The following is a 110607-nucleotide window of genomic DNA, read 5'->3' on the forward strand; positions in this document are numbered from 1 at the left end:
TCGGAGACCGGCCGGTTCTTCATGCGCGTGAGCTTCGTCTCCGAGGAGAAGGCCGATCTCGCCTCGCTGCGCGAGGGGTTCGACGCGGTGGCGGAGCCCTTCGGGATGACCTGGGCGATCCATGACGAGAGCGACCGGATGAAGGTCATCATCATGGTTTCGCGCTTCGGCCACTGCCTGAACGACCTGCTCTACCGCTGGCGGATCGGCGCGCTGCCGATCGACATCGTCGCGGTGATCTCGAACCACCTCGATTATCAGAAGGTCGTCGTGAACCATGACATCCCCTTCCACTACATCAAGGTGACGAAGGAGAACAAACCGGAGGCCGAGGCGCGCCAGATGGCGATCGTGCGCGAGACCGGCGCCGAACTCATCGTGCTCGCGCGCTACATGCAGGTGCTCTCGGACGCGATGTGCAGCGAGATGTCGGGCCGGATCATCAACATCCACCACTCCTTCCTGCCGAGCTTCAAGGGCGCGAACCCCTACAAGCAGGCGTTCGAGCGTGGCGTGAAGCTCATCGGCGCGACCTCGCACTACGTCACCGCCGACCTCGACGAGGGGCCGATCATCGAGCAGGACATCATCCGCGTCACCCACGCGCAGTCGCCCGACGACTACGTGAGCCTCGGCCGGGACGTGGAAAGCCAGGTGCTCGCCCGTGCGATTCACGCCCATATCCACCGCCGCTCCTTCCTGAACGGCAACAAGACCGTCGTCTTCCCGGCCTCGCCCGGCTCCTTCGCCTCCGAACGGATGGGCTGAGCGTCCCGCCCGCGAGAGGTCCCCACGGAAAGGGCCGGAGCATCGGATGCTCCGGCCCTTTCGCCTATCCGCGATGCCTTCTCGCGCCGCCTCAGCCCAGCAGGCGGCTGTTCGCGGGATCGTAGACCGAATCCGCGCCCACGCGCGCCGCGTAGGTCTCGGTCAGCACGCTCACCTGCACCGCGTCGCCGGGCGAGAGATCCGTCGCGCCGACCCAGGCCACGGCGAGCATTTTCCCCGAGCGCCAGCCCATGCCGCCCGAGGTCACGTACCCGATCAGCTCGCCGTTTCTCAGCACCGGCTCGGTTCCCCAGCAGGGCGGCGCCTCGGGCGCGATCTCGAGCGTGACGTAGCGCTTCGGCGGAACAACGCCGCGCAGCGCGTCCACCGCGGCCCGGCCGATGTAGTCCTTCCCGCGCGAACAGAAGCGCTCCAGCCCCGCCGCCGACGGCGTGACCTCGGCGGTCAGCTCCGCGCCCCAGCCGCGGTAGCCCTTCTCGATGCGCAGCATGCCGAGGGCCCGGGTGCCCAGCAGCACCATGCCGTGATCGGACCCGGCCGCGACGAGAGCGTCGAACAGCGGCTTCTGCCGGACCATCGGGCAATGCAGTTCCCAGCCGAGTTCGCCGGAGAAGCTGACGCGGATCGCCCGGCAGCGCGCGCTCCCGATCTCGACCACTTTCGAAGTCATGAGCGGGAAGTCGTCGAACGCCCCGTCGGACAGCCGGTTGAGGAGCGCGCGGCTGTTCGGCCCCGCCACGCCGAGCACCGCCGTGGCGTCGGTGACGTTCTCGATTGTCACCTCGAAGCCCGCGGCGTGGCTGTCGAGCCAGCGCTGGCAGATCAGCACGCCCGTGGTCGCGCAGACGAGATAGAAGCTGTTGTCGGCCTCCTTCGTGATGGTGACGTCGGCGATGATGCCCCCACGCTCGTTGAGCAGGAGCGACAGCGCGACCTTGCCCGCGGCCCCGGGCACCTTGGCCGAGCCCACGCGGTCGAGGAAGGCGGCCGCGTCGCGCCCCCGGACGCGCAGCTTGCCATAGCTCGACATCTCGCTCAGCCCGCACCCCTCGGCCATCGCCTTGGCCTCGCGGCCCACGTGCTCCCACCAGTTCGGGCGGTGGAAACTCGGCTCGTCCTTCGGGGCGACGCCTTCGGGCGCGTACCACAGCGGTCGCTCCCAGCCGAACGCCTGCCCCATCACCGCGCCCCGGGCCAGCAGGTCGGTATGGATCGGCGTGACCTTCTGGTCGCGGCCGCTCGCGCGCTCGAGCTGCGGATAGATGATCTCGTAGCGGATCGGGAAGATCTCGTAGGTGCGTTCGCGGGCGAACTCGCGGGTCGTCCAGTCGCCGTAACGGGCGACGTCGATGAAGTGAAGATCACGCTCGGGCTCGCCCTCGAGGATCCACTGCGACATCGCCAGCCCGATGCCGCCCCCCTGCGCGATGCCGCCCAGAAAGCCGCAGGCGACGAAGAAACCCGGCACGCCGGGCATCGGGCCGATCATCGGACGGCCGTCCGGCGCGAAGCTGATCGCGCCGTTCACGATCCGCCGGATGCCGGCCGTCTCGAGCGAGGGAATCCGGTCGTAGATCGCGCCCAGCACGTCGGACAGTCGGTCGATGTCGTTCTCGAACAGCTCCTGACCGAAGCTCCAGGGCGCACGGCCGTGGCCCCAGGCACGGCGACAGTCCCGCTCCCACGGCCCGAGCAGCAGGCCCTTGCCTTCCTGACGCAGGTAGTACTGGCTGTCGGTATCGCGGATCATCGGCAGCTCGCAGTCGAGCGCGGCGACTTCGGGCATCGCCTCGGTGACGAGATAATGATGCTCCATGTTGGTGATCGGCAGCGTCGTCCCGACCATCTCCGCGACCTCGCGCGCCCAGAAGCCCGCGCAGTTCACCAGGATCTCGCATTCGAAGACCGCGTCGCCCGCGGTCAGCCGCCAGTGACCGGACGGCAGCCGGGTGATGCCGTCGACCTGCGTCCCACGCCGGATGCGCCCCCCGTACTTGCGCGCGCCGGCTGCCAGACCCATGGTCACCGAATAGGGATCGACGTAGCCTTCCTCGGGATCCCACGCGCCACCGACGAGGCCATCCGTATTCATCAGCGGGTATTTCGCCTTGATCTCGCCCGGCGTCACCAGTTCATATTCGAGACCGAGCGCGCGGAACTTGCCCGCGAGGTGCCGGAATTCCTCCATCCGCTCCCGCGTCTGTGCCAGGAAGAAGCCACCCACGACATGCGATCCGACCTCCTGCCCGACTTCTTCCGCGAGTCCGTCGTAGAGCCTGAGCGAATAGGCCTGCAGCGCCGAGAGATTGGCATAGGCGCTTTGCGTATGGACATTTCCCGCCGCGTGCCAGGTCGCGCCGGCCGTCAGCTCGCGCCGCTCCAGCAGCAGCGCGTCCTTCTCGCCCGCCTTCGCGAGGTGGTAGAGCGTCGATACGCCGACGATGCCGCCGCCGATGATGATGATCCTGGCATGCTCAGTCATGGGATGTCTTGTCGTGCTCCGGTCGCGGCCCGGTGTCCCCGCCCGATGGGAGACTCGATCCAGCCGCCGCGCGGCATGACCCTGACTCCATGCGTTTCCCAAGTAAACGCTCTTTGTAACATTTGTTTCTATGGACCATGATGGGCGACAGCGACACCGCGTTGAACGACAAGATCCGCGCACGGGCCGACGAGCTCACACCGGGCATGCGCCGGGTTGCCGAATGGATCTCGCGCAATCAGGAGGAGGTCGCGTTGCGCTCGCTCCGCCAGCTCGCGCAGCGCATCGGGGTCAGTCCGCCTACCATCACCCGACTGACGCGGGTGCTTGGATACGCCAGCTTCGACGAACTCCAGCAGGATTGCAGGAAACTGCTCCGCTCGAGGAGCCGCTACGCCGCGCAGGCCGATCGGCTTCGCCACGGAACGCCGGACAATGCCGCGCCGGCGGGACTGCTCAACGCGGCGACGCGGTCGGCGATCGACGGCCTCGCCGACATGGCCCGGATTACCCCCGACGCGGCGCTCGAAACCGCCGCGCGGCGCCTTCTCGCCGCCCGGAGCGTCTGGTTCGTCGGCTCGATGAGCTCGGGCGCGGTCGCCCGCTACGGCGCCTACATCGCATCGCTCGCCTTTCCGAACTGGCACGAGGCGGACCTCGATTCGATGGCAAGCCTCGCGACGCTCGGGCCCGAGGACATGGTCTTCGCCATCGCCATCTCGCCATACGCCGCCAGGACCATCACCGCGCTCGAGATCGCCCGGGCGCGGGGGGCCGGCGTCATCGGAATTTCGGACAGCCCGCTGTCGCCGGTCTCGGAAATTTCCGAACAACATTTCCTGGTCGCCACGGACACACCGGGCTTCTTCTCGAGCTATGTGCAGCCGTTCCTCCTGGTCGAGACGCTGATCGCGCTTGCGATCTCGCGCTCGGGTTCCTCCGTGGGTGATCGGATCGCGGCGGTCGAAACCGCCCTGCGGGCAAGCGGGCTCTACTGGAACCGCCCGGGCTCCTCGCAGCCGAGAGCGCCGGACTAGGCGCGCCGGGTTCGCAAACTGACCAGTGGCTGAGCCTTGCGCCCAAGAAGCAGGCAGACGGGTCACGGCGGGCTGAAACAGATGTAAAAAAACTCGCTCCTCTCAGGTTTCATCTGTTCCAAAGACTTCGCGGATCGGTAACGATCGTTCCAGACCCGACTCACACTGGACGATTCGATGACCGCCTCGAGTTCGTTGCACCAGACGCTTGGACAGAAGCTCCCGGATCTCAGCCCGACCCTGCGGCGGGCGGCGGGGTTCGTGATGAAGCGTCCCGAAGAGGTCGCGACCTATTCCCTGCGCCATGTCGCCCGCCAGGCCGAGTTGCCGCCGCAGACCTTTTCCCGCCTCGCGCGCGCCATCGGCTGCGAGACCTACGACGAGCTGCGCGAGATGTGCCGCGCCGAGTTCCGGCTGCGCTCCGCGCGCTTCGCGGACCGCGTGCTCGGCTTCCTCGAAGGCGGCGATGACACGCAGGCCGCGCGGCCCGGGACGCGGGAGCCGCTCCTCGTTAGGCACGCGGCGGCGACGATCTCGAACATACAGAGCCTTCTGGAATCCGTCGATCTGGAGCGGCTCGAGGCCACGGCCGAGCAGCTCGCCCGCGCGCGGCGGGTGGCCCTGCTGGGATCGCTCAGCTCGGCGGTGATCGCGGATTACCTGGGCTACGTCTGCGGCATGGCGCTGCCGAACTGGACGGTGCTGGGCCGCGGAGGTCCGCTTTCCGGCCAGATCATCGATCTCGGTCCGGAAGACGCGGCGATCGTGCTGGGCTTCGAACCTTTCGCCCGACGCACGATCCGGGGCGCCCGGCTGATCGCGGAGCAGGGCGCGCGGCTCGTCTGCGTCACCGACAGCCACTCCTCGCCGCTGACGGAGGTCGCGGGCGAGGTCTTCTGGGTGCGGACGGCGAGCCCGCAGTTCTTCCCCTCGCAGGCCGCCGTCATGGTGCTGGTCGAAACCCTGATCGGCCTCGTCGTGCGCCGCGCCGGAGCGCGCGCCCAGGAGCGGCTCGCGCGGATCGACCTCACCAACGCCACGCTTCACGAGCACTGGAGCGACGAGATCGACCGACCCGACTGATCCCGCCCGCTCGCGCGCCCCGCTGGATGGCCCGAGGGGCGCGACGCGGGCTTGCAGGACGAAACGCCGAACCACTGCCAATCCCCCACGCAAAGGAAGGATCCGACGAATGACCGTGAACCACACGCAGCGCTGGCTCAGGAACGGCGCGCTCGCGTTCGGCCTCGCCGCGCTGACCGCGCTGCCGGCCGCCGCCGATACCCTTGACGACATCATCGCCAACGGCAAGCTCGTGGCTGGCGTCAAGACCGACTACGCCCCCTGGGGGATGCGGGATGCCAACGGCGAGATCGTCGGCATGGAAATCGACATGATCAACGATTTCGCAAAGCGCATCGGCGAGCAGGCCGGCAAGGAGATCGAGGTCGAACTCGTGCCTGTCGTGGCCTCGAACCGGATGCAGTTCCTCGAGCAGGGGCGCATCGACGTGATGATTGCCACGATGAACGACCTGCCGGAGCGCCGGAAGATCATCGGCATCGTGCAGCCCGACTACTATTCCTCGGGCGTCGCCATCCTCGCCCGCGAGGGAAGCGGCATCGACGGCTGGGACAGCCTCGAAGGAAAGAAGATCTGCGCGATCCAGGGCAGCTGGTACGTCAAGGACTACGGCCTGAAGAACGGCGCCGACATGGTGGTCTTCCCCGGTGTTCCGGAGGTCGAGAGCGCGATCCTGGAAGGCCGCTGCGACGGCTGGCTCTACGACGACTCGGCCTTCGTGCCGCGCAAGGTGAACGAGCCGGAGAAATGGGCGGATTACGAGATTGCGACGCCGGTGGTGGCCGACGCGCCGTGGGGGGCCGCCGTCCGCCTCGATGATCGCGATGCCCCTCTGGGCAAGGCGCTCTCGGCGGCGATCATCGACTGGCACACTTCCGGCTATCTGGTCGAACTCGAGTCCAAGTGGAACATCCCGGCGACCGCCTGGCTGGCGAAGATGCATGAAGCCTGCCTCGCCGGCGAGCCGATCTGCGACGATGTGCTCGACGAGGGCGAATAGGCCTCTCTCGCGGGGCGCGCGCCTCTCCCGGGAGGCCGCCCCATCCCACAGGCACCGCGGCTCCCGGGGGGCAGCTCATGCAATCCGTCGAAGACTTCTTCCTCTGGCTCTACGAGGCGCACGGCATCAACCTCACGATCTTCTCCGACTCGTGGGACCGCGCCCGCTTTCTCGCCGGCATCCTGACCACCATCGAGCTTTCGGTCGTCTGCATCGTGCTGAGCGTGGTCATCGGCATCGTCGGCGTCTGGCTGCAAGGCACCCGCGCGCGCGCGCCGCGGATGGCCGTCGCCGCCTACATCGCGTTCTTCCGGGGCACGCCGCCGCTCGTGCAGATGTACTTCTTCTACTTCGCCGTCGATCGCGCCCTGTCGTCGCTCCTGGGCGTGAGCGGCGGACTGGTGTCGAACTTCGGCTGGGCGGTGATCTCGCTGTCCTTCTTCGCGGGAGCCTTCAACGTCGAGATCTTCCGCGCGGGCATGAGCTCCGTGCCGGGCGCGACCATCGAGGCGGCGGAAGCGCTCGCCTACACACGCTTCCAGATCTACCGCCACGTCACGCTTCCCCTGGCGCTGAGGGCGAGCCTGCCGGCGCTGAACTCGAACCTCGTCAACCTCGTCAAGACGACGACCGTCGCCTACGCGATCGCCGTCCCCGAGACGCTCTACGTCGCCAACCAGATCTGGTCGGACGAGTACAACGTCGTCGAGATGATGAACGTGGTCTGGGTCACCTACCTGATCCTCGTCGGGATCCTGGTCTGGATGATGCACGCCTGGGAGAAGAACATGCGCATTCCCGGATACGGAGCGGCGCGATGATCCGCTCCTCCCATCGCGCGGCCGCGAGGAATGGCACCGATCTGCCGGTCATGCTGCCATTCCGGCTCCCGGACCGCGGCGGGCCGGGTGTCTCCGACTGGGCGGCGCTCGCGGGCGACCGGCGGCTGGCGCCGCTGCTGGCCGGGGTGCTGGCGATCTGGCTCGTGACGGACGCGGCCCTCGCGCAGATGCAGGGCGACGCCGATCAGACCGCGTTCCAGACCCTGGTCAAATGGACCCCGATGATGTTCAGCGGCCCCGAGGGGGTCCTCGGCGGCTTCCTCCTCAACATCGTCGTCAGCTTCGGCGCGATGGCGATCGGCACGGTGCTGGGCCTCTGGGTCGGCCTCGGCCAGGTGTCGCGCATCGGCCTCGTGCGCGGGGCGAGCCGGCTCGTCACGCAGATCTTCCGCAACTCGCCCTGGCTGGTCCTGCTGTTCTACGTCATGCTGCTGATGCCCTACAGGGCGCAGGTCTTCGGCCACCCGCTGGTGCTCGAGGGCTGGTGGAAGGCCACGCTCGCGCTGTCGTTGCCAATCATGGCCAACATCTCGGACATCGTGCGGGGCGCGATCGCCTCCGTCCCGACCGGCCAGTGGGAAAGCGCCGAGAGCCTCGCCTTCAGCCGCCGCCAGACGATCTGGCGCATCATCCTGCCGCAATGCATCACCCGGATGATCCCGCCCTGGATGAACTGGTACTGCATCCTGACGCTGTCGACGCCGCTGATCTCGATCCTCGGCATCTCGGACGCGATGACGCTGACGCAGGACGCGCTCGCCGCCGAGAACCGCAGCGAATTCCTCATCCCGCTCTACCTTTGGCTGATGAGCTGGTTCTTCCTCTACATCTACCCGATCGCCCTCTTTACGCGCCGGCTCGAGCGTCGTTTCGCGACCAGGCTCTGAGCGGCGGAAGAAAGGATGCTTCAATGACCTGGACACCGGACAAGCCCATCGTGTCGCTCAGGAACGTGCGCAAGAGCTTCGGAGATTTCGAGGTCCTCAAGGGCATCAGCTTCGACGTCATGAAGGGCGAGGTGATCTGCATCATCGGTCCCTCGGGCTCCGGCAAGTCGACGCTGATCCGCTGCATCAACGCGCTCAACGATATCCAGGAGGGCTCCATCACCCTCGAGGGCCAGGAGGTCCATGATCCGAAGCTCGACAAGCTCGCGCTCAGGCGCAAGGTCGGCATGGTCTTCCAGCAGTACAACCTCTTTCCCCACAAGACCGCGCTGCAGAACGTGATGATGGCGCCGGTCCTGGTGCTGAGGCAGGACAAGGCGGAGGTGGAGAAGCGCGCCCGGTCGCTGATGGCCAAGGTGCGGCTTTCGGGCAAGGAAGACAGCTATCCCGGCGAACTGTCGGGCGGCCAGCAGCAGCGCGTGGCGATCGCGCGGTCGCTCGCCATGAACCCGGACGTGATGCTCTTCGACGAGGTCACCGCCGCGCTCGACCCCGAGACGGTGAAGGAGGTGCTGGTCACGATCAAGGCGCTGGCGGAGGAGGGCATGACCTGCATCCTCGTCACCCACGAGATGGGCTTCGCGCGCGAGGTCGCCGACCATATATATTTCACCGACCGCGGCGTGGTCGTCGAACATGGTCCGCCCGCCGAGTTCTTCGCCAACCCCAAGGACCCGCGCACGCGCGAGTTCCTGGATCAGGTGCTGTGACGCCCGGCGCCGGACAGCCGGGCGGCTCAGCCGAGCGCGAGCGGCAGGCCCGCGTAATCCTCCAGCCGGTCGGCCAGGAACGGGTAGACCTCGCGCGCCTCCGCGAGCGCCGCGCGCGTCAGGGTGAAGGTCCGGAACGTCTCCTCGGCTCCGAGGTTCTCCGGCGGCGCGGTCTCGTCCACCCAGGGGGCGCAGAACATCGAGGCGCCGAAGTCCGCGCCCGCGCGGTTGAGGCTCAGCATGTAGACCTGGTTCTCCAGCGCGCGGGTCACGACGAAATCGTGCCAGCTGTAGAACGACAGGTCGTGCGCGTAGGCGCCGCAATGCAGCAGCAGGTCGACCCCCTGGTCGACGCAGAGCACGCGGCTGAGTTCGGGGATGCGGATGTCGTAGCAGATGATCGGCGCGACGCGGAACCCCGCGACCTCCACCACGACCAGCGTCTCGCCGCGCACGAAGAACTCCTTCTCCATCGAGGCGCCGAACTGCGCGGTGTGGATCTTGGCATAGGCGCCGCGCCGCGCGCCGTCGGGGCCGACGACGACCTGCGTGATCCGGTCTCCGCCCGGCCCCCGGATCGCGGCGCCGTAGACGATGGTCACGCCGTGGCGTCGCGCCACCCCGGACCAGGTGGCGAAGCTCGGGCCGTCGAGCGGCTCGGCCAGTTCGTCGAGCCGCTCGAACGCCTCGCGCGAGTATTCGATGCTCGAAAGCTCGGGCAGGACCACGAGGTCGATGGGCTCCGGAGCCTCGGCGAGCCGGCGCGACACCTCGGCCGCGCAGCGCGCGAGGTGGCGGCCCCGGGCGGCCGCGTCGCGCGTCTCGGGAACCGCGACCTGGCAGGCGAGCAGGCGCAGGGTGGGGCGGCCATCGTCTGAGGAGCCAGCGGTCTTGTCAGTTTTCATCCCAGTACTCGCCGAAGTTCTTCCTGAAGGTCTCGATGCGTTCGATGTTCGCCACGACCTCCGGTCCGCCGCGCGCGACCAGCAGTCCGACGATCACTTCCAGCGCCAGCGCCGTCGCGACGATGGAGTCGAAATACTGGGGGCTCTCGGTGGAGGCGAGCACGATGGTGTCGGACCGCTCGGCGAGGGGCGAGAGCCTTGTGTTGGTCAGGCCGATGACATGCGCGCCCCGCGCCCGCGCCGCGTCGGCGAGCACGATGGTCATGCGCGCGCAGGGCGGCGTCGAGATCGCCAGCAGCACATCGCTCGGCCCCATGTCGACCGCGAGGTCGGACATCTGGTTCGGGCGCGCCTCGAGCAGCCGCCAGTTCGGAAAGGCCATTCCCGCTATGTAATGGCCGTACATGGCAAGCGCGAAGGACCCCTGCATCCCGGCGACATAGACCATGCGCGCCCGGCTCAGCCTGTCGGCGACCTCGCTCAGCAGCGTCGCGTCGAGGTCGCGGAACAGCCGGTCGATGTTGGCCAGCGACTCGCGCCTGAAGCTCTCGGTCAGATGGGCGGCGCCGCGCGCGCTGCCTTCGCGCTGCAGATCCTCGGCGAGTTCGGGGTACCACTGCGCCTGGCTCTGGAAATGGGCGCGGAAGACGTCCCGGAAGGCCTCGTAGGTGTCGAAGCCCGCGGCTTGCGCCAGGCGTGGCAGCGTCGGCGGCGGCACGCCCGCCTCGGCCGCGACCTTGCGCATCGACAGGGTCGCCACGCTGCCCGGCTGGTTCAGGACATGGCCGCAGATCTTCTGAAGCTGCGGACTGAGCGTCGGCCGCAGCTGCGCCATCCGGTCGAGAATTCCGCGAAAATTTTCAGGCTCATTCAAGATCGCCTCCCCCGCCGGCGCTCCGAACGGAACCGGCCGCCCCCGTTGTGGAGCCTGCGCCACTCAAGCACAATGGATCATTTGATCCAATAGTAAATTTTCTCTGGACCGTATGGACCAAATGCGCCTATGCATGTGTCCGGGTCCAGGCGAACCGCGACGACACCCGGCGCCCCCTGCGGAGGTTATTCATGACGAACGAGAATTCGACGAATCACCGCGCGATCGACGCCGCGCTTCGCGATCTGGGCGCCGGCCGGATGAATCGCCGCGCCTTCGTGGGGCGGGCGCTGGCGCTCGGCCTCGCCCTGCCGGCGACGACCGCGCTGATGAGCGGTCAGGCCCGGGCCACGCCCACGCGCGGCGGCACCTTCCGCGTCGGCATGGCCGACGGAGCCTCGACCGACAACTGGGATCCGGCGGTCACCAACACGCGGTACATGATCCACATGAACCACGTGAACCGGAACATGCTGACCACGATCCGGTCCGACAACACGCTCGGCCCGGAACTGGCGAAGAGCTGGCAGGCGACCCCCGACGCGAAGACCTGGACCTTCGATCTGGTCGAGGGCGTGACCTTCCACTCGGGCAAGTCGATGACCTCCGAGGACGTGATCGCGACGATCAACTACCATCGCGACCCCAAGTCCGAGTCCGCCGTCGCCTCGCTGCTGGAGCAGATCGCCGACATCAAGGCCGACGGGCCGAACCGCGTGATCTTCACGCTCTCGGGCGGCAACGCCGACTTCCCGTACCTGATGACCGACTACCACCTGTGCATCCTGCCCTCGGACGGCGCGGGCGGCGTGGTGATCTCCGAGGACGGCACCGGCGCCTACATGGTCGTCTCGCACCAGCCGGGCGTGCGGACGGAGCTGGTGCGCAACCCGAACTACTGGAAGCAGGACGCCGCGTATTTCGACGGCGTCGTCTTCACCTCGATCAACGACGCGACCGCCCGGCAGAGCGCGCTGATGACCGGCAGCGTCGACGCGGTGGACGAGGTCAGCGTCAACACCGTCTCGCTCCTGAGCCGCGCGCCCGGGATCCTCATCGACACCGCCGACACCGCATCCTACGTTTCCATGCCGATGCGGATGAACGTGGCGCCCTTCGACAACGCCGACGTGCGCATGGCGCTGAAGCTCGGACTGCCGCGCCAGCAGATCATCGACACGGTCCTGGGCGGCTACGGCGTGATCGGCAACGACCACCCGGTCGCGCCCACGATGCCCTTCCACGCCGACCTGGAGCAGCGCCCCTACGACCCCGAGCAGGCGCGCTTCCATCTGAAACGGGCGGGGTTCGACCGGCTCTCGGTCGACTTCCACTGCTCGGACGCGCCCTTCGCCGGCGGGGTCGACGCGGCGGTGCTCTACCAGCAGGCGCTTGTCGACGCCGGGATCGACCTCAACATCGTGCGCGAGCCGACCGACGGCTACTGGTCGAACGTCTGGAACGTGAAGCCGTTCACCCTCGGCCAGTGGGGCGCGCGCCCGACGCCGGACATGATCCTGTCGCTGGTCTACCAGAGCGGGGCTCCCTGGAACGAATCCATGTTCAGCGACGGGCGCTTCGACCGGATCCTGGTCGAGGCGCGCGCCGAGCTCGACAACGCCAGGCGCGCCGACATGTACGCCGAACTGCAGCGGATCGTGCGCGACGAGGCCGGCACCCCGGTGCCCTTCTTCAAGAAATACGTCTTCGCCCGGCGCGACACGGTGATGCACGGCGACGCGCTCACCGGCACCTGGCCGCTCGACGGCTACCACGCCGTCGAGCGCTGGTGGTTCGCCTGATCGCAAACGACGGCCAGGGCGGGCCACCGCGCGCCCCGGCGACGTCCGTCCCTCCTTCGGCCACCCGTCATCCCCTTCCGCTTCGAGGATCGCGCATGCCAAGCCAGACCGCCGGGGTCCGCCGGGGTGACCGACATCCGCTCGCGCGTCTGGTCGTTCGACGCCTCGCGCTATCCATCGCGCTGCTCTTCGCGGTGTCGATCCTGATCTTCGGCGGGCTCGAGGCGATGCCCGGCGATTTCGCGACGACCTATCTCGGCCAGTCGGCGACCCCCGCGGCCGTGGCGAACCTGCGCGCCCAGCTCGGTCTCGACCAGCCGGCGGCGACGCGGTACCTGGACTGGATGGCCGGAGCGCTCCGGGGCGATTTCGGCACCTCCTGGGCCAGCCGCGGCCCGGTCAGCGAGCAGATCGGCCAGCGGCTGTCGAATTCGCTGTTCCTGGCCGGAGTGGCCGCGGCGATCTCGGTGCCGCTGGCCATCCTCCTCGGCGTCGTCTCGGTGCGGTTCCGCGACCGCGCCCCGGACCGGATCATCAATCTCGCCTCGCTGGCCGCGATCTCGCTGCCCGAATTCTTCGTGGGTTATCTGCTGATCCTGTTCTTCGCGATCAGGCTCAATCTCGCCACCTTCCCCGCCACGGTGCATGAGGGGATGGGCCTGCTCGAGCGGCTGCGGGTCGTCGCGCTGCCGGTGACCGGGCTCGTGTTCGTGGTGCTCGCGCACATGATGCGGATGACCCGCGCCGCGCTGATCTCGGTCATGTCCTCGCCCTACGTGGAGACGGCCGAGCTGAAGGGCCTGTCGGCGCTGCGCATCATCCTGCGCCACGCGGCGCCGAACGCCGTGGCGCCGATCGTCAACGTGATCGCGCTCAACCTCGCCTATCTCGTGGTCGGCGTCGTCGTGATCGAGGTGGTCTTCGTCTATCCCGGGATGGGCCAGTACATGGTCGACGCGGTGACGGTGCGCGACATGCCGGTGGTGCAGGCCTGCGGTCTGATCTTCGCCGCGATCTACATCTTCCTCAACATGCTGGCCGACATCATCGCGATCGTGGCCAACCCCAGGCTGAGGCACCCCCGATGAGGCTGCGAGCGATCCCCGCCGGCGCCTGGATCGGCCTCGCCGGCATCGCCGCGGTCGCGATCTGCGCGATCTTCGCGCCGCTGATCGCGCCCTACACCGACCGCCAGATCGTCGGCGGCGTCTGGGAGCCGGCGAGCGCGCGGTTCCTGCTCGGCACCGACAATCTCGGGCGCGACCTGCTGTCCCGGATGATCTACGGCGCGCGCGTCACGCTCGCCGTCGCGCTGGCGGCGACGATCCTGTCCTTCGGCCTCGGCATCCTGCTCGGCTTCGCCGCCGCGGTGTCGGGCGGACTGATCGACGCGGTGCTCTCGCGCGGGAACGACCTGATGATGTCGATCCCCACGCTGATCTTCGCGCTGGTGGCCCTGGCGATCCTGCCGAAGAACCTGTTCGTGCTGGTCCTGGTCATGGCGGTGCTCGACTCGACCCGGGTGTTCCGCATCGGCCGCGCCGTGGCGCTGGATGTCGCGGTGATGGATTTCGTCGAGGCGGCGCGTCTGCGCGGCGAGGGGCCGCTCTGGATCATATTCCGCGAGATCCTGCCCAACACGCTCTCGCCGCTCCTGTCCGAGTTCGGCCTGCGCTTCGCCTTCGCGATCCTGTTCCTGTCGACGCTGTCGTTCCTCGGCCTCGGGATCCAGCCACCGGCCGCGGACTGGGGCGGCATGGTCAAGGACAACAAGGACGGCATCATCTTCGGGATCTCGGCCGCGCTGGTACCCGGCGCCGCGATCGCGGCGCTGGTGATCTGCGTCAACCTGGTGGTCGACTGGCTTCTCAGACGCACCTCCAGCCTGAAGGGGGGGCGCGGCGATGGCTGAGCTTCTGTCGGTCCGCGATCTCAGGATCGGCGCGATCAGCCATCCGCCCGGCGAGCCTCCGCGCGAGGTGACGCTGGTCGAGGGCGTGTCCTTCGACCTCGCCCGCGGCAAGGTCCTGGGGCTGATCGGGGAATCGGGCGCCGGCAAGTCGACGATCGGCCTCGCGACCCTCGCCCATGGGCGCGGCGGCGTTCGCATCACCGGCGGACAGGTGCTGCTCGACGGCACGGACATCCTGTCGCTGGGCCGGCGCGACGTGAACCGGCTGCGCGGCGCGCGGGTGTGCTACGTGGCCCAGTCCGCCGCAGCCGCCTTCAATCCGGCGCACCGGCTCATCGACCAGGTGATCGAGGCCACGCTGCTGCGCGGGCTGATGAGCCGCGAAGCCGCGCGCGCCCGGGCCGTGCATCTCTTCGACATCCTCGGCCTGCCGGATCCCGCGAGTTTCGGAGACCGCTTCCCTCACCAGGTCTCGGGCGGGCAGCTGCAGCGGGCGATGACGGCGATGGCGCTCTGCCCGAACCCCGCGCTGATCGTCTTCGACGAGCCGACCACGGCGCTCGATGTCACCACCCAGCTCGACGTGCTGGCCGCGATCAAGCACGCGATCGAGGTGACGGGCACCGCCGCGATCTACATCACCCACGACCTCGCCGTGGTGGCGCAGGTCGCCGATGACATCATGGTGCTGCGCCATGGCCGCGTGGTCGAGTACGGACCCGCCCGCCAGATCATCGACGCGCCCGGGAAGGACTACACCCGCGCGCTGGTCAGCGCGCAGCGGACCACGCGGGCGGAAGCCGCCGACCAGTCCGGCGCCGTTCTCGAGATCGACGGGGTGAGCGCCGGCTATGGCGGCGGCGCCAACGTGCTCGAGGGCGTGAGCCTGCGTCTGCCGAAGGGACAGACGCTGGCGATCGTGGGCGAGTCCGGCTCGGGCAAGTCGACGCTGGCCCGGGTGATCACCGGGCTCCTGCCGCCCGCCACGGGCCGCGTGCTGTTCGAGGGCGCGCCGCTGCCGCCCTCTGCGGCCCGGCGCGACCGCGACCAGCTGCGGCGGATCCAGCTGATCTACCAGATGGCCGACACCGCGCTCAATCCGCGCCAGACCGTGCGCGAGCTGATCGGGCGGCCGCTCGGCTTCTACTTCGGCCTGCGCGGCGCGGCGAAGACCGCGCGCGTGACGCAACTGCTCGAGCAGATCGAGATGGGGCGGGGATTCCTAGACCGCTATCCGGCGGAACTCTCCGGCGGCCAGAAGCAGCGGGTCGCCATCGCACGCGCGCTGGCGGCGGAGCCCGAGATCATCCTGTGCGACGAGCCCACCTCGGCCCTCGATCCGCTGGTGGCGGAGGGCATCCTGCGTCTGCTGGCGCGGCTGCGGCGGGAGACGGGAGTATCCTACCTGTTCATCACGCATGACCTTGGCATCGTGCGCGCCTTCGCCGATTCCGTGGCGATCATGCATCGGGGAAAGGTCGTCCGCGCCGGCCGCAAATCCGCCGCGCTCTCCCCGCCCTTCGACGCCTACACCGCCAGGCTTCTCGCCTGCGTGCCGGAGATGCGGCTGGGTTGGCTGGAGGAGACGCTGGCCATGCGAAAGGATCCGGATCAATAGGCATCCCCCTCCGGTCGCCGTCCGTCCGTCCGCCCCGGCGCTGCATGGCCAGCCCGAAGCGAAAAACCGCCGCCTCCTGCCCCGCCTCGTAATGCCCGGTAAGTCCGGATTATCAGACATTACGTGCCCCTCGCTTCCTCCCAGCCGCCCGCGGGAGGCGTGGCGTACCTTCCGGGGAATCTCCCCCGGGAGAGGCAGGAGCTGCGTTCTCATCTTCGATCCGATGGCGCTGACATCGCACGGAACGGCGCACCCCCACCAACGCCAGGTTTCGCGGCGAAACCGGTCCCGCTCTCAGGGCGCCGGGCCAAAGAGATCAATGATCCGCTGCATCGCGCGTTCCACCAAGTCCGCGTCGGCGCCCGCGCCTTCGAAACGGATCAGGTGACCGGCGTCATCCCGCTCATGCCGGATCACCACTCCGTTCGCGAGTTCCCGTCCCTCGCGCGGCCCCTGCCCTCCTCCGGACGCCGCGGCCCGCTTCCTGGGGCGTCCGCCTCGCGCGGCGAGCCGCGAGCCCGCGTCCGCCTCCTCGATCACCCGAGCGATCGCCTCCCATTCACTGGCCGCGTCCACCCCCCGCCCCTCGGCGAGCGCCGCCCGCAGCCGCTCCTCGAAGCCGAGCCGCAGCGCGTTCGCGAGCCGGAGCCCCGCCTTTTCGGTCAGCGCCTGCGGGAAGGAGAGCATGTCTCCGAGTTCCTCGTGGACCAGGGCAAAGGAGCGGATCTTGGAACGCTTCGCCTTCGACGCCGAGGCGAAGAGACGCGCCACCGCCTCGTCGAGATCGGCGAAGCGCCCCTGCCCGACCGCGAGCGCGGCCACGCGGCCACGCTCGTAATGGCTGAGGCCCGCGCGGATCTCGTTTTCCTCCACCATCGCGGCGACCGCCTCCGCGGCATCCGCGGGCTCCCGGATCAGCGCCGCGATCGTCGCATCGGGACCATAGAGCTCACGCATCGCCGTCACCCGGCGCAGGCCCGAGATCAGGCCGTAGCCCTGACCGGCCTTAGGCGTCGCCAGCTCGAACAGTTCCACCGGAAGCCGGAGGCCGTTGGAGCGGATCGAAATCTTGAGCTCGTCGAGTTCCTCCCGGTCCAGTGCCATCCGGTCCCGGGTCAGTTCGTCGACGACGATCTCCGAGACGCGAACCCGCGCGATCACCCGGCCCTCGGCTTCGGCCGCGCGCAGAGCCTCCGCGTCGGCGCGGTCGCGCGCCGCCTCGACCCGCGCCTCCGACGGCAAGGGATCGGCGGCGGCGGCGGCTTCGGCCGCGACCTGCGCGATCGGTGGCACGGCGAAGGGATTGCTCGCCGGTTTCGTCGCGAAACCCTGCTCGAGCGCGATCAACTCCTCGGGGCTCGGCCCCTCAACCCGCTTTCTGCGCGCCATGCCGCTCCTCCTTCTCCGCCCGCAGCATTTGCTGGTCGCGCCACCAGCAGCCGATCAGCAGTTCCTTGAATTCGGCGTAGGTCCGGTCGAACGCTTCCCGGCCGCGGGTATAGGTCTCGCGGTTGAAGTCGCGGTAGTCGGCCTCGTAGATGCCGTTCACCTGCTCGCCCGCCTGGCCGACGAGCGCGGTGAATTCCTGCCGGTGGCTCGACATCAGGTCGCCGAAGTAGGCCTGGATCACGTTGGCGAGGTCGCCCTGCTGGTTCGCGTCGTAGCGCGTCAGCAGCGCGCGAACCACATCCCATTCGAACCGCACCTCCTCCAGCCCGGCGGCGCGGCGCGCCGCGTTTTCGCCCGCCTCGATCGAGGCGAAGGTGGAATAGAGCATGTCGAAGAAACGCCCGGTCGAATCAAACTCGAGGAAGGACGCGCCGAGCGGCACCAGCAGGATGTCGGCCGCGGCGAGCGCGTTGATGGTCAGGTAGCCGAGCGCGGGTGGCGTATCGAGGATCACCACGTCGTAGGTATCAAGCAACCCTTCGTCGTTCAGGAAATTCGACAGCCCGTCCCAGAGCGGCCAGCCGCGCGCCTGCATGCGCCAGACGGGGATCTGGAACTCAGCCCAGTAGAGGTTGAGCTGCGCGCCGATCAGGTCGATGTTGGGCCAGTGGGTGGTCTGGATCACGTCGCGGGCGGTGCGCGTGCGCGCCTCAGAGAGCGTCTCGTCGAGAGGGAGGGGGGGCTGACCGCGCGCGGCCCGGACCCTGTTCTCGTCGTCGAGATAGCGCACGTAATCCTTGGCGATCAGCGGGAAGACCGTCATCCATTCGTCCGGAACCTCGCCACCCAGGATCGAGGTCATCGAGCCTTGGCTGTCGAGGTCGATCACCAGCACGCGGTAGCCGTCGAGCGCCGCCGCCATCGCGAGATGCGCCGCCGTCGATGTCTTGCCGACGCCCCCCTTGAAATTGGCAACCGCCGTGATCTTGGCGCTCACCCCCTTCGGCCGATAGGGACGATACTGTTTCGTCGCGAGACCCTCGTCCGCGAGATGCGCGCGAAGTCGGAGAACTTCCTCGAGCGTGAACCACTTCGTGCCACCCGAGCCTTCGCCCTGAGGCAGGTCCGGGTTCTGCCGCAGTACCCTGCGGAAATGCGCGGGAGCGACGGGGAGCAAATAACGGCAGACCTCCCAGGTGGAGAATTTTCGCAGCCGCTTCTTGCCGTCGGGTGCGTACCCCTTTTTCGCCAGATCCTGTCGGCCGCGCGCGGCAAAGGCCGCGGCTTTGGCGAATCGGGTCGTATCGATGCTGTCGCCAAGCCGCGTCGCGGCTCGTTCTGGATCGAGATTGAAATAGGGTGGGGGAGGGGGTGCCGGTTCCGGCTTGCGGGTCATGCTCGAACTTTCCCTAGTTGTTACAGGAAACGCCTGCGGCCTCCTCAGCCTTATCGCACAGCGCGAACGCCGAGGGAATTATATCGTAAGGCGCGCGGCGCATGACGCTGGTTTCGCAGCGAAACCAGCCGTTCAAGCGTCATGTAGGGTGGTGGGGAGTGAACTCTAAAGTTCAGGAATCTTTAGAGAGTTTAGAGTCTTTGCGCTCGGGATTCGGTGTAAAATCAATCCGTTGAGGGGCAATGGGTATCCATGGACAGGAGCAGCGGGCCCCGTCTACGGGATGACCGGGACCCGTGGACGGGAGGGTAAGTACCCGTTGCCGGTGGATGGGGCACCGATTCGCAGGAGCGGGCCATCAAGGCTATTTTTGCTGAGAAAATGCCCCCGTCGAACCCTCGACGCCGGAAATTGGGGTGGTATCACCGCGAAAGGAACCCGTATTCGGGAACGCGTTCGGACGGGAAGGGGGCAAAGGAACCTGTATACGGGAGCGTCCATCAAGAGGATTTCGCCGGAAGGAGGCCCCCGAGGTACCTGCGCGGACCTGGTTCCCGGGTGCTTGCGGAGCCTCGGTGGTTCTGTCACGCTCCCTCCAAAAGAGAGCAGGCGCGCATGGGCACGACGATGGACATCCAGCGGGACAGGCTGACCGGGCCGTTGCGGCGGAGCGCGGTCAAGAAGAACGTGGCGGCGATCCATGTCTCCGGAAAGCTCACGCTGCTGCAGCGCAAGCTCTCGAACGTGCTGCTCCTCAATGCCTATGACGATCTGCTGTCGAAGCCGTCGCACCGGATCGACGCACGGGCGCTCTGCCTGATGATCGGCTACAATTCGAACGACACGGAAACGCTGAAGACGGCCCTGCGTGGTCTGGCGGAAACGGTCGCCGAATGGGACATGCTCGACGAGCGCGGGCGGCAGGAGTGGGGCGTCTCGGCGCTGCTCTCCTATGCGAAGCTGAAGGAGGGCGTCTGCGAATACGCCTATTCCCCGGCGCTCGCGGAGAAGCTGCACGATCCCAAGGTTTTCGCGCTGATCAATCTCAACATCCAGCGCCGCTTCACCTCCGGCCATGCGCTGGCGCTCTACGAGAACTGCTACCGTTTCGTCAGGACCGGATCCACCGGCTGGTGGGAGATCGCATTGTTCCGGCGGCTGATGGGCGTGGACGGCTCCGCCTATTACGAGACGTTCAAGCATCTCAACGCGAAGATCATCAAGCCCTCGGTCGCCGAGATCAACCGCGGCTCCAACATCATCGTCGCGCCCGAGTTCCGCCGGAGGGGCAGGGCGGTCGAGGAGATCCGGTTCCGCATCCGCGAGAACCCGCAACTCGCGATGTTCGAGATCGACGACGGCGAGGCGGTGCGCGGCGGCGCGGTCTATGCGCGGCTGATCGGGCTCGGCGTCGGCGACCGGCTGGCGCGGCAGTGGATCGCCGAGCATGGAGAGGGGCAGGTGGCGGAGAAGCTCGCCTACGTTGAAGGGCAGGGGAGCGTGCGCAGCCCGCTGCGCTATCTCTCCGCCGCGCTGCGCGATGGTTTCGGGCCCGCGCCTGCGACGGAGGCGGCGCCGGAGCGGCTGACGCGCGATCCGAAGGAGCAACGGCTGGAAGCAGGCGAGGACCGCGTGGCGGAGCGGGAGCGGGGCCAGCGCGCGGCGCGGCTCCGGCGTGTGCGCGACGCGGCCGCCGCCCGCACACCGACGCGGCGCGACGCCGATCGCAAGCTCTTCGCCGCCGGCCTCCGCGACGCGCTCGACGCCGAGCATTTCCGCGAGCACGGCTGGAATTCCGCGCTCAACGCGCGCGCGATCCTCGCCTTCTGGGAGGAACTCGAGCCCGGGATCTTCGACGGGCTCGACTGATGCCTCCCAAGGCGCGGGCGGCCCTGTAGGTCAGTTCGAGCCCTGGCACGCGGGCCCGCTCTCCTTCGAAGGGCGGGCTTTCCTGTCGGGGGGCATCGGATTAAAGAGGCGCCGGAAAACGCTGTCCGCCACCGCGGCTCGGGAATTCCGGAGGTGAACGGGTTGCAGATGGGCGGAGAGGCCGCGTGGACGATCCAGCTCGACGACCTCGGCTATGAGGTCGCGGGTCGCGCGGTCCTGTCCGGCGTCACGCTGCGCTCCTCGAGCCGCCACATCGGCATCGTCGGGCGCAACGGCTCGGGCAAGAGCACGCTGGCGCGGCTCCTGGCCGGGCTTCTGGCGCCGAGCAGCGGGCGCATCCGCGTCGCCGGAATCGATCTCTTCCGCGACCGCCGCGCGGCGCTGCGCACGGTCGGCATCCTCTTCCAGAACCCCGAGCACCAGATCATCTTTCCCCGCGTCGGCGAGGAGATCGCCTTCGGCTTGCGCCAGCAGGGACGGAGCAGGGCCGAGGCGGAGGAGGGCTGCGGGGCCGTCCTGCGGTCCTTCGACAAGGCGCACTGGAAGGACGCGCCGATCTCGGCCCTATCGCAGGGGCAGAAGCATCTGGTCTGCATGATGGCGGTGCTCGCCATGCGCCCGCGCCTGCTGATCCTCGACGAGCCCTACGCGGGCCTCGACATTCCGACGCGGCGCCAGCTCGGCCGCTATCTGCGGCGGGCCGACACGCGGCTCCTGCACATCTCGCACGAACCCGGCGATCTCGCGGAGTGCGACGAGCTGTTCTGGCTGGACCGCGGGCGGATCGTCGCGCGGGGAGAGGCCGCGCATCTGCTGCCCGAGTTCAGGGCCGAGATGATCCGGCTGGGGGATCTCGATGATATCGCTGACTTCGCCGATTGAGACCCGCGCGCACCGCTGGCCGGCGGGATGGAAGCTCGGCGCGCTCTGCCTCGCCTCGACCGGGCTGTTCCTGACCGACAGCCTCGCCGTCCATCTCGTGGCGCTGCTCCTCGCGCTCGCGCTCTACGCCGCGCCGGGACGGATCTTCCTCCGCGCTGGCCTGCGCGGATTGCGCGTGGCGCTGCCCTTCGCCGCCGTGCTCATCGTCTGGCACGCGGCGACGGGAGACCTGCGCGCCGGGGTGCTCATCACGCTGCGCATGGTCACGCTGATCGCGCTCGCCAATCTGGTGACGATGACCACCGGTCTCGAGGATCTGGTCGAGCTCGTCCGCCGCCTGACCGCGCCGCTGCGCCGGCTCGGCCTGCCCACCTATCCGCTGGAAACCGCGATCCCCCTGGTGATCCGCTTCACCCCCGTCCTGGTCGCCCATGCCGAGACGCTGGCGCTGGCGTGGCGCGCCCGGTCCCGCCACCGCCCCGGCTGGCGGCTGGTCCTGCCTCTCACCCTTCGCGCGCTGGACGACGCCGACCGCGTCGGTGAAGCTTTGCGCGCCCGGGGCGGCCCGATTGGCATTTCGCAACAGGAGTAACCGCATGGAACACAACATAGCCCGGATCGCCCTCTTCGCCGCGATGATCGCGGCGCTCGGGCTGGTCCCGCAGATCACGCTCGGCTTCGGCGTGCCGATCACCGCGCAGTCGCTCGGCGTCATGCTGGCCGGCGCGGTGCTCGGCGCCCGCCGGGGCGCGGCGGCGGTCGGCCTCTTCATCCTGCTCGTCGCCCTCGGCCTGCCACTTCTCGCGGGCGGGCGTGGCGGGCTCGGCGTCTTCGTCTCGCCGACGGCGGGCTTCGCGCTCGGCTTCCCGGTCGCGGCCTTCGCCACCGGGCTCTTCGTCGAGCGCGTCCGGCTGCCGCTCGCGGGGCTGAGGGCGGGGCTCGGCGCCGTCTTCGGCGGGATCGTGGTCCTCTACCTGCTCGGCGCGGCGGGGCTCGCGCTCGTCACGGGCAAGAGCCTCGGCGAGGCGTTCGCGCTGGTCGCAGTCTTCATCCCGGGCGACCTGCTGAAGGCGGCGATCACCGGGATGCTGGTGCAGGCGCTGTCGAAGGTGCGGCCGGAGACGCTCGCTTGGCACCGGGGCGTCGCGGGCGCGGGCGACCGGCGCCTGTGAGCGACGCGACGCGGCGCGCCTTCGCGCCCGCCCGGCCCGGCGCGGTGATCGAGAGCGGCGGGCGCGACCGGAACGCGCCCGCCCTTCGGGCACTGCTCGACTGCCTCGCCCGCGGCCTGCCGATCCATGCGAGCCAAGCCGGCATTCGCGCCGCCGGCCCGGAGCCGGCGCCGGTCCTCTGCTGCCAGAGTTCCGGCTCCGGGGGGCGGGTCAAGACGATCCGGCGGAGCCATGGATCTTGGATCGCGAGTTTCGAAGTCAACCGGGCCACGTTCGGGCTCTCCGCCCGCGACTGCTACGGCGTGCTGGGCGAACTGGGGCATTCCCTGTCGCTCTACGCCACGCTCGAGGCGCTGCAACTCGGGGCGCGCGTCGCCGTGCTCGCCGGCGACGGCCCGCGGAGCCAGATCGCGCGGCTGGCCGCGGCGCGCGTCAGTGTCCTTTATGCCACGCCGACGCAACTGCGGCGGCTCCTGCTCGCGGCGGGGGAGGCGAGGCTGCCCGCGGTCACCCATGTCTTCTCCGGTGGCGGCAAGCTCGACGCCGCCTGCCGCGCGGGGGTGGCCGCGCTCTGTCCCGGCGCGGTGGTCCGGGAGTTCTACGGCGCCTCGGAAACGAGCTTCATCACGATCGCGGACGCCGCCACGCCGGTGGGCTCGGTCGGGCGGGCCTATCCGGAGGTGAGCATCCGCCTCGGCGCGGGGGGACGCGTCTTCGTCGCGAGCCCCTATCTCTTCGACGGCTACGCCGAAGCCGACCTGCCCTCGCCGCCTCGGGAGGATGGCCATCTCGGCACCGGCGACATCGGTATGCTCGACGCGGCGGGCCATCTCTTCCTGCGCGGACGCGAGAGCCGGATGGTCACCGTCGCCGACCGCACGCTGTTCCTCGAGGATATCGAGGCCGCGCTGACGGCCGCGGGCGCGGGCGTCTGCGCCGCCGTCGCGGTCCCGGACGCGCTGCGCGGCCAGGCCGTCGTCGCCATCGTCGAGGGCGGGGAGGACGCGGCGCGCGCCGCGCTGCTCGGCCGCGCCTGCCGCGACGCCCTGGGCGAGCATGCCGGGCCGCGCCGCGTGCTCTTCCTGCCGCGCCTTCCGGCGCTCGCCTCCGGCAAGCCGGATCTCGCGGCGCTCGCGCGCATGGTCGGCCCCGCGCCATGACCGGCCCCGTCATCGTCGGCGCCCGCCGACTCGCCGTCGTCCCGCGCGGCGGCGGCTTCCGGCTGCTTGAAATTCACCAGCTGGCCGCGCCGGTCATCGCCGCGCTGCTCGAAGACGCGGGGCTGGGGCGCGAGGCCGTCGACGAGGTGATCCTCGCCAACGCGCTCGGGGGCGGCGGCAATCCGGCGCGGCTGGCGGCGCTGGCGGCGGGTCTGCCGGAGCGGGTAGGGGGGCTCTCGGTCGACCGGCAATGCGTCGGGGGCATGGACGCCATCCTGCTCGCCGACGCGTTGATCCGCGCCGGGAGGCATGAGGTGATCGCCGCGGGCGGCGCCGAGAGCTACTCCCGCCGGCCCTCGCGCCTGCGTACCGATCCCGGCGGGGGGGAAGCCGTTCCCTACGACCAGCCGCCGTTCACTCCCTGGCCCGACCGCGATCCGGGAATGGCCGAGGCTGCCGGGGCGCTGGCGGAAAGGCTCGGCATCTCCCGCGAGGAGCAGGACGCATGGGCGATCGCCAGCCATGCGCGCGCTCTGGCGGCCGCGCCGCGGTTGCCGGCGGAGATCGTGCCCCTGTCCGGGATCGAAGCCGATCCCTTCGCCCGCCGGATCACGGCGCGCATCTGCGCCCGCGCGCCGGTCCTCGCGGGCGGTGTGACCACCGCCAACACCGCCGTCGCCGCCGATGGCGCGGCCTTCTGTCTCCTGGTCTCGGACCGGATCGCCCGGCGCCTGTCCACGCCGAGGCTGCGCGTCCTGGCGGGTGCGACGCTGGGCGCCGATCCCGCGCTGCCGGGCCTCGCCCCGGTCCCCGCCATCCGCGCGGTGCTGGAGGAGACCGGGCTGGAACCCGCGGTCTTCGCGGCGGTCGAGCTCATGGAGGCCTTCGCGGTCCAGGCCATCGCCTGCGCCCGGCTGGCCGGCCTGCCGGCGGCGCGCGTCAACCGGGGCGGGGGCGCCCTCGCGCGGGGTCATCCGATCGGCGCCTCCGGCGCGATCAACCTGACGCGGCTGGTCCATGAACTCGGCCCGGGCGAGAGCGGGCTCGCCGCCATCGCCGCGGCGGGCGGGCTCGGCACCGCCGTCGCGCTCGAACGGCTGGCCTGAGCCGGGACGCTAGAAGCCGCGAAAGCTGGCGTAGGCCGGCAGATCCTCGCGCTCGGTGCGCACGGCGTTTTCCGCCGCCCCGGGATCGGGCCAGCCGAGCGCGACGCCGCAGACGACCATCTCCTCCTCGGGCAGGTCGAGGAAACGATGCACCGTCGGCGCGTAATTGGCGAGCGCGCCGATGCCGGTCGCGCCAAGCCCGCGCGCCTCCGCCGCCAGCAGGAGCGCCATCAGGCTCATCCCGAGGTCCATGAAGCAGCCCTTGCCCATGTTCCGGTCGATCGTCACGACGATGCCCACCGGGGCGCCGAAGAAGGCGTAGTTGCGCCGGAACTGCCGCCGCCGCCCCTCCACGTCGCGCCGCCCGATCCCGAGCGCGCGGTAGAGCGCGTAGCCCGCCGCCCGCTGTCGTGCCCTGAGCGGCGCGGGCATCGGCTCGGGAAAATAGGAATATTCCGCCGTCTCGGGCAGTCCCTCGGCCAGCGCGGCGTCGAGCCGCGCGACGAGATCGCCAAGCGGCGCGCCGGTCAGCACATGAAAGGTACCCGGCTGGAGATTGGCCCCGCTCGGCGCCATCCGGGCCAGGCGGAGGATCTCCTCGATCGACTCGCGCGCGACGGGCCGGTCGAGATAGGCCCGGACCGAGCGCCTGCGCCGCATCAGCGAACCGAAATCGTCCCGCATTCCCCGCCTCGCGGATCCCAGATTGAAGGTCTGCCTAACGGTGGCATGCCGGGGAGGTCAAGCCGGCTCCGGCCGCACGCCGTCCGGTTGAAATGCCGGAAGCCGTTTCTTTCTTGAGGTATCGCAAGACGCTTTTGGAGCGTGCCGAAGACGCGGGCACGAATTCGCCGTTGTCACGGCCGCGCCGAGCATGCCACAACTTTTGCGAACGTTTTCGGGAAAGAGGCCGTTGGCATGATGGCACGTGCGAGTTCGCTCCGCGCGGCGTTGATTTCGCTTTCGCTGCTCATCGCCGGCGCCGCGGGCGCCCAGACCGCCGCGCCGAAACCCGCGGTGACGGTGGCGCCGGCGGAGATGACGCAGGTCCGCGGAACGGCGGGCTTCACCGGGCGGGCGGTGGCGACCCAGCGCGTCGACATCCGCGCCCGGGTCACCGGCTTTCTCGAACAGATGAACTTCCGCGAGGGCGCCCAGGTCAAGGCGGGCGACGTGCTCTACCGGATCGAGGATACCGATTACCGCGCCGCGGTCGCGGCGACCGAGGGTTCGATCCAGTCGGCCCAGGCCTCGCTCGATTTCGCGAAGCTGGAGCAGGACCGCAAGCGGCAGCTGGTGCGCCAGCAGGCGGTCGCCGAGAACGAACTCGACTTCGCGACGGCCTCGGTCGGGCAGGCCGAGGGCCAGCTCGCCCAGCTCGAGGCCACGCTCGACCAGGCGAAGCTCAAGCTCTCCTATACCGAGATCACCGCGCCCTTCGACGGCATCATCGGGCTGAGCGCGGTCGACGTGGGCGCGCTCGTCGGTCCCGAAAGCGGCGCGCTCACCACGCTGACGCAGCTCGATCCGATCTACGTGACCTTCCCCGTCGCCACCGCTACCGTGCTCGACTATCAGGAGAGGATCGCCGCCGGCAAGGCGACCGCGCTCGGCGCGGTCCATCTGACGCTTGCCAACGGCACTCCCTTCGCGCAGGCCGGCTCGCTCGATTTCGTGGCGCCGACCGTGCAGCAGGGCACGGACACGATCACGCTGCGCGCGACCTTTGCCAATCCCGACCGGATCCTGCGCGACAACGCGCTCGTCAACGTGACGCTCGAGGCCAAGACCCCGGAGGCGGATCTGACGATACCCCGGCAGGCGGTGCAGCGCGACCAGATGGGCGCCTTCGTCCTCGTCGTGGACGCCCAGTCGAAGGTCGAACTCAGGCGCGTCGAGACCGGGGCGACCCAGCTCGACCGGATCGTGATCACCTCCGGGCTCAAGGAGGGCGAGAATGTCATCGTGGACGGCATCAACAAGGTCCGGCCCGGCATAACGGTCGACGCGGCCACCGGCCAGGCGGGCTGATCCGGAGATGCTGTCCGACGTCTTCATCTCCCGCCCGCGGCTCGCCGCCGTCATCTCGATCGTGCTGACCCTCGCGGGGCTGATCGCGCTGCGCGCGCTGCCGATCGCACAGTATCCCGACATCGTGCCGCCGCAGGTGGTGGTTTCCGCGACCTATCCCGGCGCGGGGGCGGACGTGGTCGAGACCACGGTGGCGCAGCCGATCGAGAGCCAGGTCGTCGGCGTCGACGACATGCTCTACATGAAGTCGACCAGCGGCGCGGACGGCTCCTACAAGCTCACCGTGACCTTCGAGGTCGGCACCGATCCCGACATCGCGACCGTCAACGTGCAGAACCGGGTCTCGCTCGCGACGGCGGGCCTGCCCTCGGAGGTCAAGGCGACCGGCGTCAGCGTCAAGAAGCAGTCCTCGGCGCTGCTGCAGGTCTTCGCCATCACCTCCGACGATCCGAAGCAGGACGGGCTCTTCCTGTCGAACTACGCGACGATCAACGTTCTCGACACGCTGAAACGCGTGCCGGGTGTCGGCGACGCCTCGCTCTTCGGGGCGCTCGACTATTCGATGCGGATGGTGCTCGACATCGACCGGATGACGAATCTCGGCCTGCAGCCGCAGGATGTCGTCGCCGCGCTGAAGGAGCAGAACGTCCAGGCGGCGATCGGCAGGATCGGCGCGCAGCCGATGACCGACGATCCGCTGTTCCAGCTCAACCTGACGACCGAGGGGCGGCTCACGGATCCGAAGGAATTCGGCGATGTCGTGCTGCGCGCGATGCCCGACGGGTCCTTCGTGCGGATCCGCGACGTGGCGAAGGTCGAGCTCGGCGCGCAGACCTCGGACGTCTCGGCCGCGCTCGACGGCAAGCCCACGGCGATGATCGGCATATACCAGCTTCCCGGCGCCAACGCGCTCGCGGCGGGACAGGGGGTCGAGGCGGCGCTGGCTCGGCTGGAACGGAGCTTTCCCGAGGGCATGCGGGTAACGACCGTCTACGACACGACGGCTTTCGTGAAGGCGAGCGTGGCGGAGGTCAAGCGCACGCTCTTCGAGGCCTTCGGCCTCGTGATCATCGTCGTCTTCCTCTTCCTCGGCAATGTCCGCGCGACGATGATCCCGCTGATCGCGGTTCCCGTCGCGCTGATCGGCACCTTCGCGGTGATGCTCGCGCTCGGCTTCTCGCTCAACACCGTCTCGCTCCTCGCGCTCGTGCTCGCGATCGGGATCGTGGTCGACGACGCGATCGTCGTCGTCGAGAATGTCGAGCGGGTGATGGAGGAAAACCCCGGCATGACCGCGCGGGAGGCCGCGCACGAGGCGATGGGGGAGATCACCGGGGCGATCGTGGCGATCACGCTGGTGCTGCTCTCGGTCTTCGTACCGGTCGCCTTCATCCCGGGCCTGTCGGGGCAGCTCTTCCAGCAGTTCGCGGTGGCGGTCTCGGTCGCGATGGTGATCTCGGCGATCAACGCTCTGACGCTGAGCCCCGCGCTCTGCGCCGTGCTTCTGAAACCCAGTCACGGGCCGAAGCGCGGGCCGCTCGGCTGGATCTCGCGCCGGATCGACGACGCGCGCGACGGCTATGTGAGGGTCGCCGGGTTGATCGCGCGGCGCGCAGTGCTCGGCCTCGCGCTGCTCGCGCTCGCCTTCGTCGGCGCCGGCGCGCTCCTGCGCGCTGTGCCCTCGGGCTTCCTGCCGGCCGAGGACCAGGGGGCGTTCTTCGTCGAGATCCGGACGCCGCAGGGCTCCTCGGTCAACCGCACGGCGGCGGCGGTGAAGAAGGTCGAGACGATGCTCGCGGGCATCGAAGGGGTCGAGAATGTCGTCACCGTCACCGGCTACAGCTTCCTCGACGGGCTCGCGGCCTCCAACAGCGCCTTCGCCATCGTCGGCCTGAAGCCCTTCGACGAGCGGACCGATCCGGGCGCGAGCGCCTTCGCCGCGATCCGGACCGCGCTCTTGCAGGGCACGGCGATCCGCGAGGCGCAGGTCTTCGCCTTCAACCTGCCGCCGATCATCGGCCTCGGTACCGGATCGGGCTTCGAATACCAGCTGCTCGATCTCGAAGGACGCTCTCCGGCCGATCTCGCGAGCGTCGCCGGCGCGATCTCGGTCGCGGCGAGCCAGGATCCCCGCCTCGGGCCGACCTTCTCCACCTTCTCGGCCTCGACGCCGCGACTCTATCTCGATCTCGACCGGGAGCGCCTGCAGACGCTGGGCGTCGCGGTCAGCGATCTCTTCACCGCGCTGCAGGGCACGCTCGGCACGATCTATGTCAACGACTTCAACCTCTACGGCCGGACCTGGCAGGTGAACGTGACGGCGGCGCAGTCGGACCGCGCCAGCGTGGACGACATCGGCCGGATCCACGTGCGGTCCGCCTCGGGCGAGATGGTGCCGGTCTCGGCGGTGGCCCGGGTCGAGTACCGGGTCGGGCCGCAGTCGATCGTGCGCTACAACAACTACCGCTCGGTCACGATCAACGGCTCCCCGAAGCCCGGTGTCGCCTCGGGCGTGGCGCTCCAGGCGATGGACGAGATCAGCGCGAAGGTGCTGCCGCCGGGCTACAGCTACGACTGGACCGGCACCGCGGCGCAGGAGCTCGAGGCGGCGGGGCAGACCTCGACCATCCTCGCGCTGGCGCTCGTCTTCGCCTATCTCTTCCTCGTCGGCCTCTACGAGAGCTGGACGATTCCGGTTCCGGTGCTGCTCTCGGTCTCGGTCGGTGTCTGCGGCGCGCTCATCGCGCTGAAGCTCTCGGGCCTCTCCTTCGACATCTACGCCCAGATCGGCTTCGTCGTCCTGATCGCGCTGGCGGCGAAGAACGCGATCCTGATCGTCGAATTCGCCAAGGCGGAGCGCGAGGCCGGGCGGCCGATCGTCGAGGCGGCGCTCGGGGGCGCGCGGATGCGCTTCCGCGCGATCCTGATGACGAGCCTCGCCTTCATCGCGGGCCTCATCCCGCTCGTCACCGCCACGGGCGCCGCGATGCTGAGCCGGCGCGCGGTCGGCACCGGCGTCGCGGGCGGCATGCTCGCCTCCGCGCTGGTCGGCATCTTCCTGATCCCGGCGCTCTACGTGATCTTCCAGGGCGCGCGGGAGCGGGTGAAGCGGATCGGTTCCGGGCGGGCGCCCGCGGCGGATGGCTGAGCGCGCTCAGCCGCCGCAGGCCGCCCGCTCCCCTGTCGCGAGCCGGTAGTCGCGATAGTAGATCGTCTGGTTCTTCGGGCCGGGCCGGGTGTCGTTGTATTTCTCCGTCATCACCGGTCCGGTGATCGTCCAGCTCGCATCGGGGCGGTAGATCACGTTCGCGTATCCGGCGGAATCGATCAGCCGGCCCTTCGCGTCATAGGCCGAGAGCAGCGAGGACCCATCGGCCTTGCCCGGGGTGTTGAGCGTGACGTCGAGCACCAGCGTGACCCACTCCCCCTTGGGCAGCGCCCGCGTCATCTTCCGGCCCGCGCCGAACGCGCGGAGCGTCCGCTCGCCCCCCTTCCAGTGGGAGTCCGTCATGCGCGGCCTGGTGCGGCGGTCGAGGTGGTAGGAATAGTCGGCGAGCACGATGGAACCGCCGTCGTCCGAGACCCGGAAATTCGCCCGCACCTTCGCGCCGGTCTGTTCCTCGGGCAGGCAGCCTCCGCTCGCGCATCCCCGGTCTCCGATCTGGATACCGAAAGCGAGCCGGCCGCCCACATAAGGCTGGTAGTCCTCGGGGATGTAGATCTGGGCGCTCAGGCGCGCCACATCCCCGCCGCCCCCGACATCCCGCCCGAATTCGAGCAGCGAGTTCGGGCGGTCGCCGCGGGAGGTGATGGCGAGGACGGTGCCGCCGTCCATCGTCGCGCAGGAATAGCGCCTGTCCTCGGCCTCGGTATTGTGGCTGCCCGCGGCCGGCAGGATGCCCCATGTCGCGGCGCAGATCTCGCCGGTCGGCGGCGCCCAGACCTCGCGCAGGCAGGCGGAAGGGGAGGGGGCCGCCGCGCGCGCCGCCGGATCGGGCCGGGCCCGCGGAGGACCCTCGGAGGCGGTGGCGGCACCGGCGAGGCTCGTCAGGGCGAGCAGCGCCCCGCCGACGAGCGCCGCGTGACAAGGCCATCGCCGCCCGAGCGGCGGTACGGGACGGCGCGGCGGGACGCGGGTCGCGGGGCGGATCATGGCACCTCTCGAAGACTGAACGCGGCGAAGCTTGCGGGAGGGTGCCGGCGATGTCCATCGCCGCTCCCGGGAGTGTGAGGCGCGGGTGACGAAAGGGTGCTTCCTCCGCGCCGCCCGGGAGCAGGCACAGGTCCGGAACATTCCGCCGGCCCGCCGGTTCGCATCCGAGGGCGCGAGAAGGCGGTCGGGAGGAGTTCCATGACGAAGGCGGCCGCCTTCGACGGGTTCCGGGCGCCGCCCCCGATCCGCCGAGCGAAGGAGGCATGCGATGAAGACGAAGGATCTGCCCGAGGAATCGGGGCCGGCCGGCGGATGGGGGTCGCTGCGCGGTCTCGCCAGGATTTACGGCGCGGCCGACAGCGAGATCGCCGCGCTCGACACGCTGCGGCGGCAGAACAAGCCCCACGGGTTCATGTGCATGTCCTGCGCCTGGCCGAAGCCCGCGAACTACCACGCGTTCGAATTCTGCGAGAACGGCGCGAAGATGACGCTGTGGGAACTCACCACCCACCGCTGCCGGCCCGAGTTCTTCGAGGGGCACACGGTGGAGGAACTGCGCGGCTGGAAGGATCACGACCTCGAGGCGGAGGGGCGGCTGACCGCGCCGATGCGCTACGACGCGGCGACCGACCGCTACGTGGAGACGGGCTGGGAGGAGGCCTTCGCCGAGATCGGCGCGACGCTCCGACGGCTCGATCACGAATCCGTCGTCTTCTACGCCTCCGGCCACGCCGGCCTCGAAGCCTCCTATCTCTATGCCCTGCTCGCGCGACTCTACGGCTGCAACAACCTGCCGCAGAGCTCCAACATGTGCCACGAGACGACCAGCGTCGGCCTGAAGCGGGTGATCGGCTCCCCGGTCGGCACGATCGTCTGGGAGGATCTCGAACAGACCGACCTCCTCATGTTCTTCGGCCAGAACCCCGGGACCTGCTCGCCGCGGTTCCTGCATCCGATGAAGGCGGTCAAGGATCGGGGCGGCCACATCATCAGCTTCAATCCGATGCGCGAACAGGGGCTTGTCTCCTTTATCGATCCCCAGGACATGACGGCGATGCTGACCGGCAAGGAGACGGTGATCTCCGACCAGTACCACCAGGTCCGGGCCGGCGGCGACGTCGCGGCGCTGGCCGGGCTCTGCAAGGCGGTGCTCGAGGCCGACGACGCTGCCCGGCGGGACGGCGGCGCCCGCGTCCTCGACACCGCCTTCATCGAGGAGCACACGACCGGGTTCGAGGACTTCGCCGCCGCGATGCGCGCGACCGGATGGGCGGAGATCGAACGCGAGTCGGCCCTGACCGAGGAGGCGCTGCGCGCGGCGGCGGCGATGTACCTCTCCACCGACAAGGTGATCGCCGCCTACGGGATGGGTCTGACGCAGCAGGCGGGCGGATGGCTCAACATCGCGATGCTGACGAATTTGATGCTGCTGCGCGGCAACGTCGGGCGCCCCGGCGCCGGCATCACGCCGGTCCGCGGTCATTCGAACGTGCAGGGCCAGCGCACCGTCGGCATCGCCGAGAAGACGAAGCTCGTTCCGATGGACAAGCTCCGCGAGTTGTTCGGCTTCGAGCCGCCGGAGAAGGACGGCACGCATATCGTCGACGCGGTCAAGGGACTGGCGGAAGGCTCGGTCAGGGCGACGATCAGCCTCGGCGGCAATCTGGTGCGCGCGGTCCCGGACCGGAACCTGATGGAAGCCTGCTGGCCGCGGCAGGAGCTGACCGTGATGGTCTCGACGAAGCTCAACCGCTCCCATCTCTTCCCGGGCAAGGTCGCCTACATCCTGCCCTGCCTCAGCCGGGCCGAGGAGGACGTGCAGGAAGGCGGACCGCAAGCGGTGAGCATCGAGGAAAGCTTCGCGATGATCCACGGCTCCACCGGCCACCGGGAGCCGGCGTCGGACAGGCTCATGAGCGAACTCGCCATCGTCGCCGGGATCGCGAAGGCGACGCTCGAACCCAATCCGAAGGTGAAATGGGACGATTGGACCGCCGATTACGGCAAGGTCCGCGACCTGATCGAGGAGACCTACCCCGACGATTTCAAGGGATTCAACGAACGGCTCTTCGAGCCGGGAGGCTTCCACCGCGACATCGGCGCGCACCGCCGCGAGTGGAGGACCGAGAGCGGCAAGGCGGTGTTCACGACGCCGGAGCGGCTGAATTCGCTCGATTTCGACGACGCGCCGGGGCGCTACCGGCTGGTGACGGTGCGCTCGAACGATCAGTTCAACACGACGATCTACGGCTATTCGGACCGGTTCCGGGGCATCGAGGGCACGCGCGACGTGATCCTGATGAGCGAGGCGGACATCGCGGAGGCGGGCCTTCACCGCGATCAGCGCGTCACGCTCGTCTGCGATTTCGACGATGGGGAGGACCGGCGGCTCGGCGGACTCGCGGTGATCCCCTACGACCTGCCGAGGGGCACCATCGTATCCTACTTCCCCGAATGCAACGTCCTCATCCCGCTCTCCCACCACGACGAGCTCTCGAAGACGCCGGCGAGCAAGGCCGTGCCGGTCCGGATCGAGGCCGAGGGGGTGGCGGCGCGGGAGCCCTGACCGGGATCCGGCGCGCGGGAACCGGGCGCCGGGACTGGCGTTGGGGCGGACGGCGTTCACTTCCATGGCGCGGGGACGGATGTCGCGATGATGCCCGGCGGCCTGATCTATTATCCCGACTCGATGCCCGGCATCGCCCGCAAGCGCAGCGGGCGCGGCTTCAGCTATGTCGCTCCGGACGGGACGACCATCGCCCGCGGGGCGGAGCGGCGCCGGCTGGAGGCGATGGCGATCCCGCCGGCCTACGAAGACGTCTGGATGACGCCGAAGCCGAACGGCCATCTGATGGCCACCGGCTACGACGCGCGCCGGCGCAAGCAGTACCGCTACCATCCCGACTGGGCGCTGGCCCGGGCCGAGACCAAGTACGAAAGCCTCGCGGGCTTCGGTCATGCGCTGCCGGTGATCCGCGCGGGCATCGCCCATGACCTGCGCGCGCGCACGGGAAGCGAGCGTTTCGCGCTCGCCGCCGCCGCGCTCCTCATCGACGAGCTTGCCGTCCGGGTGGGGACCGCGAGCTACGCGGCCGAGAACAACACCTATGGCGCCACGACGCTGAGGCGACGGCATCTGCGACTCGTCGGCGGGGCGCTGCGGCTCTCCTGGGTCGCCAAGGGAGGCAAACGGGTGACGCGCACGATCAGGGACCGCCGCCTGATGCGCGCGCTCACGCGCGCCCGTGACCTGCCCGGGACGCTGCTCTTCACCTGGATCGACGACGAGGGCGAGGTCCGGCCGATCACGTCGCAGGGGCTCAACGCCTATCTCGCCGATCTGGGCGAGGGACCCTTCACTTCGAAGGTGTTCCGGACCTGGTCGGGCACCCTCGCCGCTTTCGAGGCCCATCGCGAGAACCCCTCCGCCGGCATCGGGGCGCTCGCCGCCGCCGCCGCCGAACGGCTCGGCAACACGCCCGCGGTGGCGCGCGAGAGCTACATTCATCCGAAGGTGCTCGATCTCGTCGGCGCCGAACCCGCCGCCTTGCCCGCGCCGCTCGAGGGGCTCTCCCCCGCGGAGACCGGGCTGCTCGCGCTGCTCGACTGAGCCCGCGACTATTCGGCGACCGGAGCCTCGCTTCTCGCGTCCAGATCCGCGAGGGCGACGATCTCGACATGCAGGCGGAACCGGCGCCGGAAGAGATCGAGCGTCGCGTCATGCGCCTCGTCGGAGGAGGAGCAGAGCCCGTCCCTGGCCAGGAGAACCCGGTACCCCCTGTCGACCGCGCCGAGCACGGTGGAGAGAACGCACATGTCCGTCTCGCCCCCGGTGACGACGAGCGTCCGGCACCCGCGCGCGCGTAACCGGTCGTCGAGATCGGTCTCCACCCAGGGGGAGTAGACGTGCTTGTCGATCACCTCGGCGTCAGCGGCGGCGCGTTCCAGTTCCGGGATGAGATCGACCATGCCGGGGGCGAGCCGGTCGAGCGTCATCGCATCCCACTTCTCGTAATAGGCCTGCCACGTGCCCTCGCCGTCCGAGGCCCGGCGGAGCGGGATGAATCGGGTGAAGATCGCGCGGCCCGGGTGCCGCTCGCAGAAGGCGGCCACGCGCGGCGCGATCCGGGGCATCCAGTCCAGCCCCCAGTCCGTGCCCGGCCAGAACAGCCGCTGCATGTCCACGCAGAGGTGGACCCAGTCGGTTCCGCGGGGAGGATCGCCGTTCTCGTCGAGTGCCATGTCGCGGCCTCCATTCCTTCGCAGCATCGTGCGTGCGAGCCGGCCCCGGACGAGGGGGCCGGACGCTTCCCGGCTCACATGGCCGGGGTCGAGCCGCCGCCGGTGGTGGTGGTGGAAACGGAGCGGTCCTCGCGCGTCTTGACGCGCAGGTTGTTCTGGACATGCGTCACGCCCAGCACGTCCTCGGCGATGTCCTCGGCGCGGCGCTTTTCGAACCGCTCGCCGATGCTGCCCTGAAGCGTGACCTCGCCGCCGCTCACCGACACCTCGATCTCCCGCGCGTCGAGCCGCGAGTCTTCCGACAGGCGGTCGTTGACGTCTTCGCGGATCCGCTCGTCCGACCGGGTGTAGTTCTTCGGCCCGCGTCCGCGGTGACTGTCCATGTCGCGACGGCGCTGCGCGTCGTCGTCGCCGAACCAGGAGGCGATCTCGTCGCCCGCGCGCTCCATGAAGCCCCGCTCCTCGTCGCGCGAGCCGGCGCGGCCACCGTAACCGCCGCCGTGGCCGGCACCGTAGCCCGCGCCATAGCCGCGGGCGTAGCCGCCACCGTATCCGCGGCCATATCCGCCGCGCGACCCTCCGCCGCGGTCGTAGCGGGGAATCCGGTCCTCGCGGAAGCCGCCCCCGAAGGCGCCGCCGCCCTCGTAACCCCGGCCCGCGCCATAGTCGCCATATTCGCTCCGATAGCCGCGGTCGCCTTCCCCGTAACCCTCGGCGAAGCCGTAGTCGCGCGGGCCCCGCCGGCCATAGTCCCGTTCGTCGTCCATCCGGCGCCGGCGGCGCGCGTCGTCGTCGCCGAACCAGGAGCGCATCTCGTCTCCCGCCCGATCCGACCAGTCGCGATCCGAAGCTCCCCGCCCGCGTCCGTAGTCGTCGTCATAGCCGCCGCGTCCGTAGCGTCCGCGATTCTCCCAATCGGTTCTCATTGGAGTTCCTCCTTCTCGAGCGGTGATCCCGGCCTTGGGATCCGCTCCCCCGCCCAACAGGAAGGGCTGGGCAATGTTCCCGAAGGCGCCCCCCCGTTTTCGACGGGCGGGCCTTTGCTGATCGGCGGGCGCGTGATTGAACCCGCCGGTGAGTCGGGCGTTCAATTCCCATCGACGGGGAGACGCGGCATGGACCGACCGAGCCTCAGCCTCGGGATCGAGGAGGAATACCTGATCGTCGACCGGGCGGAGCGCGATCTGGTGGCTGAGCCGGACGGGGCCTTCTTCGAGGAATGCCGCGCGGCCCTCGGCGAGCAGGTCTCGGCGGAATTCCTGCGCTGCCAGATCGAGGTCGGCACCAGGCCCTGCGAAACCGTCGCCCAGGCCGTCGCGGAATTGCGGGCGCTTCGGGCGACGATCGCGGAATGCGCGCGAAACCACGGCTACGCGGCGATCGCGGCCTCGACCCATCCGTTCGCCCGCTGGCGGGACCAGCACCACACGCCGAAGCGGCGCTACGACGAGATATGGTCGGACATCGGCGCCCCGGCGAGCCGGATGATGATCTGCGGCATGCACATGCATGTCGGCGTGGAGGATCCGGATCTGCGGATCGATCTGATGAACCAGATCACCTATTTCCTGCCGCACCTGCTGGCGCTGAGCACCTCCTCGCCGTTCTGGCAGGGCCAGGATACGCGCCTCGCCTGCTACCGGCTGACGGTGATGGACGCGCTGCCCCGGACGGGCCTGCCCGACACGCTGGCGAGCGACGCCGAATACCGCGCCCTCGTCGCTCATCTCGTCGAGACGGGATGCATCGAGGACGGGACCAGGATCTGGTGGGACATCCGCCCCTCCGCGCGCTTCCCGACGCTGGAGCAGCGCGTGACGGACGTCTGCCCCCGCCTCGAGGACGTCGCCGCGCTCGCCGCGCTCTTCCAGGGGCTGGTCGCCTTCCTCTTCCGGCTGCGCCGTGCCAACCAGCGCTGGCGGATCTATCCGCCGACCCTGATCCTCGAGAACCGCTGGCGCGCGCAGCGCCACGGCGCGGAGGCGCGGCTGATCGATCATGGCCGGCGCCGCCCGGCGGATCTCGAGGCGCTCGTCGAGGAACTGATCGAGCTCGTCGGCCCCGACACCGAGGACCTCGGCTGCCGCGAGGAACTGTCGGGCCTGCGCCGGATCGCGATGGAGGGCACGTCCGCCACCCGCCAGCGCCAGGTCTACGCCGGGCGGCGGGAGGCGGGGAGCGACCACGAGGCGGCCCTGCGCGCCGTGGTCGACGCGCTGATCGAGGAATTTTCCGGCGCCTGAACCGCGTTGGCGGCGCGGAAGGAACAAAGCCGATCGGCGAGCGGTTGGAGGGTCGCGCGCGGCAGGGCCCGGTCGGGCGCGATGTTCGGGAAGGAACGGCATGAAGTCATGGCTGCGATATCTGCGCCATCACCGGCGCGATCTGGTCCGGACCGGCGCGCAGACGGCGGTCGCGACGATCGTCACCTATTTCGTCGCACCCTGGTTCGGGCCGGAGAACGAATCCTGGGCGGTGATCGCGGCGCTCTTCACGATCGGCCTCAGCGCGGATGCGAGCTACTACAGCGCGCGGGGACGGATCATCGGCGCGGTGCTCGGCGTCGCGCTCGGCCTCGCCGCCGGCTGGGCCCCGGGCGCCGTGCTGCTCGGACTCGTCGTCGCGGTGGTGATCGCCAACATGATCGCCACGCTCTGGCCGGGCGTCCGCTACGCCGCCGCCACCGCGGCGATCGTCGCGCTCGAGCCGACGCCCTCCGTCGCCGACGCGGTCTCGATCGCGGGCGCGGTGCTGTGCGGCACGGCCATCGCCGCGGCGACCAGCTTCCTGCTCTGGCCGACACTTGGCCGGACCCGGGCGCGGCACACGCTCGGCGAGGCGGTGACCGATTGCCGCGATCTGTTGCGCATGATCACCGGCCGGAAGGATCAGCGGGACAGGCGCGAGACCGACGCGTTGCACGCGCGCTTCCTCGATCACCTCGTCTCCAGCCTCGAACGCGTTTCCTTCTCCCGTTTCGACCCGAAGCTGCCGAGCGGGACGGCGCTGCGCGAGGCCACGACGGCGGTGGAGAGCCTGTGGCACTCGATCGTCATCCTCGACCGCGCCATGGCCGACGAGACGCCCGTTCTGGACGCCGGGACGGCGCGCGCGCTCGACCCGGCGGTCACCGAACTGGAGCGGCGGGCCGAGCATGAGCTCGACCTGATCGCCGCCGCGATCCGCGATCCGGATCACCGCCCGGGAACCGCCGACGTCGCGGCGGCGGCGGCGGCGGCGCGCGCGCGTATCGAGGCCATCGTCGCGCAAGAGGAGCCCGCCGCGCCCGGCGCGCGGGCGCTGCACGCGCTGCTCTTCGCGATCTCCGAGGTGGAGCTCAGGCTCGACCAGCTGGCACGGCTGGTCCGCGCCGCCGGCGTCGCCGCGCCCGCCGGGGGCACGGCGCGGAACACGAACCCGCTCGCCCTCGGAGGCGGCTGAGCGCGGCGGGGCGAGACCACCCGTCCCTCGCGCCGGACGCTTTGAGGGGGCGGCGGCCTGAGGAGTGTCGCATGCGAATCTCGGTCGAATTGCGCTGGTTCCGGAGAGGGCGGGCCCCGGACGACCTCACGGCCTGGTTCCGCGGGACCGGCGGTCCCTTCGCCTGGGCGGCGGGCGGCGGGCGGACGCGGACAGACGCCTATCTCGCGCCCCCGGACCCGACCCTCGGGATCAAGCGCCGGAGCGGCGGGGACGGGCTGGAACTGAAGGGGCTCGTCGACGCCCTGCCGCGGGCCCGCGGGCTCGGCCAGACCTCGGCCTTTCCCCAGGTATTCGCCAAGTGGCGCTCCGATACGCTCGGCATCGACGGCCAGCCGACGGTCGAGGTCACGAAGACCCGCTGGCTCCGCGCCTTCGCGACGCTCCCCGAGGCGCGGGAGATCCGGCTTGGCGCCGGAGACTCGGGCGAGGAGCCGGTCGGCGGGGAAGAACTGCCCGAGATCGGCTGCGCGGTGGAACTGACGCGCGTGGTGGTCGCCGCCGAGGAATGGTGGACCTTCGGCGTCGAGGCCTACGCGGGAGAGCGGTCCGGCGGCTCGCGCATCGACCTCGCCTCCCGAAGCCTCGACTCCGCCCTGCGCGCCCTCGCGGGCGACGCCGCGCTGGATCTGAGGGAGGCGGCATTCCAAGGCTACGCGGAATGGCTCGCGACGCGGGATCCGCGCCCGTGAGGGTCCGCCGCGCCGCGCGGGGATGCCTCTCCGGTCCGATCTCCGGAACAACCGGCGGGTTCCGCCGGTTTGTCGCTGGAATTCGAAATGCGAGGAAACACGATGACCAACGTTCTTGCTCCGACCGCGCCGGAGGCCGGGGTCGTCAGGCTCTACACCGAGGACTGGGGCGGCGACGGCCCGACGGTCGTGCTGATCCATGGCTGGCCCCTGTCGGGGGCGGCCTGGGAGAAACAGATCCGCCCGCTGCATGACGCGGGCTTTCGCGTCGTCACCTACGACCGGCGGGGCTTCGGCCAGTCCGACCGGCCGGAGGAGGGGTTCGATTACGACACGCTCGCGGCGGATCTCCACCGCCTGATCGTCAAGAAGGATCTGCGCGACGTGACGCTCGTCGGCTTTTCCATGGGCGGTGGCGAGGTCGCGCGCTACGTGGCGAACCATGGCGAGGACAGGCTGCGCGCGGTGGTCTTCGCCGCCGCCGTTCCGCCCTATCTCATGCGGACCGCCGACAATCCCGACGGCCCGCTCGCCCCGGCGGCGGCCGGGGAGATGGAAGCGGGGCTCGCGGCGGACCGGGAGGCGTTCTTCCAGGACTTCACCCGGACCTTCTTCTCGGCCAACGGCCGGCTCGAAGTGTCCGAGGACGAGCGCGAGGATGCGATGGCGCTCTGCCGCCTCTCGGACCAGAAGGCCGCGCTCGGCTGCATGAAGGCCTTCGGCGCGACGGATTTCCGCGATGACCTGAGGCGGATCACCGTGCCCACCCTCGTGATCCACGGCGACGCGGATGCGATCGTGCCCCTCGAAGGATCCGGCGCGCTCACCCACGCGGCGATTCCCGGGAGCGAACTCGTCGTGCTCGAAGCGGCGCCGCACGGCTGCAACGTGAGCCACGCGCGCGCCTTCAACGGGGCGCTCATCCGCTTCCTGAACTCCCTCCGGACCAGATGAGCACGGCGGGGCCGGGGAGCGGGCAGGGAAGGCCCCGCCGGAGAGGGGAGGCCGGCGCCCTGCGCGACAGCGCGCGGTGCGCGCGGTGCGCGCTCTGGGTGTTCGCCGCGACCCTGCTCGCCGCCTGCGCGGATGCGCGGGCAACGGTTCCGATCGCGCGGGGCTACGGTCCCGACCCGGTCCTGCCGCCACCGCGCGAGAGCGTCCTTCCCTCGGTCCACATCGCCCGGGCCGATCCCTGGCCCGAAGGCGGCGGCCCGACCGCGGCTCCCGGTCTCGCGGTCCGGGCGTTCGCGGCGGGGCTCGACCATCCGCGCTGGCTTCACGTCCTGCCGAACGGCGATGTGCTCGTGGCGGAGACTGACGCGCCCGCGAGGCACGACGAGACGGGTTTCGATCCCAAGGCCTGGGTGATGAAGGCGGTGATGGGCCGGGCTGGCGCGGGGCGGCCGAGCGCGAACCGGATCACGCTCCTGCGCGACCGCGATGGCGACGGCGTCGCGGAGCTGCGTTCGACGCTGCTCGAAGGGCTCAATTCGCCCTTCGGCATGACCCTGTCGCGGGGCCGGCTCTATGTCGCGGATACCGACGCGCTGCTCGCCTTCCCGTATTGGACCGGCGACACCCGGATCACGGCGCCGGGCGTGAGGATCGCGGACCTGCCCGCCGGCCCGATCAACCATCACTGGACCAAGGACGTGATCGCCAGTCCGGACGGGCGCGGGCTCTATGTCACCGTCGGCTCCAACAGCAACGCCGGCGAGAACGGCCTGGAGGCGGAGGCGGGGCGGGCGGGAATCCTCGAGATCGACCTCGCGACCGGGAGCATCCGGCAGTTCGCATCGGGGTTGCGCAATCCCAACGGCCTTGCCTGGCAGCCCGACAGCGGCGCGCTCTGGGTCGCGGTCAACGAGCGCGACGAACTGGGAAGCGACCTCGTGCCCGATTACATGACCCATGTGCGCGACGGCGGCTTCTACGGCTGGCCCTGGAGCTACTACGGCGCCCATCCGGATCCGCGGGTCGAACCGGCGCGGCCCGATCTCGCCGCGAAGGCGATCGTGCCGGATTACGCGCTCGGGCCGCATACCGCCTCGCTCGGGCTCGCTTTCGCCAAGGGCGGCGCGCTCGGACCCGCGTATCGCGACGGCGCCTTCGTCGGACAGCACGGCTCCTGGAACCGACTGCCGCGCAGCGGCTACAAGGTGATCTTCGTGCCCTTCGCGAACGGCGCGCCCGCCGGGCCGCCCCGGGACGTGCTGACGGGCTTCCTCGGCGCGGAGGATACCGCGCATGGCCGGCCGGTCGGCGTGGCGATCGACCGCCAGGGCGCGCTGCTGGTCGCCGATGACGTGGGGGGCCGGGTCTGGCGGGTCACGCGGGCGACCGGGGAGGAGGAGCGGCCATAGCCCGCGCGCGCTGCGCGAGGACGTGACACCCAAGCGTGATGCGCTTGGGAGGGTCTCGCATTAACACAGTTTAATTTCCGGCGCCCGCCACACCTCTAGATCGTGTGGAAAAGAGGTGAAGGATGCCGGATCTGTTGCGCGGGCGGACGGTGCTTGTCGTGGAAGACGAATACTACCTGGCCGACGATCTGCGGCGCGGTCTCGAGGCGGCGGGCGCCGTGGTGCTCGGCCCGGCGGCGTCGCTGGCCGACGGGCTGCGGCTGATCGGCGACGGTCGGTCGCCGGATCTCGCGGTGCTCGACGTCAATCTGCGCGATGTGACCGTCTATGAACTCGCCGAGGCGCTGATGGCGCGGGGCATCCCCTTCGTCTTCGCCACCGGCTACGACGCGGCACGTATTCCGGAGCGTTTCGAGGCGGTCCCGAAGCTGCTGAAGCCGTTCGAGATGGGCGCGCTGACCGCGGCGCTCGAGGCGCTCGCGGCGCGGGGCTGAGGCGCCGGGGGTTCCCGCCCTTCGGCGCTGTGCTATGGAGAGAAGAAGCTTCCGCTCCGGGCTGCCCAAGGGAAAGCAGGGGACAGGAGGCTCGCAGGAGGATGTTTCGCCACCGGAGCCGAGGGGCGCGTCGGGATCATGCGGGACGAAGGTCATGAGGGCTGGCTGGGCGGGGGCGGCGACACGGGCGCCCGCGTCCGCGCGCGCGACTGGGCATCGACCTCGCTCGGGCCGATCACATGCTGGCCCGCGAGCCTGCGGACGGCCCTGACGCTCGTCCTCGACCATCCGCTGCCGATGGCGCTCGCCTGGGGGCCGGAACTCGTCACCTTTCCCAATGACGCCTGCGCCGCGCTCCCGGGCGGGCCCGGCGATGTTCTCGGCCGGCCCTTCCCCGAGGGATGGGGCGCGGCGCGGCGCGGGCTCGCGTCCCGGATCGCCGGGGCGCTCGACGGGGCGGCGGCGCGGTTCGACGGCGCCTCGGCGGGGCTCGCCTTCGACCATTGCCTCAGTCCGGTCCGCGACGCCACCGGCGCGGTCGTGGGGATCATCGACACGCTCACCCCGGCGCTCGCACCGGAGCGCGCCCGCTTCGTCCCGCCGGGCGCCGGCGAGGAGCGCGAGACGTTCCTGCTGAGGCTCAGCGATGCGCTGCGCCCGCTGACGGAGGCGGTGGAAGTTCTCGATGTCGCGATGCGGCTCCTGGCCGGACAGCTCGACGTGATGGGCGCGACCTGCCTCGAGATCGACGCCGACGAGGACGGCTTCGCGCTGATCGCCAGTCACGAGCGGTCGCCGGCGCGCGCTTCGGCGCCGACGCGTCTCTCCGCCTTCGCGCCCGACATGGCGGAGGCATACCGCGCCGGATCCACGCTCAGTTGCCGCGACACGGAACTCGAGCCGGAGCGGGACGCGTATCGCGCGGTCGGGATCCGGGCCTGGGTCGGCGTGCCGCTCGTCAAGCAGGGGCGACTGCTCGCGATCGTCGGCGTCCATTCGCGCGAGCCGCGCGACTGGACGCGGGAGGAGGTCCGGCTTCTGGAGGACGTGGCCGAGCGGGCCTGGGCGGCGGTGGAGCGCGCCCGCGCCGAGGCGGCGCTGGCCGCCAGCGAGGGCCGGTATCGCTCGTTCTTCGAGACGATGCGCCAGGGCTATGACGAGTGCGAGATGATCCGCGACGCCACCGGCCGACCGGTCGACTACCGCGTCCTCGACGTCAATCCGGCCTTCGAGCGGCTGCTCGGCATGACGGCGGGCGAGTTGCGCGGCAGGCGCGCGTCGGAGGTCATGCCCGATTTCGAGGAGTGGTGGCCCGCGGAGATCGACCGGATCCTCGCCACCGGCGCGCCCGGCCGGGTCGGGCGCGAGGTTCCCGCCTTCGACCGCTTCTACGAGGTGACCATCTATCCCCGTGGCGGGGATCGCTTCGCCGCGGTCTGCGACGACATCACCGAACGTCGGCGGGTCGAGCTGGTCCGGCGCGAGAACGAGGCGCGGCAGGTGTTCCTGCTCAGGCTCAGCGACGCGCTCCGGCCGCTCGGCGATCCGGGCGAGATCCAGGAGACGGCCTGCAGGATCATGGCCGAGCAGGTGGGCGCCGAGTGGGTGGGTTGCGCGGAGGCGTGCGGCGGTGACCAGACCATCGGGCGACAGTTCCCCGCGGCGGGTCCGGGCGCGACGGGAGGATGGTTCGGGCGCGACCCTTTCCGGTCCGCGGATCGAGACGCGGGCGACACCGGATCCGGTATCGCGCCCGCCCATTCCACGAGCGATGGCCGGTCCTTCGTCGCGGTGCCGCTGGTCAAGGCGGAGGATCTGGTCGTGGTCTTCGGAGCGCGGCGCGCGCGGCCGAGCGGCTGGACCCCGGCCGAGGTCTCGCTGATCGAGGAGGCCGCCGACCGCGCCTGGGCCGCGGTCGAGCGGGCCCGGGCCGAGGTCGCGCGCCGCGCGAGCGAGGAGCGCTACCGCACGCTCTTCGAGTCGATCGATCAGGGTTTCTGCGTCATCGAGGTGCTTTTCGACGAAGCGGGCGCGCCGGTGGACTACCTCTTCCTGGAAGCCAATCCGGCCTTCGAGAGCAAGACCGGACTGGTCGAGGCCGAGGGCAAGCGGATGCGCGCGCTGGCGCCCGGGCACGAGCAGTTCTGGTTCGACACCTATGGCCGCGTGGCCCGGACCGGCCATCCCGAACGTTTCCAGCATCGCGCGGAGGCGCTGGGACGCTGGTACGACGTCTATGCCCTGCGCCTGGGGCCGGCGGAGGAGAACCGCGTCGCGATCCTCTTCGACGACATCACCGAGCGCCGCCGCGCCGAGACGGCCCTGCGCGAGAGCGAGGAGCGGCAGGCCTTCCTGCTGAAGCTCAGCGACACGCTGCGCCCGATCGCCGATCCGGTGGAGATCCAGGCGCGGGCCATGCGCGTGCTGGGCGAGCATCTCGGGGTGACCCGGGCGCAGTATTACGAGGCCGACCCGTCGGCGACGTATCTCGACTCACAGGGGGGCTACGCGGATGGGGCGCCGCCGGTGGTCGGCCGGTTCCGCATCGACGACTTCGGGCAGCACGTCACGGAGGCCTACCGCGCCGGCCGCACGCTCGCCGTCGGGGATGTGACGGCGGAGGCGCGGTTCGGCGCGGAGGAACTGGGGGCCTACGCGGCGCTGGGGATCGGCGCCTATCTCGGCGTGCCGGTGATGAAGGCCGGGCGCCTCGCGGGGATCGTCGGCCTGCATCAGGCCGCCAAGCGCGACTGGACCCCGGCCGAGGTCGCGCTCGTCGAGGAGACGGCCGACCGCACCTGGGCGGCGGTCGAGCGCGCCCGGACGGAGGCCGCGCTCCGCGAGAGCGAGGAACGGTTCCGGCAGTTCGGCGAGGCGTCGCGGGACGTGCTCTGGATCCGCGACGCCGAGACGCTGCAATGGCAGTACCTCACCCCCGCCTTCGAGGAGATCTACGGGCTGAGCCGCGAGGAGGCGCTGGCCAACGACAACTATCGGAGCTGGATGGATCTGATCGTGCCCGAGGACCGCGCGCGCGCGGCCGACAGCGTCAGGAGCATCCGGCGCGGCGCGCATGTGACTTTCGACTACCGCATCCGGCGCCCCAGCGACCGGGCGATCCGCTGGCTGCGGAACACGGACTTTCCGATCGCCGATGCGAGCGGCCAGGTCATCATGGTCGGCGGCATCGGCCATGACCTGACCGAGCTGCGCGAGACCGAGCTTCGCCTGCAGACGCTGATCGAGGGGATGCCGCAGCTCGTCTGGCGCGCGGTGGGTGGGGGAACCTGGACCTGGGCGAGCCCGCAATGGTTCGAATACACCGGCCAGAGCGCGGCCGAAAGCCTCGGCTGGGGCTGGCTCGAGGCGCTCTATCCCCCCGATCGCGAGACCGCGCGGGAAGCCTGGGCGCACGCGCTCGAGACCGGGGGGTTCGAGGTCGAATACCGGCTGCGAAGAGGCGAGGGTTTCCGCTGGTTCAAGACCCGCGCCACCGCGGTCCGCGACGGGACCGGCGCGATCATCGAATGGCTCGGCACCTCGACGGACATCCACGAACTGCGCGAGCTGCAGGAGCGCCAGCGGATCCTCGTCGCGGAACTCCAGCACCGCACGCGCAACCTGATGGCGGTCGTCCGCTCGATGGCGGATCGCACGGGCGACGGCAGCCAGGATCTGGACGACTTCCTCCAGCGCTTCCGCGCCCGGCTCGAGGCGCTCGCGCGGGTTCAGGGCCTGCTGTCGCGGCTGGGAGAGACCGACCGCGTCGCCTTCGACGAACTTCTCGGTACCGAGATCGAGGCGATGCCCGGCGCCGGCGGCCAGGTCATTCTCGAGGGGCCGCGGGGGATCCGCCTGCGCTCCAGCATGGCGCAGATGCTCGCGATGGCGCTGCACGAACTGGCGACGAACGCGATGAAATACGGCGCCCTGAGCCAGCCGCGGGCGGTGCTCGCGGTCCGCTGGAGTGCGCGGCGGTCCGACGGGGAGAACCGCCCCTGGCTCGATATCGAGTGGCGGGAGAGCGGGGTCAGGATGCCGCCGGCCGACAGGGTTCTCGCGGAGACCGGCCAGGGCCGGGAACTGATCGAGCGGGCGCTACCCTACCAGTTCGGCGCGAAGACCACCTTCGCGCTCGAAGAGGACGGCGTCCATTGCACCATCTCCATCCCCGTCTCGGCGAGCGGCGAGAGCGCGGCGGGCTCGGCGGCCTGAGACGGGAGCGGCGCGCCTCCGCTCAGCGCGGCGGGCCGAGCCAGAACGGGGCGGTCGCCCGGCGCAGCGCCTCCTCGAGTTCCTCGGCGACCGCCGCCAGGCCCGCCGGAACCGGTTCGGCCTCGATGGCCGCGCGCGCCCGCGCGAGGGCCGCGTCCACGCGCCCGTCGGCGCCGGTCTCGTCTTCCCTCACCTTGTCGCCTCCGCGTCTCCTGGCCCGAGCGGCCCATGTCGGTCCCCGCGTCACGTTTCCCTCCTCCGGGAAGCGGGACGCCACCTGGCCGGCCTCGCTCTCTCCAGGGCGGGACAGCGCCGGGCGTCTGCGGGACAAACCGGGCATGCCCGGCTTTTGTTCGGGCGAAGTCTCGGAAATGGCCCTCGCTGGGCAGGCGTCGCGGCGCGGCGGAACAAATCCGGTTGGCCCCTGTTGGGCAACGAACGCGACAAGGGAGAACATCATGATCTCGATCGATACCGCCCGCATTCGCGCTCCGTCCGGGCCCTTCGGCGCGTCGCGGAGAATCCTCGGCGGGATGATCACCGCCGCCGGCCTCATCGTGGCGGGTTCCGCGCTCGCCCAGGGGGACGCCGCCACCACGACCGTCGATTTCACCAATCTTCAGGGCGAGAGCATTGGGACGGCGAAACTGACCGGAACGCGCGCCGGTCTGCTGATCGGTCTCGACCTGCGGGGCCTGCCGCCCGGCTGGCACGGGTTCCACGTGCACGAGACCGGCGAATGCGACGCGGAGGGCGGCTTCAAGTCGGCGGGCGGGCACTACGCCGTCTCCGACACGGAACACGGCTTCCTGTCGGAGCACGGACCGCATTCGGGAGACATGCCGAACCAGTACGTCGGCGAGGACGGCACGCTGCGCGCACAGGTTCTCGACACCTACGTCTTTCTCGGCGGCGACACCGGTAACGCCTCCGGCAAGGCACTCATCATCCACGCCGGCGCGGACGACTACGAGAGCCAGCCCTCCGGGGATGCCGGTGATCGCCTCGCCTGCGGCGTCATCGAGTGAGCGACACGCACTCCCCCGCCGCGCGGCTATGGAACGCGGGAGGGGTCGAACCCGTCGTCGCGCTCCAGCGCCGCGGCCAGCCCGACGGCATCGTCCACGCCGTCCTGAAACGAGCCGAGAACCTGAAGCGCCACGGACTCACGGCCGGTGCTGGTCATGATCTCGTGCGCGCGGCAGTAGTTGTCGACGGCTTCGGACAGGATCTTCAGTTCGGCCGGGGTGGCAACACCTGAACCAGCCATGCCATCCTCCCTCTGGGTGCGGGAGGCAATATGGACGCGAAGTCCGGCGAGTTCATTATCGCAGGATAGGAAAGGGGAAGAATCTGTTCCTTGAGCCAGAATCCGCCGAGATCGGGTCGCGGCCGTTTGGTGAAGCCCTCTCGTCATGCCGATGACCACCGCGCGCGGCGGGTTGGACGCTCGACTTCGCGGCGGTTAATCTGTGTTATTCACGCGCACCCGCGCATGGCCTAATTCGGGATCATGGATCACCTTTCCTCCAATGCTCCGAAAGGGGCCGGGGCCAATGCCCTGACATGCAAGCTTCAGCAGTTCACGCGGCTGTCCCTGGCCGACCGCGCGGCGCTGGAGCGCGTGGTGGCGGAGCGGCGGCGCACCTTCCTCGGCCGCGAGGACATCAGCCGTGAGGGCGACAAGCCCACGAAGATATACGTGATGCTGAACGGCTGGGCCTGCCGCTACAAGTTCCTCGAGGACGGGCGGCGCCAGATCGTGGCCTTCTTCCTGCCGGGCGATCTCTGCGATCTCAACATCTTCATACTGCGGCAGATGGACCATTCCATTGGCGCGCTGACCGACGTGACGGTCGCCGAGATCGGCCGGGACAGCTTCGAGAGGCTGATCGATGACCATCCGCGCATCACCCAGGCGCTCTGGTGGGAGGCGCTGGTCACGATCGCGATCCAGCGGGAATGGACCGTGAACCTCGGGCAGCGCGACGCGCTCGAACGCATCGCGCACCTGCTCTGCGAACTCTATGTGCGCCTGTGGAGCGCGGGCCTCGCCACCGACGGACATTGCGCCTTTCCAGTGACGCAGAGCGACCTCGCAGATGCGACCGGGCTTTCCAAGGTGCATGTGAACCGCACGCTGCAGGAACTGCGCCAGGAAGGGCTCATCCGGCTTGCCAACCGCCAGCTGACCATTCTCGATCTCGACCGGCTGAAACGGCTCGCCGTCTTCGATCCCAATTACCTGCACCTCGATCGGGAAGGGGCGCATCTCGACGCGAACAACGAGTAGGGGAGTATCGGACCCTGGCGAAGGAGGAGACAGGCTGGCTCGGCGCCTCGACGGCGGCGGCGCGCATCCGGGAGGCGGAGTGGGCGGGGACGCCGCTCGGTCCGCCCGGCGGCTGGTCGTCCTCGCTGCGCTCCGCGCTCGCCGTCACGCTCGGGATCGGCTTTCCCGCCTTCCTCTGGTGGGGACCGCGATTCCTCGCCTTCCGCAACGACGCCGCCGGACGGCTGTTCGGCCTGGAGGGACTCGGGCAGCCGGGAGGGCCGCTCTGGGACGCGCTCGGCGGCTCGATCCGGGGCGCGGCGGGAAGCGGCGCGACCGTCGTGACGGCCGCGGCCGCGCAGGCGGATCTCGTCGTCTCCCTCAGCCGTCCCTGGCCGGCGAGGGGATCGGATGACGGGCCGGGCGTGCTCGCGGTGGCCCATCCCGAACACGCGCCGGAAGCGGAACTGCTGGCGGCGCGAAGCGAGATCGCCGCGCTCCAGTCGCGGCTCGACGAGGCGCGGCGGGCCAGCCGCGACACGCTCGCCATCATCCGCTCGATCGCCCGGCGCACCGGCGTGGGCGCGCGTTCGGCCGCTGATTACGCGGATCATCTCGACGGGCGCATCACCGCGCTGGCGCGCGTGCAGACCGCGCTCGCGCGCCATCCCGAGATGGGGGTCGATCTCGCGCTTCTGGCCGGGGACACGCTGATGGCGGCGGGCGCGCACGAGACGCGGGAATTCACCCTCGATGGGCCGGAGGTCCTGCTCAGGGGCAAGCACGCGGAGACGCTCGGCCTGGCCCTGCACGAGCTCACGACCAACGCGGTCAAGTTTGGCGCGCTGTCGCGCCGGGGCGGGCGGATCGCGATCGACTGGCGTGTGGACCGGAGCGACCCGGCGCGGCCGGTCCTGGCGTTGCACTGGACCGAGACCGGCGCCGCGCTGACCAACGGCGCCGGCCCCCCCGGCTTCGGCTCCGAGCTCTTCGAGCGGAGCATGAACTACGAGATGGACGCGGACGTGCGTTGGCGGCTGGGGCCCGAGGGGCTCGTCTGGAACATGCGCGCCCCGCTGCCCGAGGCGGGCGGCGAAGCCGGCGGGGCCTGACCGCTCCCCCTGTCGGGAAAAAGTCACCTTCGCGGGGAAGGCGCTCCCGGCGGAACATCCGGCCCGCTCGGCTGTTCCTCTGATCCGAGCTGGCAGAGGAGGAGCGAATTCGTGCGACGAACCCAAGCAAGGCCGATCCCCACCGCGGCGCGCGGTCTGGCCGCGCCCTCCGCCTTCGCGGTGGCGGGCCATCCGGTCCACGCGGCGCTGGTGCCCTTTCCCATCGTCTGCTTCTCGCTCGTCATCCTGACCGACCTCGCCTATTGGCGGACGGCCAATCTGATGTGGCAGAACTTCTCCTCCTGGCTTCTTTTCGCGGGCCTCGTCGGCGGGGTGCTCGCGGCGGTGGCGGGGGCGATCGACCTGCTGGCGCGCGCCACGCTGCGCCGCCACTCCGCCGCCTGGGCGCACGGGCTCGGCAATCTCGCGGTCCTGGTGCTCGCCTTCTTCAACAGCCTCGTCCACGCGGGCGACGGCTGGACCGCCGTGGTTCCCGTCGGATTGACGCTGTCGCTCGTGACCGGGGTCGTGATGATCTTCACCGTCTGGCTTGGCCGCGCGATGGTCTATCGCGCGGGGATCGGAGTGCGCATCCATGACTGAGCAATCCTTCCGCGCCCCTCCCCCCTTCCTCCGTCTCGCCTCGGCGGCGCTTCTGGTCTGCGCCGCGAGTCCCGCGCTCGCGCAGGAGGATTTCGACATCACGAGCCAGATCGGCCCCGATCCGGTCCTGCCCGATCCCGATCCCGGGCTGATCGCCGGGATGAAGGTCGCGGAGGTCGTGGGCTGGGCGGAAGGCGAGACGCCCGAGGTGGCGGAGGGCTTGACGGTAAGCGTTTATGCGAAGGATCTCGTCAATCCCCGCACGGTCTACACGCTGCCGAATGGCGACGTGCTCGTGGTCCAGTCGCGCGGTCCGACCGAGCCCGTCTCGCGCCCGAAGGACGTGATCCGGGGCGCGATCATGTCCTACGCCCACGGGCAGGGCGCCGGAGGGTCGGAGAAGGAGAGCAACCGGGTAACGCTCCTGCGCGACACCGACCGGGACGGCGTTGTGGACGAGCGCGCCGAGCTGCTGACCGGGCTCAACTCCCCCTTCGGCGTGGTCTGGACCGACGGCACGCTCTACGTCGCCGCGACCGATGCGATCCTCGCCTATCCCTATGAACTCGGCCAGACCGGGATCACCGAGGCGCCGAAGGTGCTGGCGCCGCTCCCGGGCGGGCCGATCGACCATCACTGGACCAAGGATCTGGCCCTGAGTCCCGACGGGACGAAGCTCTTCGCCTCGATCGGCTCCAATTCCAACGTCGGCGAGAACGGGCTCGAGGCGGAGAAGGGCCGGGCCGCGATCTGGGAGGTGGACCGCGCGAGCGGCGCCGCCCGGGTCTTCGCCTCGGGCCTGCGCAATCCCAACGGACTGACCTTCCATCCCGAGACTGGAGACCTCTGGGCGGTGGTGAACGAGCGCGACGAACTCGGGCCGAACCTCGTGCCCGACTACATGACCTCGGTGAAGGAGGGGGCGTTCTACGGCTGGCCCTGGAGCTACTACGGCCAGCATGTCGATCCGCGCGTCCATCCGCCCCGGCCGGACATGGTCGAGCAGGCCATCGCGCCCGACTACGCGCTGTCGAGCCATGTGGCGCCGCTCGGGATGACGTTCAGCTACGGCTCCGCCATGCCGGAGGAATTCGCGAGCGGCGCCTTCGTCGGCGAGCATGGCAGCTGGAACCGGACGGATTTCAATGGCTACAAGGTCGTCTATGTGCCCTTCGAGAACGGCCAGCCCTCCGGCAAGGCGCGCGACGTCGTAACCGGCTTCCTCGACGGGGACCAGACGCGCGGGCGGCCCGTGGGGGTGGCGATCGACGGGACTGGGGCGCTTCTCGTCGCCGACGACGCGGGCAATACGGTCTGGCGCGTCGCCGCGGCCGATGGCCGGATCATCGACGCGCCGGTCGGCACCGACCAGCACGCGGCGCGGGCGCGCACCGCCCCCGAGCCGCCGGCGACGGACGCGGGCACGCCCGCGCAGCTCCGGATCGCGCCGGCGACCGGGGAGCCGACGGAGCCCGCTCCGTGAGGACAGCCGGAAAGGCGGAAGCCGGCGCGCCCTTTCCACGCGCCGAATTCGACGGCACGCTGGGCCTCATGCGCGAGGGATACCGGTTCATCGGCCGCCGCTGCGACCGGGCGGGGCGGGACGGATTCCACACCCGCCTGATGCTGCGCGATGTCCTCTGCCTGCGCGGTGCCGAGGCCGTCGACCTTCTTTACGAGAGCCCGGATTTCACTCGCCGGGGTGCGATGCCGGGCTGGGTGCTGCGCCTGCTGCAGGACAAGGGCAGCGTGCAGCAGCTGGAGGGGGCCGAGCACCGGGCGCGGAAGGCGCTCTTCACGCGGCTTCTGATCGAGTCCGACGCGGATGCGACGCTGGCGCGTATCTTCGGCGCGGCGCTGCTGGAACGGATCGGGCGTGGCGGGCGCGTCAATGTGCTGCGCGACACGGTCGCGCCTCTCTCTCGCGCGGCCTGCGACTGGTGCGGCCTCGGGGCCGATTTCGCCGGGGATCGCGCTCTCGCGGCGGCGCTGTTCGAGATGAGCGACCGCGCGGGCTTCCCGGGGCCGGGAAGCTGGGCCGCGCTGGCCCGGCGGCGCCGCGTGGAAGCCCGGCTCGCGGCGGCGGTTCGCGAGTGGCGGCGCGCCGGTCCCCCGGAGGCGGCGAGCCCGCTCGCGGATTTCTGCCGCGCCACCGGGGAGCGTGGCCGGCCCCTGCCTCCCGAAACCGTCGCGGTGGAACTCCTCAACCTGCTCCGCCCGATCGTGGCGGTGGGACGCTATGTCGCCTTCGCCGCGCGCCTCCTGATCCTCCGGCCCGACTGGCGCGAACGGCTCCGCGCGGCGGAGGAGGCGGAGTTCGACCGCTTCGCCGAGGAGATCCGCCGGATCTCCCCCTTCTTTCCCTTCGTCGGGGCCATCTCTGAACGGCCGGTCCACTGGCGGGGCGAGACGCTGGACAAGGGCCAGTGGGTGATCGCCGATCTGCACGGGACCTGCCATGACGCGCGCCGCTTCCCCGATCCCGACGCGTTCCTGCCCGGGCGGCGCCTCGACTGGCGTCATCCCGCGCCCGGCTTCGTTCCGCAGGGCGCGGGAGATCCGGCGCGGACGCATCGCTGTCCGGGTGAGAAGGTGACGGTCGCGCTGATCGCGGAGGCGACGCGGATCCTCACCCGGGGGCCGGCCTGGACCGCGCCGGAGCAGGATCTCGGCATCGACCTCGCGCGGATCCCGGCGCGTCCGGCGAGCGGGGTCGAGCTCGATTTCGGCCCCGCGCGCGGCTGACCTCAGCCTTTCCCCGCCGCGCGGTAGATCGCCTCGATCGCCCGCGCGAGGTCGATGAGCCGGCGGCACGACGGGTCGAACCGCGCGCCCCGGCCGAGCGCCCGCGCCCAGGCGACCGCGGCGCGCCCGCCCCAGGCGTCCGGCGGGGAGGCGACCTCCTCGCTCGCTGTCCCCCGATGTAGCCGCGTTGCGAAGTCGTAGAACGAGCCGTCGCGATTCTCGATCACCGCCCCGCCCTCGGCTCCGAAGGCCTCGAACCGGATCACGGCGTCCTGTCCCGCGTGGAGCCGCCAGGAGCAGGCGAGGCGGAGCGCGCGGCCCCCCGCGAGCGAGAGCGTCGCGGTCACGTAATCCTCCGCTTTCCGGCTCAGCGCCTCGGCGTCGAGCCTGCGCCCCGCGCGCCAGGCCTGGGCCTCCACGTGCTCGAGCGCGGGAAAGTCGAGAAGCCAGAGCCCGAGATCGACGAGATGCACGCCGAGATCGGCGAGGCAGCCGCCGCCCGAGAGCGCGCGGTCGTAGAACCAGGGCTTGTCGGGTCCGTAGGCGTTGTGAAACACCGCGTCCATCGCGAAGACCTCGCCCAGCCGGCCCGCCCGGAGCGCCTCGCGTAGCGCCGCGACCGCGGCGGTATGGCGATAGGAGAGGTCGACGCCGAGCAGCCGGTCGGCGTTGCCCGCGGCCTCGACGACCGCCGTCGCCTCGCGCGCGTCGCGCCCGAGCGGCTTCTGGCAGAACACGGCGGCGCCCGCTTCGAGCGCGCGGATCGATTGCCCGGCATGGAGCGCGCTCGGCGTCGCGATCACGATCCCGTCGGGCTCCATCGCCAGCAGGCCGTCGAGCCCATCCGCCGCCCGCGCGCCGGGAGCGACGTCGGTGGCCTCGGCCAGCGCCTCCGGCACGGGATCGGCGAGGCCGACGATTTCCGCGGATCCGTCCTCCGCGACGGCGCGAAGCCGGTGGCGCCCGATCCAGCCGAGGCCGAGGAAGGCGAGCCGGGGCCGCCGCGCGACCGGCGCGCCAGCGGCGTCGAAGGGATGGGGGGTCAGTCGCATCGGACATAGGCCTTCACGAGCGCCCCCGGCCGATCGCGCTGCGCGTCGAGCGCGGCGTCGAGCCGGTCGAGCGGGAAAGCATCCGTGACGAGGGCGCGAGGATCGAGGAGCCCGTCCCGCGCGGCCTGGACCGCCTCGCGCAGGCCGCGCAGATAGACCTTCGGATCGCGCTCGTGAGCGTTGATCACGTCGATCCCGCGCCAGTTCCAGCTTTGCATGTCGACGCTCCTCGGCCCGTCCTGGTGGTAGCCGGCGATGACGAGCCGCCCGCCGGTCGCGACGAGGCCCGAGGCGAGGTCGAGCGCGGATTGGTTGCCGACGCATTCGATCGCGACGTCGCAGAAACGGTGTCCGGTCAGCCGCCCCACGGTCTCATGCGCCTCCGCGTCGAACCGCGCCACGTGTTCGGCGCCCATCTCGCGCGCGAGGCCGAGCGCCGCGTCGCGCCGGGAGACGCCAATCACGCGGGCGCCGGCGGCCGCGGCGAGCCGGGTCAGCGCCGCGCCGATGAAGCCGACGCCGACGACCGCGACCCAGTCGCCCGCCGTGATCCCGGCGCGGCGGAAGATGTTCATCGCGCAGGCGAAGGCCTCGCCCGGGAAGGGCATCCCGTCGAGTTCCGGCGGCAGCGGGACGACGGCCTCCGCCGCGACGAGCTGATGCGTCGCGAAACCGTTCTGGCCCAGCGTCGCCACGCGCTGTCCGAGCTCGAGGCCCGCCACGCCGGGGCCGAGCGCGGCGATCCGGCCCCAGGCCTCGTGCCCGAGCCCGCCGGGTTCGGTCGGAAACCGCATCCACTCCGGTCCCGACCAGGGGACGAGGTTCGAGGCGCAGACGCCGCAGCCTTCGAGGCGCACCAGAACCTCCCCGGGGCCGGGGCTCGGACAGGGCAGGGTCTCGATCCGCGCGCGTCCGGGCGCGTCGATCACCGCCGCGCGCATCTCTTCCGCCGCGACTTCCGCGGGGCGTTCCGCGATCTCGAATGCTTCCATATCGGGCCCTCCTGTTCCACCGCCGAACAGGACGCGCGGGGCATTGTTCCGCCCCTGCCGGGGGTTGATGAAGATGTCGTTGATATCATTGAAGAAGATGCGGGGGCGTGAAGTAGATCCACCAAGGGATTGGCGTGGATCGGGATTTTCTCCCGGCGGCTTCGGAACATTCCGCGCCACCGCCTGTTCGGCGCCTGTTCCGGCAAGGGAGGAAGGCGCATGTCGAAGCTGCTCGTCACCGGGGGCGCGGGGTTCATAGGAAGGCATCTCGCGGCCGAGCTCGTCGCACGCGGCCATGACGTGACCATCTACGACGCGCTGATCGAGCAGGTGCATGGCGAGGGCGCGGCGGACCTGCCGGAAGGGGTGGAATTCCTGCGGGGCGACATGCGCGACGCGGAGCGGCTCGGGCGCGCGCTCGCGGGCTGCGACGCGGTCGTCCATCTCGCGGCCGAGGTCGGCGTCGGCCAGTCGATGTACGAGATCACCCGCTATGTCGGCGCGAACGATCTCGGGACGGCGGTGCTGCTCGAGGCGATGATCGCCGCGCCGCCCCGACGGCTCGTGGTCGCCTCCTCGATGAGCGTCTATGGCGAGGGCGCCTATCGACGCGGCGACGGGTCGCGGGCGGGGGCCATTCGCCGCCGCGCGGCCGATGTGAAGGCCGGGCGTTGGGATCTGTCCGACGACGCCGGCGCGCCGCTCGCACCCATCCCGACGGACGAGGAGAAGCCGGTCGATCTCGCCTCGATCTACGCGCTGACCAAATACGCGCAGGAGCGGCAGGCGCTGATCTTCGGCGAGGCCTATGGGGTCGAGGTGGTGGCGCTGCGGCTCTTCAACGTCTTCGGCGCGGGTCAGGCGCTCTCGAATCCCTATACCGGAGTTCTTGCGAACTTCGCCTCGCGCATCGCCTCGGGCGCGGCGCCGACGATCTTCGAGGACGGGCGGCAGAAACGCGACTTCGTTCATGTGGAGGACGTCGCGCGCGCGTTCCGCCTCGCCTGCGAGACGCCCGGCATCGGCGGCGAGATCTTCAACATCGGCTCCGGCCAGGCCTACGAGATCGCCGAGGTCGCGCGGCTTCTGGCGCGGGAGATGGGGCGGGCGGATCTTCGGCCGGAGATTCTGGGCCGCGCGCGCTCCGGGGATATCCGCAACTGCTTCGCCGACATCTCGAAGGCGCGCGAAAGGCTCGGCTTCCGCCCGGAGCACAGGCTCGAGACCTCGCTCGGCCCGTTCGTCGACTGGGTCCGCGGCGAGACGGTCGTCGACCGGGGCGCGGAGATGCGGCGGCATCTGGAAGAGCGGAGGCTCGTTTCATGAGCGACTACGGTTTCGTCGAATGGTTCCGGCCGGGCGAGCACGCGCGCGTCGAAGCGGCGCTCGAAGGCATGGTCGCCGCCGGCGCGCGCCGGCTCCGCACCCATGTGAGCTGGGCGGAATACCACGCCGAGGGCGGCGAGGTCTGGTTCGACTGGCTGATCCCGACGATCGCCGCGCGGCTCGAACTGCTGCCCTGCGTCCACTACACGCCCCCGTCGTTGTCGCGCACCGGACGAACCTCCGGCGCGCCTCGCGAACTTCGCGCCTATGCCGATTTCATCGACCACGTCCTGACCCGCCACGGCGCGCATTTCAGCCATGTCGAGCTCTGGAACGAGCCGAACAACCTGCTCGACTGGGACTGGCGGGCCGATCCGGACTACGCGCTCTTCTGCGAGATGATCGGCGCGGCCGCCTACTGGGCGCGGAAGCGGGGCTGGAAACCGGTACTCGGCGGGCCGAGCCCGTTCGACCCGCTCTGGCTCAACCTGATGGGCGAGCGGGGCGTGTTGGCCGAGGTGGCGGCCGTGGGCTTCCACGGCTTCCCGGGAACCTGGGACAGCGAGGAGGCGAGCTGGCACGGCTGGGACATGCATCTGGGCGAGATGCGTGCCGTGCTCGGCCGCTGGAACCCGGAGGCCGAGGTCTGGATCACCGAGACCGGCTATTCGACCTGGCGCAACGACCAGATGGAGCAGGTGCGCCGCTTCGCCCGCGTGCTCGGGGCCGGCGCGGACCGGGTCTACTGGTACGCCTGGCGCGACCTGCCGGGCGACGTCGCCGCGCAGGAGGGACTCTGGTTCGATCCCCGGCACTACCACCTCGGCGCCGTCGACGCGGAAAACCAGCCGAAGCTTCTGGCGCGGCTCCTGCGCGCGGGGGGCGCGGACAAGGTGCGCGAGATGACGCGGCTCGCCGCGCCCGCGACACGCCGGGCGCGGCGCCCGGTGCTGATCACCGGCGGGGCGGGCTTCATCGGCTCCAATCTCGCCGAAAGCTTCCTCCGCGAGGGACGCGACGTGATGGTGCTCGACAATCTCTCGCGCCTGGGCGTCGAGGAAAACCTCGCCTGGCTCGCGGAACGTCATGGACCGCGCCTCCGGCCCGTGCTGGCGGACCTGCGCGACGAGCAGGCGCTGCGCGACGCGGCCTGCGACGCGGAGGCGGTGATCCATCTCGCCGCCCAGACCGCCGTCACCACCAGCCTCGTCCGTCCGATCGACGATTTCGAGGTGAACGCGCGCGGAACGATCAACCTGCTGGAGGCGATCCGCGCGACCGGGCGCCGCGTCCCGGTGATCCTCGCCAGCACCAACAAGGTCTATGGCGGGCTGGAGGATGTCGAACTGGTCCGGATCGGAGAAACCCATGTTCCGGCGGACCCGCGGCTCAGGGCGCGGGGCGTCGGGGAGGACCGGCCGATCGCCTTCCGCACCCCCTATGGTTGTTCCAAGGGCGTCGCGGACCAGTACGTGCTCGATTACGCGAAAAGCTTCGACCTTCCGACGGCGGTGCTCCGGATGAGCTGCGTCTACGGACAGCGCCAGTTCGGGACCGAGGATCAGGGCTGGGTCGCGCATTTCCTGATCCGCGCGCTCCGGGGCGAGCCGATCACCCTTTTCGGCGACGGCTGCCAGGTGCGCGACATCCTGCACGTGGACGACGCCGCGCGCGCCTATCGCGCGGTGCTCGACCGGATCGACGCGCTGTCGGGGCGCGCGTTCAACCTCGGCGGCGGCCCGGCCAACGCCGTCAGCCTCGTCGAGGTTCTGGCCGAGATCGAACGGCTGGTCGGCGCGCCCGCAGTGCTCGCGCGGGAAGGCTGGCGGAGCGGGGATCAGCTCTGGTTCGTCGCCGACACCGGGCTGCTCGCGGCGGAGACGGGCTGGCGGGCCGAGATCGGCTGGCGCGACGGGCTGGCGCGGCTGGCGGCATGGTTCGGCGCGGCGGCGGACGAGCCGGCGAGGCTCCGGGCATGAGCGCCCGGGCGCGGCAACCGCGGGTCCTGATGACGCTCGACGCGGTCGGCGGCGTCTGGACCTACGCGCTGACCCTGGCGCGCGCGCTGGTGGCGCGCGGGAGCGACGTCGCCTTCCTCGGTTTCGGCCCGCGACCGGGACCGGAGCGCGCGCGGGAAGCGCGCTGGCTCGGACAGCTCGACTGGAGCGACGCGCCGCTCGACTGGCAGGCGACGGATCCCGACCGGCTCGCCGCCGTCGGCCCGGCGATCCGGACCGCGCTGCGCCGGTATCGCGCCGATCTGGCGCTTCTGGCCGCGCCTTCCCAGGCGGTCGGCGTGAATGCCGACGCGCCCCTCGTGTCCGTGGCCCATTCCTGCCTCGCGACCTGGTTCCGGGCGGTGCGGGATACGGAGGTTCCGCGCGAGATCGCCTGGAAGGCGGAGGCGACGCGGGCGGGGCTGCGCGCCTGCGCCGCGGTGGTCGCGCCGACCGCGGCCCATGCCGCCCTGCTTCGCCGTTGCTATCCCGGCACGCCCGAGCCGGCGGTGATCTGGAACGGCGCGGCGCCCCGGATCCCGTGCGAGGCGGCGGGCCGCGACACCGCCCCGGTCGCCGTCGCCCGCTGGTGGGACCCCGGCAAGGGCGGCGTGATCCTCGACGCCGCGGCCGCGCGGATGCGCGCGCCGGCCCGTCTGATCGGTCCCTGCGAAGTGCCGGGCGAATACCCGTTCCGGCCGCGGCACACCGAGGCGATCGGCCCGCTGCCGCATGAGGCGGCGCTGGCGATGGTCGCGCGCGCGCCCTTTCTCATCGCCCCCTCGCTCTACGAGCCCTTCGGACTCGCGGTGGCCGAGGCGGCGTCAATGGGCGTTCCGCTCCTTCTCGCCGACATCCCGACCTTCCGCGAGCTCTGGGGCGGCGCGGCGCTCTTCTACCCGGCGCGGGATCCGGAGGCGCTGGCGCGGGCCGCCGACGAGCTTGCCGGAGACGCGGCGCAGCGCCTGCGGCTCGGCGCCGCGGCGCGCGCCCGGGCGGAACGCTACCGGCCCGCGCGGCAGGCCGAGTCTATGCTCGCCCTGTTCGAGGGCCTCCGCGACGCCCGCCTGCCCGTCACAGCCGAGGTCTGACATGCGATTCCTGTTCTACATCCACTCCCTCGTCTCGTGCTGGAACCACGGCAACGCCCATTTCCTGCGTGGCGTGATGCGCGAGCTTGGCCGCGCGGGCCATGACGCGTCCGCCCTCGCCCCGGCGGGGGGCTGGAGCGTCGCGAACCTGATCGCGGAGCAGGGGGCGCGCGCGCCGGAGGATTTCCACGCCGCCTTTCCGACACTGCGAAGCCGCGATTACGACGAGGAGTTCGACCACGAGGCGGCGCTGGACGGCGCGGACGTGGTGATCGTCCACGAATGGACCGATCCCGCTCTCGTCGCCCGGATCGGGCGGGCGCGGCGCCGGGGCGGGAGCTTCCTGCTCCTCTTCCACGACACCCACCACCGCGCGGTGAGCGCGCGCGGCGAGATCGCGGCGCTCGACCTCTCCGGCTACGACGCGGTTCTCGCCTTCGGCGAGACGCTCAGGGAGCGCTACCTCGCGGCCGGATGGGGCCGCCGGGTCTTCACCTGGCACGAGGCGGCCGATACCGCGCTCTTCCACCCGCCCGAGACGCCGCCGGAGGGGCCGCTTCGGGATCTGGTCTGGATCGGCAACTGGGGCGATGGCGAGCGGTCGCGGGAACTCGTCGAATTCCTGGTGGAGCCGGTCGCGCGTCTGGGTCTGAGCGCCACGGTGCACGGCGTGCGATACCCGGACGACGCCCTCGAACGGCTCGGCCAGGCCGGCGTCGACTATCGCGGCTGGCTTGCCAACGCCCGTGCGCCGGAGGTCTTCGCGCGGCATCTCATGACGGTCCACGTGCCGCGCCGCCCCTATGTGGAGGCGCTGCCCGGCATTCCCACGATCCGCCCCTTCGAGGCGCTCGCCTGCGGCATCCCGCTCGTCTGCGCGCCCTGGGAGGATGCCGAGGGGCTGTTCCGCCCCGGGCGGGACTATCTCGTCGCCCGCGACGGGGCGGAGATGACGCGGATGCTCGCCGCGCTTCGCGACGACGCGGGCATGCGCGCGGAACTTGCCCGCGCGGGGCTGGAGACGATCCGCGCCCGGCACACCTGCGCGCATCGGGTGGAGGAACTGCTCGCCATCATCGGCGGGATCGATCCGGGACGGGCGGGACAGACAACGGGAGAGCTGGTCGGATGAGTCGTGTCGCCTTCTACGGATCGAGCCTTCTCTCCTCCTACTGGAACGGCGCGGCGACCTATTATCGCGGGCTCCTGCGCGCGCTCGCCGCGCTCGGCCACGACATCACCTTCTACGAGCCGGACGCCTATGATCGCGGCGCGCACCGCGACATCGCGCCACCCGGATGGGCGCGGGTCGTGGTGTGGGAGGCCTCCCCGAGGGGCCTCGCCGCCGCGGCCGCGCAGGCCTCCGAGGCCGACGTGGTGATCCAGGCGAGCGGCGTCGGCTACGAGGACGAGGATCTGCTCCACGCGGTGATGGCGGCGGCGCGGCCCGGGGCGCTCCGGATCTTCTGGGACGTCGACGCGCCGGCGACGCTCGCCCTGCTGCGCGCGGAGCCGGACCACCCGCTGCGGCGCATGCTGCCCGATCTCGACATGGTGCTGACCTATGGCGGGGGCGCGCCGGTGATGGCCGCCTATCGCGCGCTCGGCGCCCGTGCCTGCCGGCCGATCTACAACGCCCTCGATCCCGACACGCATCGCCCGGCGCCGGCGGAGGCGCGTTTCGCCGCCGATCTCTCCTTTCTCGGCAACCGGCTGCCCGATCGCGAGACGCGCGTCGGGGAATTCCTGGTCCGTCCCGCGCTCCTCCGACCGGACCAGCGGTTCCTGCTCGCCGGCTCCGGCTGGGGCGGCGCGGCCTTTCCCGGGAACCTCCGCGTCCACGGCCATCTCGGCACCGCCGACCACAACACGTTCAATGCCAGCGCGCGGATGGTGCTCAACATCGCCCGCGACAGCATGGCCGCCACCGGCTTCTCCCCCGCGACGCGGGTCTTCGAGGCCGCCGGCGCGGGCGCCTGCCTCGTCACCGACGCGTGGGAGGGGATCGGGATGTTCCTCGAACCGGGGCGGGAGATCCTCGTCGCCCGCGACGGCGCCGACGTGGCGGAGGCGCTGACTTCCGTCGGCGCCGAGGACTGCCGCCGGATCGGCGCGCGCGCCCGCGCCCGCCTGCTCGCCGAGCATACCTACGCGCATCGCGCGGAGGAGGTGGACGGGATCCTGCGCCGGCTTTCCCCGGGCACCGGACATCCGATGGAGGCGACGCTGTGAAACGGGGGCTCGACATCGTCTTCCTCGGCCTCTCGCTCTCCTCCTCCTGGGGCAACGGCCATGCGACGACCTATCGCGCGCTGCTGCGCGGCCTCGCGAAGGCGGGCCACGAGGCGCTGTTCCTCGAGCGCGACATGCCCTGGTACGCGACCCGCCGCGATCTGCCGGCGCCGGATTTCTGCGAATTCGAGCTCTACGACGATCCCGCCGAGGTCGTGGCGCGGCACGCGGCGCGGATCCGCTCCGCCGACGCGGTCATCGTCGGCTCCTATGTGCCCGACGGGGCGGAGATGATCGACCGGCTCGCCGCGCTCGGCCCGCGCCGGCTCTGCTTCTACGACATCGACACGCCCGTGACGCTCGCGGAGCTTGCGCGGGGCGAGCGGCGCTATCTGACGCCGCAGCAGATGCGCGCATTCGATCTCTACCTGTCCTTCTCCGGCGGGGCGGTGCTCGACCTGCTCGCCGCGCGCCACGGGGTGCGCCGGCCGCGGGCGCTCTACTGTTCGGTGGACGCCGAACGCTACCGCCCCCCGGCGAAGCGGGTGGTCCGCTGGGATCTCGGCTATCTCGGGACCTACAGCCCCGACCGCCAGCCCGGACTGGAACGGCTGCTCCTCGAGCCGGCGCGGCGGCTGCCCGAACGCCGCTTCGTGGTCGCGGGGGCCCAGTTCCCGCCGGAGATCGACTGGCCGGCCAATGTCGAGCGGATCGAGCATGTTCCGCCCGCGGAACATCCGACCTTCTACGGCGCGCAGCGTTTCACCCTCAACCTGACGCGCGCGGCGATGCGCGCGGCCGGCTGGTCCCCGAGCGTCCGGCTGTTCGAGGCCGGCGCCTGCGGCACCCCGGTCATCTCGGACTGCTGGCCCGGCCTCGGCGACTTCTTCCCCGACGGCTCCGCGATCATCCGCGCGGAGAGTCCGGAGGATGTCGTACGCGCGCTGGAGCGGATCGGCCCGGAACGGTGCCGGGCGATCGGCGGGGCCGCGCGCGCGATCGTCACGGCCCGCGACACCGGCCTCGCCCGCGCCCGTGATCTCGCGGAGACGATCCGCGCCACGCCGCCGCGCGCCGAGCAGCCTCATGAAGCCGAACTCGCCTCGGAAGGAGCCAGATCATGATCGAACGTGGCATGCGCCAGACGATCCTCGTCGCCGGCGGGGCCGGTTTCGTGGGATCGCATCTCTGCGAGAAACTGCTGTTGGAGGGGCATCGCGTGCTCTGTCTCGACAGCCTGCTCACCGGGACCATGGCCAATGTCGCGCCGCTCGTCGGGCATCCGGACTTCCAGTTCATCCGCCAGGACGTAAGCAAGCCCTTTCACGTCGCCGAGGAGATCACGCGGGTCTACAACCTCGCCTGCGCGGCTTCGCCGCCGCTCTATCAGGCGGATCCGGTGCATACGATGATGACGAATGTCGTCGGCACCGAGGCGCTGCTGAGACTCGCCGCCATGAAGGGCGCGCGGCTCCTGCAGGCCTCGACGAGCGAGGTCTACGGTGATCCGGAGTGTCATCCGCAGGACGAGGCCTATTTCGGCCATGTGAACTGCACGGGCGTGCGCGCCTGCTACGACGAGGGCAAGCGCGCGGCGGAGACGCTCTGCTTCGACTATCGCCGGGCGGGGCGGGCGGATGTGCGCGTCGCGCGCATCTTCAACACCTATGGGCCGCGCATGCGGCCCGACGACGGCCGGATCGTCTCCAACATGATCGTCCAGGCGCTCGCGGGCGCCGAGATGACGGTCTATGGCGACGGAACGCAGACCCGCTCCTTCTGCTTCGTCTCCGATCTCGTGGAAGGCCTCGTCGCGCTGATGGAGGTGGAGCCGGCGCCGGAGACGCCGGTGAACCTCGGCAATCCGGAGGAATTCACCATCAACGAGATCGCGCGCATCATCCATGCCGCGCTGCCGGGCAGGTCGCGGATCGTCCATCTGGACGGGCTGGAGGATGATCCGCGGCGGCGGCGGCCCGACATCGCCCGCGCGCGCGAACTGCTCGGCTGGGTCCCGCGCGTGATGCTGGCGGAGGGTATGCCCCGGACGATCCGCTGGTTCGCGGAGGAAGCGGCCCCTGGCGCGGCCCCGGACCGTCTCGCCGCCGGGCGCGGGGCATGAGCGCGCGCGCGCCGGGGCTGGCCGCGCGGATCGCCGAACTCGGGCCGTGGTTCCACAACCTGCGCCTCGACGGGGTCGAGACCGCGCCGGACCATTTCCTCGGAGACTATCCGGCCTTCAAGTGGCAGCGCTTCCGCCACGTCGTGCCGGAGGATCTCTCGGGCGCGAGCGTCCTCGACATCGGCTGCAACGCCGGGTTCTACGCGCTCGAGATGGCACGGCGCGGGGCGGGGCGGGTGCTCGGGATCGACAGCGATCCGCGCTATCTCGCGCAGGCCCGGCTCGCCGCCGAGGTGGAGGGAGCGGCGATCGAATTCCGGCGCATGTCCGTGTACGAGGTGCCGGAGCTCGGCGAGCGGTTCGACCTCGTGCTGTTCATGGGGGTGTTCTATCACCTGCGCCACCCGCTGCTGGCGCTCGACCTGATCCGCGAGCACGCGGCGGGCGACCGGATGCTGTTCCAGTCGATGCTGCGCGGCGCGCCTTCCGTCACGCCGGCCGCGGGCGATTACGGTTTCGACGAGCATGCGCCCTTCGCCGATCCCGGCTTTCCGACGCTCTGGTTCATCGAGGAGCGCTACGCGGGGGATCCGACCAACTGGTTCATTCCCAATCGCGCCGCCGCCGAGGCGATGCTGAGGAGCGCCGGCTTCTCGATCCTCGAGCAGGCCGAGGAGGAGGTCTATCTCTGCGAAGTGGCGCCACGCGCCTGATGTGCCCGCCCATCCGCCGGACAGGAAGCGCCCGCGCGTCAGCCGCGCGGGCGCTCCAAGCGTGTCAGGGCAGCCGCCCCGGGTCCATGTCCTCGGGCACGGTCACGGGGTCGTTCGTGTGGCCGCCGCCGGCCTGCGCGCCGCTGGCCGGCCCGCCGGCTTCCTCGGCCTGGAGCTCCAGCACCGCGCGGAGCCAGTGGTCGAGATCGGCGCCTTCCGGCCGTCCCTCCTCCTCCCAGATCGCATAGGCGCGCGACCGGACGCGGTCTTCGAGTTCCTGATCCATTCTTCCCTCCTGGCGTGATGCGCGCCGCCTAACCGGAGAACGGGCCGGTTGTTCCGGCGCCGCGCCGAAAATCGGCCTTCCGGGGGAGAGCTACCTCTCCTCCGGGGCCGTCTCGATCTGCCGCGCGAAGCGGCCGCCCTCGGGTGTCTGATCGACGTCGCGGGCGGTGGGGGGTTTCGCCTCGGGCACCATGCCGGGCGCCGCCGGGGCGAAGCCCGGCTGCACCGGGCGCGGCGCGTCGGCCCCGACGCTGCGCTCGACGCGTCCACCCGCTTCGCGCAGGAGCGTGACGGCCGTCGCGCGTCTCCCGTCGTCCGGCTCGTCCAGGATCAGGACGTATTCATCCCCATCCGCCCCGACCCGGGCGTCGCAACCCCCGAGCCGCTCACGCAGCACGCGCTCGGCCGCGCCGGCGGCGGCCCGTTCCGGAAAATATGCGAGCAATTGACTGACCATGATCGCCTTCCCTTCGAAGCTCATGGTCCCCGAACCGTCAGATCCCCCGCCTGTTCCCTTGCCTCGCGGCTTCGCGGACATACGCCGATCTCATTACGGAACCGACCTTCGAACGAGGCGTTCCCCTCCGAGACCCCGACGGCCGGAGGAAAACCGTGCGAGACACCGCGCAGACCTTGCGGAGAGACGATTCGCTGCATGGTTCCATCGTCGAGCTGATCCCGGCGCTGCGCGCCTTCGCCCGATCGCTCGCCCGCGATCCGACCGAGGCGGACGATCTCGTGCAGGAAACGCTGATGAAGGCGATCGCGAACACCGACAAGTTCCAGCCCGGCACGCGGCTCAGGTCATGGCTCTTCACGATCATGCGCAACAGTTTCTCGACGCGCTGCGTGAAGGCCAACCGGGAGCGCCCGGGCGGGGCCGACTGCGTCTCCGCGCTGCCCTGGACGGAGGCGACGCAGCACTGGTCCTCGGAACTGCGCGAGGTGATGACGGCGATCCGGACTTTGCCCCGCGCTCAGCGCGAGGTGCTGGTTCTGGTCGCGATGCTCGGCATCGAATACGACGAGGCGGCGCGGATCTGCGACTGCCCGATCGGCACGATCAAGAGCCGCCTCAACCGCGCCCGCGAGCAGCTTCGGCTGGCGCTTGAGCCTCCGGCGGGCAATCGCGGCCCGCGTTCCTGAGTCTGGCCTCCAGCTCGGCCGCGGCGGCGAGCAGGCGCTCCGGGACGGGATCGGCTTCCATCTCCATCCGCGCGCGCGCCAGCGCGGCGTCCACCGCGTCCCCGGACTCGCTCCGCTGATCTTCCGGCCACTGATCTTCTGGCAGAGACATCGTTCTGACTAACCTATGTTACTCTAGGAGAGCATGGTCACCTCCGGCTCCGAAATCAAGCCGGGCCTGCCCCCTCCCATCGATACATTCGCGCCGCGGGCTCTTCGGCGGACGCCCGGTGAGATCCCTTGGGAACATAGCACCCGCGACCTGGTTTCGGCGCGGCGCTCGCCGCCGCCGCCCAGGCGGTGGAGCATCACGAGATCACGCGCTACGGCAGGCGGAGAAGACGGCCGATTCGGATCTCACCGCGATCGTGGAGGAGCGGGTGAACCAGGCGGCGAAAGTCTGATCCGGAAAAGCTTCCCGGGCGGAACGGTCCCGCCCGGGAAGGCGCGGCGGCTCAGTAGCCGCCGATGATGGGCAGGATCTCGCCCGTGATGTAGCTCGAGCACTGCGGCGAGGCGAGGAACACGTAGGCGGGCGCGATCTCCTCGGGCTGCGCCGGGCGCTTCATCTTCGACCCCTCTCCGAAATGCGCGACGCCCTCCGCCTGCTTGTCCGACGGGTTGAGCGGGGTCCAGACCGGCCCGGGGGCGACGCAGTTCACCCGGATTCCCCGCGGCAGCAGGTTCCCCGAGAGCGAACGGGTGAAGGCGTGGATGCCGCCCTTCGTCATCGAATAGTCGACGAGGTTCTTCGATCCCTCGATCCCCGTGACCGACCCGGTGTTCACGATGGCCGAGCCCGGCTCCATCCGCGGCACCGCGGCTTGGGCCATGTGGAAATAGCCCTCGAGATTGGTGCGAAGGGTCAGGTCGAAATGCTCGGGCGAGAGGTCCATGAAGTCCTTGGTATGGACCTGGAAGGCCGCGTTGTTGACGAGCACGTCGAGCCGTCCGAGCGCGCGCACCGTCTCCTCGACCGCGCCTTGGCAGAAGTCGCGGTCGCGCACGTCGCCCCGGAGCACGATCGCGCGCCGTCCCTCGGCGGCGACGGCGGCGCGGGTCTCCTCCGCGTCGGTGTCCTCGGCGAGGTGGGCGATGGCGATGTCCGCGCCCTCCCGCGCGAAGAGCACCGCGACCGCGCGGCCGATGCCGGAATCGGCGCCGGTGATCAGCGCGACCTTGCCCTCGAGCTTGCCGGAGCCCTTCCAGAAGGGCGCGTCGTACATCGGCGCGGGATCGAGCTTGGCCTCCGCGCCGGGCTTCGCCTGATGCTGCTCGGGGAAGGGGGGCACCGGATATTCCCGCGCGCCGAGCTGCGCCGCGCCGCTCTTCCCGCGCTCGGCGCTCTCGTCGTCGCGGCGGACTTCCTTCTGGATGCCGCGCTGCGCGTCCACGACCGCGCGGGTGTCGCCCACCTCCGCCTCGGTTCTTGGCGCTTCGCGGACCTGATCCTGATCGTTCATGCTCTCGAACTCCTCGTCTCGACGCGTCCGGGATCGGGCGCGCCCACGCATGGGGTCCGAAGCCGCGGCCGGGCGATTTGTTCCGTCGCGGCTCAGGGCTTGGCTGGTTCCGGCGGAGCCTGCGAGAACCAGGCCGCCAGCATGTCGATCTCCTCGTCCTCCAGTCCCGCCGCCGCCCGGGCCATCACGTTGGCATAGGGGCCGCCGCCCCGCTCGCCATCGCGGAAAAGGCGGAGCTGGGCCGCGAGATAGGCCGCGGGCTGGCCGCCGAGCCTGGGGACGGAGGGGTTCTTCCGCGGCTCGCCGTGGCAGGAGAGGCAGGCGGGCACGCCATGCTCCGGACGGCCGACCCGGGCGATGGCGGGCGCGGGCGTGGCCGGCGCGGGGTCCGCCCCTCCGTCCGTGGCCGGCAGCCGGGCGACATGCCGGGCGATCTCCGCCAGCGTCTCCGACGGCACGCCGTTCACCGCCTGCGCCATGATGCCGCTCTCCCGCCCGCCTTGGGCGTAGGCGGCGAGGCTCTGGCGCAGATAGGTCTCGGACTGGCCGGCGAGCCGGGGCACGCGCGGCCCGCCGCCGCGGCCCTCGGGTCCGTGGCAGCCGGAACAGCCGGCCGGAAGCGTCCCCTCGGGCGCGGTGACAAGCCCGGCGTAATCCTCCGGCGAGAGATCGGGCAGCGCGCGCAGGAAGGCGACCATCATCAGCCCCTCGTCGTCGCGCGCCTGGGCGGGCCAGGCGGGCATGCCGGTGAAGCGGACGCCGTGCATGACGATGCGATGGAGCTCCGCGTCGCTCCAGCTGCCGACCCGCCCGACGAGGTCCGGCGGCTTCGGCAGCATCCCGAGCACCTGCGGAGGGCGGGGCTTGCCCGGGGCGCCGTGGCAGGGCGCGCAGCCCCGGTCGTAATGGCCGGCGGCGGGGCGGAGCGCGTCGTCCGGCGGGGCCGGCACCGGATCGAGGAGCGCGGCGGTCCGGACCGAGGAGCGCATCGTGAAATGCAGGAACCAGTCGGTGACCGCCCAGTGCCCGGAAGCGGCGCCGACCCCGATGACGCCGAGCCAGGCGAGAAGCAGCGCGGCCGGTGGCGCCACGAGAAGGGCGTAGAGAAGGTGGCGCGCGCGGATCCTCATCGGCCGGGCTCGAGCATTCGGGTCATGAGCGCCAGACCACCGGCGAGATAGGCGAGGGCGCCGACGGCGAGCATGACCGTGCCGCCGAAATTCTGGTCCGCGCCGGGGCCGAGCGTCAGGCCGAGGCAGGTCACGGAGGCCGTGCCGTAGAGCGGCCGGGGCGCGAGGGCGAGCAGCGCGCCGAGCAGCGTCATGTGCATCGAGGTGAAGAGCAGCCCGACGGCGCCCGCGAGGCCTCCGGCCCGGAGGCAGGCGTGCCAGAGCAGGAAGCCCGCCGCGAGGAAGCTCGCCTGTTCCGCGACGGTGGCGGGAAGCGAGGTCTCGGCGGCGGCGCGCAGCGCCGGGGCGTGCCAGCCCCAGACCAGCAGGAATTCGACCACGGTGGCGACCCCCGGACCGAGCAGCGCCGGCATCCCGGGCAGTCCGAGCGCGAGCAGCGGCGCGGTGAGGGCGACGACGCCCATATGTGCGATCATGTGCGCCGCGAAGGAGGCGCGGTCGGTCCCGAGCAGCGGGCCGCCCCAGATCAGCGCGAGCACGGCGAGCCCGGCGATGAGGAACGCGGACCTCATGGCCGGCAATCCGCCAGGAAGACCGCCGGCAGCGCCTCGAAGACGACGGCGGCGAAGCTGAGGCCGCAGAGAAGCAGCGTCGCGAAACCCTGGAAGAGCAGGCGCTCCTTACGCGTGGGCTCGTCGTGGGGCGGATCGCCCGAGCCGAAGCCCCATTGCCGCCAGGCGAGCATCCCTGCCACGACGATCCCGCCGAGCGCCACCGCCGTCGCCCCCGCGACGCCGAGGCGCACGAGCGCGAGGTCGATCCCGCGCGCGCAGGCGAAGGCGGCGGCGACGTAGCAGAGCAGGAAATGCGCGGCCCAGATCACCGGCGCGGTGAAGAGGGTCCAGAGGCTCTCGATTTCGCGGGGGAGGAGGTGGAACATCGCGCGGCCCTCAGAGCGCCAGGGGAAAGAGGCCGACGACCGCGAAGGCGACGATCGCGGTGGCGGCGAGGAAGTGGAAATAGAGCGTCGTGTTGCGCAGATCGGCGTCGTGGGCGGGGGTGAGCCGCCCCGCGACGCCGCGCGCCACGCAGTAGATCTGCATCACCAGCCCGACGGCGACATGCGCCACGGTCCAGATCACGATCACCCAGACGGTGGCGGGATAGACATGCGCGGTCGGATCGAGCCCCGCGGCCCAGGGGCCCGCGAGCCCCGCCGCCGCGCCGCAGAGGGAGAACGCGGCGCCCGCGATCAGCGCCAGCCGGGCCAGCCCGGGCGCGCCCCCGCGGTTCCAGGACCGGGCCGCGACCGTCGCCGCCCAGGCGAGCAGGACGAGCGCGGTCGCGAGCATCGGCCAGAGCGGTCCCGGCCCCTCGTGTCCGGCGGCGAGGTCGGGCGTGATCGTCCAGTAGAAGAAATAGCCGAAGACGAGGCTTGCGAAGGCGGTCGCATCGCCCGTCATCGTGATGAACATCCCCCACCAGCCGACTGCGCTCTGGCCGGAGACGTAGAGGGGCAGCGTCTCCCCGCGCCCGATCGGCTTCGCGGGCTTCTCCGGGATCTCGGCGGTGCCGGTCCAGATCCAGGTGAGAAGCGGGATCGGGAAGAGGACGGCGAAGACGAGCGTGGTCAGCCACCAGTGGAAGGTGAGCGCGATGAAGACGCCGCCGAGCGTGATCGCCGAGGCGAGCGGAAGCCAGGACGGTCCTGCGACGCGCAGCACCTGCTCGGGCGCGGCGTCGAGCACCGAGGTGATGAGCGCCTCCCGCCGGCCCTCCTCGGCGTCGGGCAGGTAGCCATTGCCCGCCCGCAGTTCCGCGACGAGATCGGGCTGTTCCCAGACGGGGTAGCGGCTCTCGATGCGCGGGATCGAGCGCAGGCCCCAGGTCTCGTCCGCCTGCGCCGCCCATTCGAGCGTGCCCGCGTTCCACGGATTGTCCGGCGCCACCGCGCCCCGCTTCGGGCGCAGCACGTCGAAGACCACGACCAGAACCCCCGCCGCGAAGATGGCGGCGCCGATCGATGAGAGGAGGTTGACGAGGCCGAGGCCCGCCTCCGCCGGATAGACGAAGACGCGCCTCGGCATCCCCCAGAGCCCCGCCAGATGCATCGGGAAGAAGGCGAGGTTGAAGCCCGCGAACATGGTCCAGAAGGCGATCCGCCCCACGCGGTCCGAGAGCATCCGCCCGCTGACGAGCGGCCACCAGTAGTAGATCCCGGCGACGACGGGAAAGAGCATGCCCCCGGCGAGCACGTAGTGCAGATGCGCGACGACGAAATAGGTGTCGTGCGCCTGCCAGTCGAAGGGGGCGAGCGCGACCATGACGCCCGTCAGCCCGCCGATGACGAAGATCGCCACGCCGCCGGTGCCGAAGAGCATCGGCGTCGAGCGCGTGACCCGGCCCGCGAGCATCGTCGCGAGAAAGACGAAGATCTGCACACCGGTCGGGATCGCGACCGCCTCCGAGGCGGCGGAGAAGAAGGCGAGCGAGATCTGCGGCAGCCCCGTCGCGAACATGTGGTGGACCCAGAGGCCGAAGCTCAGGAACCCGGTGCCGACGGCGGCGAGCACGATCCAGGAATAGCCGACGATCGGCCGGCCCGAGAAGGTCGGCACGATCATCGCGAGGATCGCGATCGAGGGCAGGAAGATGATGTAGACCTCCGGATGGCCGAAGATCCAGAAGAGGTGCTGCCAGAGCAGCGGATCCCCGCCCCGCTCCGCGTCGAAGAACGGCCAGTCGAACATCCGCTGCATCTCGAAGAGCAGGTCGCCCGCGATCAGCGGCGGAAAGGCGAAGAGGATCATGCCGGCGACGATCAGGAGGTACCAGGCGAAGAGCGGCATCAGGTTGATCCGCATCCCCGGCGCCCGGCATTTCATCACGCCGACGATGATCTCGACCGCGGCCGCGATCGAGGCGACCTCGATGAAGGAGAGGCCGAGCAGCCAGATGTCGGCGCCGATGCCGGTGAATTCCTCGTCGGTGGCGAGGGGCGGATACATGAACCAGCCCGCCGAGGGCGCCGCGCCGAAGAAGATCGAGCCGCAGACGAAGATCCCGCCGAGAAAGAAGCTCCAGAAGCCGAAGGCGCCGAGCCGGGGGAAGGGCATCTCGCGCGCGCCGAGCATGGCGGGCAGCAGATAGATCGCAACCGCCTCGAAGATCGGCACCGCGAAGAGGAACATCATCACCGTGCCATGCAGGGTGAAGGTCTGATTGTAGAGATCGGCGGAGACGAGGTCGTTCTCCGGCACGGCGAGCTGGGCGCGCACGAGAAGCGCGAGGCAGCCCGCGAAGAGCATGAAGACGAAGGCGGTGCCGCCGTACCAGACCCCCACCTCGGTATTGTTGACGGCGGACAGATAGCGCCAGCCCTTCGGCGTGGCCCAGACGGTCCGCAGCCGCTTCTCCTCGGCCGCGCGGCGTTCCGCGTCGGATGGGGCGGTCATCGCAATCCTCCGAGCCAGGCGGCGATCGCCGCGCGTCGCGTGTCGGGGAGCATGTCATAGGCCGGCATCAGCGCGCCGGGCTTGACCGCGGCGGGATCGGCGATGAAGCGCGCGATCGCCGCCTCGGAGAGGGGCAGGGTATCCGCGCCGAGGCTCCGCCGCGCGCCGAGATGGGAGAGATCGGGGCCGACGCGCCCGTCCGCCTCCGTCCCCCGGACCGTGTGGCAGGCGCCGCAGCCCTCCGCGACGAAAGCATCGCGCCCCTCCGGATGAGCCGCGACGCCGGGGGAGGGCGCCGCCTCGGCCGCGAGCCATGCGCGGAAGGCCTCGGGCTCCTCCGCCACCGCGACGAGGCGCATCAGCGCGTGCGAGGTCCCGCAGTATTCCGCGCAGGCGCCCTCGAACACCCCGGCGCGCTCGGCGGTGACCGTGAGCCGGTTCACCCGGCCGGGGATCATGTCCATCTTGCCCGCGAGCGGCGGGATCCAGAACGAATGGATCACGTCCGGGCTCGCGAGGCGCAGTTCAACGGGGGTGCCGACCGGCAGGCGCAACTCGTTCGCGCTCGCGACGATCGCCCCGTCGGCCGTGCGATAGGTGATCTCCCACCAGAACTGGTGCCCGGTCACCTCGACCACCAGCCCCGGCGGTTCCGCCTCGGCCCAGGGCCTCAGCCCCGGCATCAGCCACAGCGCGTAGGTGAGCAGCGCGCCGAGCACGGTCGTCGGGAAGACGGCTCCGGCCCAGAGGATCAGCCGGCCGGCGGCCTGGTCGCTCCAGCGGGCGCGGCGCGGTCGCCGCGCGTGGAGATAGGCCAGCAGGACGCCTAACCAGATGAAGGCCCCCGCGATCACCATCACCCGGAAGAGGTCGGCGACCGCGCGCGCCTCGGCCCCGCCCGGATCGAGCGCGGAGCGCGCGCCGGCGCAACCGGTGAGGGCGAGAAGCGCGAGGCCGAGCGCGGCCAGACCCCTCCGCGCCCCGGTCCGGCCGGCCGCGCCGCGGGAAGGCTCCGGGGTCAGGTCCGTCTCCCGCGTCGGGGCATGTAGTCCATCGGCCGGATCGGACGCGCGGTCGATGCCTGGGGGCCGGCGGGGCTCTCGCCATGGACGAGCGTCAGTTCGAGCGCGTCGCCCTCGCTGAGACCGTCGAACCCCTCCTCCGGCACGGCGTCGCGGTGGAAGTAGATCTCGCGGCCGTCGTTGGTCGCGGCGAAGCCATGGGAGTCGAAGAGCCTCAGGATCCGGCCCTGGAGCGCGGCGGGGTGCAGCTTGGTCTCGTTCCGGGCCTTCTGGCCATGCGCCTCGAGCTGGCGGTCCATCGCGTCGAAGGCGTCGCGCACGGCGACGAGGGGATCGAAATGCGCGCCGCTCGCGCCGGGATCGCGGCTCACCACCAGTTCCTTGTCCGGAACCCGGGTCTCGACGCGGAGATGGAACTGGCGGGCGCCGCCCGCGCTCCGGTGCGGGGCCTCGAAAACCACGCGGCAGCTGTTCACATGGGCGAAATACCGCTCCATCCGCGCCACCCGCTCCCGGATGCGCCGCTCGATCGCCTCCGACTTCTCGACGTTGTGGAAGGCGATCTCGAGAGGGATGTCCATGAGCTTCTCCCCTTTCAGGCAAATATCCCGAAAACCCCTCATCCGCGCGAGGGTTCCCCATCGGCGGGCGGAGGGAACATTCGCGCGCGCCGCCGGTTGCGCGCCCTCGGACAAACACGGAGTAAGCCAATGTCGGAAGCGGAGATCACCAGGGATCACGACACGATCCGCGCCTGGGCCGAGGCGCGGGGCGGACGGCCCGCGACGGTCCGGGGAACCGGCGCGGAGGAAGCCGGCGTTCTCAGGATCGATTTCGAGCCGGAACGCGCCGAGGGGCTCGAACTCATTTCCTGGGATGCGTTCTTCGAGAAGTTCGACCGCGAGCGGCTCGGCTTCCTGCGTCAGGAGAAGACCGCGGACGGTTCGGTGAGCCGGTTCCACAAGTTCGTCGACGCGGGTTGAGCGGCCCGGGCGGCGGGCGGAACAAACGCCGCCGCGCCGGGTTCGATCGCCGTGCAACGATCACGAAGGATCCCGGAGATGACAGCGACGGAGCAGACCTCGGACCGGCTGCGGAAGGATATCGACCGGGGCCGGGCGGGCGACAAGGTGAACTGGCCCGACCCGGCCGCCGCGCCGCTCGGAACCGACGACGAGGCGGCCGGGACGCCGCCGACGGAGGCGCAGATCCGTCACGCCCGCGAAATGGAAGTGAGGGGCCGCCCGGCCGATACCGAGAGCGGACTTCGCCCCACCGCCCCCGCCGCCCGGGGCAGCGCCCTCGGCTGGATCCTGGGGCTTGGGGCCGCGGTCCTCGTGCTGATCCTCGCCTTCCTCTGGATCTGACCCGGCCCAAGAAAATCGACCGCGCAGCCGATCATTTCGCGGTTTCGCTGGTTGGGGGGCACGGGCGAACGGCGGATCAGGCCGGGCGCCATCAATACGAAAAGGGGATGAAAAGATGAGAACCTTTCTTGCGAGCTGCGCGGTCGCCGCGCTTTTGGCCGGCCCGACCTTCGCCCAGCAGTCGACGACGCCGGCGGCCGGCGGCGACGCGGCGAACGGGCAGGGCGGTACCGGTGTCGTCGTGCTTTTCCTTCCCAACGCGGAGCCGGATTCGCTCTATGCCTCGGACCTGATCGGGATGGACGTCTACAGTTCCGAGAACAAGGATACCGGCAATTACGCCGACCGCGCCGTTCCGAACGCGGACCTCGGGAACTGGAACGACATCGGCGAGGTGAATGACATCGTGCTGAGCCGGGACGGCACCGCGCGCGCGGTGCTGGTCGATGTCGGCGGATTTCTCGGAATGGGCGAGCATACGGTGGCGCTCGACATGAAGCAGGTCCATGTGCTGAGCGACGAGACCAACCGGCAGTTCATCGCCGTGGACAGCACGCGCGACGAACTCGAGAACGCGCCTGAATACGAGCGCCCGGACAGGGACGCGATGAACGCGACCGGGGCGACGACGACCCTCGCGGCGGGCTCAGGCGCCGCGACCATGGCCGATCCCTCGACCGCGGCGATGAACCGGCCCGCCATGGAGCGCGAGGGCTACACCAACGCCAACTATGACACGCTGCGCGCGGACGATCTCGAGGACGCCGCGGTCTACGATACGAAGGACGACAACATCGGCTCGATCGAAGGGCTGCTCGTCTCCGACGACGGCAAGATCGACAAGGCGATCGTCGACGTGGGCGGATGGCTCGGCATCGGCTCGCATCGTATCGCCCTCGATTACGACGAGATGCAGGTGATGACGAAGGACGGCGGGGACGACGTCCGGGTCTATGTCGACCAGTCGCGCGAGCAGCTCGAGCAGCGGCCCGAGTACAAGGACGACTGACCCGGGCCAGTCACCGGTCCGGCGCCTCGGCGCCGGACCGGTTTGGTTGGCCCGCTTCAGGCGCTGCGCGCGAGGAACGGGGTGATCCGGCTCATCTCGGCGCGCGCCATCGTCGCGGCCATGAGCCCGTCCGGCGTTCCGCAGTCGTAACGGCGTCCCCGGAACCGGGTTCCGAAGAGACCGACGTGAATGGCGCCCTCGGCGATCGCGTCGGTAAGCTGGATCTCCCCGCCGGCGCCGGGGGCGGTCCGGGCCAGATCCTCGAAGATCCGCTCGTCCAGGATGTAGCGCCCGACCACCGCGAGGCAGGAGGGCGCCGCTTCCGGCCGCGGCTTCTCGACCATGCCGCTGGCGCGGATGAGCCGGCCTCCGGTCGGCCCCTCGGGGCGCAGCACCCCATACCGGCGAAGCTCCGCGCGGGGCGCCTCCATCACGGCGACGACATGGGCCGAGCCGGCCATCGCCCTCGCCTCGATCATCTCGCCGGCGCAGGAGGGGCCGAGGATCAGATCGTCGGGCAGGATCACCGCCACCGGCCCCGGAAGGGCATCGCCGCGCGCGCGGAGCACCGCGTGTCCGAGGCCACGCGGCGCATCCTGGTGGACCACGCGGATCTCGATGTCCCGGTCGACCGGAGCCGCGGCCATCCGCCGTGCGAGTTCGGGCTTGCCGGCGGCTTCCAGCGCCTCGGCGAGCGCGGGATCGGGCCGCAGGTAGCGTTCGATGGCAGGCTTGGTCTCGTTGGTGACGACGATGAGCCTGCGCGCGCCGGTCGCCGTCGCTTCGTCGAGTGCGAATTGCAGCAGAGGCGTATCGTAGACAGGGAGAAGCTCCTTGGGGACCGCCCGTGTCGCGGGAAGGAACCGCGTGCCGAGACCGGCCGCCGGGATGATTACCGTCGGGATGATGGAGGGCATTCGAATGGATTCCGTACTTTCAATGCTTTCAACAATGGGGCCGGACGGAACACCTTCCGCCTTCGCGAAACATGTCGTCCGGCAAGCGCCGCGGCGCCCGCGGCGATCCTACACGGAGCGCGCCTCGGTTTCGAGGGCGGTCGCGAGTTCCCGGGGATCGATGACGCCGGCCTGGAAGCATTCGAGCACACGGAGCGCGACCTGATTGCGGCCGACACTGGTGTTGATCCCGTGCTTGAGGCAGTAGCTTTCCACGGCCTCCGACAGAATTGCCAGTTCCGTGGGAATCGCCACACCCGAGCCAACCATTTCGTTCTCCCCCCTGTCTCTATCGGCAGGAGAGCACGTTGGCCCGGGACGCGAGTTTCGTCGTTATCACATGTTATTTCGCGCGAGCTTGGAACCCATGTTAAGGCATTATAACGACTTTTCCGGATCCGCCGGCACCAGCCAGGCCGACTCGCTCACCATTCGGAAGGCCCGGACGCCGGGGCGGGCAAGGCACCGCCCGCCCCGGCGGATCCCTCTAGCGCGGATCCCCGACGCCCCGCCGCTCGGCCTCGGCGGATCCGGCGTCGCGCAGGCGCTCGCTCGCCTCGGCGACGCGGTCCGCGACGCGCTCCTTCATGTCGGAGGCTTCGGGCAGGTGACGGTTCACGTCACCGAGGGTTTCCTGAGCGATGTCGGCCGCCTCGTCCGCCACGGCGCGGGCCGTGGCCATGGCCTTCTCTCCCTCCTCCTCCGCGAGGTCGCGCAACCCTTTCTTGACGCGGTCGCTGTGCGAGCCGAGCAGCCGGTCCTCCGCTTCCGAACTCGGAAGGGCGCCGCCGAAGGCCGCGCCGACCGCGAGCGCCAGCGCCCCCAGCAACAGGGGCTGGTCGCGCATCAGATCGCCGAGCATGTCGCCGGCTTCGTCGCTCCAGCCGCCGATCCGCGACCCCGCCGCGTGACCGGCGCGCCCGAGCCCACGCCCGACGCCGTGGCCGGCGTCCCAGGCACCCCGAGCCGTCCGCTCCGCGCCGTGGCGGACGCCGCGTCCCGCGCCGCGCACCGCGTCGCCGGCCTGCGAAAGCGCCTCGCCGGCGCTGCTCGCCCATTCCGCCGCCGTGTCCCGCGCCGCGCCGGCCGCGTCGCTCGCACGTTCGGCCAGCCCCGGCTCGTCCGTGTCGGCGCCGCCCGATCCATAGACGGGTGAGACGACGGAGCCGTATTCGCGTTCGGTGGATCCATAGGGCCGGCTCCGGGTTCCGTTCCCCCGGTACCAGTCCGCTTCGTCGCGATAGTCCCGGCGTGCCGACGTGCCCGAACCGGCCATCAGCCAGACGAGTCCAACCCCGGTGAGGAGCGCGGGAAGGGGATTGTCGCGGAGCGAACGGCCGAGGTTGCGTCCGAGATCGCCGCCGTTCTCGGACACGACCTTGACCACCTGGTCGAGCATGTTGCCGGGCGAGACCTTGCGCTGAAGCGCGTCGATCGTCTCCGCCACCCGCTCGCGCTCGCGATTGACCTCGCGTTCGAGCGTGGCGGAATCCTGAGTGCCCGGATCGGTATCTTGCTGCGCCATCACATCTTCCCCTTGACCATTTCAGCGTCGCGGGTCGTCGCCCGGACGGTGCGCCGCGGTGCCAGGCTCGTCGCCTTCAGGTTGCTCATGCCGCGGTTCGCGAGCACATAGGCGATGATCGCGAAGACCACCCCGACGATGATCGCCGACCAGCTCGCGTTGAGCCCGGCGTCGGTGATCGCGGCCACCAGCGCGGCGGCGAGCACGTTGAGCGCGGTCAGCGCGATCGCGAGCGCGGCGGCGAGCGAGCCGACCGCGACCATGACCTGCGTCGCCTTCTCCTCCGTCTCCGCGCGGAAGAGCTGGATCTCCTTGCGCACGAGTTCCGTCACATGGGTGACGAGATCCCCGATGAGGAGCGGCGTGGCGCGTTCCTGTTCCTCAGGCATTGGTGGCTCCTCCCGGCGAGACGACGGAATCCGCTGCGCTCCCGACGCCGCTTGCGCCGGGCGTCACCGAGGGTTTGGGAGGCGGGGACGCATGGGAGGGGGTCGTGGGGCTGGGTGTGGGCGCGGGCGCGGAATACGGCGAACGCGTCGGGGTCGGCGCGGAAGCGCGGGCGAAGCGCGCCATCGCGAATCCCGCGAGCGCGGCGACGCCGAGGAAGGCGGTCGGGTTGCGCCGGCCGAATTCCGACAGATCGCCCACCATCGAGCCGAGGCTCTTGTCGCGCAGGCTTTCCGACACGTTTCTCAGGCCGCCGGCCGCGCTCCGCATGAAATCGCGCTGGAGCGGGGAATCCCCGAGCTTCTCGGCCGCCGCGTCCAGCCCCTCGGCCGTCCGCGCGATCTCGTCCGCGACGGAACTGCTGGCCTGCCGGGCCTGGTCCTCGACGGCCGCCTTCGCGTCCTCGAGCCCCGAGCGCGCCGCGTCGCGCGCCTCCGCGAGGCTCTCCCCCGCGACGGACTTCGCCTCGCGGACCTTCTGGCCGAGTTCCTCCCCGGCGGTCGTGGGCCGGCCGGTCATGGCCGGTTGATCCTGGTTCATCTGGGTCTCCTTCGGATACCTGCGTGGCCGACGGACGACAGCGGCGCGATCGGAGCCGTCGGCATTCGGGTCGGACGGTGGCGGTAGCGCACGGCTGTTCTCCAAGACTGGCTCCACCGAACCGGCATCGGGGGCGGTTGTTCCACCCGGCCGCGAATTGCCGACCGAGACCGGCGGAGAGCCGCGACCGCGGCCTCAGCCCTCGCCGGGCCGCGCCATCCGGCGATGCATTTCCGCCAGGACGGTGTCGGGGAGGAGGCCGCTGAACACGGTCCGGACCTTGTTCATGAAGCCGGTCACCACGCCGCTCTCGCCCTCGCACATCGCCGCGTAGCCCTGGCGGGCGACATCCGCGGGATCGGCCTTGTCGGCCCGGCCCACCTTCGTGTCCTCCATTCCCGCGGTCTCGAAGAAATCCGTCTCGGTGGCGCCCGGCATCAGGCAGGTTACCGTGACGCGGGAATCCCTGAGTTCGTCGCGGAGGCCGACGCTGAAATTGTCGAGGAACGCCTTCGTCCCGTTATAGACCGCCTGGAAGCTGCCGGGCAGGAAGCCTGCGATCGAACCGGTGATCAGGATCCGGCCCCGGTCGCGCGCCCGCATCCGGCGCCCGACATGGTGAACGAGGCGGACGGTTCCCTCGATATTGAGTTGCACGACACGCAGCGCGCGTCCGAGATCCTGGTCGAGGAACGCGCCGCCGAGGCCGATCCCGGCATTGGCGAGGAGCGCCTCCACCGGCCGCGACCCCACCGCCGCGATCAGTCGCGCGACCCCGTCCGGCGTCGCGAGATCGGCCTGGAGCGTTTCCACCTTGGCACCCTCGGCGCGCAGCGCTTCCGCCGCCTCCTCGATCTCCGCCGTGTCGGAGCAGATCAGCAGCGCGTAGCCGTCCCTGGCGCAGCACCGCGCGAGTTCGAGCCCGATCCCCGACGAGGCGCCGGTGACGACCGCCAGTCCCTGTGACATGCCGTCCTCCCGTTATCGCGGCTTCAGGACGACCTTGGTCCAGTCGTTCTGGTTGTCGCTGAAATTCGCGTAGCCGCGCGGCGCCTCCTCGAGCGGCAGCCGGTGGCTGATCAGGAAGGTCGTGTCGATCTCGCCCTCCCCGATGCGGCGCAGCAGATCCGCCGTGTAGCGTTGCACATGTGTCTGGCCGGTCCGGATCGTGAGCCCCTTTTCCATCAGCGCGCCAAGCGGGAACTTGTCGAGGAATCCGCCGTAGACGCCGGGCATCGAGAGGCGCCCGCCCTTGCGGCAGGCGAGGATCGCTTCCCGGAGCGCGTGGCCGCGATCGGCGCCGAAGCCGACCTTTTGCTTCACCGCGTCCATCACGTTGTCGACGCCGAAGCCGTGGCTCTCCATCCCGACCGCGTCGATCACCGCGTCCGGCCCGATCCCGCCGGTCATGTCCATCAGCGCCTCGAGCACGCTCGTCTGCTCGAAGTCGATCACCTCGGCGCCGAGCTGGCGCGCGAGTTCGAGCCTCCGCGGATAGTGGTCGATCGCGATCACCCGCGCGCCCATGATGCGCGCGCTCTGGATCGCGAAGAGGCCGACCGGGCCACAGCCCCAGACCGCGACGGTGTCGCCCTCCTCGATCCCGGCGTTCTCGGCCGCCATCCAGCCGGTGGGCAGGATGTCCGAGAGGAAGAGAACCTTGTCGTCCTCGAGCCCGTCCGGGACGACGATCGGACCGATGTCGGAGAAGGGCACGCGCACATATTCCGCCTGGCCGCCCGCGTAGCCGCCGGTCAGGTGCGAATAGCCGAAGAGCCCGCTCATCGCATGGCCGTAGAGCCCCTCGGTCATGTCCTGCTTGGCCACGGGGTTCGAGTTGTCGCAGGCCGAGAACTGGTGCTTCTCGCAGAAATAGCAGCGGCCGCAGGAGATGGTGAACGGCACCACCACCCGCTGGCCCTTCCGGAGCGTGCTGTCGGGACCGACGTCGACGACGCGTCCCATGAATTCGTGGCCGAGGATGTCGCCGGCGAGCAGGCCGGGGATCACGCCGTCGTAGAGGTGCAGGTCGGATCCGCAGATCGCCGTCGAGGTCACCTCGATCAGCGCGTCGCGCGGGTTGACGATCTCGGGGTCCGGGACGGTCTCGACGCGGACGTCGTGCTTGCCCTGCCAGGTGAGCGCGCGCATCGGCTTCTCCTTACTTGTGGTTGTCGGAGGTGGCGATCTCGCCGGTCTCCATCAGCATCTTGAAACGCTTGAGCTCGCGCCGCCCCTGGATGCCCGGCTCGCGCTGGAAGAGCTTGGCGACCCAGCGGCCGATCTCGCCGCCCGGCGGGTCATAGGCGACCTCGGCGTCGACCACCGTGCCCCGCCCCCCGGTCGCATCGCGGAACCGGACGCGTCCTCTGGCCTCCACGGCCGAGCCGGGCAGGGTGCGCCACGCGATCAGTTCGCCATCGCGTTCCTCGGTCACCTCGGTTTCGAGATCGACCGGGGAGCCGCCCGGCGCCGCGATGGTCCAGGTCGCGCGCCCGGACGTGCCGGGGGTAACCTTCTCCACGGCGGTCATGAACTTCGGCAGGTTCCGGAAGTCGCGCCAGAACGCGTAGAGTTCGGCGCGCGGGCGGTTGATCGTCACCGCGTGCCCCGTCCGCCGCGGGCCCGGCGGCGCCGCGCGGCGATCGCGGGCGGGCGCGTCGTCGGGGTGGCGGGCGACCAGGTCGCGCTGACGGGCGCGCCGCTGGCCGAGCGTCGCGAGCCCGACGACGGCGAGGCCGGTGGCAAGGGTCGCGGCGAGGGCGGGGCCGGCGTAGGGGGTGTGGTGGCGCATCGCGTTCCTCCGTTTGTCGCCGAACCGGGGCGGAGGGACCTTGTTCCTCGAACGGTCCGAATCTTTCCGGATTGGCGCGCGACGGCCCGGGTCGGGCTACGGTTTCGTCTGCGCTTGCCCGGGCGCCTCCTGTTGCCGGTCGAGCACCTGGGCGTGCCCGATGTTCATGCCGACGAAGGTCACGAGGATGATGAGGAAGACGAGGGCCACGATCGTCACACCGGCGCGGGCCTTGCGTCGGGGGCTGGGCTTGTCAGGGTCGCGCATCGCTCACTCCGCCGGTAATCCCGTTCGAAGCCGTGGGAACCGGCGAAGCGCCGATCTGTTCCCTCCGGCGGAGCGGGACAGGATCGGCCGGGAGCCCGCCTCGTGCTTCGCCCCGCGCGTCCTCAGGCGAGGCCGAGGAGGCGCGGGGCGACCCCGAGCGCGGCGGCGCCGGCGAGAACCGGCACCATGCCGAGCCTGAACCGGAAAACGGCGAGGATCGCCAGCGCAGAGAGCGCGGCCGCGGCCCAGTCGATGGAGCCCGGGACCGGCAGTTCCAGCGACAGCGGTCCCGCCCGCCAGCGGATCACCTCGCGCCAGACGACGTGAATCGCGAACCAGATCGCGAGGTTCAGGATCACGCCCACCACCGCCGCCGTCACCGCCGTGAGGGCCGCCGAGATGGAAGCGTTCCGGCGCAGCCGTTCCATCCAGGGCGCGCCGAGGAAGATCCAGGCGAAGCAGGGCGCGAAGGTGACCCAGGTCGCGAGCAGCCCGCCCAGCGTCCCGGCGAGGAGCGGCGCCGCCCAGCCGGCCTCGCGGAAGGCGCCCATGAAGCCCACGAACTGCAGCACCATGATCAGCGGTCCGGGCGTCGTCTCGGCCATGCCGAGCCCGTCGAGCATCTCGCCCGGGGCGAGCCAGCCATAGGTGCCGACCGCCTCCTGCGCCACCCAGGCGAGCACCGCGTAGGCGCCGCCGAAGGTCAGCACCGCGAGTTTCGAGAAGAAGGCGGCGATGTCGGCGAAGACGCTGCCCGGCGCGAGGATCAGCAGCGCCGCCACCGGCAGCAGCCAGAGCGCGATGGCGACCAGCCCGGCGCGGAGCGCGGCCGCGGTGTGCTCGTCGCCGCGATCGGCCGATTCGGCCCCGAGCAGGGTTTCGGCGTCCTCGACATGGGGGCCTCCCGCCCCGCCATGCCCGCCGCCGCCGCGAAAGGTCGCGAGGCCCGCGCGGTCCCCGGCCCAGCCGATGAGCGCCGCGGCGAGCACGATCAGCGGGAAGGGCGCGCCGAAGGCGAAGATGGCGAGAAAGGATGCAGCCGCGATCATCCGCGTGGCCGGGTTCCTGAGCGCCCGGCCGCCGACGCGGACCACCGCTTGCAGCACGATGGCCAGCACCGCCGCCTTCAGCCCGAAGAACAGGTCGGCGACGAGACCGACCTCGCCCCAGACCGCGTAGATCCAGCTCAGCGCCATGATCGCCGCCATGCCGGGCAGGATGAACAGGATGCCGGCGATGAGCGCGCCCCGGATCCCGTGCATCAGCCAGCCGATATAGGTGGCGAGCTGCTGCGCCTCCGGTCCGGGCAGCAGCATGCAGAAATTGAGCGCGTGCAGGAAGCGCGCGTCGCCGAGCCAGCGGCGCTCCTCGACGAGGACGCGGTGCATGACGGCGATCTGGCCCGCCGGTCCGCCGAAGGAAAGCGCGGCGACGCGCGCCCAGACCCGCGTGGCCTCGCCGAGGCCGGGATAGTCGCGCCGCGGCGCCGCGGCGCGCGGGATCGGTTCCCCGGTCATGACGCCGTCCGGTCCGCGCGCGCGGCATGTGTGTCGCCCGGGCCGCCGCGGCGAGGGCGATGCGAGGTGTCATAGAGCGCCATTCCCGGCCTCCGGTTCATAGGGGATCGTTCAGAGGTTTCCGCGAGCCGGCTGGCCGGGCCGCGGAAAGGCGGCGCGGGCGCGTTCGACCTCGGCGCGGAGCGCGCAGCCGTCGTGATGGTCGTTGACGAGCCCCATCGCCTGCATGAAGGCGTAGACGGTGGTCGGGCCGACGAAGGACCAGCCGCGCTTCCTGAGATCCTTCGACAGCGCCACCGATTCCGCCGTCTGTGCCACCGGGCGCCAGGGGCCCTCCGGTGGCGGCGGCTCGAAGCTCCAGACATGCGCGGCGAGCGAGCCCTTCTCCCGGACGAGGTCGCGGGCGCGGCGGGCATTGTTGATCGTCGCCTCGATCTTGCCGCGGTGCCGGACGATGCCGGCGTCGCCGAGCAGCCGCTCCACGTCGGCCGGCCCGAATTCCGCGACGCGGTCGAAATCGAACCCGGCGAAGGCGGCGCGGAAGTTCTCGCGCTTCGTCAGGATGGTGCGCCAGCTCAGCCCGGACTGGAACCCCTCGAGGCAGAGCTTCTCGAACAGGCGCCGGTCGTCGGCGACCGGAAAGCCCCATTCCGTGTCGTGATAGGCGAGATAGTCCGGCGTCGACAGGCACCAGCCGCACCGCGGCCGCCCGTCCGGTCCTTCCCGTGTCTCCATCGCCCGGCCCGCTCCGATCCGCCCGCTTTCCCCGTGACGCCGCGCGTCCCGGAACCCTACCGTTTGCGCACGAATTCCGTGCGCAGCACCAGCCCCCTGATCGTGTCGTGGCGGCAGTCGATCTCCTCGTCGCTGTCGGTGAGGCGGATCGAGCGGATCACCGTGCCCTGCTTCAGGGTCTGGCCCGCGCCCTTCACCTTCAGATCCTTGACCAGCACGACCGAGTCGCCGTCCGCGAGCGCGTTGCCGGCGGAATCGCGCACCACCCGCGCGGTCTCCGCCGCCAGTTCGGAGGCCGGCCGCCACTCGCCGGTCGCCTCGTCATAGACATATTCCTCGTCCTCGGCCGCCATCCGCCCGCTCCTTCGCCGCTTCCGCTCCCGCTTACGCCGGCTCGGGCGGGAAAGGGAAGAGCCGGGTCGCCGCGGGGGGCCTTGCGCGGCGCGAACCGCCCGCGCGGACCCTTGCGACCCGCCCTCGAATGGCGCAGGTTGCGCGCTATGTGATTCACGTGCATAACGGTGCCGGACCATGCGGCTTCACGCCGAGATCGCCCTGACCGCCCCCGACGCCGCCCCGCTCGGGGCGCGGCGGATCGCGCTTCTGGAGGCGATCGGGCGCGAGGGCGGCATCTCGGCGGCGGCGCGCGCGCTCGGCCTGAGCTACCGGGGCGCCTGGGACGCGATCCGGGCGATGAACAACCTGGTCGGCCGGCCGCTCGTCGCCGGCCAGCCCGGCGGCGCCCGGGGCGGCGGCGCGCGGCTGACGGAGGACGGGCTCCGGCTCGTCGAGAGCTTCCGCCGGCTTGAGGCCGAGATGGCGCGCGCCTTCAACGCGCTCGCCCCCGATCTCGCCGGGGAGGAGGCCGCGGCGCGGCTGATGTTCGGCGGCTTCCTCGCGACCAGCGCGCGCAACGCGCTGCGCGGCGCGGTCGAGACGGTGGCCGAGGGCGCGGTGAACGCCGAGGTCGCGCTCCGGATCGCCCCGGAGGCGCTGCTGCGCGTCTCGCTGACGAGCCGCAGCCTGCGCGCGCTCGGCCTCTTTCCCGGCCGGCCGGCGATCGCGCTCGTCAAGGCGCCGATGATCGCGCTCGTCCCCGCCGCCGACCCGGGCCGATGCGCGAACCGGATCGAGGGTGAGGTCGCGCGCGTCGAGCGGGACGCGACCTCGGCCGAGATCATCGTCGATATCGGCGCGGGCAAGACGCTCTGCGCCGTGCGTTCCGGCGGGGCGGAACTCCCCGCCTTCGCGCCGGGCGATCGGGTCGCGGCCCTGATCGATCCGGCCCACGTCATCCTCGCCGTCGAATGAGAGGTTCTTCCATGAAGCGATACGTCGCCGCGCTGTTCCTCGTCTGCGCCGCCACCGTCGCCCGGGCCGACGAGACCCGGGTCGCGGTCGCCGCCAATTTCACCGAGCCCGCGACCGAGATCGCGAAGCTCTTCGCCGAGAAGACCGGGCACACCGCGAAGCTCAGCTTCGGCCCGAGCGGCCAGTTCTTCGCCCAGATCACCCAGGGCGCGCCCTTCGAGGTCTTCCTCTCGGCCGACGACGCGCGGCCGAGGAAGGCGGTGGAGGACGGGCTCGCCATCCCGGGGACCGAATTCACCTACGCGCTCGGCACGCTCGTGCTCTGGAGCCGGGAGCCGGGGCTCGTCACCGGGCCGGAGACGCTCGGGGACATGGGCTTCGACAGGCTCTCGATCGCCGACCCGAAATCGGCGCCCTATGGCGCGGCGGCGGTCGAGACGATGGAGAAGCTCGGCCTCTACGACTCGCTCGCGCCCAGGATCGTGCGGGGGCAGAGCATCGCCCAGGCCTTCCAGTTCGTCGACACCGGCAATGCCGAGCTCGGCTTCGTCGCGCTCAGCCAGGTGATCCGCCTCGGGGGCGGCTCGCGCTGGGTGGTGCCGGCGGATCTGCACGCGCCGATCCGCCAGGACGCGGTGCTGCTCCGGGTCGGCGCCTCGAACGCGGCGGCCAAGGCCTTCCTCGATTTCCTGAGGGGGCCGGAGGCGGCGCGGGTGATCGAATCCTACGGCTACGCGCGCGATCCCGAAGCCGGGCCGGCCGCCGGCTGAGATGGACTGGCAGCCGGTCCTGCTGACGCTGCGGCTCGCCGTCACCGCGACGGCGATCCTCCTCGTGCTCGGCACGCCGCTCGCCTGGTGGCTCGCACGGTCGAAGGCGCGCTGGAAGGAGGCGGTGGCGGCGCTGGTCGCGCTGCCGCTGGTGCTGCCGCCGACGGTGCTCGGCTTCTACCTGCTCATCCTGCTCGGGCCGGACGGGCCGGGGGGCTGGATCGCCGGGCTCCGGGGCGCGCGCACGCTCGCCTTCACCTTCGAGGCGCTGGTCTTCGCCTCGGTCGTCGCCTCGCTGCCCTTCGTGGTCCAGCCGATCCGCGACGCGTTCGAGGCGATCGGGGAGCGGCCGTTCGAGGTCACGGCGACCTTGCGCGCCACGCCGCTCGACGCCTTCCTGACCGTCGCCCTGCCGCTCGCCCGGCCGGGCTTCCTGACGGCGGCGGTGCTCGGCTTCGCCCATACCGTCGGCGAATTCGGCGTGGTGCTGATGATCGGCGGCGCGGTGCCGGGCGAGACCAAGGTGCTCTCGATCGCGATCTTCCAGCTGGTCGAGATCGGCGAATGGCGCGAGGCGCATCTGCTCGCGGGGGGCATGCTCGCCTTCTCCTTCCTCGTCATCCTCGCGACGCGGCTGATCGAGCGGCGGACGCGGCGGAGCGCGCGATGAGCGGGGGCGGGCGATGAGGGACAGGGCCCCGCCCGCCCTCGGCCTCTCGGCGCGGTTCCGGGGCCGGCTCGGCGACTTCCGCCTCGACGTGGCCTTCGAGGCGCCGGACCGCGGGGTGACCGCGCTCTTCGGCCCCTCGGGCTGCGGCAAGACCAGCGTGCTGCGCGCCATCGCAGGGCTCGAACGTTTCGCGGAAGGGTATTTCGCGCTCGGCGGCGACGTCTGGCAGGAGGGCGCGGCCTTCCGGCCGGTCCACCGCCGTCCGATCGGCTACGTATTCCAGGAAGCGAGCCTTTTTCCCCATCTCGACGTGCGCGCCAACCTCGACTACGGCCGCCGCCGCGCGCTCCGGGGCGGCGCGCGCGAGAGTACGCGGTTCGACGACGTGGTGGATCTGCTCGGCCTTTCGCGGCTCCTCGCCCGCGCCCCCGGCGCGCTCTCGGGGGGCGAGCGTCAGCGCGTGGCGCTCGGCCGCGCGCTGCTCACCCAGCCCCGGCTCCTCCTGATGGACGAGCCGCTCTCCGCGCTCGACCGTCTCGCGAAGGAGGAGATCATCCCCTATCTGGAGCGGCTGCGCGACTCGCTCGGCCTTCCGACGCTCTATGTGAGCCACGACATCGGCGAGGTAGAGCGGCTCGCCGACCATGTCGTGCTGATGGCGGCGGGGCGCGTCGCCGCCGCCGGTCCGCTTGGCGAGATCCAGTCCCGGCCCGACCTGCCGCTCGCGCGGATGCCCGAGGCCGCCGTCACGCTCGCCGCCGAGGTGGTGGCGCATGATCCCGACTACGATCTCACCACGCTCGCCGCGCATGGGGCGCGGCTGATCGCGCCGGGCGCCTTCGGCCCGCCCGGCAGCCGCCGGCGCGTGCGGATCGCCGCGCCGGACGTCGCGCTGGTGCGCGATCCCCCCCGGGCGAGCAGCATCCTGAACTGCCCCGCCGCGCGCGTGATCGAAGCCGCGCCGCGCGGCCGCGGCATGATGACGGTGGTGCTGGCGCTCGGCGCGGAGGGGGAGGGCGCGCGGATCCTCGCGCGGATCACGCGTCGCTCCTGGGATCACCTGGGCCTCGGCCCCGGCCAGCCGGTCTTCGCCCAGATCAAGGGCGTGGCGCTGGTCTCGCCCTCCGCGCCCGGCGAGGAGGGCTGAGGGGAGGAGGCTATTCCGTTTCGTCCGCGCCGCCGTCGCCGGGGGCTTCGATGTCCGCCTCCATGTTGGCCAGCATCCGCCGCGTGACCCGGAGAAAGGCCTCGAGGTCGTCGGGCGAGACGCCCCGGATCAGCCGGGCCTCGCAGTCGAGCGCGATGGTGAGCAGTTCGTCATGCGCGCGCCGGCCGCTCATCGACAGCCACCACCGGCGCTTGCGCGGGTCGCTCGGCTGGGCCTCGAAATGGACGTGCCCCTTCGCGAGCAGCTGGCCGAGCGCCCGGCTGACCGCGGACTTGTCGAGGCGGAGCACCTCGCAGATCCGGTTCGCGGTGATCCTGGGCTCGATCGCGAGCATCGAGATCACCCGCCACTCGACGATGCCGAGATCGAACCGCGTCCGGTAGATCGCCGCGGTCATCCGCTGCCACGCGTTCGAGACCACGTTCAGCAGGAAGGGCGGATAGTTGTCGACCGCGAGGATCGTCATGTCCTCGCGCATCGTCACCGGGCTCGACAGCCGCTGTCCGTTCTCGCCGATCCGGATCGCTCTCGCCTTCGTTTTCATGCCGCTCCTGTCCCGCCAGCCGGGGGGCGCCCGGCCGGGCGATCTTCCATCAGCCCCGGCGCGGGGACAAGCGCCCGGACGGGCTCAGGCCGCGACCAGCCGCAGCGGCAGGCGGTCGAGCGCGTGGACCGCGTTGTTCGGGCGCCAGACCGCCTCGCCGTCCGGCTCGATCCGGGCGACCCGCGCCGCCATCGCGGTCAGGAGCGCCTCCAGCTCGGCGCGGGCGATGTTCTGGCCGACGCAGCCGTGGATGCCGGCGCCGAAGGCGAGGTGGCCGACCGGGGCGCGGTCGATCCGGAACGCCTCCGGATCGCCCCATTTCTCCGGATCCATGTTCGCCGATCCGAGGACGCAGAGCACCTTGCTCCCCTCCTCGATCGGCTGCCCCGCGATCTCGCAGGCGACGTTCGCGGTTCGGGCGAAGGTATGCACCGGCGAGGTATGGCGCAGCACCTCCTCGAAACAGGGCCGGGCCAGTTTCGGCTCGGCGCGGAGCATCTCCCAGGCTTCGGGATTGCGCGACAGGCACCAGAGCGCGTTGCCGATGCCGGTGACGGTGGTGTCGACCCCTGCCGAGAGGAAGGAGCGCACCAGCATCGCGGCCTCCGCCCCGGTGATCTCGCCCGCGTCGGCCGCGGCGTAGATCATCGCGCCGAGCCCGTCCCCCGTCAGTCGATCGCGCGCGCAGGCGGCGGTGATCCAGGGCACGATCCCGGGCGCGCGGGCCATCGCCTCGCGCCGGATCCGGTTGTCGGGACCGAGCGCGTTGAAGACGAGGGCGCCGTAATCGACGAGCCGGCGGGGATCGCTGTCGCGCATGCCGAGGGCGCGCGGGAAGACCGTCGTGGGGAAGACCTCCGCGATTTCCGTCACCGCCTCCAGCCGCTCCTTCGCGAGCAGCCGGTCGACCAGCGCCTCGGCCTCGACCCGGAAGGCGTCCCGGAGCGTCGCGACGGATTTCGGCGACAGCGCCCGGGCCATCACCTTGCGCGTCCTCGTATGATCGGGCGGATCGACCTCGAGGATGATCGACGGGTCGCGCCAGGGCTTTCCGATCCGGAAGTCGTTGAGGCCCACGCCGCGCGACGAGACGAATCGCTCGTGATTGGAGAAGACGGCCCGGGTCTCCTCGTAGCGGCCGACGGCGAAGACGGCGTAGCGCGGGATGAAGACGATCGGCCCCCGGGCGCGGAGTTCGGCGTAATAGCCGAGCGGATCGGCCAGGATCGCCTCGTCATAGGGGTCGATGTCCCAGACCGGAATTCCGGCGGGCGGGTCGATCGGCCGGTGGCCTTCGATCAGTGTCATGGCGTTTCCTCGGATGTCCGTTCCCGCGCGGGGATCATTCCCGGCGAATGTCGCGCGGCGGGGGGTGGTATTTCCTCGGACGATAGCGATCATCAGTTGACTAGTCAACATATGGCACACCGGCTCAAGGCATGCGCAGATGGAGAGGGAGGTCCCTCCGGAAGGGCCGGATCTGAAAAGATCGTTGTTTGTAAGCAATATAAATGGAGTTTATAATGTTTCACAGGTTCGAGAATCAAGGGCCAACGGTGGCCATCCCCTGAGCCGACAGCAGCGTTTTGTTGACAGATCAACATATAAGAGCTAGCAAGACAAAGAAGTTGATTCGTCAACTTACGGCGAAGGCGGAGGTAGCGGTTCCCAGGCTCCGGAAGGCCGGAGACCGGACCACTCAGGTTAATGTATACATGAAAGGCCGATTTCCGCTCATAATAGGAGATGGCTTGCGTCTAGAGGCGATTCGTGTATACATAGACAAAAAAGAGGGGAGGACATGGCTGACGCTTCGGCGACGAATGGCTGCGACGCGGAACCGGCGGGGACACAGAGCTCCCGGGCGGTCTTGGAGTTGCGCAACCTCATCGTCGGCGGTCACATCCCGCCCGAGGAACGCCTGACCGAGGTTCAGCTTTCCGAGCGTCTCGGCATGTCGCGCACGCCGATCCGGGCGGCGATCCAGCAGCTCAGGGCGGAGGGTCTGCTCGAACCCCTGCCCGGCGGGGGCTTCCATGCCCGCGCCTTCGGTCCGGCCGAGATCGCGGAGGCGATCGAGCTGCGGGGGATGATCGAGGGTTTCGCCGCCCGGCTTCTGGCCGAGCGCGGCATCGCCCCGGAGGATTTCGCGAGGCTCGGGGCGCTGGTCGCCGAGATGGACGCGCTCTTCGAGGCGGAGGATTTCGGGGCCGACCAGTTCGTCGCCTATGGCGGGCTCAACGCCCGCTTCCACGCGGCGCTGGCCTCGGCCACCGGCAGCGCGCTCGTGGTCGAGGAGGCGCGGCGGGCCAATGCGCGGCCCTTCGCCGCGGCGAGCGCGCTGGTGCGGGTCCGGGGCGGTGGCGCGGCTTCGCGCGATCATCTCCTGCCGGCGCAGGACCAGCACCGCGCCGTGCTGGAGGCGATCCGGGAAAGGCAGGGCGCGCGGGCGGAGGCGATCATGCGCGAGCATGCGCGCCATTCGGAGCGCAACCTGATGAAGGCGCTCCGCGCCAAGGCGCCCCTGACCGGGGTCGCGGGCGCGGGGCTCATTCGCCGTCCCGCCTGAGGGACGGCGCACGATCAATGAAAAGTCGCAATGCGACGCCACGCGGCCGGATGTTCCGTCCGCGCAGCAGGGAGGAATTCCGCATGAAACGACGCGACGTGCTCGTCGGCGCGATGCTCGCGGCCACGACGATGGCGACGGGCCTGCCGGCGCTGGCCGGGGGCGAGCCGCTCAAGGTGGGGCTGATCCTGCCGATGTCGGGCCCCTTCGCCTCTACCGGCCGCGAGATCGAGGCGGCGGCGAAGCTCTATGTCGCCGAGCACGGCGCCGAGGTGGCGGGCCGCGAGATCGAACTCGTGGTCAAGGACGACGCGGGCGTCGCCGACACGACGAAGCGCCTCGCGCAGGAACTGATCGTGCGCGACAAGGCCGAGGTGATCGCGGGCTTCGGTCTCACGCCGCTCGCCCTCGCCGCCGCGCCGCTCGCCACGCGCGCCAAGGTGCCGGAGATCGTGATGGCCGCGGCCACCTCCTCGATCACCGAACAGTCGCCCTTCGTCACGCGCACGAGCTACACCACGCCGCAGGTCACCTCCAAGATCGCGGAATGGGCGAAGGCGAACGGCATCTCCAGGGTCGTGACCCTCGTCTCGGATTACGGTCCCGGGATCGACGCGGAGAAGACCTTCGCGCAGGTCTTCGACGACCTCGGCGGCGAGGTCGTCGACTCGCTCCGCGTGCCGCTCGCCAATCCCGATTTCGCCCCCTTCCTGCAGAAGGTCGCGGATCTGAAGCCCGACGCGGTCTTCGTCTTCGTGCCCTCGGGCGTCGGCGCCCCCTTCATGAAGCAGTTCGTCGAACGCGGCCTCGACAAGTCCGGGATCAAGCTGATCGCGGACGGCGGCGTGACCGACGACGACATCCTGAACTCGATGGGCGATCCCGCCCTCGTCGCGATCACCGGCTTCCACTATTCCGCGGCGCATGACAGCGAGGCCAACAAGGCCTTCGTCGAAGCCTTCCAGAAGGCCAATCCCGGCATGCGGCCGAACTTCATGGCGGTCGGCGGCTATGACGGCATGGCTCTGCTCTACCAGGCGCTGGAGAAGACCGGGGGCGACTCCGACGGAACCGCGCTGATCGAGGCGATGAAGGGGCTCTCCTGGGAAAGCCCGCGCGGGCCGGTCTCGATCGACCCGGAAACCCGCGACATCGTCCAGAACGTCTACATGCGCCGGGTGGAGCGCGGCGCGGACGGCGAGCTCTGGAACGTCGAGTTCGAGACCTTCGAAGCGGTGAAGGACCCGGCCAAGTCCGGTTCCTGAGGACGGCCCGGGCGCCGCGCCCGGCCTTCCGCCCCCCCCTTTCCCCGAACGGATTCCGTTCGGCGCCGCCCCCTCGGGCGGCGCCCCGGAAGGGGCATGTCCACCGCCACGACCACGACCCGGGATCCCGCGCTCATGCTCACCATCCTCATCGACGGCATCGCCTACGGAATGCTGCTCTTCGTGCTCGCCTCCGGCCTCGCCGTGACGCTCGGGCTGATGAATTTCATCAATCTCGCCCATGGCGCCTTCGCGCTCATGGGGGGCTATGCCACCGCGCTCCTGATGAACCGCGCGGGCCTGCCCTTTCTCGCCACGCTGCCCTTCGCCTTCCTCGTCCCGGCGCTGATCGGCGCGGTGGCGGAACGCACGCTCTACGTCCGGCTCTACCGCCGCCCGCATCTCGATCAGGTGCTGTTCTCGATCGGGCTCGTCTTCATGGCGGTCACGGCCGCCGACTGGCTCTTCGGCTCGCAGCAGCAGCTCATCACGCTGCCGGCCTGGCTGCAGGGGCGGTTCGAACTGGCGGGCGTCGCCATCGGGCGCTATCGCGCCTTCCTGATCCTCGTCTGCGCCGCGCTGGTGGTCGGGCTGCAGTTCGTCCTGACGCGGACCCGGTTCGGGGCGCGGCTGCGCGCCGCGGTCGATGACCAGCGCGCGGCGCGCGGGCTCGGGATCAACGTCGGCGTGATCTTCGCCTCGACCTTCGCGGTCGGCTCCGGCCTCGCCGGGCTCGGCGGCGCGCTCGGGGTCGAGATCCTCGGCATGGACCCGACCTTCCCGCTCAAGTTCATGGTCTACTTCCTGATCGTCGTCACGGTCGGCGGCACCGCCGGCCTGACTGGTCCCTTCCTCGCCGCGCTCATCATCGGCGTGGCCGACGTGGCCGGCAAGTACTACGCGCCCGAACTCGGCGCCTTCATGATCTATCTCCTGATGATCGTCATCCTGATCCTGCGGCCCCAGGGCCTGATCGCCCGCTGACGCCAGCCCGAGGACACCCCGCATGTCGACCCGAACCGCCTTTTCCCCCGGCACCGTCCCGCTTCGCGGAGCCGCCCCGACCGATCTCCAGGCCCGCGCGCTCCGCGACCTCGGACGGACCGGCCGCTGGCGCCCCGCCGAGGCCCTGTTCTGGCTCGCCGCCCTCGCGAGCTTCTTCTTCCTGCCCGACCAGCACCTGCTCCTGACCGAGGTGGTGATCCTCGGCCTCTTCGCCCTCTCGCTCGACCTCGTCCTCGGCTACGCGGGCATCGTCTCGCTCGGCCACGGCGCCTTCTTCGGGCTCGGCGCCTATGTGGCGGGGCTCGTCTCGATCCACCTGACGGGGGAGCCGCTGACCGGTCTGCTGCTCGGCGGGCTGGCGGCGGGGGTGCTCGGGTTCGCGACCGCGCCGCTCCTGCTGCTGCGCGCCTCCGATCTCACCCGGCTCATGGTGACGCTCGGCATCGCCATGCTGCTCTACGAGGCGGCGAACAAGGCGGCCTGGCTGACCGGCGGGGCGGACGGGTTGCAGGGGGTCTGGATCGACCCGCTGTTCGGCCGGTTCGAATTCGACCTCTTCGGCACCACCGCCTACGGCTACGCGCTCGCCGTCACCTTCCTCCTCTTCCTGATCGCGCGGCGGATCGTGACCTCGCCCTACGGGCTGTCGCTCCGCGCGATCCGCGACAACGCGCTTCGCGCCAACACGATCGGCGTGCCCGTCGGCCGGCGCCTCGTCGCGATCTACACGCTCTCCGCGCTCTATGCCGGGATCGCCGGCGCGCTGCTCGCGCAGACGACGATGTTCGTCTCGCTCGACGTGCTCGCCTTCCATCGCTCGGCCGACGTGCTGCTCGTGCTCGTGCTCGGCGGCGTCGGCTATCTCTATGGCGGGCTGATCGGGGCGATCGTCTTCAAGCTGCTGCAGGACGTGTTCTCGACCATCACGCCGGAATACTGGATGTTCTGGATCGGCCTCGTGCTCGTCGTGATCGTGCTGATCGGCCGCGACAGGATCAACGCCGCGCCCCTCGCCCTCTGGCACCGGATCCGGGGAGGCGCGAAATGAGCGCGGCGCTCCGGACCATCGCGCTCGAGAAGCGCTTCGGCGGCCTCGTCGCCACCAACAAGGTGGATTTCACGCTCGAACACGGCGCGCGCCACGCGCTGATCGGGCCGAACGGCGCGGGCAAGACCACCTTCGTCAACCTGCTGACCGGCGTCCTGCCCGCCACCGCGGGCCAGGTTCTGCTCGACGGCGAGGACGTGACCCGGCTCTCGCAGCAGCGACGGGCGCGGCGCGGGCTCGGGCGGACCTTCCAGATCAACCAGCTCTTCCCGGCGATGACCCCGGTCGAGAGCGTGGGCCTCGCGGTCTCCGAACGGATGGGCGGCGGCGCCGATTTCTGGCGGAGCCTCGGCGCGCGGCGCGACATCATCGGCGAGGTGCTCGACCTGCTCGAACGCTTCCGGCTGATCGACGTGATGGACCATCCGACCGCGCGGCTCGCCTATGGCAAGCAGCGCCTGCTCGAACTCGCCGTGGCGCTCGCGGGCAATCCGCGCGTGCTCCTGCTCGACGAGCCGGCGGCGGGCGTGCCGGAGGCGGAGCGGCGGGAACTCCTCGACACGCTCGCCGCTCTGCCGTCCGACGTGTCGATCCTGCTGATCGAGCACGACATGGATCTCGTCTTCTCCTTCGCGGACCGGATCACCGTTCTCGTGAACGGCACGCACTTCGCGGAGGGAACGCCCGGGGATGTCATGAAGGACCCTCGTGTGCGCGAAGTCTATCTCGGGGAGGAGGAACATGCCTGAGCTTCTGGAACTCGAGGGGCTGACCACCGGCTACGGCGAGGCGGTGGTGATCCGCGACCTCTCGCTGACGCTCGGCGAGGGCGAGGCGCTGGCGCTGCTCGGCCGCAACGGCGTCGGCAAGACCACGCTCATCGACAGCGTCATCGGCGTCACCCGGCGCTTCGCCGGCTCGGTCCGGCTCGCGGGCGTCGACCTCACCGCCGCGAGCCCGGAGAAGCGCGCGGCGGCCGGGATCGGCTGGGTGCCGCAGGAGCGCGACATCTTCCGGTCCCTCACCGTCGAGGAGAACCTGACCGCCACCGCCCGGCCGGGCCGCTGGACGCTGCGCGGCGTCTACGAGATGTTCCCGCGTCTCGGGGAGCGGCGCGCGAACATGGGCGACCAGCTCTCGGGCGGCGAGCAGCAGATGCTCGCGATCGGCCGGGCGCTGATGCTCAATCCGAGGATCCTTCTGCTCGACGAGCCGACCGAGGGGCTCGCGCCGATCGTGATCGAGCAGCTGCTCGCCTCGATCCGGCGGATCATCCGCGAGGAGGGCATGGCCACGATCATCGTGGAACAGCATGCGAAGAAGATCCTCGGTGTCACCGACCGCGCCGTGATCCTCGACCGGGGCGCCATCGTCCACGAAGCCCCGAGCCGCGCGCTGATCGAGGATCCCGCGCCGCTCGAACTCCATCTCGGCGTCATCGCCAAGCAGAACCAGAGGAGCCCCGCTCATGCCGGTTGAAACCGCGAACCTCGCGCCCGTCGACGAAACGATCACGCTGCGCGACCTCCATTTCGACCCCTATCCGATCTACCGCCGGCTGCGCGCCGAGGCGCCGGTCATGCGGGTCAAGGCGGCGGGGCGGACGTTCCTGACCAAGGCCGCCGACACGAAGTTCGTGAAGGACACGCCGGAGATCTTCTCCTCGAACGACCCGAACACGCCGATGAAGCCGGCGTTCCAGGCGCATACGCTGATGCGCAAGGACGGGGCCGAGCACATGGCCGAGCGCATGGCCATGGCCCCCGCGCTGATGCCGAAGACGATCCAGGAGGTCTGGCAGCCGCTCTATCGCGACCTGGTCGGGCAGTATCTCGACCGGCTGCCGCGGGGCGAGGTGGTGGATCTCCACAAGGAACTCTCCGCCCCCATCGCCGCGCGCATCCTCGCCCATATCCTCGGCATTCCGGAGGCGAGCGACGAGCAGATGATCTTCTGGAGCCAGGCGCTCATCGACGGCGCGGGCAATTTCGGCTGGGAGCCGGGCCCCTTCGCGGTCTCCGACCATGCCAATCTCGAGATGAACGCGCTGCTCGAAAAGGCGGTGGAGCGGGTGCGCGCGAACCCGGACCGCTCGGCGCTCTCGGTGATGGTCAACGCCGAGAACCCGATCCCGATGAGCCAGATCGTGGCCAATATCAAGATCGCGATCGGCGGCGGCATCAACGAGCCGCGCGACGCGCTCTCCACCATCGTCTTCGGCCTGCTGACGGAGCCCGAGCAGCTTGCCGAGACGCGGCGCACCGGCAAATGGGGCGCGGCCTTCGAGGAAGGGGTGCGCTGGGTCGCGCCGATCCAGGCCTCCTCGCGCCTCGTGACGGAGGACGTGGAGATCCGGGGCTGCCTGATTCCGAAGGGTGACACGGTGATGACGATCCAGGCCTCGGCGAACCACGACGAGGATCTCTTCGAGCATCCGGAGCGGTTCGACGTCTTCCGCGCGAAGAACCCGCATCAGGCCTTCGGCTCCGGCCCGCATCATTGCGCCGGCACTCATGTCGCCCGCCGCACCGTCGGCGCGGTGATGCTCGGGATGCTGTTCGAGCGTTTTCCCGGCATGACCCTTCCCGATCCGTCGGTGGTGGAATGGCGCGGCTTCGGCTTCCGCGGCCCCATCAACCTGCCGGTCGTCCTGAACTGAGGAGAAGTCCCATGAAGATCACCTATATCGCCGCCGACGGCACCGAGACCGAGGTCAACGCCAGGGAAGGCGACAGCGTGATGCAGGCGGCGATCGCCAACGACATCGACGGCATCATCGGCGAATGCGGCGGGTCGATGATGTGCGCGACCTGCCACTGCTACGTCGATGACGCCTGGGTGGAGAAGACCGGGCCCCAGCACGACGGCGAGAGCGACATGCTCGACTGCGCCGCCTCCGAGGTGAAGCCGACCAGTCGCCTGTCCTGCCAGATCAAGCTCACCGAGGAGCTCGACGGGCTCGTCGTGCATCTGCCGGAAGCGCAGATCTGATGGACCGGATCCTCATCGTCGGCGCGGGGCAGGGCGGTTTCCAGGCCGCCGCCAGCCTGCGCCAGGAAGGCTTCGCGGGCGAGATCGTGCTCTTCGGCGAGGAGCCGGGTCTGCCCTACCAGCGCCCGCCGCTCTCCAAGGCCTACATGGCCGACGGCGACGCCGACCGGCTGCTGCTGAAGCCCGCGAGCTTCTACGAGCGATCGACGATCACCTACCGTCCGGAAGTCCGGATCGGGGCGATCGACCGCGCCGCGCGCGAGGTGGTGACCGCGGCGGGCGAGCGGCTGGGCTACGATCACCTGATCCTCGCGACCGGCGCGCGGAACTTCCGGCCGCCGATCCCGGGCCAGGAGGCGGATGGCGTGCTGGAGTTGCGCACGCTCGCCGACGCCGTCCGGATCCGCGCCCGGCTCGCGGAGACGCGCCATGCGATCGTGATCGGCGGCGGCTTCATCGGCCTCGAATTCGCGGCGATGGCGCGCGCGGCCGGCGTCGGCGTCACGGTGCTCGAAGCCGCGCCCCGGCTGATGGGCCGCGCGCTCTCGCCCGCGATGTCGGAGTTCTTCCTCGCCGCGCATCGCGAGATGGGCACCGAGGTGCTGCTCGGCGCCGCCGCGCGCCGGATCGAGGCGGAGGGCGGCAAGGTGAGCGGCGTCGATACCGCTGATGTCCGGGTCGTGCCCGGCGATCTCGTGCTGATCGCGACCGGGATCCGTCCCAATGTCGAACTCGCCGAGGCGGCGGGGCTGCATGTCGATAACGGGATCGTGGTGGACGAGTCCCTGCTGACTTCGGACCCGGCGATCTCCGCGCTCGGCGACGCGGCGAGCTTTCCGCTGCCCGAGGGCGGCCGGGCGCGGCTCGAATCGGTGCAGGCGGCGGTCGATCACGCGCGCCACATCGCCAAGCGGCTGCTGAGGGGCGAGAGCGCGCCCTACGCCGCCGTGCCGTGGTTCTGGAGCGACCAGGGCAAGCTGAAGCTGCAGATCGCAGGGCTCGGCACCGCCGCCGACGAGAGCCAGGACGTCCCCCAGCCCGAGGGCGCGAAGATGGTCCTGCTCTATCGCCAGGGCCGCCTGATCGCGGCGGAAACCGTGAACGCGCCCGGCCAGCACATGGCGGCGCGCCGGCTCATCGGCGCGCCCCGATCCGCGCTCGAGGCGGCCGGCTACGACCTCAAGGCCGCCCTCCGGCAGGGCGCCGCGTGACATCCCGGCGGATCGGGGCCGAGGCCGCCTGACCGGCGCGGTCAGCGGCCGACGGGGACGAAGCCGCGGCTTTTCCCGCCGTTCTCGGCGTCGGGGTGTTCATGGCCCTATAGGGGGCTTCGGCCTCGACCCGGACCGGCGGGTACTTGGAGCGACTCCTTGCTTTGGCGTGGCGCTGGCGTCACGCCGAAGGCACGCGGACCTCGCCGAAGCCATGCATCCGCTTGGCCCATTGCACGGCGACGAAGAAGCCCTTGATCGGCGGCAGCATCGCGAGGCAGAGCGGCACGGCGAGGAGGGAAAGCAGGACCGCGACCAGCCACGGCCGCAGACCCGCCGTGACCAGCGGGATCAGCGCGAAGCCCACGACATGGCAGACGACGAGCAGCGTGACATAGGCGGGACCGTCATCGGCGCGCTGGTGATGCAGGGCCTCGCGGCAGGCCGGGCATTCCGGCGCGACGTGAAGATAGGAATCGAACAGGCGCCCCTCGCCGCAGGCGGGGCAACGCCGGCGCAGGCCATTGCGGATGGCCTCTCCCAGCGCGCGGTCGGGTCCTTCGGTCATCGCTTTCCCTCCTCCTGATCGAACGTACATATGACATGCAATCTGTGCGCATTCAATGCGGACAATATCCGATCAATCCGTGCCTCGCAGCAAAGCCAGCGGACGTCCGTCCTCGCCCCGGATCGCGTCGAGCCAGCCTTGGCGGCGGCGCGCGCGGGTCACGCGGAGGCGCTCGCCGGGCTCGACATTGCCGAGATGGCAGACGGCGCGGCGGCGGACCGGCCCCGCGCGGTGCCCCGCCTCGAAGGCGGCGCGGTCGGCGAGGGCGGCGAAGCTCGGGAAATAGAGCAGGCCGGCGGCGTTGAAGTCGAGCGCGGGGCAGGGCAGGAACCAGCGCCCCGCGCCGTCGTCCGGCGCGGCGCGGAAGGCGCGGGCCCCCCGCGCGGCGTCGCGGGCGAGCGCGTCGAGCGCGGGATCGGCTCCCGCGGGAACGGCGAGCACGCGCGGCGCGCGGCGGACCAGCGTCCGGTTGCCGCCCTCCGGCCCGCGCCCGACGAAGGCGGTCACGAGTTCGACCCGGCCGACCGGCGCGCCCGCCGCGAAGAGTTCGATCACCGAGCCGTATCGGCCCCGCCCCACCCGATGAAGCCGCCCGGACATGCTCAGCGCGCCGCCGAGCCGGGGCAGGCCGGGCCGTTCGATGGTCAGCCGGGTCGCGCAGAAGGCGGCGTAGAGCGGCTCGCCCCGCGCGCAGGTGAACAGGGCTTCGCTCTGCCCCATGGCGCGGGCGATCAGCCGCCAGTGGAGATCGCCCGCGCGGCGCATCAGCCATGGTTCGGAAAGCCCGGCGAAACCCATCTCGGCCATGCCGAGCGCATGTGTCTCGTCTATCTCCCGCGGCTCGGGAAGGCGGCCCGCGCGGATCACGCGGCGGCTCCCCTGGCGCGGAACTCCGCGATCCGGCCGGCGAGATGGCGGGCATCCTCGTCGATGGCGAGGAAACGGCCCGAACCCCAGGTGTTGAGCCAGCCGAGCCCGATGAAGTAGACCCCCGGCGCGTCGGTCACGCCGCGATGGAAGGCGGGCCTGCCCCGGCCGTCGAAACAGTCCACCTCGAGCCACGAATAGTCCGGCCGGAAGCCGATGGCCCAGAGGATCGAGGCGATGCCCTCCTCCGCCATGTCGATCCCGGTGATCTCGCGCGCGGGTTCCCAGACCTTCTCGAACGGGGGCTCCTCGGGCGCGTCGATGCCGTGCGCGGCGATGTGGCGGTCGATCTGGTCGCGGATGCCCTGGTAGCTCCTGTCCGCGCCGTCGAGGTTCCTGCCGAGTTCGGGCAGGAAGGTGAGCCGCGTCCCCCGCGCCCCGGAGAGGCCGCCGTAGAGCCTCACGCCCTCGAGCGCGAATTTCCGCAGGTCGATCTCCTTGCCGCCGTCGCGGCCGGACATGTAGTGGTTGGTCTGGCTGACCGCCTTGATCGGATCGGGATGCCTGTCGATGGTGAGGGCGTAGTGTCCGGCGTCGTGGAGCCAGTCGGTCGCGTCGCGTCCGCGATACCTGCGCGGGCTGCGGGGCGCGGAGCCGATGGCGAGGTGAACCGGGCGGCCCTCGCGGTGGAAATCCTCCATGATCTGCACGCCCGACTGCCCGCCGCCGACGATGAGCACGCCGCCCTCGGGGAATTGCGACGGCCGCCGGTATTCGCGCGAATGCATCTGGAAGATCGAAGGGTCGATCGCCGAGGCATAGGGCGGCACCAGCGGTGTGTCATAGCCGCCGGTCGCGATCACCACCTGCTCCGCCGTCCAGTGCCCGGCCGTGGTCTCGACGAGATAGCCGCCGCCCGGACGGGGCGCCACGCGGGTCACGGCGACGTTCTCGCGCAGGGGCGGATCGAAGCTTTCGGCGAAACCGTCGAGGTAGTCGACGATCTCGTCGCGGAGCATGAATCCGTCCGGATCCCTGCCCCGGTAGGGCCAGCCCGGCAGGCGGCATTGCCAGTTGGGGGTGACGAGGCAGAAGCTGTCCCAGCGGTTCACCCGCCAGGACTGGAAGCGGCGGTCGCGTTCGAGCACGACATGATCGATACCGTCACGGCGCAGGTACCAGCTGACCGAAAGCCCGGCCTGGCCGCCGCCGATGACGACGACGGAAACATGCGCTGGTGTGTTCATCGCGGACATGGGTCTGACCTTTCAGGAGAGGGAGAGGCAGAGAACGTCGCCCCGGTCGAAGCGGGCGGCGCGGGCTTCGATCCGCGCGAGCTGATCGAGGGCGCTGGAACAGGCGAAACCGTATTTCGCCTCCACGCGGCGCGAGCCTTCGCGGAGCCCGGCGCGGGCGCGGGCGAGGAAGTCGGCAAGCTGGTAGCGCGCGCCCGCCTCGAGGTGGCGGGCGATGGCGGTCGAGGGCGAATAGCAGGTCTCCTCGGTGCCATCGGGCCAGCGGACGGTGAAACGGACCTCAGGCATGGGCGTCCTCCGGAGCCAGGGCGAGATAGGGGCTGGCGCGCCAGTCCCAGAAGAGCGCGTGCGCGCCCTCTCCCACGAAATCGACGCGGGAGGAGGCCGTGGCGCGGCCGATGACGGCGGCCCGGATGTCGCGGGCGCGGAAGCGGGCGAGGGTAGCGGAGGCCGACTCGGGGCGGATGGAGAGCAGGAAGCCGTAGCTCGGGAAGGCGCGGAGCCAGCGTTCGAGCGGCGCCCCCGGTGGCCGCGGGATCGCGGCGAGGTCGATGTCGAAGCCGACGCCGGAGCTTTCGGCGAGCATGAGCGCGGTGCCGGCGATGCCGCCCTGGCTGATGTCCTTGCCGGCGTCGACGAGGTGCTCCTCGGCGAGCGCGGGCAGGAGGGCGAGGTCGCCGCGCAGACGTTCGGGCGCGGCTTCGGCGGCGAACCAGTTGTCGAACCGCGGGCGCCAGCCGCCCCGGTGGTCGATGGCGGCGATGAGCAGGTCGCCCGGCCGCGCGCCGGATCCGGAGATGAGCCGGCCGGCAAGCCCCGTGACGGCGACGGAGAGATTGAGGCCGGGCGCGCGGAGATTGGTATGTCCGCCGACGATCGGCACGCCGTAGGCCGCCGCCGCCGCCCGCAGGCCGGCGAGCACCGGCGCGGCGCTGGCCGCGTCGGGCGCCCAGATCATGTCGGTGAGCGCGGTGGCGCGCCCGCCCATGGCGGCGATGTCCGAGAGGTTCACCATCACCCCGCACCAGCCGGCGAACCACGGATCGTCGGCGACGAAGGCCGGGATGAAGGCCTCCGCCGCGAAGAGGTCGAAACCTCCTCCGGGCCGGGGCAGGGCGGCGGCGTCGTCGCCCGGGCGGCCCTCGCTCGCCGCGCCGAGGCCGAGGCCCCGCGTCGCCGTCGCGATGTCGAGCTTGCCCCGGATCGACGGATGCGCGGCGAGCGCCGCCGCCAGTTCGCCGGGAGTCATGCTCCGCCTCCGGGCGCGGCCAGGCGCCAGCCCGTGGCGGGGTCGGGGACCGGCGCGTAATGCGCGAGGCTCGCCGACATGCTGAGATGCGGGCGCCCGTGCAGTTCCGCCTCGCCCTCGATGTGCCAGTGGAGCCGGCGGAAGAGAGCCGCGTTCCGGCGCTGGACATGGGCGTGGAAGCTCGTGGCCCCGCGCGCCCGGGCGGTTCCGACCGCGAGGCGGATGAGTTCGGCGCCGAGCCGCCCGACCCGGCGGTGATCGGCCGCGACGGCGAGGCGGGAACCCCACCATACGCCGGGCCCGGCCTCGTGTATGCGCACCGTGCCGACCACGCGGGCGCCGGCGAGGGCGACGAGCGGGAGCGCCACGGCGTCGACCGCGTCGCGGTCGTCCCGGGCGAAGACGCCCTGCTCGGCGACGAAGACCGCGCGGCGGAGCGCGAAGGCGGCCTCCATTTCCGCGCCCCGGGCGGCGCGCACGGCGAAGTCGCGGGTGAGGAGTTCGGCGCCGCTCATCTCGGGCTAAGCCGCTCGTAGGTGGCGAGGGCGGAGCAGGCGCCGCATCTGCCGCAACCCGCCTTGATGTCCTCGGAGCCGAGGCCACCGGCGACGATCATCCGCGACAGCGGCTCCAGGATCGCGGCCATGAAGGCGGAGGAGGGGGCCGGATGGCTTTCGAGCGGCGTGCCCGAGATCGGCACGAAGGGGACGACGAAGGGATAGACACCAAGCGCCACCAGCCGTTCCGAGGTCGCGAGGATCGCTTCCGGCGTGTCGCCGAGCCCGGCGAGGATGTAGGTCGAGACCTGCCCCCGGCCGAAGACGCGCACCGCCGCCTCGAAACTCGCGAAATACTTCGCGAGCGGCACGCTGGCCTTCCCCGGCATGATCCGCGCCCGCACCTCGGGCGTCACCGCCTCGAGATGCATGCCGAGCGCGTCCACCCCGGCCGCGCGCATCCGCCCGTGCCAGGCATCGTCCTCAGGCGGCTCGCACTGCGCCTGGATCGGCAGCGCGACCGCCGCCTTGATCGCCGCCGCGCTCTCGGCGAGCACCGCCGCGCCCCGGTCGGCGCCGCGCGGCGTGCCGGTCGTCAGCACCATATGCTTCACCCCGTCGAGCGCCACCGCCGCCTTGGCGACCTCCGCGAGCTGCGCCGGGGTCTTGCGCGCGATGGTCCGCCCCGCGGCGAGGCTCTGGCCGATGGCGCAGAACTGGCAGGTCCTCTTCCGGCTCTCGTAGCGGACGCAGGTCTGGAGCACGGTCGTCGCCAGCACGTCGCGCGAATGCAGCACCGCGATCTGGCTGTAGGGAATCCCCTCCGCCGTCGTCAGGTCGTAGAACCGGGGCCGGCCCGGAAAGCTCACCCGCCCGACCTCGCGCCCCTCGCGCAGCACCCGCGCCGCGCCGCCCTCGGGCGCCTCGATCACGTAGGGGCTCTCGAAGGCGGGCGGGGTATGGACCGGGACCATCACCGTGCGGTCCCCGAGCGTCAGCGCCTTGTGGTCGGACGGCCCCGCGCCGCCCCGGCGGCTCGCGTGGCCGGCGTGGGGATCGACGAGGCGCGCCCCCCGGGTCTGGAGCTCGTTGATCAGATCGGCGTCAGGCATCGGTCTCGATCTCCTCGGGCTGGGCCTCGACCGGCGCGGGCGCGTATTCCTCGCGCGGCACGGCGGGGCGGGTGTCGTGGACGAGGCGCAGCAGCTCGGGCCGGGCGTAATGCCCGACCGAATCCATCATCCGCTTGCGCTTGGTGATGAGCTTCATGTCGAGGTCGGCGATCACCATCCCCTCCCCCTCGGTCAGCGGCGGCGCCAGATGCCTCCCCTCCGGCGAGACGATGCAGGTCATGCATCCGTCGCGGAGCCCCTTCCGCAGGGCCGGGTCCGGATGGATCGACGCGACCTGCTCCTCCGAGAGCCAGCCGGTCGCGTTCACGACGAAACAGCCCGATTCGAGCGCGTGGTGGCGCATCGTCACCTCGATCTGCTCGCCGAAGATCGGCCCGACGAGGCTGCCGGGGAAATGGCTCGCGTGGATCTCCTCGCGCTGCGCCATCAGCGCGTAGCGCGCGAGCGGGTTGTAATGCTCCCAGCAGGCGAGCGCGCCGACCCGGCCGACGGCGGTCTCCACCACCTTCAGCCCCGCGCCGTCGCCCTGCCCCCAGATCATCCGCTCGTGATAGGTCGGCGTGATCTTGCGCCGCCTCAGCCTCAGGGTACCGTCCGCGTCGAAGATCAGCTGCGTGTTGTAGAGCGAGCCGCCGTCGCGCTCGTTGACGCCGAGCACGATCACCGCGCCGCGTCTGCGCGCCGCCTCCGCGACCGCGCGGGTCTCCGCGGAGGGTACGCTGACCGCCTCCTGATAGAGCCTCAGATGCTCCGGCCCCTGCTGGACCGGGGGCAGGACGAAGGAGAAATACGGGTAGAAGGGGACGAAGGTCTCCGGGAAGACGATGAATTCCGCCCCCTTGTCGGCGGCTTCCGCGACCGCGTTCAGCACCCGCTCCATGGTTCCGGCGCGCGAGGCGAGGTCGGGGGCGATCTGCACGGCGGCGGCGCGGACCACTGGCTTCTGCATGGGCTTGCTCCTGATCGGGGGGGAGCCCGGGCACGGGGCCCGGGCGGGCGGCGTCAGACGGTCCAGGTGTCGATGACGACGGCGTCGGCGCGCTTGTGGAGCAGCACGCAGTCGAGGACGTCCTGCGGCGCGATCGGGGTGATGCCGGGAATGAGCGACGGCTCGCCATGGCCGTAGAGTGCCTGGAGCGCGAAGCGGCAGGCATAGACCCGGCCGCCATCCTTCATGAAGCGCTCGAGGTTCCTATTGAAGTTCTGGTGGCCGGGGAACGCCTCGTCGCCGAGCGTCGGAAAGCCGCGCTGCACGCCGAGGGTGACGCCGGGGCCGTAGAGAAGGATCGAGGTCTCGAAGCCCTTCTTCTGGAGCCGGATGGCATTCAGGAGGTTCACGAGGCCGATCGAGCCCTCGAAGGCGACGGTATGGAAGGTGACGAGCGCCTTCTGGCCGGGCTCGGCCTTCACGTCCTCGAAGACCTTGCTCTCGTAATCGACGAAGAAGTCGCCCGGCTTGTGGGCGGCGGCGGTGACCTGGGGCATGTGCGATTTCCCTGATGCGTGTGTTGCGACGGGGAAAGCATGTGGGCGCGGCGCCGATCCGATCAATATCCGAATCAATTATACATACAATAAAGCCGCGCCGAGGCGTCTCTCTGCCGCCCGAATGAGCGTTCTAACTCGGCATTGCCGCCTCAAGAGGCACGAAAAAACCGTGGCATCTCGCCGAGGGGCTTGCACATGGCGCGAATCATGATGCATACAATGCGCCTCAATATGCCGGAGCCGCCCATGCTGACCTGGTCACCGGAGCTCGCCCAGAACGGCCAGCCCCGCTATGTAGAGATCGCCGACGCCATCGCGCGCGACATCCGCTCGGGCATCCTCGCCCCCGGGGGCCGCCTGCCGCCGCAACGTAGGCTCGCGGAGCGGCTCGGCCTCGACTTCACGACCGTGTCGCGCGCCTATTCCGAGGCCCGGTCCCGCGGCCTCGTCGAGAGCCATGTCGGGCGGGGCACCTTCGTGCGCGCCGAGGCGGCTCCCGCGCCGGTTCCCGCCGCCGACCCGCGCCGCGCCCGCGAGCAGGATCTGGCGATGAACCTGCCCCCCGAGCCGGCCGACCCCGAACTCCTCGCCGCGATGCGCGAGGGGCTCGCCGCCATCTCGGCCAATCTCGTGCCGCTCCTGCGCTACCAGTCTCCGACCGGCGCGGAGCAGGACCGGGCCGCCGCTCTCTCCTGGCTCTCGCAGCGGGGCATGGTGCCGAACCTCGACCGGATCGCCATCACCCCCGGCGCCCATGTCGCCATGAGCGCCATCCTGTCGGCGCTGGCGGGCCCGGGCGACGCGGTGCTGTCGGAAAGCGTGACCTATCCCGGCCTGCGCTCGATCGCGGCGAAGCTGCGGCTCGATCTCGTCGGTCTCCCCGAGGATGCCGCGGGCATCCTCCCGGACGCGCTGGAGGCGGCGATCCGCGAGCGCGCCCCGAAGGCGCTCTATCTGAATCCGACGCTGCGCAACCCGACCACCGCCACGATTCCGGCCGAGCGGCGGACCGAGATCGCAGCCGTCCTCCTCCGGCACGGCCTGCCGCTGATCGAGGACGACGCCTACGGCTTCATCCCGCCGAGCCCGCCCGCCCCGATCGCGACCCTGGCGCCGGCGCTGACCTGGCACATCGGCGGTCTCGCGAAATGCATCGGCGCCGGGCTCCGCCTCGCCTATACGATCGCGCCCGACAGCCGCGCCGCCTATCTCCTCGGCCAGTCGATCCGCACGCTGGCGGTGATGCCCTCCGCCGTCACCGCCGCGCTCGCCACCCGCTGGATCGAGGACGGCACGGCCGACCGGATCCGGCGCTTCATCCGCGCCGAGACCGCCGCGCGGCAGGCTCTGGCCGCCGAGATCCTCACGGGCCTGAGCTACGAAGGCGACCGCGCCGCCTTCAACCTCTGGCTCCGCCTGCCCGAGGGCGCGGGGCGGGCGGAACTGATGGGCCGGATGGCGGGCCGCGACATCGGCCTCATGCCGTCGGACGCCTTCACCGTCGCCGGCCCGCCGGGCGAATACCTCCGGGTCTGCCTCGGCGGCGCCATCTCCCGCGACCGCCTGCGCGACGGGCTCCTCTTCATGGCGAATACGCTCTCGGGGCAGGCCTGGCTCGGTTGAGCCCCGCGGGGCCCGGCCCCTTCCTCAGGCGCCTCAGTTCCGCGCCAGGAAGGCGATGGCCCGCGCCTGCTGCTCGGCCGTGAAGACATGGCCCCCGGGGGCGATCTCCGTTTCGAGCGCGCGGGGCGCGCCCGCCGCCGCCCAGATCCGGGCGAGATCGCCGAAGGCCTGGCGCGCGGCCGCTTCGGGGACATGGCGGTCCTCCGCCCCGGAGACGAGCCGGAGCCGCCGGGGCGCCGCGAGCCCGGCGACGTCGGGATAATCGAGCCGGCCGCCGAGACCCGGGTGCAGCATCGTGAAGGCGGACTGGCCCCGGGTCTGGTTGCCGCCCGGCACCATCAGATCCGCGAGCCGCGCCATCCAGCCCGCCGCGACACCGGCGCGGATCGCGGGCTCGAGCGCCATCGCCTGCCAGGCGCGGAAACCGCCGAAGGAGAAGCCGAGCACCGAGACACAGGTCCGGTCCACCGCCGGGTGCCGGGCGAGCCAGCGGGCAAGCTGCGCGTCCTCCGCCGCGATGATTCCGGCGAGGGTCAGGCCGAACTGCATCAGGTTGCAGGCGAGCGCCTGTTGCGCCGCATAGCCGTTGCCGACGCGCGACCCCCAGCCGAGCGCGTCCGCCGCGATCACCACGAAGCCGCGCGCCGCCAGCGCCTGCCCGAGCGCCACCCCGCCATAGAGCCGCTCCTGCCATTCGCGGGCGACCCCGGCGCGCTCCGGATCGTCCCAGGGCGCGATCATCTTCTCCTTGCCGATCGCGAATTCCGAGCCGTGGTCATGCTGGAGCAGGACCGCCGGACGCGGCCCCGCGCCCGAGGGGAGCAGCATCAGCGCCTCGCTCCGCGCCCCGGTCGGAAAGCGCAGCCGCAGCCGCAGGCGGGTGACCCCGCCAGCGTCCGAGCGGCCGATCTCCTCCGCCACCGCCTCGCCGTCGAGCGCCGGTCCGACCCCGCGGCGAAGCAGATCCCGGCCCGCCGCGCGCCAGCCCTCGAAATCGCCGCGCCAGTTCCCGAACCCATGCGAGAAGCGCGGCTCCGCCGCCATGCCGGCGAGGAAGTCCGGCATGTTGTCGGCGTCGATCGTCACGGTTCAGCCCCGGCTCTTCGCCGCCTGCGCGAGCCGGTCGCGGCTGCCGCCGAGATGCATCCGGAGCGCGGCGCGCGCCGCGTCGCTGTCGCCGGCCTCGATCGCCGCGACGATCTGCTTGTGCTCGTCGCTGATCTTGCGCAGGTAGTCCCGGAGGGTCTTGGCGTCGTACTGGTGCGCCGGAACCCGCGCGCGTGGCACGAGAACTTCTCCGAGGTAGTTGAAGAGGCCGAGGAAATGCCGGTTGCCGGTCGCCTGGGCGATGGCGCGGTGGAAGGCGATGTCGAGATCGACCGTCGCCTCGCCCGCCTCGATGGCCGCGTCCATCGCCGCGCAGGCCTCCGTGATCCGCCGCAATTCCTCGGGCGAGCGCCGCCGCGCGGCGAGCGCGGCGGCCTCGGATTCGATGGCGATGCGAAGTTCCAGCGCCTCCAGCACCTCGCTGACCACGGAGAGGTTCTCCTCGGAGATCCGGAAGGCCCGCACCCCCTCGTCGAGCACGAAGGCGCCCTTGCCCTGCCGGGTCGCGACGAGGCCGCTCGCCTTGAGGTTCGCGATCGCCTCGCGCACCACGGTCCGGCTGACGCCGAATTCCTCGATCAGCTCCTTCTCGGTCGGGAGCTGGGTGCCCTTCGGATAGGCGCCGGCCTGGATGCGGTCGGTCATCGACTCGACGAGTTGCGAGGTCAGCGACTGCCGTGGCCGGGCCATGTCCATCTCCTTACGCCGCCCGCTCGTAGGCGAGGCTCGCGCCGATGAGCTCGCGCGAATAGGGGTGAGCCGCCGCGTTGCCCGGGATCGCCGCCCGGTCGAGGATCTCGACGATCCGCCCCTGCAGCATGATCGCGAACTGGTCGCACATGTGGTCGACCACGGCAAGGTCGTGGCTGACCAGCAGATAGGTGAGGCCGCGCTCCGCCCGGAGCTTCGCGAGCAGGTTCAGCACTTCCGCCTGCACCGAGACGTCGAGCGCCGAGGTCGGCTCGTCCAGGAGCAGCACCGAGGGCTCGAGCACCAGCGCCCGTGCGATGGCGACGCGCTGCCGCTGCCCGCCCGAGAGCTCGTGCGGATAGCGGTCGAGGAAATCGACCGGCAGGCCCACGTCCACCATCGCCCGCTCCATCCGCTCCGCCTCGCGGTCGAGCCCGTGGATCCTGAGCGGCTCGGCCAGCGTCGTCCGGATCGAGTGCCGCGGATGCAGCGAACCGTAGGGATCCTGGAACACCATCTGCACGTCGCGGCACCGCGCCTTGCGCTTCGCCTCGCGCACCGGCTGCCCGCCGATCTCGATCCGGCCCTCCCAGGTGGTGAGCAGGAGGCCGATGCATTTCAGGATCGTGGACTTGCCCGAGCCGGATTCGCCGACCAACCCGAAGCTCTCGCCGGAGCGCACCTTGAAGCTCACATCGTCGAGGATGCGCCGCGCCTGCGCGCCGAGGCCGAGCCGGATGGTCAGCCCTTCGATCGTTATGTCGCTCATGCGCTCGCCTCCGCCATCGGTTGCTTCCAGCCTTCCTCCCGTCGCAGCACCGGCAGCGGCCTGCGGTCGCCGCCGATCCTCGGCTGCGCGGCGAGAAGGCCGCGGGTATAGGGATGCCGCGCCCGGCCCAGTTCGGCCGCGGGCAGCGCCTCGACCACCTGGCCCGCGTACATGATGAGCACGCGGTC

The 110607-nt window shown here is 70.8% G+C and carries 109 protein-coding genes (1 of these 109 only partly in view); 60 read left to right on the top strand and 49 right to left on the bottom strand.

Going from position 1 to position 110607, the window contains the following annotated elements:
• Positions 1–768: formyltetrahydrofolate deformylase (purU, locus tag FJM51_RS07850; RefSeq protein WP_140453583.1), on the top strand; the 768-nt coding region annotated here is incomplete at its 5' end.
• A 91-nt stretch (positions 769–859) separates the two neighbouring features.
• Here purU and FJM51_RS07855 read toward each other — a convergent pair.
• A complete protein-coding gene (locus FJM51_RS07855; RefSeq protein ID WP_140453584.1) occupies positions 860–3271 on the bottom strand; it encodes a GcvT family protein in 2412 nt (803 codons plus the stop codon).
• A 140-nt stretch (positions 3272–3411) separates the two neighbouring features.
• On the opposite strand from FJM51_RS07855, the gene FJM51_RS07860 reads away from it, so the two are divergent.
• The 6 genes from FJM51_RS07860 to FJM51_RS07885 all read left to right on the top strand — a co-directional run bounded on the left by FJM51_RS07860 (position 3412) and on the right by FJM51_RS07885 (position 8890).
• Entirely contained in the window at positions 3412–4308 is an 897-nt protein-coding gene (locus tag FJM51_RS07860) for a MurR/RpiR family transcriptional regulator (RefSeq protein WP_181164482.1), read from the top strand.
• Between the two features lie 264 nt (positions 4309–4572).
• Entirely contained in the window at positions 4573–5391 is an 819-nt protein-coding gene (locus tag FJM51_RS07865; protein WP_181164483.1) for a MurR/RpiR family transcriptional regulator, read from the top strand.
• A gap of 109 nt (positions 5392–5500) precedes the next feature.
• Complete coding sequence (locus FJM51_RS07870) at positions 5501–6391, top strand: transporter substrate-binding domain-containing protein (protein ID WP_140453587.1); 891 nt, start codon at positions 5501–5503, stop codon at positions 6389–6391.
• 77 nt (positions 6392–6468) lie between these two features.
• A complete protein-coding gene (locus FJM51_RS07875; RefSeq protein ID WP_140453588.1) occupies positions 6469–7212 on the top strand; it encodes an amino acid ABC transporter permease in 744 nt (247 codons plus the stop codon).
• Positions 7209–8120 (top strand): amino acid ABC transporter permease, encoded by a 912-nt coding sequence (locus FJM51_RS07880; protein ID WP_140453589.1) that lies wholly within the window; start codon positions 7209–7211, stop codon positions 8118–8120. The genes FJM51_RS07875 and FJM51_RS07880 overlap by 4 nt, the downstream gene beginning before the upstream one ends.
• Before the next feature lie 23 nt (positions 8121–8143).
• Positions 8144–8890 (top strand): amino acid ABC transporter ATP-binding protein, encoded by a 747-nt coding sequence (locus FJM51_RS07885; RefSeq protein ID WP_140453590.1) that lies wholly within the window; start codon positions 8144–8146, stop codon positions 8888–8890.
• Between the two features lie 26 nt (positions 8891–8916).
• Here FJM51_RS07885 and FJM51_RS07890 read toward each other — a convergent pair whose 3' ends face one another.
• Both FJM51_RS07890 and FJM51_RS07895 read right to left on the bottom strand, forming a co-directional pair.
• Positions 8917–9795: a carbon-nitrogen hydrolase family protein gene (locus FJM51_RS07890; protein ID WP_140453591.1), complete on the bottom strand. Its 879-nt coding sequence runs from the start codon at positions 9793–9795 to the stop codon at positions 8917–8919.
• Complete coding sequence (locus tag FJM51_RS07895) at positions 9785–10669, bottom strand: MurR/RpiR family transcriptional regulator (RefSeq protein ID WP_140453592.1); 885 nt, start codon at positions 10667–10669, stop codon at positions 9785–9787. The genes FJM51_RS07890 and FJM51_RS07895 overlap by 11 nt, the downstream gene beginning before the upstream one ends.
• Positions 10670–10860: 191 nt before the next feature.
• Here FJM51_RS07895 and FJM51_RS07900 point away from each other — a divergent pair, with 191 nt between their 5' ends.
• The 4 genes from FJM51_RS07900 to FJM51_RS07915 all read left to right on the top strand — a co-directional run bounded on the left by FJM51_RS07900 (position 10861) and on the right by FJM51_RS07915 (position 16001).
• Positions 10861–12471, top strand: a complete 1611-nt coding sequence (locus tag FJM51_RS07900) for an ABC transporter substrate-binding protein (RefSeq protein WP_140453593.1) — start codon at positions 10861–10863, stop codon at positions 12469–12471.
• 95 nt (positions 12472–12566) lie between these two features.
• Positions 12567–13559 (top strand): ABC transporter permease, encoded by a 993-nt coding sequence (locus FJM51_RS07905; RefSeq protein ID WP_140453594.1) that lies wholly within the window; start codon positions 12567–12569, stop codon positions 13557–13559.
• Positions 13556–14383 carry an ABC transporter permease gene (locus tag FJM51_RS07910; protein WP_140453595.1) on the top strand — a complete coding sequence of 276 codons (828 nt, stop codon included), beginning with the start codon at positions 13556–13558 and terminating at the stop codon, positions 14381–14383. The genes FJM51_RS07905 and FJM51_RS07910 overlap by 4 nt, the downstream gene beginning before the upstream one ends.
• Positions 14376–16001, top strand: a complete 1626-nt coding sequence (locus tag FJM51_RS07915; RefSeq protein WP_140453596.1) for an ABC transporter ATP-binding protein — start codon at positions 14376–14378, stop codon at positions 15999–16001. The genes FJM51_RS07910 and FJM51_RS07915 overlap by 8 nt, the downstream gene beginning before the upstream one ends.
• A gap of 294 nt (positions 16002–16295) precedes the next feature.
• Here FJM51_RS07915 and FJM51_RS07920 read toward each other — a convergent pair whose 3' ends face one another.
• Together FJM51_RS07920 and FJM51_RS07925 are read right to left on the bottom strand one after the other, a co-directional pair.
• A complete protein-coding gene (locus tag FJM51_RS07920; RefSeq protein WP_140453597.1) occupies positions 16296–17390 on the bottom strand; it encodes a ParB N-terminal domain-containing protein in 1095 nt (364 codons plus the stop codon).
• Positions 17368–18786 carry an AAA family ATPase gene (locus tag FJM51_RS07925; RefSeq protein WP_140453598.1) on the bottom strand — a complete coding sequence of 473 codons (1419 nt, stop codon included), beginning with the start codon at positions 18784–18786 and terminating at the stop codon, positions 17368–17370. Before FJM51_RS07925 ends, FJM51_RS07920 begins: the two co-directional genes overlap by 23 nt.
• A gap of 615 nt (positions 18787–19401) precedes the next feature.
• On the opposite strand from FJM51_RS07925, the gene FJM51_RS07930 reads away from it, so the two are divergent.
• The 6 genes from FJM51_RS07930 (at position 19402) to FJM51_RS07955 (ending at position 24996) form a co-directional block, all read left to right on the top strand.
• On the top strand, positions 19402–20655 hold the full coding sequence (locus FJM51_RS07930) for a replication initiation protein (RefSeq protein WP_140453599.1): 1254 nt from the start codon (positions 19402–19404) through the stop codon (positions 20653–20655).
• 168 nt (positions 20656–20823) lie between these two features.
• On the top strand, positions 20824–21558 hold the full coding sequence (locus FJM51_RS07935; protein ID WP_140453743.1) for an energy-coupling factor ABC transporter ATP-binding protein: 735 nt from the start codon (positions 20824–20826) through the stop codon (positions 21556–21558).
• Positions 21533–22150, top strand: coding sequence for an energy-coupling factor transporter transmembrane component T family protein (locus FJM51_RS07940; RefSeq protein WP_140453600.1), 618 nt, complete (start codon positions 21533–21535; stop codon positions 22148–22150). The genes FJM51_RS07935 and FJM51_RS07940 overlap by 26 nt, the downstream gene beginning before the upstream one ends.
• 4 nt (positions 22151–22154) lie before the next feature.
• Positions 22155–22730, top strand: a complete 576-nt coding sequence (locus FJM51_RS07945; protein WP_140453601.1) for a biotin transporter BioY — start codon at positions 22155–22157, stop codon at positions 22728–22730.
• Entirely contained in the window at positions 22727–23890 is a 1164-nt protein-coding gene (locus FJM51_RS07950) for an AMP-binding protein (RefSeq protein ID WP_140453602.1), read from the top strand. The genes FJM51_RS07945 and FJM51_RS07950 overlap by 4 nt, the downstream gene beginning before the upstream one ends.
• Positions 23887–24996, top strand: a complete 1110-nt coding sequence (locus FJM51_RS07955) for a thiolase family protein (RefSeq protein WP_140453603.1) — start codon at positions 23887–23889, stop codon at positions 24994–24996. The genes FJM51_RS07950 and FJM51_RS07955 overlap by 4 nt, the downstream gene beginning before the upstream one ends.
• A gap of 9 nt (positions 24997–25005) precedes the next feature.
• Here FJM51_RS07955 and FJM51_RS07960 read toward each other — a convergent pair whose 3' ends face one another.
• Entirely contained in the window at positions 25006–25680 is a 675-nt protein-coding gene (locus tag FJM51_RS07960; protein ID WP_140453604.1) for a nitroreductase, read from the bottom strand.
• 234 nt (positions 25681–25914) lie between these two features.
• Here FJM51_RS07960 and FJM51_RS07965 point away from each other — a divergent pair, with 234 nt between their 5' ends.
• Positions 25915–27027, top strand: a complete 1113-nt coding sequence (locus FJM51_RS07965) for an efflux RND transporter periplasmic adaptor subunit (protein WP_210240225.1) — start codon at positions 25915–25917, stop codon at positions 27025–27027.
• 7 nt (positions 27028–27034) lie between these two features.
• Positions 27035–30175 carry an efflux RND transporter permease subunit gene (locus FJM51_RS07970; protein WP_140453605.1) on the top strand — a complete coding sequence of 1047 codons (3141 nt, stop codon included), beginning with the start codon at positions 27035–27037 and terminating at the stop codon, positions 30173–30175.
• A 6-nt stretch (positions 30176–30181) separates the two neighbouring features.
• Here FJM51_RS07970 and FJM51_RS07975 read toward each other — a convergent pair whose 3' ends face one another.
• On the bottom strand, positions 30182–31180 hold the full coding sequence (locus tag FJM51_RS07975) for a hypothetical protein (RefSeq protein ID WP_140453606.1): 999 nt from the start codon (positions 31178–31180) through the stop codon (positions 30182–30184).
• Positions 31181–31448: 268 nt separating this feature from the next.
• Between FJM51_RS07975 and FJM51_RS07980 the strand changes: the two genes are divergently transcribed.
• Positions 31449–33746, top strand: a complete 2298-nt coding sequence (locus tag FJM51_RS07980) for an FdhF/YdeP family oxidoreductase (protein WP_140453607.1) — start codon at positions 31449–31451, stop codon at positions 33744–33746.
• A gap of 87 nt (positions 33747–33833) precedes the next feature.
• Positions 33834–34790 (top strand): DNA topoisomerase IB, encoded by a 957-nt coding sequence (locus FJM51_RS07985; RefSeq protein WP_181164484.1) that lies wholly within the window; start codon positions 33834–33836, stop codon positions 34788–34790.
• An 8-nt stretch (positions 34791–34798) separates the two neighbouring features.
• Here FJM51_RS07985 and FJM51_RS07990 read toward each other — a convergent pair whose 3' ends face one another.
• Both FJM51_RS07990 and FJM51_RS07995 read right to left on the bottom strand, forming a co-directional pair.
• Positions 34799–35422, bottom strand: a complete 624-nt coding sequence (locus FJM51_RS07990) for a cysteine hydrolase family protein (protein ID WP_140453608.1) — start codon at positions 35420–35422, stop codon at positions 34799–34801.
• Between the two features lie 74 nt (positions 35423–35496).
• Complete coding sequence (locus FJM51_RS07995; protein ID WP_140453609.1) at positions 35497–36348, bottom strand: BON domain-containing protein; 852 nt, start codon at positions 36346–36348, stop codon at positions 35497–35499.
• A 189-nt stretch (positions 36349–36537) separates the two neighbouring features.
• Here FJM51_RS07995 and FJM51_RS08000 point away from each other — a divergent pair, with 189 nt between their 5' ends.
• The 7 genes from FJM51_RS08000 (at position 36538) to FJM51_RS08030 (ending at position 46666) form a co-directional block, all read left to right on the top strand.
• Positions 36538–37665 (top strand): carboxylate-amine ligase, encoded by a 1128-nt coding sequence (locus FJM51_RS08000; protein ID WP_140453610.1) that lies wholly within the window; start codon positions 36538–36540, stop codon positions 37663–37665.
• A gap of 100 nt (positions 37666–37765) precedes the next feature.
• A complete protein-coding gene (locus FJM51_RS08005; protein WP_140453611.1) occupies positions 37766–38863 on the top strand; it encodes an FUSC family protein in 1098 nt (365 codons plus the stop codon).
• A gap of 71 nt (positions 38864–38934) precedes the next feature.
• On the top strand, positions 38935–39594 hold the full coding sequence (locus FJM51_RS08010; RefSeq protein WP_140453612.1) for a hypothetical protein: 660 nt from the start codon (positions 38935–38937) through the stop codon (positions 39592–39594).
• Between the two features lie 102 nt (positions 39595–39696).
• Positions 39697–40548 carry an alpha/beta fold hydrolase gene (locus FJM51_RS08015; protein WP_140453613.1) on the top strand — a complete coding sequence of 284 codons (852 nt, stop codon included), beginning with the start codon at positions 39697–39699 and terminating at the stop codon, positions 40546–40548.
• A gap of 98 nt (positions 40549–40646) precedes the next feature.
• Positions 40647–41957, top strand: a complete 1311-nt coding sequence (locus tag FJM51_RS08020; RefSeq protein ID WP_210240226.1) for a PQQ-dependent sugar dehydrogenase — start codon at positions 40647–40649, stop codon at positions 41955–41957.
• A gap of 122 nt (positions 41958–42079) precedes the next feature.
• On the top strand, positions 42080–42451 hold the full coding sequence (locus FJM51_RS08025; protein ID WP_140453615.1) for a response regulator: 372 nt from the start codon (positions 42080–42082) through the stop codon (positions 42449–42451).
• Positions 42452–42589: 138 nt separating this feature from the next.
• On the top strand, positions 42590–46666 hold the full coding sequence (locus FJM51_RS08030) for a PAS domain S-box protein (RefSeq protein WP_140453616.1): 4077 nt from the start codon (positions 42590–42592) through the stop codon (positions 46664–46666).
• A 22-nt stretch (positions 46667–46688) separates the two neighbouring features.
• On the opposite strand, the gene FJM51_RS23725 is transcribed toward FJM51_RS08030, so the two are convergent.
• Positions 46689–46859 carry a hypothetical protein gene (locus tag FJM51_RS23725; RefSeq protein WP_181164485.1) on the bottom strand — a complete coding sequence of 57 codons (171 nt, stop codon included), beginning with the start codon at positions 46857–46859 and terminating at the stop codon, positions 46689–46691.
• A gap of 265 nt (positions 46860–47124) precedes the next feature.
• On the opposite strand from FJM51_RS23725, the gene FJM51_RS08035 reads away from it, so the two are divergent.
• A complete protein-coding gene (locus FJM51_RS08035; RefSeq protein ID WP_233713040.1) occupies positions 47125–47694 on the top strand; it encodes a superoxide dismutase family protein in 570 nt (189 codons plus the stop codon).
• A gap of 26 nt (positions 47695–47720) precedes the next feature.
• On the opposite strand, the gene FJM51_RS08040 is transcribed toward FJM51_RS08035, so the two are convergent.
• Positions 47721–47936: a hypothetical protein gene (locus FJM51_RS08040; RefSeq protein WP_140453617.1), complete on the bottom strand. Its 216-nt coding sequence runs from the start codon at positions 47934–47936 to the stop codon at positions 47721–47723.
• Positions 47937–48179: 243 nt separating this feature from the next.
• Between FJM51_RS08040 and FJM51_RS08045 the strand changes: the two genes are divergently transcribed.
• The 5 genes from FJM51_RS08045 (at position 48180) to FJM51_RS08065 (ending at position 53398) form a co-directional block, all read left to right on the top strand.
• On the top strand, positions 48180–48959 hold the full coding sequence (locus FJM51_RS08045) for a Crp/Fnr family transcriptional regulator (protein WP_140453618.1): 780 nt from the start codon (positions 48180–48182) through the stop codon (positions 48957–48959).
• A 320-nt stretch (positions 48960–49279) separates the two neighbouring features.
• The gene (locus tag FJM51_RS23730; protein ID WP_181164486.1) at positions 49280–50050 is read left to right on the top strand and encodes an HWE histidine kinase domain-containing protein; all 771 of its coding nucleotides are present in this window, start codon (positions 49280–49282) and stop codon (positions 50048–50050) included.
• Positions 50051–50161: 111 nt separating this feature from the next.
• Positions 50162–50653, top strand: a complete 492-nt coding sequence (locus FJM51_RS08055) for a DUF2231 domain-containing protein (RefSeq protein WP_233713041.1) — start codon at positions 50162–50164, stop codon at positions 50651–50653.
• Positions 50646–52136, top strand: coding sequence for a PQQ-dependent sugar dehydrogenase (locus FJM51_RS08060; RefSeq protein WP_140453620.1), 1491 nt, complete (start codon positions 50646–50648; stop codon positions 52134–52136). Before FJM51_RS08055 ends, FJM51_RS08060 begins: the two co-directional genes overlap by 8 nt.
• Positions 52133–53398, top strand: coding sequence for a cytochrome P450 family protein (locus FJM51_RS08065; protein ID WP_233713042.1), 1266 nt, complete (start codon positions 52133–52135; stop codon positions 53396–53398). The genes FJM51_RS08060 and FJM51_RS08065 overlap by 4 nt, the downstream gene beginning before the upstream one ends.
• A gap of 2 nt (positions 53399–53400) precedes the next feature.
• On the opposite strand, the gene FJM51_RS08070 is transcribed toward FJM51_RS08065, so the two are convergent.
• Together FJM51_RS08070 and FJM51_RS08075 are read right to left on the bottom strand one after the other, a co-directional pair.
• Positions 53401–54450 carry a Gfo/Idh/MocA family protein gene (locus FJM51_RS08070; RefSeq protein WP_140453621.1) on the bottom strand — a complete coding sequence of 350 codons (1050 nt, stop codon included), beginning with the start codon at positions 54448–54450 and terminating at the stop codon, positions 53401–53403.
• Entirely contained in the window at positions 54441–55442 is a 1002-nt protein-coding gene (locus FJM51_RS08075) for an MDR/zinc-dependent alcohol dehydrogenase-like family protein (RefSeq protein ID WP_233713043.1), read from the bottom strand. The genes FJM51_RS08070 and FJM51_RS08075 overlap by 10 nt, the downstream gene beginning before the upstream one ends.
• Positions 55443–55661: 219 nt before the next feature.
• Between FJM51_RS08075 and FJM51_RS08080 the strand changes: the two genes are divergently transcribed.
• The 8 genes from FJM51_RS08080 to FJM51_RS08115 are packed head-to-tail and all read left to right on the top strand — an operon-like array spanning position 55662 to position 64923.
• Entirely contained in the window at positions 55662–56768 is a 1107-nt protein-coding gene (locus FJM51_RS08080; RefSeq protein WP_140453622.1) for an NAD-dependent epimerase/dehydratase family protein, read from the top strand.
• Positions 56765–58747, top strand: coding sequence for an NAD-dependent epimerase/dehydratase family protein (locus FJM51_RS08085; RefSeq protein ID WP_140453623.1), 1983 nt, complete (start codon positions 56765–56767; stop codon positions 58745–58747). The genes FJM51_RS08080 and FJM51_RS08085 overlap by 4 nt, the downstream gene beginning before the upstream one ends.
• Positions 58744–59856: a glycosyltransferase family 4 protein gene (locus FJM51_RS08090; RefSeq protein WP_181164487.1), complete on the top strand. Its 1113-nt coding sequence runs from the start codon at positions 58744–58746 to the stop codon at positions 59854–59856. The genes FJM51_RS08085 and FJM51_RS08090 overlap by 4 nt, the downstream gene beginning before the upstream one ends.
• A 1-nt stretch (position 59857) precedes the next feature.
• Complete coding sequence (locus FJM51_RS08095; RefSeq protein WP_140453625.1) at positions 59858–60988, top strand: CgeB family protein; 1131 nt, start codon at positions 59858–59860, stop codon at positions 60986–60988.
• Positions 60985–62088 (top strand): CgeB family protein, encoded by a 1104-nt coding sequence (locus FJM51_RS08100; protein WP_140453626.1) that lies wholly within the window; start codon positions 60985–60987, stop codon positions 62086–62088. Before FJM51_RS08095 ends, FJM51_RS08100 begins: the two co-directional genes overlap by 4 nt.
• Positions 62085–63212, top strand: coding sequence for a CgeB family protein (locus tag FJM51_RS08105; protein ID WP_140453627.1), 1128 nt, complete (start codon positions 62085–62087; stop codon positions 63210–63212). The genes FJM51_RS08100 and FJM51_RS08105 overlap by 4 nt, the downstream gene beginning before the upstream one ends.
• Entirely contained in the window at positions 63209–64210 is a 1002-nt protein-coding gene (locus tag FJM51_RS08110) for a UDP-glucuronic acid decarboxylase family protein (RefSeq protein ID WP_140453628.1), read from the top strand. The genes FJM51_RS08105 and FJM51_RS08110 overlap by 4 nt, the downstream gene beginning before the upstream one ends.
• Positions 64207–64923 (top strand): TIGR04290 family methyltransferase, encoded by a 717-nt coding sequence (locus tag FJM51_RS08115; protein WP_140453629.1) that lies wholly within the window; start codon positions 64207–64209, stop codon positions 64921–64923. The genes FJM51_RS08110 and FJM51_RS08115 overlap by 4 nt, the downstream gene beginning before the upstream one ends.
• Before the next feature lie 64 nt (positions 64924–64987).
• On the opposite strand, the gene FJM51_RS08120 is transcribed toward FJM51_RS08115, so the two are convergent.
• Entirely contained in the window at positions 64988–65209 is a 222-nt protein-coding gene (locus FJM51_RS08120; protein WP_140453630.1) for a DUF2934 domain-containing protein, read from the bottom strand.
• Between the two features lie 90 nt (positions 65210–65299).
• Positions 65300–65665 carry a hypothetical protein gene (locus FJM51_RS08125; protein ID WP_140453631.1) on the bottom strand — a complete coding sequence of 122 codons (366 nt, stop codon included), beginning with the start codon at positions 65663–65665 and terminating at the stop codon, positions 65300–65302.
• A gap of 155 nt (positions 65666–65820) precedes the next feature.
• On the opposite strand from FJM51_RS08125, the gene FJM51_RS08130 reads away from it, so the two are divergent.
• A complete protein-coding gene (locus tag FJM51_RS08130; RefSeq protein ID WP_233713044.1) occupies positions 65821–66354 on the top strand; it encodes a sigma-70 family RNA polymerase sigma factor in 534 nt (177 codons plus the stop codon).
• A 494-nt stretch (positions 66355–66848) separates the two neighbouring features.
• Here the strand turns inward: FJM51_RS08130 and FJM51_RS08135 are convergent, their stop codons facing one another.
• From FJM51_RS08135 to FJM51_RS08165, 7 genes are all read right to left on the bottom strand, one after another.
• Positions 66849–67856, bottom strand: a complete 1008-nt coding sequence (locus FJM51_RS08135; RefSeq protein ID WP_140453632.1) for an SDR family oxidoreductase — start codon at positions 67854–67856, stop codon at positions 66849–66851.
• A 92-nt stretch (positions 67857–67948) separates the two neighbouring features.
• Complete coding sequence (locus tag FJM51_RS08140) at positions 67949–68986, bottom strand: c-type cytochrome (RefSeq protein WP_140453633.1); 1038 nt, start codon at positions 68984–68986, stop codon at positions 67949–67951.
• A complete protein-coding gene (locus FJM51_RS08145; RefSeq protein WP_233713045.1) occupies positions 68983–69558 on the bottom strand; it encodes a cytochrome c oxidase assembly protein in 576 nt (191 codons plus the stop codon). Before FJM51_RS08145 ends, FJM51_RS08140 begins: the two co-directional genes overlap by 4 nt.
• Positions 69555–69926 (bottom strand): hypothetical protein, encoded by a 372-nt coding sequence (locus tag FJM51_RS08150; protein ID WP_140453635.1) that lies wholly within the window; start codon positions 69924–69926, stop codon positions 69555–69557. Before FJM51_RS08150 ends, FJM51_RS08145 begins: the two co-directional genes overlap by 4 nt.
• 10 nt (positions 69927–69936) lie before the next feature.
• Positions 69937–72441: a cytochrome c oxidase subunit I gene (gene ctaD / locus FJM51_RS08155; RefSeq protein ID WP_181164488.1), complete on the bottom strand. Its 2505-nt coding sequence runs from the start codon at positions 72439–72441 to the stop codon at positions 69937–69939.
• Positions 72438–73298, bottom strand: a complete 861-nt coding sequence (locus FJM51_RS08160; protein ID WP_140453751.1) for a cytochrome c oxidase subunit II — start codon at positions 73296–73298, stop codon at positions 72438–72440. The genes ctaD and FJM51_RS08160 overlap by 4 nt, the downstream gene beginning before the upstream one ends.
• 161 nt (positions 73299–73459) lie before the next feature.
• Positions 73460–74044: an HPF/RaiA family ribosome-associated protein gene (locus FJM51_RS08165; protein WP_181164489.1), complete on the bottom strand. Its 585-nt coding sequence runs from the start codon at positions 74042–74044 to the stop codon at positions 73460–73462.
• A 129-nt stretch (positions 74045–74173) separates the two neighbouring features.
• Here FJM51_RS08165 and FJM51_RS08170 point away from each other — a divergent pair, with 129 nt between their 5' ends.
• From FJM51_RS08170 to FJM51_RS08180, 3 genes are all read left to right on the top strand, one after another.
• A complete protein-coding gene (locus FJM51_RS08170; RefSeq protein ID WP_140453638.1) occupies positions 74174–74446 on the top strand; it encodes a hypothetical protein in 273 nt (90 codons plus the stop codon).
• 78 nt (positions 74447–74524) lie between these two features.
• Positions 74525–74830 carry a hypothetical protein gene (locus FJM51_RS24335; protein ID WP_233713046.1) on the top strand — a complete coding sequence of 102 codons (306 nt, stop codon included), beginning with the start codon at positions 74525–74527 and terminating at the stop codon, positions 74828–74830.
• Between the two features lie 115 nt (positions 74831–74945).
• On the top strand, positions 74946–75839 hold the full coding sequence (locus tag FJM51_RS08180; protein ID WP_140453639.1) for a PRC-barrel domain-containing protein: 894 nt from the start codon (positions 74946–74948) through the stop codon (positions 75837–75839).
• Between the two features lie 56 nt (positions 75840–75895).
• On the opposite strand, the gene FJM51_RS08185 is transcribed toward FJM51_RS08180, so the two are convergent.
• The 12 genes from FJM51_RS08185 to FJM51_RS08235 form a co-directional block, all read right to left on the bottom strand.
• On the bottom strand, positions 75896–76756 hold the full coding sequence (locus tag FJM51_RS08185) for a UTP--glucose-1-phosphate uridylyltransferase (RefSeq protein WP_140453640.1): 861 nt from the start codon (positions 76754–76756) through the stop codon (positions 75896–75898).
• Between the two features lie 108 nt (positions 76757–76864).
• Entirely contained in the window at positions 76865–77065 is a 201-nt protein-coding gene (locus FJM51_RS08190) for a hypothetical protein (RefSeq protein ID WP_140453641.1), read from the bottom strand.
• A 217-nt stretch (positions 77066–77282) separates the two neighbouring features.
• A complete protein-coding gene (locus tag FJM51_RS08195) occupies positions 77283–78320 on the bottom strand; it encodes a DUF3618 domain-containing protein (RefSeq protein ID WP_140453642.1) in 1038 nt (345 codons plus the stop codon).
• Positions 78320–78709 (bottom strand): phage holin family protein, encoded by a 390-nt coding sequence (locus FJM51_RS08200; RefSeq protein WP_140453643.1) that lies wholly within the window; start codon positions 78707–78709, stop codon positions 78320–78322. Before FJM51_RS08200 ends, FJM51_RS08195 begins: the two co-directional genes overlap by 1 nt.
• The gene (locus tag FJM51_RS08205; RefSeq protein ID WP_140453644.1) at positions 78702–79307 is read right to left on the bottom strand and encodes a hypothetical protein; all 606 of its coding nucleotides are present in this window, start codon (positions 79305–79307) and stop codon (positions 78702–78704) included. The genes FJM51_RS08200 and FJM51_RS08205 overlap by 8 nt, the downstream gene beginning before the upstream one ends.
• Before the next feature lie 195 nt (positions 79308–79502).
• Positions 79503–80276 (bottom strand): SDR family NAD(P)-dependent oxidoreductase, encoded by a 774-nt coding sequence (locus tag FJM51_RS08210; RefSeq protein ID WP_140453645.1) that lies wholly within the window; start codon positions 80274–80276, stop codon positions 79503–79505.
• Between the two features lie 12 nt (positions 80277–80288).
• Entirely contained in the window at positions 80289–81458 is a 1170-nt protein-coding gene (locus tag FJM51_RS08215; RefSeq protein WP_140453646.1) for a zinc-dependent alcohol dehydrogenase, read from the bottom strand.
• Positions 81459–81468: 10 nt separating this feature from the next.
• Positions 81469–82101 (bottom strand): SRPBCC family protein, encoded by a 633-nt coding sequence (locus FJM51_RS08220; RefSeq protein WP_140453647.1) that lies wholly within the window; start codon positions 82099–82101, stop codon positions 81469–81471.
• 96 nt (positions 82102–82197) lie between these two features.
• Positions 82198–82368, bottom strand: coding sequence for a hypothetical protein (locus FJM51_RS23735; RefSeq protein ID WP_181164490.1), 171 nt, complete (start codon positions 82366–82368; stop codon positions 82198–82200).
• A 122-nt stretch (positions 82369–82490) separates the two neighbouring features.
• On the bottom strand, positions 82491–83885 hold the full coding sequence (gene chrA / locus FJM51_RS08225) for a chromate efflux transporter (RefSeq protein WP_140453648.1): 1395 nt from the start codon (positions 83883–83885) through the stop codon (positions 82491–82493).
• 111 nt (positions 83886–83996) lie between these two features.
• Positions 83997–84620, bottom strand: a complete 624-nt coding sequence (locus FJM51_RS08230) for a DNA-3-methyladenine glycosylase I (RefSeq protein ID WP_140453649.1) — start codon at positions 84618–84620, stop codon at positions 83997–83999.
• A gap of 56 nt (positions 84621–84676) precedes the next feature.
• A complete protein-coding gene (locus tag FJM51_RS08235; protein ID WP_140453650.1) occupies positions 84677–84973 on the bottom strand; it encodes an alkylphosphonate utilization protein in 297 nt (98 codons plus the stop codon).
• A gap of 178 nt (positions 84974–85151) precedes the next feature.
• Between FJM51_RS08235 and FJM51_RS08240 the strand changes: the two genes are divergently transcribed.
• From FJM51_RS08240 to modC, 4 genes are read left to right on the top strand one after another with little or no spacing between them, the layout of a single operon-like run.
• Positions 85152–85931, top strand: a complete 780-nt coding sequence (locus FJM51_RS08240) for a TOBE domain-containing protein (RefSeq protein WP_140453651.1) — start codon at positions 85152–85154, stop codon at positions 85929–85931.
• Positions 85932–85942: 11 nt separating this feature from the next.
• The gene (modA, locus tag FJM51_RS08245; RefSeq protein ID WP_140453652.1) at positions 85943–86701 is read left to right on the top strand and encodes a molybdate ABC transporter substrate-binding protein; all 759 of its coding nucleotides are present in this window, start codon (positions 85943–85945) and stop codon (positions 86699–86701) included.
• 1 nt (position 86702) lies between these two features.
• Positions 86703–87371, top strand: a complete 669-nt coding sequence (gene modB, locus FJM51_RS08250) for a molybdate ABC transporter permease subunit (protein ID WP_140453653.1) — start codon at positions 86703–86705, stop codon at positions 87369–87371.
• A 13-nt stretch (positions 87372–87384) separates the two neighbouring features.
• Entirely contained in the window at positions 87385–88518 is a 1134-nt protein-coding gene (gene modC / locus FJM51_RS08255) for a molybdenum ABC transporter ATP-binding protein (protein ID WP_140453654.1), read from the top strand.
• A gap of 10 nt (positions 88519–88528) precedes the next feature.
• On the opposite strand, the gene FJM51_RS08260 is transcribed toward modC, so the two are convergent.
• Both FJM51_RS08260 and FJM51_RS08265 read right to left on the bottom strand, forming a co-directional pair.
• On the bottom strand, positions 88529–89083 hold the full coding sequence (locus FJM51_RS08260) for a MarR family winged helix-turn-helix transcriptional regulator (protein ID WP_140453655.1): 555 nt from the start codon (positions 89081–89083) through the stop codon (positions 88529–88531).
• Positions 89084–89167: 84 nt separating this feature from the next.
• Entirely contained in the window at positions 89168–90391 is a 1224-nt protein-coding gene (locus tag FJM51_RS08265) for a cytochrome P450 (RefSeq protein ID WP_140453656.1), read from the bottom strand.
• Between the two features lie 493 nt (positions 90392–90884).
• Between FJM51_RS08265 and FJM51_RS08270 the strand changes: the two genes are divergently transcribed.
• From FJM51_RS08270 to FJM51_RS08310, 9 genes are all read left to right on the top strand, one after another.
• Positions 90885–91652 carry a GntR family transcriptional regulator gene (locus FJM51_RS08270; protein WP_140453657.1) on the top strand — a complete coding sequence of 256 codons (768 nt, stop codon included), beginning with the start codon at positions 90885–90887 and terminating at the stop codon, positions 91650–91652.
• 83 nt (positions 91653–91735) lie between these two features.
• Positions 91736–92917 (top strand): ABC transporter substrate-binding protein, encoded by a 1182-nt coding sequence (locus FJM51_RS08275; protein ID WP_140453658.1) that lies wholly within the window; start codon positions 91736–91738, stop codon positions 92915–92917.
• A 96-nt stretch (positions 92918–93013) separates the two neighbouring features.
• Entirely contained in the window at positions 93014–93901 is an 888-nt protein-coding gene (locus tag FJM51_RS08280; RefSeq protein ID WP_233713048.1) for a branched-chain amino acid ABC transporter permease, read from the top strand.
• A gap of 22 nt (positions 93902–93923) precedes the next feature.
• A complete protein-coding gene (locus FJM51_RS08285; RefSeq protein WP_140453659.1) occupies positions 93924–94970 on the top strand; it encodes a branched-chain amino acid ABC transporter permease in 1047 nt (348 codons plus the stop codon).
• Positions 94967–95719, top strand: a complete 753-nt coding sequence (locus tag FJM51_RS08290; protein ID WP_140453660.1) for an ABC transporter ATP-binding protein — start codon at positions 94967–94969, stop codon at positions 95717–95719. The genes FJM51_RS08285 and FJM51_RS08290 overlap by 4 nt, the downstream gene beginning before the upstream one ends.
• Positions 95712–96449 carry an ABC transporter ATP-binding protein gene (locus FJM51_RS08295; protein WP_140453661.1) on the top strand — a complete coding sequence of 246 codons (738 nt, stop codon included), beginning with the start codon at positions 95712–95714 and terminating at the stop codon, positions 96447–96449. The genes FJM51_RS08290 and FJM51_RS08295 overlap by 8 nt, the downstream gene beginning before the upstream one ends.
• Entirely contained in the window at positions 96439–97629 is a 1191-nt protein-coding gene (locus tag FJM51_RS08300) for a cytochrome P450 (RefSeq protein WP_140453662.1), read from the top strand. Before FJM51_RS08295 ends, FJM51_RS08300 begins: the two co-directional genes overlap by 11 nt.
• An 11-nt stretch (positions 97630–97640) precedes the next feature.
• Positions 97641–97961: a 2Fe-2S iron-sulfur cluster-binding protein gene (locus FJM51_RS08305; protein ID WP_140453663.1), complete on the top strand. Its 321-nt coding sequence runs from the start codon at positions 97641–97643 to the stop codon at positions 97959–97961.
• Entirely contained in the window at positions 97961–99172 is a 1212-nt protein-coding gene (locus FJM51_RS08310; RefSeq protein ID WP_140453664.1) for an NAD(P)/FAD-dependent oxidoreductase, read from the top strand. The genes FJM51_RS08305 and FJM51_RS08310 overlap by 1 nt, the downstream gene beginning before the upstream one ends.
• Before the next feature lie 181 nt (positions 99173–99353).
• On the opposite strand, the gene FJM51_RS08315 is transcribed toward FJM51_RS08310, so the two are convergent.
• The 9 genes from FJM51_RS08315 to FJM51_RS08355 form a co-directional block, all read right to left on the bottom strand.
• Positions 99354–99740: a DUF983 domain-containing protein gene (locus FJM51_RS08315; protein ID WP_140453665.1), complete on the bottom strand. Its 387-nt coding sequence runs from the start codon at positions 99738–99740 to the stop codon at positions 99354–99356.
• 72 nt (positions 99741–99812) lie between these two features.
• On the bottom strand, positions 99813–100607 hold the full coding sequence (locus FJM51_RS08320; RefSeq protein WP_210240228.1) for a Pnap_2097 family protein: 795 nt from the start codon (positions 100605–100607) through the stop codon (positions 99813–99815).
• Entirely contained in the window at positions 100604–101863 is a 1260-nt protein-coding gene (locus FJM51_RS08325) for an MSMEG_0569 family flavin-dependent oxidoreductase (RefSeq protein WP_140453666.1), read from the bottom strand. The genes FJM51_RS08320 and FJM51_RS08325 overlap by 4 nt, the downstream gene beginning before the upstream one ends.
• 12 nt (positions 101864–101875) lie before the next feature.
• On the bottom strand, positions 101876–102151 hold the full coding sequence (locus FJM51_RS08330) for an MSMEG_0570 family nitrogen starvation response protein (protein ID WP_140453667.1): 276 nt from the start codon (positions 102149–102151) through the stop codon (positions 101876–101878).
• Positions 102144–103112 carry a sll0787 family AIR synthase-like protein gene (locus FJM51_RS08335; protein ID WP_140453668.1) on the bottom strand — a complete coding sequence of 323 codons (969 nt, stop codon included), beginning with the start codon at positions 103110–103112 and terminating at the stop codon, positions 102144–102146. The genes FJM51_RS08330 and FJM51_RS08335 overlap by 8 nt, the downstream gene beginning before the upstream one ends.
• Positions 103109–103627 (bottom strand): MSMEG_0567/Sll0786 family nitrogen starvation N-acetyltransferase, encoded by a 519-nt coding sequence (locus FJM51_RS08340; RefSeq protein ID WP_140453669.1) that lies wholly within the window; start codon positions 103625–103627, stop codon positions 103109–103111. The genes FJM51_RS08335 and FJM51_RS08340 overlap by 4 nt, the downstream gene beginning before the upstream one ends.
• On the bottom strand, positions 103624–104721 hold the full coding sequence (locus tag FJM51_RS08345) for an MSMEG_0568 family radical SAM protein (protein ID WP_140453670.1): 1098 nt from the start codon (positions 104719–104721) through the stop codon (positions 103624–103626). The genes FJM51_RS08340 and FJM51_RS08345 overlap by 4 nt, the downstream gene beginning before the upstream one ends.
• Positions 104714–105691: a Nit6803 family nitrilase gene (locus FJM51_RS08350; protein WP_140453671.1), complete on the bottom strand. Its 978-nt coding sequence runs from the start codon at positions 105689–105691 to the stop codon at positions 104714–104716. The genes FJM51_RS08345 and FJM51_RS08350 overlap by 8 nt, the downstream gene beginning before the upstream one ends.
• Positions 105692–105744: 53 nt before the next feature.
• Positions 105745–106227, bottom strand: coding sequence for an MSMEG_0572/Sll0783 family nitrogen starvation response protein (locus FJM51_RS08355; RefSeq protein WP_140453672.1), 483 nt, complete (start codon positions 106225–106227; stop codon positions 105745–105747).
• A gap of 249 nt (positions 106228–106476) precedes the next feature.
• Here FJM51_RS08355 and FJM51_RS08360 point away from each other — a divergent pair, with 249 nt between their 5' ends.
• Positions 106477–107853, top strand: coding sequence for an aminotransferase-like domain-containing protein (locus FJM51_RS08360; RefSeq protein WP_140453673.1), 1377 nt, complete (start codon positions 106477–106479; stop codon positions 107851–107853).
• 33 nt (positions 107854–107886) lie between these two features.
• Here the strand turns inward: FJM51_RS08360 and FJM51_RS08365 are convergent, their stop codons facing one another.
• The 4 genes in view from FJM51_RS08365 to FJM51_RS08380 are tightly spaced (at most 10 nt apart) and all read right to left on the bottom strand, a layout consistent with a single transcriptional unit that may run on beyond the window.
• Positions 107887–108939: a dienelactone hydrolase family protein gene (locus FJM51_RS08365; protein ID WP_140453674.1), complete on the bottom strand. Its 1053-nt coding sequence runs from the start codon at positions 108937–108939 to the stop codon at positions 107887–107889.
• Positions 108940–108942: 3 nt separating this feature from the next.
• Complete coding sequence (locus FJM51_RS08370) at positions 108943–109650, bottom strand: FadR/GntR family transcriptional regulator (RefSeq protein ID WP_140453675.1); 708 nt, start codon at positions 109648–109650, stop codon at positions 108943–108945.
• A 10-nt stretch (positions 109651–109660) separates the two neighbouring features.
• The gene (locus FJM51_RS08375) at positions 109661–110419 is read right to left on the bottom strand and encodes an ABC transporter ATP-binding protein (protein ID WP_140453676.1); all 759 of its coding nucleotides are present in this window, start codon (positions 110417–110419) and stop codon (positions 109661–109663) included.
• On the bottom strand, positions 110416–110607 hold the end of the coding sequence (locus FJM51_RS08380; protein WP_140453677.1) for an ABC transporter ATP-binding protein. 660 nt of this gene lie beyond the right edge of the window; 192 of the gene's 852 nt are visible here — the last part of the coding sequence; the start codon falls outside the window, past its right edge — the gene reads right to left on this strand; its stop codon occupies positions 110416–110418. The genes FJM51_RS08375 and FJM51_RS08380 overlap by 4 nt, the downstream gene beginning before the upstream one ends.

Origin of the sequence: Amaricoccus solimangrovi, assembly GCF_006385685.1 — a bacterium.
Lineage (GTDB): Bacteria > Pseudomonadota > Alphaproteobacteria > Rhodobacterales > Rhodobacteraceae > Amaricoccus > Amaricoccus solimangrovi.

Excerpts from the sequence above, each read along its gene's own strand:
- FJM51_RS07855 (WP_140453584.1), bottom strand. The coding sequence starts at position 3,271 with ATGACTGAGCATGCCAGGATCATCATCATCGGCGGCGGCATCGTCGGC.
- FJM51_RS07860 (WP_181164482.1), top strand. The coding sequence starts at position 3,412 with ATGGGCGACAGCGACACCGCGTTGAACGACAAGATCCGCGCACGGGCC.
- FJM51_RS07865 (WP_181164483.1), top strand. The coding sequence starts at position 4,573 with ATGAAGCGTCCCGAAGAGGTCGCGACCTATTCCCTGCGCCATGTCGCC.
- FJM51_RS07870 (WP_140453587.1), top strand. The coding sequence starts at position 5,501 with ATGACCGTGAACCACACGCAGCGCTGGCTCAGGAACGGCGCGCTCGCG.
- FJM51_RS07875 (WP_140453588.1), top strand. The coding sequence starts at position 6,469 with ATGCAATCCGTCGAAGACTTCTTCCTCTGGCTCTACGAGGCGCACGGC.
- FJM51_RS07880 (WP_140453589.1), top strand. The coding sequence starts at position 7,209 with ATGATCCGCTCCTCCCATCGCGCGGCCGCGAGGAATGGCACCGATCTG.
- FJM51_RS07885 (WP_140453590.1), top strand. The coding sequence starts at position 8,144 with ATGACCTGGACACCGGACAAGCCCATCGTGTCGCTCAGGAACGTGCGC.
- FJM51_RS07890 (WP_140453591.1), bottom strand. The coding sequence starts at position 9,795 with ATGAAAACTGACAAGACCGCTGGCTCCTCAGACGATGGCCGCCCCACC.
- FJM51_RS07900 (WP_140453593.1), top strand. The coding sequence starts at position 10,861 with ATGACGAACGAGAATTCGACGAATCACCGCGCGATCGACGCCGCGCTT.
- FJM51_RS07905 (WP_140453594.1), top strand. The coding sequence starts at position 12,567 with ATGCCAAGCCAGACCGCCGGGGTCCGCCGGGGTGACCGACATCCGCTC.
- FJM51_RS07910 (WP_140453595.1), top strand. The coding sequence starts at position 13,556 with ATGAGGCTGCGAGCGATCCCCGCCGGCGCCTGGATCGGCCTCGCCGGC.
- FJM51_RS07915 (WP_140453596.1), top strand. The coding sequence starts at position 14,376 with ATGGCTGAGCTTCTGTCGGTCCGCGATCTCAGGATCGGCGCGATCAGC.
- FJM51_RS07920 (WP_140453597.1), bottom strand. The coding sequence starts at position 17,390 with ATGGCGCGCAGAAAGCGGGTTGAGGGGCCGAGCCCCGAGGAGTTGATC.
- FJM51_RS07925 (WP_140453598.1), bottom strand. The coding sequence starts at position 18,786 with ATGACCCGCAAGCCGGAACCGGCACCCCCTCCCCCACCCTATTTCAAT.
- FJM51_RS07930 (WP_140453599.1), top strand. The coding sequence starts at position 19,402 with ATGGGCACGACGATGGACATCCAGCGGGACAGGCTGACCGGGCCGTTG.
- FJM51_RS07935 (WP_140453743.1), top strand. The coding sequence starts at position 20,824 with ATGGGCGGAGAGGCCGCGTGGACGATCCAGCTCGACGACCTCGGCTAT.
- FJM51_RS07940 (WP_140453600.1), top strand. The coding sequence starts at position 21,533 with ATGATATCGCTGACTTCGCCGATTGAGACCCGCGCGCACCGCTGGCCG.
- FJM51_RS07945 (WP_140453601.1), top strand. The coding sequence starts at position 22,155 with ATGGAACACAACATAGCCCGGATCGCCCTCTTCGCCGCGATGATCGCG.
- FJM51_RS07955 (WP_140453603.1), top strand. The coding sequence starts at position 23,887 with ATGACCGGCCCCGTCATCGTCGGCGCCCGCCGACTCGCCGTCGTCCCG.
- FJM51_RS07960 (WP_140453604.1), bottom strand. The coding sequence starts at position 25,680 with ATGCGGGACGATTTCGGTTCGCTGATGCGGCGCAGGCGCTCGGTCCGG.
- FJM51_RS07965 (WP_210240225.1), top strand. The coding sequence starts at position 25,915 with ATGATGGCACGTGCGAGTTCGCTCCGCGCGGCGTTGATTTCGCTTTCG.
- FJM51_RS07970 (WP_140453605.1), top strand. The coding sequence starts at position 27,035 with ATGCTGTCCGACGTCTTCATCTCCCGCCCGCGGCTCGCCGCCGTCATC.
- FJM51_RS07975 (WP_140453606.1), bottom strand. The coding sequence starts at position 31,180 with ATGATCCGCCCCGCGACCCGCGTCCCGCCGCGCCGTCCCGTACCGCCG.
- FJM51_RS07980 (WP_140453607.1), top strand. The coding sequence starts at position 31,449 with ATGAAGACGAAGGATCTGCCCGAGGAATCGGGGCCGGCCGGCGGATGG.
- FJM51_RS07985 (WP_181164484.1), top strand. The coding sequence starts at position 33,834 with ATGATGCCCGGCGGCCTGATCTATTATCCCGACTCGATGCCCGGCATC.
- FJM51_RS07990 (WP_140453608.1), bottom strand. The coding sequence starts at position 35,422 with ATGGCACTCGACGAGAACGGCGATCCTCCCCGCGGAACCGACTGGGTC.
- FJM51_RS07995 (WP_140453609.1), bottom strand. The coding sequence starts at position 36,348 with ATGAGAACCGATTGGGAGAATCGCGGACGCTACGGACGCGGCGGCTAT.
- FJM51_RS08000 (WP_140453610.1), top strand. The coding sequence starts at position 36,538 with ATGGACCGACCGAGCCTCAGCCTCGGGATCGAGGAGGAATACCTGATC.
- FJM51_RS08005 (WP_140453611.1), top strand. The coding sequence starts at position 37,766 with ATGAAGTCATGGCTGCGATATCTGCGCCATCACCGGCGCGATCTGGTC.
- FJM51_RS08010 (WP_140453612.1), top strand. The coding sequence starts at position 38,935 with ATGCGAATCTCGGTCGAATTGCGCTGGTTCCGGAGAGGGCGGGCCCCG.
- FJM51_RS08015 (WP_140453613.1), top strand. The coding sequence starts at position 39,697 with ATGACCAACGTTCTTGCTCCGACCGCGCCGGAGGCCGGGGTCGTCAGG.
- FJM51_RS08025 (WP_140453615.1), top strand. The coding sequence starts at position 42,080 with ATGCCGGATCTGTTGCGCGGGCGGACGGTGCTTGTCGTGGAAGACGAA.
- FJM51_RS08030 (WP_140453616.1), top strand. The coding sequence starts at position 42,590 with ATGCGGGACGAAGGTCATGAGGGCTGGCTGGGCGGGGGCGGCGACACG.
- FJM51_RS08035 (WP_233713040.1), top strand. The coding sequence starts at position 47,125 with ATGATCTCGATCGATACCGCCCGCATTCGCGCTCCGTCCGGGCCCTTC.
- FJM51_RS08040 (WP_140453617.1), bottom strand. The coding sequence starts at position 47,936 with ATGGCTGGTTCAGGTGTTGCCACCCCGGCCGAACTGAAGATCCTGTCC.
- FJM51_RS08045 (WP_140453618.1), top strand. The coding sequence starts at position 48,180 with ATGGATCACCTTTCCTCCAATGCTCCGAAAGGGGCCGGGGCCAATGCC.
- FJM51_RS08060 (WP_140453620.1), top strand. The coding sequence starts at position 50,646 with ATGACTGAGCAATCCTTCCGCGCCCCTCCCCCCTTCCTCCGTCTCGCC.
- FJM51_RS08070 (WP_140453621.1), bottom strand. The coding sequence starts at position 54,450 with ATGCGACTGACCCCCCATCCCTTCGACGCCGCTGGCGCGCCGGTCGCG.
- FJM51_RS08075 (WP_233713043.1), bottom strand. The coding sequence starts at position 55,442 with ATGGAAGCATTCGAGATCGCGGAACGCCCCGCGGAAGTCGCGGCGGAA.
- FJM51_RS08080 (WP_140453622.1), top strand. The coding sequence starts at position 55,662 with ATGTCGAAGCTGCTCGTCACCGGGGGCGCGGGGTTCATAGGAAGGCAT.
- FJM51_RS08085 (WP_140453623.1), top strand. The coding sequence starts at position 56,765 with ATGAGCGACTACGGTTTCGTCGAATGGTTCCGGCCGGGCGAGCACGCG.
- FJM51_RS08090 (WP_181164487.1), top strand. The coding sequence starts at position 58,744 with ATGAGCGCCCGGGCGCGGCAACCGCGGGTCCTGATGACGCTCGACGCG.
- FJM51_RS08095 (WP_140453625.1), top strand. The coding sequence starts at position 59,858 with ATGCGATTCCTGTTCTACATCCACTCCCTCGTCTCGTGCTGGAACCAC.
- FJM51_RS08100 (WP_140453626.1), top strand. The coding sequence starts at position 60,985 with ATGAGTCGTGTCGCCTTCTACGGATCGAGCCTTCTCTCCTCCTACTGG.
- FJM51_RS08110 (WP_140453628.1), top strand. The coding sequence starts at position 63,209 with ATGATCGAACGTGGCATGCGCCAGACGATCCTCGTCGCCGGCGGGGCC.
- FJM51_RS08115 (WP_140453629.1), top strand. The coding sequence starts at position 64,207 with ATGAGCGCGCGCGCGCCGGGGCTGGCCGCGCGGATCGCCGAACTCGGG.
- FJM51_RS08120 (WP_140453630.1), bottom strand. The coding sequence starts at position 65,209 with ATGGATCAGGAACTCGAAGACCGCGTCCGGTCGCGCGCCTATGCGATC.
- FJM51_RS08125 (WP_140453631.1), bottom strand. The coding sequence starts at position 65,665 with ATGGTCAGTCAATTGCTCGCATATTTTCCGGAACGGGCCGCCGCCGGC.
- FJM51_RS08135 (WP_140453632.1), bottom strand. The coding sequence starts at position 67,856 with ATGAACGATCAGGATCAGGTCCGCGAAGCGCCAAGAACCGAGGCGGAG.
- FJM51_RS08140 (WP_140453633.1), bottom strand. The coding sequence starts at position 68,986 with ATGAGGATCCGCGCGCGCCACCTTCTCTACGCCCTTCTCGTGGCGCCA.
- FJM51_RS08145 (WP_233713045.1), bottom strand. The coding sequence starts at position 69,558 with ATGAGGTCCGCGTTCCTCATCGCCGGGCTCGCCGTGCTCGCGCTGATC.
- FJM51_RS08150 (WP_140453635.1), bottom strand. The coding sequence starts at position 69,926 with ATGTTCCACCTCCTCCCCCGCGAAATCGAGAGCCTCTGGACCCTCTTC.
- ctaD (WP_181164488.1), bottom strand. The coding sequence starts at position 72,441 with ATGACCGCCCCATCCGACGCGGAACGCCGCGCGGCCGAGGAGAAGCGG.
- FJM51_RS08160 (WP_140453751.1), bottom strand. The coding sequence starts at position 73,298 with ATGGTGATCGCGGGGGCCTTCATCTGGTTAGGCGTCCTGCTGGCCTAT.
- FJM51_RS08165 (WP_181164489.1), bottom strand. The coding sequence starts at position 74,044 with ATGGACATCCCTCTCGAGATCGCCTTCCACAACGTCGAGAAGTCGGAG.
- FJM51_RS08170 (WP_140453638.1), top strand. The coding sequence starts at position 74,174 with ATGTCGGAAGCGGAGATCACCAGGGATCACGACACGATCCGCGCCTGG.
- FJM51_RS24335 (WP_233713046.1), top strand. The coding sequence starts at position 74,525 with ATGACAGCGACGGAGCAGACCTCGGACCGGCTGCGGAAGGATATCGAC.
- FJM51_RS08180 (WP_140453639.1), top strand. The coding sequence starts at position 74,946 with ATGAGAACCTTTCTTGCGAGCTGCGCGGTCGCCGCGCTTTTGGCCGGC.
- FJM51_RS08185 (WP_140453640.1), bottom strand. The coding sequence starts at position 76,756 with ATGCCCTCCATCATCCCGACGGTAATCATCCCGGCGGCCGGTCTCGGC.
- FJM51_RS08190 (WP_140453641.1), bottom strand. The coding sequence starts at position 77,065 with ATGGTTGGCTCGGGTGTGGCGATTCCCACGGAACTGGCAATTCTGTCG.
- FJM51_RS08195 (WP_140453642.1), bottom strand. The coding sequence starts at position 78,320 with ATGGCGCAGCAAGATACCGATCCGGGCACTCAGGATTCCGCCACGCTC.
- FJM51_RS08200 (WP_140453643.1), bottom strand. The coding sequence starts at position 78,709 with ATGCCTGAGGAACAGGAACGCGCCACGCCGCTCCTCATCGGGGATCTC.
- FJM51_RS08205 (WP_140453644.1), bottom strand. The coding sequence starts at position 79,307 with ATGAACCAGGATCAACCGGCCATGACCGGCCGGCCCACGACCGCCGGG.
- FJM51_RS08210 (WP_140453645.1), bottom strand. The coding sequence starts at position 80,276 with ATGTCACAGGGACTGGCGGTCGTCACCGGCGCCTCGTCGGGGATCGGG.
- FJM51_RS08215 (WP_140453646.1), bottom strand. The coding sequence starts at position 81,458 with ATGCGCGCGCTCACCTGGCAGGGCAAGCACGACGTCCGCGTCGAGACC.
- FJM51_RS08220 (WP_140453647.1), bottom strand. The coding sequence starts at position 82,101 with ATGCGCCACCACACCCCCTACGCCGGCCCCGCCCTCGCCGCGACCCTT.
- FJM51_RS23735 (WP_181164490.1), bottom strand. The coding sequence starts at position 82,368 with ATGCGCGACCCTGACAAGCCCAGCCCCCGACGCAAGGCCCGCGCCGGT.
- chrA (WP_140453648.1), bottom strand. The coding sequence starts at position 83,885 with ATGACCGGGGAACCGATCCCGCGCGCCGCGGCGCCGCGGCGCGACTAT.
- FJM51_RS08230 (WP_140453649.1), bottom strand. The coding sequence starts at position 84,620 with ATGGAGACACGGGAAGGACCGGACGGGCGGCCGCGGTGCGGCTGGTGC.
- FJM51_RS08235 (WP_140453650.1), bottom strand. The coding sequence starts at position 84,973 with ATGGCGGCCGAGGACGAGGAATATGTCTATGACGAGGCGACCGGCGAG.
- FJM51_RS08240 (WP_140453651.1), top strand. The coding sequence starts at position 85,152 with ATGCGGCTTCACGCCGAGATCGCCCTGACCGCCCCCGACGCCGCCCCG.
- modA (WP_140453652.1), top strand. The coding sequence starts at position 85,943 with ATGAAGCGATACGTCGCCGCGCTGTTCCTCGTCTGCGCCGCCACCGTC.
- modB (WP_140453653.1), top strand. The coding sequence starts at position 86,703 with ATGGACTGGCAGCCGGTCCTGCTGACGCTGCGGCTCGCCGTCACCGCG.
- modC (WP_140453654.1), top strand. The coding sequence starts at position 87,385 with ATGAGGGACAGGGCCCCGCCCGCCCTCGGCCTCTCGGCGCGGTTCCGG.
- FJM51_RS08260 (WP_140453655.1), bottom strand. The coding sequence starts at position 89,083 with ATGAAAACGAAGGCGAGAGCGATCCGGATCGGCGAGAACGGACAGCGG.
- FJM51_RS08265 (WP_140453656.1), bottom strand. The coding sequence starts at position 90,391 with ATGACACTGATCGAAGGCCACCGGCCGATCGACCCGCCCGCCGGAATT.
- FJM51_RS08270 (WP_140453657.1), top strand. The coding sequence starts at position 90,885 with ATGGCTGACGCTTCGGCGACGAATGGCTGCGACGCGGAACCGGCGGGG.
- FJM51_RS08275 (WP_140453658.1), top strand. The coding sequence starts at position 91,736 with ATGAAACGACGCGACGTGCTCGTCGGCGCGATGCTCGCGGCCACGACG.
- FJM51_RS08280 (WP_233713048.1), top strand. The coding sequence starts at position 93,014 with ATGTCCACCGCCACGACCACGACCCGGGATCCCGCGCTCATGCTCACC.
- FJM51_RS08285 (WP_140453659.1), top strand. The coding sequence starts at position 93,924 with ATGTCGACCCGAACCGCCTTTTCCCCCGGCACCGTCCCGCTTCGCGGA.
- FJM51_RS08290 (WP_140453660.1), top strand. The coding sequence starts at position 94,967 with ATGAGCGCGGCGCTCCGGACCATCGCGCTCGAGAAGCGCTTCGGCGGC.
- FJM51_RS08295 (WP_140453661.1), top strand. The coding sequence starts at position 95,712 with ATGCCTGAGCTTCTGGAACTCGAGGGGCTGACCACCGGCTACGGCGAG.
- FJM51_RS08300 (WP_140453662.1), top strand. The coding sequence starts at position 96,439 with ATGCCGGTTGAAACCGCGAACCTCGCGCCCGTCGACGAAACGATCACG.
- FJM51_RS08305 (WP_140453663.1), top strand. The coding sequence starts at position 97,641 with ATGAAGATCACCTATATCGCCGCCGACGGCACCGAGACCGAGGTCAAC.
- FJM51_RS08310 (WP_140453664.1), top strand. The coding sequence starts at position 97,961 with ATGGACCGGATCCTCATCGTCGGCGCGGGGCAGGGCGGTTTCCAGGCC.
- FJM51_RS08315 (WP_140453665.1), bottom strand. The coding sequence starts at position 99,740 with ATGACCGAAGGACCCGACCGCGCGCTGGGAGAGGCCATCCGCAATGGC.
- FJM51_RS08325 (WP_140453666.1), bottom strand. The coding sequence starts at position 101,863 with ATGTCCGCGATGAACACACCAGCGCATGTTTCCGTCGTCGTCATCGGC.
- FJM51_RS08330 (WP_140453667.1), bottom strand. The coding sequence starts at position 102,151 with ATGCCTGAGGTCCGTTTCACCGTCCGCTGGCCCGATGGCACCGAGGAG.
- FJM51_RS08335 (WP_140453668.1), bottom strand. The coding sequence starts at position 103,112 with ATGACTCCCGGCGAACTGGCGGCGGCGCTCGCCGCGCATCCGTCGATC.
- FJM51_RS08340 (WP_140453669.1), bottom strand. The coding sequence starts at position 103,627 with ATGAGCGGCGCCGAACTCCTCACCCGCGACTTCGCCGTGCGCGCCGCC.
- FJM51_RS08345 (WP_140453670.1), bottom strand. The coding sequence starts at position 104,721 with ATGCCTGACGCCGATCTGATCAACGAGCTCCAGACCCGGGGGGCGCGC.
- FJM51_RS08350 (WP_140453671.1), bottom strand. The coding sequence starts at position 105,691 with ATGCAGAAGCCAGTGGTCCGCGCCGCCGCCGTGCAGATCGCCCCCGAC.
- FJM51_RS08355 (WP_140453672.1), bottom strand. The coding sequence starts at position 106,227 with ATGCCCCAGGTCACCGCCGCCGCCCACAAGCCGGGCGACTTCTTCGTC.
- FJM51_RS08360 (WP_140453673.1), top strand. The coding sequence starts at position 106,477 with ATGCTGACCTGGTCACCGGAGCTCGCCCAGAACGGCCAGCCCCGCTAT.
- FJM51_RS08370 (WP_140453675.1), bottom strand. The coding sequence starts at position 109,650 with ATGGCCCGGCCACGGCAGTCGCTGACCTCGCAACTCGTCGAGTCGATG.
- FJM51_RS08375 (WP_140453676.1), bottom strand. The coding sequence starts at position 110,419 with ATGAGCGACATAACGATCGAAGGGCTGACCATCCGGCTCGGCCTCGGC.